A 112,461-nucleotide genomic window follows, 5' to 3' on the forward strand; every position below is an offset into this window, starting at 1 on the left:
GCCTCCCCCTTATCTTATCTCCCCCCCCCGCGGGTGGGGGCGCGGCCCCCCCCCCGCCGGGGGGGGGGGGCGGCCCCGGGGGGGGCCCCCCCCCCCGTCCCGTCCGCTACAAGGGGTGCCGCACCCCGAAGCCTGCCGGTCCGGCCCGATCGGGACGGCGGCCGCCTCAACCGCCGGTCCGCGACCGTGCCTTGAACGCCGCCTTGCGGGCTTCCTTCGCCGCCCTCTTGTCCGGGTGCAGCCGGCCCATCGCTTCCAGTACGTCCGCCGTCGCCGGGTGATCCACCCGCCACGCCGCCTCGAAGAAGCCACTGTGCTGGCCGACCAGTCCCTCCACCAGGTCCCGGAGTTCCTCCAGGTCCCCCTCCGTGCCCAGCTGCGCCGCGATTGTGTCGATGGCCAGCCAGAAAATCATCGACTCCGACGGCGCCGGCACGTCCTTTGCGCCCCGCTCCGCCAGCCAGACCCGCGCCAGGCCGCCCAGCTCCGCATCGTCGAGCACTGCGCGGACCGCCGGCTCGGCCTGCGGGCCCACCAGGGTCAGAGCCTGCTGGCAGTGGAGGCGGCGCAGTGGAGCGCCCTCGTCCGCGCCGCGCGCCGCCGCGAGGAGTTCGCGCGCGGAGTCGGCGGGGGTGCGCCGGGCCAGCCACTGCTCGGTCTCGGCCCGGGCCGACAGCTCCGGGTAGTGCGCCAGCCCGTCCAGGAGTGCGTCCGCGTCCTCGTCCGCCAAGTCCCCCACCGCCGGCGCGTCGATGCCCGCCTCCCGCATCCTGGCCCTGACGCCGTAGAGGCCGAGCGGGGTGAGCTTGACCATCCCGTACCGGGACACGTCCTCGTCGTCGCCCGGAGGCGCCGATTCCTCCTCGCCCTCCTCCGCCATCAACGCCTCGTCCACCGGCCGGTATTCGACCAGGCCGATCGGCTCGAGCAGCCTGAACTGGTCGTCCAGCCGCATCATCGCGTCCGACACCTGCTCCAGTACGTCGTCGGTGGGCTCGCCCATGTCGTCGGGCACGATCATCGACGCGGCCAGCGCGGGCAGCGGCACCGGCTCATCGCGCGCGCCGCCCTCGGCGACGGTCAGCAGATACAGGTTCCCGAGGACCCCGTCGAGGAACTCGGACTCCGCCTCCGGGTCCCAGTCGAGCGTCTTGAAGTCGATCTCACCGTCCTCGTCGATGGCGCCTGCCAGGTCCTCCAGAACAGGAGCGGTGGCGTCCGCGTGCACGGCCTCCAGGGCGTCCAGCCAGATCGCGAGGATGTCCTGCGGTCCGCCCGAGACGATCAGTTCGAGGTTCTCCCCCACGGTGACCGTGCCGTACTCCGCATCGTCGTCCTGCGGATCCTGGACTTCCACCAGCCCGGCGTCGACGGCGAGGCGCCACGCCTCGCTCGCGTACGCCGGACCGTCGGCCCCGCCGAGCCCCAGCTCTTGCGCGGCCATGGGCAGCTGCTCGTCGACGAGTTCGCCGCCGGCGCCGACCCGCGTCCCGGGACCCGCCCAGCGGGCAAGACGGACGGCCCTGGTCAGCAGCGGAGTGGCGAGCGCGTCCCGCGCCAGCTCCGCGTCCGAGTGCAGCCGCACCGGCGGCAGGGTGGGGCGGTCTTCCGACATCTGGTGGTTCTCCTCGGGGCGTACGGGTGCGGGCGGCCCGGTGGGCGGCCCCCAGCGTAGACGCAATTCACCGCGTTTCGCCGAGCCCGGGCAGTACGCGCAGTGCACGCCGGGCGTCGAACGGGCTCCCCCACGCCGGTTCACCCGCCCGTCGGTCGCAGTACACCCGTCAACCCTTGACAACTCCCCTGCGGAACCAAGAGATTGACGCGCGTAGAACCATTTGCGCCACCCCTCATCCCTCACTCCCGGAGTTCGTTGATGCCTTCCTCCGTCGTACCGAGAACCACCGCCGTCTCGGCCGTCGTCGCCGTCGCGCTGGCCGCGGGCCTGCTCGCCGGTTCCTCCGCCGCCTCCGCCGCGGAGGTCCGGATCCATGACATCCAGGGCTCCACCCGGATATCCCCGCTGGTGGGGCAGCAGGTCACCGAGGTACCCGGCATCGTCACCGGCGTACGGACCTACGGATCCAAGGGCTTCTGGTTCCAGGACCCGCAGGACGACGCGGACCCGGCCACCAGCGAGGGCGTCTTCGTCTACACCGGTTCCAACCCGACCGTCGCCGTCGGCGACCAGGTGCTGGTCTCCGGCACCGTCGGCGAGTACATCCCGGGCGGCACCTCCTCCGGCAACCAGTCGCTCACCCAGATCGCCAAGCCGACCGTCACCGTGGTCTCGTCCCAGAACCCGCTGCCCGCGCCGGTGACCGTCTCCGCCCGGTCGGTCCCCTCGGCGTACGCCCCGGCCGGTGACGCGGCGGCGGCCGGCAGCATCAACGCGCTGCCGCTGAAGCCCCACGCCTACGCTCTGGACTACTACGAGTCGCTCGAGGGCAGCAATGTACGCGTCGGCACCTCGCGCGTCGTCGGCGCGACCGACACCCATGCCGAGCTCTGGGTGACGGTGAAGCCGCACGAGAACCCGGTCCGGCGCGGCGGCACGCTCTACAGCTCGTACACCGCGCAGAACACCGGGCGGCTCCAGATCCAGTCGCTGACGCCACTGGCCGAGAAGCCCTTCCCCACGGCGAACGTCGGGGACGTACTGTCCGGAACGACCGAAGGGCCCCTGGACTTCAACCAGTTCGGCGGCTACACCCTGACGGCGCGGACCCTCGGCACGGTGCAGAACCTCGGTCTGAAGCGTGAGGCGACGCGCAAGCAGCGCAAGGGCGAGCTCGCGGTCGCCACCTACAACGTGGAGAACCTGGACCCGTCCGACCCGCAGGCGAAGTTCGACGCGCTGGCGGCCGCGGTCGTGACCAACCTCGCCTCGCCCGACATCGTCGCCCTGGAGGAGATCCAGGACGACAACGGCGCCAAGAACGACGGCACCGTCTCGGCCGAGGAGACGCTGAAGAAGTTCACGGCGGCGATCACTGCGGCCGGCGGTCCCGCGTACCAGTGGCGCACCATCAACCCCGAGAACAACAAGGACGGCGGCGAGCCGGGCGGCAACATCCGTCAGGTCTTCCTCTTCAACCCGGAGCGGGTGTCCTTCACCGACCGCCCGGGCGGCGACGCGAAGACGGCGACCGCGGTCGCCCAGGAGGGGGGCCACGCGGCCCTGACCCTCTCACCCGGCCGGATCGACCCGTCCAACGCCGCCTGGAACGACAGCCGCAAGCCGCTGGCCGGCGAGTTCACCTTCCGCGGCCGTACGGTCTTCGTGATCGCCAACCACTTCGGCTCGAAGGGCGGCGACGAGTCGCTGACCTCGCACCACCAGCCGCCGAACCGTTCCTCCGAGACCAAGCGCCTCCTGCAGGCGCAGGCCGTGAACGCCTTCGTCAAGGACATCCTGAAGGCCGACCGCCGCGCCGATGTCCTGGCCCTCGGAGACATCAACGACTTCGAGTTCTCGGCGACGACCAAGGCCCTGACGGACGGCGGCGCGCTCTACCCGGCTGTCAAGTCTCTCCCCTGCTCGGAGCGTTACTCCTACGTCTTCCAGGGCAACAGCCAGGTTCTCGACCAGATCCTGACGAGTCCGTCGATCCATGACTTCGCGTACGACAGCGTGCACATCAACGCGGAGTTCTCGGACCAGAACAGCGACCACGACCCGCAGGTCCTGCGCTTCCGCCCGTAGCCGCTCGCGGTTTACCGGCGACGTACCGTGATACCGCGATGCCGCCGGGGTACCGCAGCACCGCCGGGGCAGACCGCGGCACCGACGGCTACACGCCCGCGCTGAGGCTCAGCGCGGGCGTGTACCGGTTCACGCCGCCACCCGTCACGCCGGGGAAGCTCTGCACCTTCGCCCACTGCGGGGTCCTCGACCCGACTCCGTCGCCGGGCGCGGTAAGCGCCTCGCGGTGCGCCTCGGCGCTCTCCCACTCGGCGTAGTTGAGGACCCGGGTCCCGTCGACGCTGACGTGGAAGTGCCCGGCGATGCCGCCCGGGTGCGGGTGCGGTTCTGTTCTCAGGGCTTCGAAGACGCCGTCCACCCAGGCTCGTTGGCGCTCGGTGTCAGGCCCGTCGAACTCCACGTCCACGATCACCACGCAGCCCGGGATCCGCCGGTCGTCCGTCCCACGGCCGCCGCTGCGGTAGAGCTGGTAGGAGCGCGGCCCGCGCCGCTGGATGCCGGGCACGGCCGCGTCGATCTCCTCGTTCCTGTCGTCCCGGTGGGCGCGGAGGAAATCCTGGTACGCGTCCTCGTCCCGCCACTGCGAGTAGTGGAGGAGCGTCGTGCCGTCCTCGCCGACGAAGACGCTGTACGAGAGCAGTCCGGCACCGGGCCAGTCCCGGCTCTGCCAGACCTCGGCGACGGCCTCGACGGCGGCCCGCTGCCGCTCGGGGGTGCCGACGTCCCAGGTGGACACTTGGACGAGTCCGCTCTCGGCGCGGGTGAGATCCGGCCGGGAGTCGGGCTGCGCGGTCACGGTCATGGTGATCCCCTCCTCGCTCGGCACGCCCCTGTGGCGCGCCGACGATCACCATCCTCAAACGTGAACCATGGTTGAGGTCAACCGCCGACGCCCACGTCGTTGTTGGGTGCGCCGTCGCCCACCGGCGGCAGATCGCCGCGCTCGACCGGCGCGGTGGGCTCCTGCCGCTGCGGCAGGAGCTCGTCCAGCTCCCGGTCGTCCGCCGGGTGCGCGGCCTTCGCGGCACGCCTCAGGGTGTCGCGGTCCACGGCTCCGTCGGCGCCGATCCGTACGACATGACCGTCCTCGGCCCGCGCGTACTCGTGGGCGTCGCCGGACGTCCGGTACCAGTACGTCCCGTCCCGCTCGCACTTCACCGGCCGCCCCTCCGCCGGATACAGGGAAGGCTCCGCGCAGTTGGCCTCGGTCAGCGTTCCCCGGTCGACCTCCAGCCGTATCCGCTCGCCGCTCTTGGAGACATACACGCTGGAGAAGCCGTCGCCGCCCAGGACTCCGACGGACTGCTTCGCGAGGCTGTATCCGTCGACGGCGGTGACATAGATGTGCTCCATCGCGGACTGCATATAGCGGGCCCGCGCCTCCAGTCGGGACCGGTCGGGCGCCGGTCCCGAGGATCCCGACGGAATCGAGGACCCCGTCCGCCCCGAGGTCCCTGAGGCTCCTGACGCGGCCTTCTCGGTGCCGCAAGCGGTCAGGGCGAGGGGCAGCAGCAGTATCAGCGGGAGGTGGCGCACGGCTCGGATCATGGATACATCGTGCCGGGTGCCCTGCAAAGAACCGGCCCTGCCCGCGATCACCGTTCGGTGACGGGTAGCGGAGTGCGTGGTTCCCGCCGGCCGAACCCGCCGGGGCGTACGAGGATCGGACCCAAGACCGCCCGAGCACCCAACAGTTCAGCTCCGCTTACCTTTCACCCCAAGAGATTTTAAGTAGACCTTCACCCTCTGTCCGGCCGAAACTGCGGTATGACCACATCCCGCCCTTTCGGCCGAGCGCTCTGCGCGATGATCACGCCCTTCACCGACGCCGGTGAGCTGGACCTGGGCGGCGCCCAGAATCTCGCGGACCACCTGGTGACCGAGGGCTGCGACGGCCTCGTACTGAGCGGCACCACGGGTGAGTCGCCGACCACCTCGGACGCGGAGAAGACCGCTCTCGTACGGGCGGTGATGGAGGCGGTGGGCGACCGCGCGGCCGTCGTCGCCGGCGTGGGCAGCGCGGACACCCGGCACACCGTGGAGCTGGCGCGGGCCGCCGAGGCTGCGGGCGCGGACGGGCTGCTGGTGGTGACGCCGTACTACAGCCGTCCGCCGCAGGCAGCTCTCGAAGCGCACTTCAGGCACGTCGCGGACGCGGTCGGCATCGCCCTGATGCTGTACGACATCCCGGGCCGCACCGGCACCCGTATCGAGACGGAGACGCTGCTGCGCCTGGCCGGGCATCCGCGGATCGTGGCCGTCAAGGACTGCGCGTACGACCTGCTCGGCTCGACGAAAGTGATCGCCCGGACCTCGCTGGCGTACTACTCGGGCTCCGAGGAACTGAATCTTCCGCTGTACGCGGTGGGCGGTGCGGGCTTCGTCAGCACGGTCGCGAATGTCGCGCCGCGGCAGCTGCGGGCGGTGCTCGACGCGTACGACGCGGGGCAGGTCGCCGAAGCCGCCCGCCTGAATCAACTCACCGCCCCGCTGAGCGAGTTGATGATGGCGTCGGGGCTGCCCGGCACGGTGACCGTGAAGGCACTGATCGACGCGGGACCGGTCCGTGCACCGCTGCAGCCCGCCGGCCGCGAGGCGACCGACGGGCTGCGAAGGGCATACGAGGAACTGCTCGCATCAACATCCGGCCCGTCCGTCTGAGGCCCTTGGGCGGGGCCGCCCCTGAAAACACCTCAGTTGTGCAGCGTCAGAGATCCTGACGGACGGCGTGAAGGTGAGCAGGTGCGACCTAAGGCGTCCCTGCCGCGGCACACTCGTAACAGCTGTCCGCGATCAATAGAAAATCTCTCTTCCTCTTGGCCTCTGCAGCATTCGTCAATTCCATCCACCCCGACCGGCTGGCACGCCAATACTCCCTCCCGATCTCTCCACGAAAAAATGAATTGAGATTCATCTTCAGCAGCATATCGTTGGCATCTTTGGTCAGGTAGGACGAGTAGTACCAGGAAAAAATCAGATTTGAAAACATGAGTTGCCTCTGCTTCTCCTCCGATCCGGAAGGCATCTCGCCACCCCAGCAGGTCCGCAGCGAGGAATCATTCATTGACATGACAATGAGTTCTCGGTGGTGCGCCCTCATGCTCTCATCTTGAGAGATGTTCGTCTGTCTAGATTGATAGCTGAGTGAGATCGCAATAATCACGAGAGCGGCCGTAGAAATGACAAGCGAAATGACCGAGATAGTCTGATCCACGTTCAACCCCCGTTGGCAGCTTCCGCTACGACTGACTTCCCAGCCGCAGGGACACCTCAAACGATCCCGCTTGTACAACTACGAGGACCAGGGTCTCGCCGAGGAAGGCACCAGGAGTCTCCGTCGGAGCGGCACGCAGCGGAGCGCCCTCCCGGGGCCGTCTCGGGGCCGTGGAAGGGCGCTCGACAATGACCAACGCCAGCAACTGCCGACAGCTCAGCACCAGGTCAGCGGGTTGATCCAATACGAGGCCGCAGCTCGGCGGCCCCGCGAGTTCAGTTGTGGCTGTGCAGAACCTCGTTGAGGCCGCCCCAGACCGCGTTGTTCGGGCGGGCCTCCACGGCGCCGGTGACCGAGTTGCGACGGAAGAGGATGTTGCTCGCGCCGGACAGCTCGCGCGCCTTGACGATCTGCCCGTCGGGCATGGTGACCCGGGTGCCGGCGGTGACGTACAGACCGGCCTCGACGACACACTCGTCGCCGAGCGCGATGCCGACGCCCGCCTCGGCGCCGATCAGGCAGCGCTCGCCGATGACGATACGGACGTTGCCGCCGCCGGAGAGCGTCCCCATGGTCGAGGCGCCACCGCCGATGTCGGAGCCGTCCCCGACGACGACGCCCGCGGAGATCCGGCCCTCGATCATCGACGTGCCGAGCGTGCCGGCGTTGAAGTTGACGAAGCCCTCGTGCATGACCGTGGTGCCCTCGGCCAGGTGCGCGCCGAGGCGGACCCGGTCGGCGTCGGCGATGCGTACACCCTTGGGCGCGACGTAGTCCGTCATCCGCGGGAACTTGTCGATGCTCGTCACCTGCAGGTGCAGGCCCTCGGCGCGGGCGTTCAGCCGGACCTTCTCCACGTCGTCGACGGCGACCGGACCGAGCGAGGTCCAGGCGACATTGGCGAGCAGCCCGAAGACGCCGTCCAGACTCTGGCCGTGCGGCTTGACCAGGCGGTGCGAGAGCAGGTGCAGACGCAGGTACGCGTCGTGGGCATCCAGCGGCTTGTCGTCGAGCGAGGCGATGACCGTACGGACGGCGACAACCTCGACCCCGCGGCGGGAGTCGGACCCGATGGCCTTGGCGGCGCCCGCTCCGAGGAGCTCGGCGGCCTGCTCGCCGGTCAGCCGCTCGGTGCCGGCCGGGCCGGGCTCGGCGGCGAGCACGGGGGCGGGGAACCAGGTGTCGAGGACGGTGCCGTCGGTGGTGAGGGTGGCGAGTCCGGCGGCGACGGCGCCGGTGGTGCGAGGAGCAGTGGTGTCGGTCATGACAGAAAACTTAACCGGCCGGGGCGGGCCGGTGCGAACCGGTCTCAGGTGCCGGTCGTGCGTCCACCCCGGGCCGGACCAGGGGCGGAGGTGATGGATGCCGACGACGGCGGTCTCCACGAGGGCGGCGGTACCCACCACGGCGTCCCGCCGGAGGCCGGCGGCCGCACCGCTCAGCCGATGATCCGCGCCAGGATCTCACGCGCGTACTCCGCTTCGTAGGGCGCGCCCGTCAGCAGCACCTGCAGACAGATCCCGTCCATCAGCGCCACCAGCGCCCGCGCCGTGACCGGATCGGTCCGCCGGGCCAGCGTCTCGGCGAGGTCCTCGCACCACTGGGCCGCGACCGGCCGCAGCGCGGGCCGCCGCAGGGCTGCCAGATAGAGCTCGTACTCCAGCTCGACCCCGGTGCGGTCACCCGCGAGCCACTCCCCCATCAGCCGCGCGAGCTCCTCCGCGATATCGGCCTCCGGGTCGGCGAGCGCGCCGCTGTCCCGTACCGCCGCCGCGAAACCCTCGTTGGCCTGGCGCAACGCGGCGACCAACAGCTCGTCGAGGGAGGCGAAGTGGTACGTCGTCGAGCCGAGCGGCACATCCGCCTCGGCCGCCACGGTGCGGTGGCTGAGCCCGGCGATCCCGTTGCGCCCGACCACCCGGATCGCGGCGTCGATGATGCGCTCGCGCCGTTCGGGGTCGTACCTTCGCGCCATCAGTGGGCTCCGCCCATGCTGAGCACCACGACTCCGGCGATCACCAGGGCGATGCCCGCGATCTTGACCAGGCTGGTCGACTCGCCCAGGAACATCATGCCGATGACGGCGATCGCGGCCGTGCCGACGCCCGCCCAGATCGCGTACGCGGTGCCCACCGACATCGTCTTCAGCGTGCGCGCGAGCAGCGAGAAGGCGAGCAGATAGCCCACGACGGTGAGCAGCGAGGGCCACAGCCTGGTGAAGCCTTCGCTGTACTTCATGGCCGTCGTCCCGGCCACCTCCGCCGCGATCGCCGCGGCCAGCAGTCCGTATCCCATGCGTACGAGTGTACACATCGTTGCGTACGACCGTACACAACGGCGCATCGTGCAATATATGTACGGGCGCAAACAACAGACGGCCAGGTGTCCCGGGAAAGGTGGCGGACGATGTCCGACCAGAATGACGGACCGCTGCCCGGGCAGCTCGCGCGCGTCCACCGCGACTACCTCACCGCCGTCGTCCTGCACGGCCAGGCGGCGGCCGAGACCCTCGGGCAGAACCCCACCGATGTGTACGCGCTCAACGCCCTGGAACTCGCAGGACCCCTGACCACCGGTGGCCTCGCCGCACGGATCGGACTCTCGCAGAGCGCCACGACCCGGCTCGTCGACCGCCTCGAGCAGGCCGGCTGGATCCACCGCCGCACCGATCCGGCCGACCGCCGACGGGTCGTTGTCGAGGCGGTGCCGCTCACCCGCGAGCAGGACGAGGCGGCCTTCGGCGCGGGCCGCCGCCGGATGGCCGAGGTCTTCGACAGCTTCAGCGCCGACGAACTGCGCGTCCTCGTCCGCTACTTCGAGCAGGCCGGGCCCGCGCTCCGCGAGGCGACGGCCGAGACCAGGAGCGGGGCGCGGGCCGCCAGGAAGGGCAAGGCGAAGGGGCCGCCGTGACCCGCCGCCGCCCGTCCCGCTACGGTGTGCCGTCCGACCAGGCACAATACGCGCGGGAGACACACCGATGGCATACGGGAACACGCCGCACGCAGGCCCTCCGGGCTGGGGCGGCTGGATGCCTCCTCCGCCACCGAAACCCGGAGTGATCCCGCTGGCTCCGCTCGGCCTCGGCGATGTCCTGGGCGGGGCCTTCGCGACGATCGGCCGCTACTGGAAGCAACTGTTCGGCATAGCCGCGGTCGTCTACGGAGCGGCGGCGGCCGTGGTCGGGGCGGCGTTGGCCGGCGCCTATGCGGCCGTGGGGAGCCATCTCCACCGGGTCTTCGCCGACGAAGGTACCCCCGACTGGGAAGACGTCCGGGCGTTGCTCATCGCCTTCGGCTGCGTCTGGCTCGTCGGCCTGCTGGCGATGCTGCTCGCCACGACGATGATCTACGCCGGCTGTGCGGCGATCGTGCAGGAAGCGGTACTCGGCCGGCCCACCACCTTCGGCGCCGTCTGGCGCCGGGCCCGCGCCCGGGTCCCCGCGGTGATCGGCACGGTCTTCCTCACCAGCCTGATCCTGCTGGTCCCCCTCGCGCTGTTCCTGCTGGCCTTCGTCACCGTCATGATCGCGCTCCTCACCACGGGCAGCGGGCCGCTCGTCGTGCCGCCCTTGGCCTTCCTGGGCGCCTTGACGACCACACCGCTCGCCGCCTGGCTCTGGGTGAAGTTCAGCCTGGCCCCGGCCGCAGCCGTCTTCGAGGGCCAGGGGTCGCTGGCGGCGCTGCGCCGCTCCTCGCACCTCGTACGCGGCGGCTGGTGGCGGATCTTCGGCAGCACGCTGCTCGCTTTCGGCATCGCCGCGGTGGCGAGCTACATCATCCAGCTTCCGGTGAACCTGATCGGGATGTTCCCGGGTGCGATCGGCACCTCGGACCTGGGTGCGGACCCCACGGCCTCGCAAGTGCTGGTCTCCATGGGCGGTCTGCTGATCGTGGTGCTGCTGAGCCAGCTGATCGGCGATATCTTCGTGGCCACCTTCCCGCAGCTGGTGATCAGCCTGCTCTATGTCGACCAGCGCATCCGCAAGGAGAACCTGGCCCCGGTCCTCGCCGAGGCCGCCGCCGTACCGCCCGCGTATTAGTCGATCCGGTCGATCCGTTCGCCGATGACGATCTCGCCCTCGGCCTCGAGGACCACCTTCCGGTTCAGTACCTGGCTCCGGAAGCGGGCGAGCGCGGGCGATCGTGGGAGTCGATGACGACGGCTACAGAGAAACGGCCATGCCCGCCAGTCTGTCTGGCGGGCATGGCCGTTTGCCGGATCTCGGGGTGGCCGACTCAGATGTGGGCTCAGGCCCAGGCTCAGACGTCGGCTCAGACGTTGAAACCGAGCGCGCGCAGCTGCTCGCGGCCGTCGTCCGTGATCTTGTCCGGGCCCCACGGTGGCATCCAGACCCAGTTGATCTTCAGCTCATTGACGATACCGTCCGTGGCCGCCTTCGCCTGGTCCTCGATGACATCGGTCAGCGGACAGGCCGCGGACGTCAGCGTCATGTCGAGGGTGGCGATATTGGCGTCGTCGATGTGGATGCCGTAGATCAGGCCGAGATTGACGACGTCAATGCCCAGCTCCGGGTCGACGACGTCGTACAGCGCCTCGCGGACTTCTTCCTCGGAGGCCGGCTTCAGTGCGGCTCCTGCGTTCTCGGTCATGCCGTCTTCCTCTCCGCGCCGTCTCCCAGTGCCTGGGCGGTCGCGTCCTTCCAGGCCATCCAACTCAGCAGAGCGCACTTCACCCGGGCCGGGTACTTGGAGACGCCGGCGAACGCGACCGCGTCCTCCAGCACCTCCTCCATCGCGTCGTCCGGCTCGATCTGCCCCTTGGACTGCATCAGCTCCAGGAAGGTGGCCTGGATCTTCTGCGCCTCGGTGAGCTCCTTGCCGACGAGCAGCTCGTTCAGTACGGACGCGCTGGCCTGGCTGATGGAGCAGCCCTGACCCTCGTAGCTGATGTCCGCGATGAGCGAGCCCTCGTACCGTACGCGGAGTGTGATCTCGTCGCCGCACGTCGGATTGACGTGGTGCACCTCGGCATCGCCATCCCGCAGACCACGCCCATGAGGGTGCTTGTAGTGGTCCAGGATGACTTCCTGGTACATCGAATCAAGCTTCACTGCGATTGACCTCGCGTCCTCTCGCCGGTCCGTCCAGGTGCCTCTCCTGCCGGGGGGCCGGGGGTTCCCCGGGGAAGGCACAACACGTCCCAGCCCCTAGCCGAAGAAGTTCCGTACGTGCTCCAGCCCGTCGACCAAGGCATCGACCTCCGACGGCGTGGAGTACAGATAGAACGACGCTCGCGTGGTCGCAGGAATTCCGTACCGCAGGCAGACGGGCCGCGCGCAGTGGTGGCCGACCCGGACCGCGATGCCCTGCTCGTCGAGGACCTGGCCCACGTCGTGCGGGTGGATGTCGCCGAGCGTGAAGGAGATCGCCGCGCCGCGGTCCTCGGCCGTGGTGGGGCCGATGATGCGCAGGTCCGGGACCTCGAGCAGCCGCTTCACCGCGTACTCGGTGAGGACGTGCTCATGCTGGGCGATCTTGTCCATGCCGATCGAGGTGAGGTAGTCCACGGCCGCGCCGAGGCCTACGGCCTGGGCGATCGGGGGCGTACCGGCCTCGAACTTGTGCGGCGCCGGAGCGTACGTCGACGAGTGCATCGACACGGTCTCGATCATCTCGCCACCGCCGAGGAACGGCGGCAGGTCCTCGAGCAGCTCCTGGCGGCCCCACAGCACGCCGATACCGGTCGGGCCGCACATCTTGTGGCCGGTGAAGGCCACAAAGTCGGCCTGCAGCGCCTGCACGTCGAGCACCATGTGCGGGGCGGCCTGCGAGGCGTCTATCAGGACCAGCGCGCCGACCTCCTGCGCACGGCGGACGATCGCCTCGACGGGGTTGATGGTGCCCATGATGTTGGAGACCAGCACAAAGGAGACGATCTTCGTCTTCTCGGTGATGATCTCGTCGATGTTGGACAGATCGAGACGGCCGTCGTCGGTGAGGCCGAACCACCTCAGCTTCGCGCCGGTGCGCTGCGAGAGCAGCTGCCACGGAACGATGTTGGAGTGGTGCTCCATCTCCGTGATGACGATCTCGGTCTCGTGGTCCACGCGGTAGGGCTCATCGGCCCAGCCGAGCATGTTCGCCACGAGGTTGAGCGACTCCGAGGCGTTCTTGGTGAAGATGACCTCGTCGCGGCTGGGCGCGTTGATGAAGGCGGCGACCTTGTCGCGGGCGCCCTCGTACAGCGCCGTGGCCTCCTCGGCGAGCACATGAATACCGCGGTGGACGTTGGCATTGTGCTGTTCGTAGTACTCGCTCAGCACATCGAGCACCTGGCGCGGCGTCTGTGACGTCGCCGCGTTGTCCAGGTACACGAGCTTCTTCCCGTCGTGGACCAGGCGGTCCAGGATCGGGAAGTCCTTGCGGATCGCCTCGGTGTCGAGGAGGCCCGGCAACTGTGTCACGCGGATACGCCACCCTTCGTGTATGCCTCGTAGCCCTCGGCCTCGAGCTTGTCGGCGAGCTCGGCGCCGCCGGACTCGGCGATGCGGCCGTTCGCGAACACGTGCACGAAGTCGGGCTTGATGTAGCGCAGGATGCGCGTGTAGTGCGTGATCAGCAGGGTGCCGACCTCGCCGGTCCCGTGGACGCGGTTGACGCCTTCGGAGACCTGACGCAGCGCGTCGACGTCCAGGCCGGAGTCGGTCTCGTCCAGGATCGCGATCTTCGGCTTGAGGAGCTCCAGCTGAAGGATCTCGTGGCGCTTCTTCTCACCGCCGGAGAAGCCCTCGTTCACATTGCGCTCGGCGAAGGCCGGGTCCATCTGGAGCTGCTCCATGGCGGACTTGACCTCCTTCACCCAGGTACGCAGCTTGGGGGCCTCGCCGCGGATCGCCGTCGCCGACGTACGCAGGAAGTTGGAGACGGAGACGCCGGGAACCTCGACCGGGTACTGCATGGCCAGGAACATGCCGGCGCGGGCGCGCTCGTCGACGGTCATCTCCAGGACGTCCTCGCCGTCCAGAGTCACGGTGCCACTCGTGATCGTGTACTTGGGGTGGCCCGCGATGGAGTAGGCGAGGGTCGACTTGCCGGAGCCGTTGGGGCCCATGATGGCGTGGGTCTCGCCCTGCTTCACGGTCAGGTCGACGCCCTTGAGGATCTCCCGGGGGCCGTTCTCGGCCTCGACGGAGACGTGCAGGTCGCGGATTTCAAGCGTTGCCATGGGTGACTCAGGACTCCTGGGTGACGGAGACGAGCACATCGTCCCCTTCGATCTTTACGGGGTATACGGGGACGGGGCGCGTCGCGGGAAGGCCGGACGGCTTACCGGTGCGGAGGTCGAAGCTGGAGCCGTGCAGCCAGCACTCGATCTGACAGTCCTCCACCTCGCCCTCGGACAGGGAGACATTCGCGTGCGAGCAGATGTCGTTGATCGCGAACACCTCGCCCTCGGTGCGGACGACAGACACCGGCGTGCCGTCGAGTTCCACCCGCTTCGGGGTGCCCTCCTCCAGCTCGCTCAGCCCACAGGCTCGGACGAAGGCTGCCATCAGACGGATGCCTCCAGCTCCGCGTCGATCTTGGCCAGCAGGCGCGCCTCGACGTCGGGCAGGCCGATCTTCTGGACCAGCTCGGCGAAGAAGCCACGGACCACCAGGCGGCGCGCCTCGTCGGCCGGGATGCCACGGGACTGCAGGTAGAAGAGCTGCTCGTCGTCGAAGCGGCCGGTGGCGGAGGCGTGACCGGCGCCGACGATCTCGCCGGTCTCGATCTCCAGGTTCGGTACGGAGTCGACGCGCGCACCGTCCGTGAGGACGAGGTTGCGGTTCATCTCGTATGTGTCCGTGCCCTCGGCCACGGCCTCGATCAGCACATCGCCGATCCACACCGCGTGCGCGTCCTGACCCTGCAACGCGCCCTTGTAGGCGGCGTTGGAACGGCAGTGCGGGGCGTTGTGGTCGACCAGGAGGCGGTGCTCCTGGTGCTGACCCTCGTCGGTGAAGTACAGACCGAAGAGCTCGGCCTCGCCACCGGTGCCCGCGTAGGAAACGCGGGGGTGCAGGCGTACGACATCGCCGCCGAAGGTGACGACGATCGACTTGAAGGAGGCGTCCCTGCCGACCAGCGCATTGTGCTGGGAGACGTGGACGGACTTGTCGTCCCAGTCCTGGACGGAGACGACGGTGAGCTTCGCTCCGTCGCCGAGCAGGTAGTCGACATTGGAGGCGAGCACCGCGTCACCGGTGTGGTCGATGACCACGACAGCCTCGGCGAATGCGCCGAGTTCGATGATCTGGTGGGCGTAGGCGGTGCCGCCTTCCCCGTGCACGGCGATACGGACCGGCTCGGTGAGAACCGTCTCCTTGGGCACGGTGACGACCGAGGCCGTCTCGAAGGAGGAGTACGCCTGGGCGGCGACACGGTCCACCGGGGTGCCCGCCCTGCCGAGCCGTGCGTCATCACGGCCGACGGTCTCGATGATCACGCCTTCGGGGGCGTCGATCGCGACCTTGACGGCGCTGCCGGTAGCGACGGCGGTGCCGTCGTGCAGACCGGCCAGCCGCTCGAGCGGAGTGAAGCGCCACTCCTCCTCCCGGCCGTGCGGGACCGGGAAGTCCGCCACGTCGAAGGACGGCGGTGCACTCATGCGGGTGGCGACGGTCGACTCGGCGGCCACCGCGATCGAACCGGCAGTGGTGGAGCCCGCCGGAATGTTCTGAGCCTCAGCCATGGCTGTCGTCTTGCTCTCTTCCTACGTCGAAAAACAGTCGCTGCTCGGGGAGGGCGGGGCCTTAGCCGACCGACCCCTCCATCTGCAGCTCGATCAGCCGGTTGAGCTCCAGCGCGTACTCCATGGGCAGTTCCTTGGCGATCGGCTCGACGAAGCCGCGCACGATCATCGCCATCGCTTCGAACTCCGTCATACCGCGGCTCATCAGGTAGAAGAGCTGGTCGTCGGAAACCTTGGAGACGGTCGCCTCGTGGCCCATGGACACGTCGTCCTCGCGGACATCCACGTACGGGTAGGTGTCGGAGCGGGAGATCGTGTCGACCAGCAGCGCGTCACAGAGCACATTGGACTTCGAGCCCGCAGCGCCCTCGCCGATCTCGATCAGACCGCGGTAGGAGGTACGGCCGCCGCCTCGCGCCACCGACTTGGAGACGATGTTCGAGGAGGTGTTCGGGGCCATGTGGACCATCTTGGCGCCGGCGTCCTGGTGCTGGCCCTCGCCCGCGAAGGCGATGGACAGGGTCTCGCCCTTGGCGTGCTCGCCCATCAGGTAGACGGCCGGGTACTTCATGGTGACCTTGGAGCCGATGTTGCCGTCGACCCACTCCATGGTCGCGCCCTCGTACGCCACGGCGCGCTTGGTGACCAGGTTGTAGACGTTGTTCGACCAGTTCTGGATCGTCGTGTAGCGGCAGCGGCCGCCCTTCTTGACGATGATCTCGACGACGGCGCTGTGCAGCGAGTCCGAGGAGTAGATCGGGGCGGTACAGCCCTCGACGTAGTGGACGTAGGCGTCCTCGTCGACGATGATCAGCGTCCGCTCGAACTGGCCCATGTTCTCCGTGTTGATACGGAAGTAGGCCTGCAGCGGGATGTCGACCTTCACGCCCTTGGGGACGTAGATGAAGGAGCCACCGGACCACACGGCGGAGTTCAGCGAGGCGAACTTGTTGTCGCCGACCGGGATGACCGTGCCGAAGTACTCCTGGAAGAGCTCCGGGTGCTGCTTCAGCGCGGTGTCCGTGTCGAGGAAGATGACGCCCTGCTCCTCCAGGTCCTCACGGATCTGGTGGTAGACGACCTCGGACTCGTACTGGGCGGCGACACCGGCGACCAGGCGCTGCTTCTCCGCCTCCGGGATGCCCAGCTTGTCGTACGTGTTCTTGATGTCCTCGGGCAGGTCCTCCCAGGACTCCGCCTGCTTCTCCGTGGAGCGCACGAAGTACTTGATGTTGTCGAAGTCGATGCCCGACAGGTCCGAGCCCCAGCTCGGCATGGGCTTCTTGTCGAACAGCCGCAGACCCTTGAGCCGCAGCTTCAGCATCCACTCCGGCTCGTTCTTCTTCTCCGAGATGTCGCGGACGACCGCCTCGGAGAGGCCGCGCTTGGCCGTGGCACCGGCCGCGTCGGAGTCGGCCCAGCCGAATTCGTACGTACCCAGACCCTCGAGTTCGGGGTGGGCAGTCTCCGTGGGGAGAGTCATGCGGGGTTCCTCCCGGCCGTATTTGCAGATGCTGACTGTGTGGTGGTCTGGGGTGAGCTGTGCGGGATGAACGTCGTACAGACGCCGTCACCATGGGCGATGGTGGCCAGACGCTGTACATGCGTTCCCAGGAGACGGGAGAAGACCTCGGTCTCCGCCTCACACAGCTGGGGGTACTGCTCGGCGACATGAGCGACCGGGCAGTGGTGCTGACAGAGCTGCTGGCCGACCGGTGCGTTACGCGCCGTAGCAGCGTACCCGTCGACACTCAGGGCCTTGGCCAGCGCTTCGGTGCGCTCCTCGGGTGCCGCGGCGTCCACCGCCTTGCGGTAGGCCTCCGCCTGCGTGGCCATCCGGTCCCGGGCGAAGGCGGCGACGGCCGCCTCTCCCGCCGCTCCGCCGCCCGCGGTCCGCTCGATCCAGCGGAGCGCGTCGACGGCCAGCGTGTCGTACGACTGGTCGAAGGCGTCCCGGCCGCAGTCGGTGAGGGCGAACACCTTGGCGGGTCGCCCGCGGGTACGCGCGCCGTAGATCCGCTGTTCACGGGGCTCGACGACATTGTCGGAGACGAGGGAGTCGAGGTGACGGCGTACGGCTGCCTGGGTGAGGCCGAGGCGCGTAGCGAGGTCGGCCACGGTGGACGGGCCGTGGTCCAGGACGGACCGGGCGACCCGGTTGCGCGTGGAGCGCTCCCCGGTCGCAAGTTCCTCGTGAGGAGCCTCGCCAACGTTTTTCACAACGCCATTGTTGCGTAATTCCTCTGGCCGTGACAACCGACGTCCAAAACGTGGTCCGGTGCGCTTCATCACTAAGGGTCACCTAAGCGCCGGGGCCGTCCAGCGACTGCCGGACGGGTCCTGACCAGGTCATTGTTACGAAATCGACCGGCCAGATCCGGGCGGTCGGCGACCCTGCTCGAATACAGCGGAGGCTTGCCGGAAAACGCACCGGAGGCTTGCCGGAATGTGCCACCAACCGCAGGTTGACCTGCCCGCCTGCCCCCCTCCGTCCCTGACCCGAAACTCGAGGTCCGGTCATGGACCGAACGGACGGCCGCCGCCGGATCGAGGTTGGGCACGTACTGTGCCCCCTCGGCTCAGCTCCGCGAAGCCCCCGGTGCTCCGCCGCACGGATCGGATCGGCCACCGGCAGACACCCCGCGGTGCCGGGTCCGCCGCGTGGCGGAATCGGTGTGCGACGGTCCCGGGCCCCCGCGCCCCGGGGCCCTTCGCCCCCCGCCTAGACTTCCCGGCATGCGAAGCGAGCCCGTCGTCCAGATCCGTGGCCTGGTCAAGCGGTACGGATCCAAGACGGCCGTGGACGGCCTCGATCTCGAGGTCCTCCAGGGCTCCGTGACCGCCGTCCTCGGCCCCAACGGAGCCGGCAAGACCACCACGATCGAGACGTGTGAGGGCTACCGGCGCGCCAACGCGGGCACGGTGCGCGTCCTGGGCCTCGACCCCGTCGCCGACGCCGGCAGACTCCGCCCCCGGATCGGCGTGATGCTCCAGTCCGGCGGTGTGTACTCGGGCGCCCGCGCCGACGAGATGCTGCGCCATATGGCCAGACTGCACGCCCATCCGCTGGACGTCGACGTGCTGATCGAGCGGCTGGGGCTCGGCAGCTGCGGCCGTACGGCATACCGGCGCCTCTCCGGCGGCCAGCAGCAGCGGCTCGCGCTGGCGATGGCCGTCGTCGGCCGCCCCGAACTGGTCTTCCTGGACGAGCCGACCGCCGGCCTCGACCCGCAGGCCCGCCGATCCACCTGGGAGCTCGTACGCGAGCTCCGCGCCGACGGCGTCTCGACCGTCCTCACCACCCACTTCATGGACGAGGCCGAGGAGCTCGCCGACGATGTCGCGATCATCGACGCGGGCCGGGTCATCGCCGGCGGAAGTCCCGAGCAGCTGTGCCGGGGCGGCGCCGAGAACACGCTGCGCTTCACCGGGCGGCCCGGGCTGGACGTCGGCTCGCTGCTCAAGGCGCTGCCGGACGGTACCGCGGCGGCCGAGCTCACGCCCGGGGCGTACCGGATCACCGGCGAGGTCGATCCGCAGCTGCTGGCGACCGTCACGTCCTGGTGCGCGCAGCACGGCGTAATGCCGGACGGGATCGCCGTCGAGCGGCACACCCTCGAAGATGTCTTCCTCGAGCTCACCGGCAAGGAGCTGCGTTCATGAGCCTCGGTACGTACACGCCGAAGCCCGGCGCCGCGCCGCTGCCCCGCATGATCGCGGCGCAGACCGCTTTCGAGACGAGGATGCTGCTGCGCAACGGCGAGCAGCTGCTGCTCACCGTCGTCATCCCGTCGCTGCTGCTGGTCCTCTTCTCCACCGTCGACATCCTCACTCTGCCCACCGCGGCAACGGGCGGCAGCGGCAAGGCCGTCGACTTCCTGGCGCCCGGCGTGCTCGCCCTCGCCGTGATGTCCACCGCCTTCACCGGCCAGGCCATCGCGACCGGCTTCGAGCGGCGGTACGGAGTCCTCAAGCGGCTCGGCGCATCGCCGCTCCCCCGCTGGGCCCTGATGAGCGCCAAGACGCTCTCCGTCCTGGCCACCGAAGTCCTCCAGATCGTGCTGCTGACCGTCATCGCCTTCGCGCTCGGCTGGTCCCCGCACGGCAACCCCGCGTCCGTACTCCTGCTGCTCGTCCTCGGCACCGCAGCCTTCTCCGGCCTCGGCCTGCTGATGGCCGGGACGCTCAAGGCCGAGGCGACCCTGGCCGCCGCCAATCTGGTCTTTCTGCTCCTCCTGGTGGGCGGCTCAGTGATCGTGCCGCTGGACAGGTTCCCGGACGGCGTCCAGTCGGTGCTCGCGCTGCTGCCGATCTCGGCGCTCTCGGACGGTCTGCGCGATGTGCTCCAGCACGGCGCCGGAGTGCCGTGGGGCGATCTCGGGATCCTCGCTGTCTGGGCGGTACTCGGACTCGGCGCGGCCGCACGGCTCTTCCGCTGGGACTGAATCACGGGCCAGTATGAGCCTGCCAAGATCCGCACGGTGGGAGGCGTCGATGGAGCGGACTGCCGCACTGCGACTGGACGCGGAGTGGGCGAAGGTCAGGTCCGGCAGGGCCGGTGCCTCCCCCCGGGAGCGCGAGCGCATGCTGACGGACCTGATCGCGGCGCTCGCCGCGCATGCCGAGGACGATCTCTCACTCACCGCCCGGCTGAGCCTGCGGTACGGCGATCTTGCGCGCCACCACTTCGACACCGGCCGCCGCGAGGACGCGCTGGCCGCCGTCGACCTTGCGATCCGGCGCTGCCAGGAGCCGGCCAGACATGACGAGAAGCACGCACGCTGGTACGCCCGCGCGCTGATCAGTCAGGCCGTCTACCTGGCCGAGCCGCTCAGCGACGAGCTGGGTCTGCCCCGCTACGCCCTCCATCCGATGGGCGAGCAGCCCTCGTGCGGCGAACGCGAGGACGGACTCGCCGCCCTGGCGGCCACCCGCCGGGCCATCGAGGTCTGGGAGAGCCTCGACCGCTCGGACCCGCGCAACCAGGAGGGCCTCGCTCAGGCGCATGCCTGTCTCGGCGACCGGCTGGAGGAGTTGGGCCTGCCGGTGGAGGCGGCGTCCTGGGCCGTGCGGGCCGAGCGTGAGTTCCACGCCCTGTGGTCCGCGTGCGACCCGCCCGGGGCGGCCCACGCAGTGGCCCTCGAGCACCTCGACGACCAGTTGGAACGCAGGCTGCGACGCTGCCCCTTCGACGGTGGACTGACATATTTGCGGGCGGAGGACCTGCTTCCGGAGCGGCTGCTGCCGCTCGCGGTCCTCGCGGCGCGGATCGAGGGCGTGGATCCGGATGCCATCGCCGAAGGGCTGGGCCTGGACGGCGCGGAGGTCAGGCGGATCCTGCGGGCGCGGTCGTGGCGGGCGGTGTGGCGGTTCGACGTACGGGACGGCGCCGACGGGCCCTGGACCCCGCTGACGCACCCGTGGCGTGGCACGGACGCCGTCACGGACCGCAGCGCGGAGGCGGTGGCGGCGGAGCTGGCCGACGCGTTCCTGCACTCGCCCGACCGCCCGCCGCCCTCGGCGCACTGGCGGATCGCCGTGTGGTGGGAGGAGGAGGACCATCTCGACGACTCGCGCTTCCGGCTGGCGTACGCGCCGTCCTGACCGGACCGGCGGATCCGCGGACCCGACCCCTCGTGAAAACGTGCACAATCGCCCGCCTACGATAGGGCCCGTGCAGACCCCACTCGCCCAAATCGCCCAGCGCTGGACGCCCACACCCCGGACCCTCCGGCGCGCTGCGCTCTCCGCCGTCGTGATGAGCGTGGTCATCATCGTCACCGGCGGCGCGGTCCGGCTGACCAGCTCCGGCCTCGGCTGCGACGCCTGGCCCAAGTGCACGGACGACAGCCTCTTCGCCACCCCCGAGCAGGGCATCCACGGCGCGATCGAGTTCGGCAACCGGATGCTGACATACGTCCTGTCGGCGGCGGTCGGCTGGACGATCGTCGCGGCACGCGCCACCAAGCCGCTGCGGCGCGGACTGACCCGGCTCGCCTGGTCGCAGTTCTGGATCGTGATGGGCAACGCCGTGCTCGGCGGCATCACGGTATGGGCGGGCCTCAACCCCTGGACCGTGGCCGGGCACTTCCTGCTCGCCACCGGGCTGCTCACGGTCGCCACCATCACGTGGCAGCGCACCCGCGAGGGCGACGGCACGCCGCGCCCGCGCGTCCCGCGCCCGGTCCGCAAGCTGTCCTGGGCGATCGTCGCCCTCTCGGTGCTGCTCATCGCGCTGGGCACGACGGTGACCGGTTCCGGCAAGCATGCCGGCGACAGCAGTGACGTACCGCGTATGCCGTGGGACTGGGCGGACGCCGCGCATATCCACGCCTTCGCCGCCTGGGCGGTCTGCGCGCTGGCCGTGGCGATGTGGCTGGTGCTACGGGTGGTCGACGCCCCGGACGACACCCGGGCGCGCGCCCGCGATCTGCTGATCGTGCTGCTCGCCCAGGGCGTCATCGGCTATGTCCAGTACTTCACGCACGTCCCGGAGACGCTGGTCGCCGCCCATATGCTCGGCTCCGCGCTGATGTGGATCGCGGTGGTGCGCCTCGCGCTGAGCCTGCGCGAGCGTCCGGAGAACGACGCGGAGATCCCGGCGCAGGCCGACTCGGCGCTCTCCCGCGTCTGACGGGCGGGCGTCCGGCAGCCGGACGCCCGACCGTCAGGCGTCCGGCAGTGCGTAGACCCGTCGGGCATTGCCCGCCGCGATCATCCCCGCGACCCGTTCCGCGTCCGTACGGGCCCAGGCGCCGTCGCCGACCCAGCCGCCGAGCACCCGGCTGAGCGCCTCCCGGAAGATCCGGGCGCCCACCACATGCAGCTCCGGCAGGCCGCGCGCACCGCTGGAGAACAGCAGCTTCCCGAATGGCGCGAGCTCCAGGATCTCCGCGAGGACGGCGGCGGCCCGAGCCCCTGTGTGTACGAGAGCGGGCCCGAGATCGGCGTACACATGCGGGTAGACGCTCGCCAGATGCGCGGCGTGCCGGTGGTACGGATAGCCGTGCAGCAACACCAGATCGGTGCCGAGACCGGCGGTCGCGGCCGCGAAGCCGGTGAGCAGCATCGGATCCTCGACCCCGACATGCAGCTGGAGCGGCAGCCCTGAGGCGACCGCGATCCACAGCAGATGCCGCACCAGCACGGGATCGGTGAGCCTGCCGCCGACCTGCCGCCCGGCCAGCCAGCGCCCGGCGGCCCCGCGCACCTCGCCGGGGCCCGGGGGCTCGGGGGCGAGGGCGAGTCCGTGGCCCACGGCCGCGACCGAGGTGAAGGCGACGGCGGAGGCGGCGGCCCCGTGCACGGCCTCGGCGAGATTCGCGAGGAAGCTCTCCACGGTGCCCGAGGTGTCGGCGACCTGCTCGGCGAGGAGTTCGAGACGGACGATCTCGCGCGCGTCGGCCGAACCGGCCGCGGCGATCTCGCGCGGGCCCGTGAGGTCACCGGGCAGACCGGTGTCCACGAGATAGGTGGAGATTCCGCTGCCCCGCAGCAGCCGTCTGCCCGCCTCGAGCACGCCGAGCTCGCGGCGGCGGGCGAGATAGCGGGCGGGCGGGCAGTGCGGCTCAAGACCCAGCAGCGGCGGGCACCAGCGCCGTACGGCGAAGCCTGTCTGGGTGTCGAAGAAGGTGGTGCCGGGCGCGGGTGGCCCCGCAGTTCTGCCCAGATGGGCCTCGAAGGTGCCGAGGCCCAGCTCCGTACGGAGCACTCCGTGGCAGTACTGGTCCACAAGGGTCGGGGTGTCGATCATCCGGTCTCCCATTCGTGGACCGTGCTTCCACAGTCCTAACGGGTGACACCCCGACGAGGTGTTGCTCAGTCGTTGGACGGACCGCCGACCTGGATGCCCGCCATCCGGGTCCACTCGTACGGCCCAGTGCGGACCTTCGCCGCGAACTCGCCGTCGAACGACTCGTGCAGCGTGATCCCGGCCTTCTCGGCCGCGGCCTGTGCGATGGAGTGGCTCGGCGCGACCAGGTCGCCCCAGCCGCCGTCCTCGCCGACGAGCACGAGGCGGGTGCCCGCCTGACCGATGTATTCGAGCTGCCCCTCGGCGCCGCCGTGCGCCTTGGCGAAGGCGCCGATCTGCTTGGCGAGCTTGGCCGCCTTGCGCTCTGCCTGCTTGGTGTCTGCCATGCAGCGATGCTACTTGCGGGTACGGCGCCCTGGCGACGCCGGGGTCACGTGGTGTGGGCCACTGGTGCCTGCCCGGACCCCGGTCCTCGAGTGTCCGGAGGGCCAAAGTGCGCTAGCGCAGGAAGGGGTCCACCGCGACCGCCACGAAGAGCAGCGACACATAGGTGATGGACCAGTGGAAGAGCCGCATCTCCTTGAGCTTGCCGCCCGTCGCCCCGGACTTGGCGCGGCGCTGCAGCGAGTGCGCCTCCCAGAGCCACCAGCCGCCGGTGACCAGCGCCACCGCGGTGTAGAACCAGCCGGTGTAGCCGAGCGGCGTCAGCAGCAGCGAGACGGCGACCATCACCCAGCTGTAGAGGACGATCTGCCGGGCCACCACGGTGTTGGAGGCGACGACCGGAAGCATCGGCACACCCACACGCGCGTAGTCCTCCTTCACCTTCATCGACAGCGGCCAGTAGTGCGGCGGCGTCCAGAAGAACATGACGAGGAAGAGGATGACCGCGGCCCAGGACATCGAGTTGGTGACGGCGGACCAGCCGATCATGACCGGCATGCAGCCGGCGATGCCGCCCCAGACGATGTTCTGCGAGGTACGGCGCTTCAGGATCATCGTGTAGACGATGACGTAGAAGAGCAGCGCGCCCAGCGCCAGCGCGGCGGACAGCCAGTTGACGAGGAGCCCGAACCAGAGCGTCGAGACGACGGCGAGGGCGAGACCGAAGACCAGGCACTCGCGCGGGGACACCATTCCGGTGACCAGCGGACGCTGCGACGTACGGTCCATCAGGGCGTCGATGTCGCGGTCGATGTACATGTTCAGCGCGTTGGCGCCGCCTGCGGAGAGGTAACCGCCGATGCACGTCGTGAGCACGAGCCAGAGGTCGGGAACATCCTGCGCGGCGAGGAACATCACCGGGACGGTGGTGATCAGCAGCAGCTCGATGATCCGTGGTTTGGTCAGCGCCACGAATGCCTTGACGCGAGCCCCGAACGGCCGATGGCCCCCCGGGCTGGGAGTCAAGACGACCCCTGCGGGTCGGGACTCGACGGCCGTCACGCACACCCCTGACAGAGAAATCCCAGCAAGCTTCCGGCGTGAGGACCCGGTAAAGACTTGCGCGTACCACGCCACTCTAGACGTTGCCCAGACACCGATCTTCGCGGGGGTGGGCTCGTGTTGAGCGGTGGCCGCACGGCACGCGTATACACCGCCGACAGGCGGAGACGACGCTCTGACCGCACCCTGGCTGTGTCCGGTTTTTTGAAAGGCGTGCACTCGAAAAGAGGCGCGTTGCTCCGGGGGTAGGCTCGACAACGCCCGGTGCTTCCGTCGTCACCGGGATACGAACATGTGGAGAGGAGCCCTGACCCAGGGTGAGCACCAAGCCGACCACCACAGACCTCGAGTGGACCGATCTGGACCAGCGGGCCGTCGATACCGCCCGCGTCCTGGCCATGGATTCCGTACAGAAGGTCGGCAACGGCCACCCCGGTACGGCCATGAGCCTCGCGCCCGCCGCCTATGTCCTGTTCCAGAAGCTCATGCGGCACGACCCCGCCGATCCGGACTGGACCGGCCGCGACCGGTTCGTACTCTCCGCGGGGCACACGTCCCTGACCCTCTACATCCAGCTCTTCCTGGCCGGGTACGGCCTGGAGCTCGATGACCTGAAGGCCTTCAGGACCTGGGGTTCGAGGACCCCGGGCCACCCGGAGTACGGGCACACGCCGGGCGTCGAGACGACGACGGGCCCGCTCGGCCAGGGCGTCGCCAATGCCGTGGGCATGGCCATGGCCTCGCGCTACGAGCGCGGCCTGTTCGACCCGGACGCCGCCCCGGGCACCTCGCCGTTCGACCACACCATCTGGGCCGTCGCCGGTGACGGCTGCCTCCAGGAGGGCATCTCCGCCGAGGCGTCCTCGCTGGCCGGGCACCAGAAGCTCGGCAACCTGGTGCTGCTGTGGGACGACAACCACATCTCCATCGAGGGCGACACGGAGACGGCCGTCTCCGAGGACACCCTCCAGCGGTACGAGGCGTACGGCTGGCACGTCCAGCGTGTCGAGCAGAAGCCCGACGGCGACCTCGACCCGGCCGGTCTCCACAAGGCCCTCAGGGCGGCGCAGGCCGAGACGGAGCGCCCCTCCTTCATCGCGGTCCGCTCGATCATCGCCTGGCCCGCCCCGCACGCGCAGAACACCGAGGCCGCGCACGGCTCGGCGCTCGGCGACGAGGAGGTCGCGGCCACCAAGCGCGTCCTCGGCTTCGACCCGGAGAAGAGCTTCGAGGTCTCCGACGAGGTCCTCGCGCACACCCGTGAGGCGCTCGACCGCGGCCGCGAGGCCAAGGGCGAGTGGGAGAAGACGTTTGCCGCGTGGCGCACCGCCAACCCGGAGCGCGCCGCCGAGTTCGACCGGATCCGCTCCGGCGAGCTCCCGGTGGGCTGGGAGGAGAAGCTCCCGGAGTTCGAGACCGGCAAGGGTGTCGCCACCCGCGCCGCCTCCGGCAAGATCCTGCAGGCGCTGGGCGCGGTCATTCCCGAACTGTGGGGCGGCTCCGCCGACCTGGCCGGTTCGAACAACACGACGATCGACAAGACGTCGTCGTTCCTGCCCGACGGCAACCCGCTGCCGGGTGCGGACAAGTACGGCCGCACGATCCACTTCGGCATCCGCGAGCACGCCATGGCCGCGACCATGAACGGCATCGCGCTGCACGGCAACACCCGTATCTACGGTGGCACCTTCCTGGTGTTCTCCGACTACATGCGCAACGCCGTACGGCTCTCGGCGCTGATGCACCTGCCGGTGACGTACGTGTGGACGCACGACTCGGTCGGCCTCGGCGAGGACGGGCCGACCCACCAGCCGGTGGAGCACCTGGCCTCGCTGCGCGCGATCCCGGGCCTGAACATCGTCCGGCCGGCCGACGCGAACGAGACCGCCATCGCCTGGCGCGAAATCCTCAGGCGCTACACCAAGAAGTTCGGCAAGGGCGCCCCGCACGGCCTCGCGCTGACCCGCCAGGGTGTACCGACGTACGAGGCCAACGAGGATGCCGCCAAGGGCGGTTACGTCCTGTTCGACGCCGAAGGGCCCGAAGGGCAGGGCACGGCGCCGCAGGTCATCCTCATCGGCACCGGCTCGGAGGTCCAGCTGGCTGTCGAGGCGCGCGAACAGCTGCAGGCCGCGGGCGTTGCGACCCGGGTGGTCTCGATGCCGTCCGTCGAGTGGTTCGAGGAGCAGGACCAGTCGTACAAGGACAGCGTCCTGCCGCCGGCCGTGAAGGCCCGGGTCGCGGTCGAGGCCGGTATCGGTCTGACCTGGCACCGCTTCGTCGGCGACGCGGGACGCATCGTTTCGCTGGAGCACTTCGGCGCTTCGGCCGACGGCAAGGTCCTCTTCCGCGAATTCGGCTTCACTGCCGACAACGTGGCCGCCGCAGCCCGGGAATCTCTGGAAGCCGCCGCGCGCTGACGCCGGTATACGACAAGTAGGAGATGCAATTCTCATGACAGACGCACTCAAGCGCCTCTCCGACGAAGGCGTCGCGATCTGGCTCGACGACCTGTCGCGCAAGCGGATCACCTCCGGCAATCTCGCCGAACTGATCGACCAGCAGCACGTCGTGGGCGTCACCACCAATCCCTCGATCTTCCAGAAGGCCATCAGCAGCGGCGACGGCTACGAGCAGCAGCTCGCCGACCTCGCCGTGCGCAAGGTGACCGTCGAGGAAGCCGTACGGATGATCACGACGGCGGACGTCCGGGACGCCGCCGACATCCTGCGTCCGGTCTTCGACGCCACCGGCGGCCAGGACGGCCGGGTCTCCATCGAGGTCGATCCGCGGCTCGCGCACAAGACCGCGGCGACCATCGCCGAGGCCAAGCAGCTGGCCTGGCTGGTGGACCGTCCGAACACGCTCATCAAGATCCCGGCGACGAAGGCCGGCCTGCCGGCGATCACCGAGGTCATCGGCAGGGGCATCAGCGTCAATGTCACGCTGATCTTCTCGCTGGAGCGCTACCGCGAGGTCATGGACGCCTACCTGGCCGGTCTGGAGAAGGCGAAGGCCTCGGGCCTGGACCTCTCCAGGATCCAGTCCGTGGCGTCCTTCTTCGTGTCCCGCGTGGACACCGAGATCGACAAGCGGCTGGACGCCCTGGGCACCCCGGAGGCCAAGGAGGCCCGCGGCAAGGCGGCTCTCGCCAATGCCCGTCTGGCGTACGAGGCATACGAAGAGGTCTTCAGCAGCGACCGCTGGGCCGCGCTCGACAAGGCCCAGGCCAATAAGCAGCGTCCGCTGTGGGCCTCGACCGGCGTCAAGGACCCGGCGTACAAGGACACCATGTACGTCGAGGAGCTGGTCGCCCCGGGCACGGTGAACACCATGCCGGAGGCCACCCTGGACGCCACCGCCGACCACGGTCGGATCACCGGTGACACGGTCCGCGACACGTACGAGCAGGCCCGTGCCGACCTCGACGCCGTCGAGAAGCTCGGGATCTCCTACGACGAGGTCGTGCAGCTGCTCGAGGACGAGGGCGTGGAGAAGTTCGCCACGTCCTGGAACGACCTGCTCAACTCGACCGAGGCCGAGCTCAAGCGCCTCGCTCCTTCGGAGGGCTGACCAACTTGTCCGGTCTCAGCGGAGCCAACCCGCTCCGTGACCCCGCAGACCGACGGCTCCCGCGTATCGCGGGGCCGTCGGGCCTGGTCATCTTTGGCGTCACGGGCGATTTGTCACGTAAAAAGTTGATGCCAGCCGTCTATGACCTGGCCAACCGCGGGCTGCTGCCGCCGGGCTTCTCGCTCGTCGGTTTCGCCCGCCGTGAGTGGAAGGACGAGGACTTCGCGCAGGAGGTCCACGACGCCGTCAAGGCTCACGCCCGTACGCCGTTCCGCGAGGAGGTCTGGCAGCAGCTCATCCAGGGGATGCGCTTCGTCCCGGGCAACTTCGACGACGACGACGCCTTCGAACGGCTGAAGTCGACCATAGAGGACCTCGACAAGAAGCAGGGCACCGGCGGCAACTTCGCGTTCTATCTCTCCGTACCGCCGAAGTTCTTCCCGAAGGTCGTCCAGCAGCTCAAGAAGCACGGGCTCGCCGACCAGAAGGACGGTTCTTGGCGCCGCGCGGTCATCGAGAAGCCGTTCGGCCACGACCTGGTCTCCGCCCAGGAGCTCAACCAGGTGGTGCACGAGGTCTTCCCGTCCAACGAGGTCTTCCGGATCGACCACTATCTCGGCAAGGAGACCGTCCAGAACATTCTGGCGCTGCGCTTCGCCAACACCCTCTTCGAACCGATCTGGAACCGGTCGTACGTCGACCATGTCCAGATCACCATGGCCGAGGACATCGGCATCGGCGGCCGTGCCGGCTACTACGACGGTATCGGCGCCGCCCGTGACGTCATCCAGAACCACCTGCTCCAGCTGCTCGCGCTGACCACGATGGAGGAACCCGCCTCCTTCGACGCCGACGCGCTCGCGGCCGAGAAGACCAAGGTGCTGGGCGCGGTGAAGCTGCCCAAGGACCTGTCCAGGAACACGGTGCGCGCGCAGTACACGGCCGGCTGGCAGGGCGGCGAGAAGGCCGTCGGCTATCTCGAGGAAGAGGGCATCGACCCCAAGTCGAAGACCGACACCTACGCGGCCATAAAGCTGGGGATCGACAACCGCCGCTGGGCCGGAGTCCCGTTCTACCTCCGTACCGGCAAGCGGCTCGGCCGCCGTGTCACGGAGATCGCGGTGATCTTCCAGCGCGCCCCGCATTCCCCCTTCGACCACACGGCGACGGAGGAGCTGGGCCAGAACGCCCTGGTCATCCGCGTCCAGCCGGACGAGGGCGTGACCCTGCGGTTCGGCTCGAAGGTGCCGGGCACCTCGATGGAGGTGCGGGACGTCTCGATGGACTTCGCGTACGGCGAGTCCTTCACGGAGTCCAGCCCGGAGGCGTACGAGCGCCTCATCCTCGATGTCCTGCTCGGCGACTCCAACCTCTTCCCGCGCGTGGAGGAGGTCGAGCTGTCCTGGAAGATCCTCGACCCGATCGAGGAGTTCTGGGACGAGCACGGCAAGCCCGCGCAGTACCCGGCCGGGACCTGGGGTCCGGTCGAGGCGGACGAAATGCTCGCACGCGACGGACGGAGCTGGCGTCGGCCATGAAGATCGACCTTACGGACACCACAGCCAGCAAGATCAACAAGGCGCTGGTGCAGGGACGGCGGGCCGTCGGCACGCAGGCCGTCGGCATGGTGCTCACCCTTGTCATGGTCACCGACGAGGAGAACGCCTACGACGCGCTGAAGGCTGCCAACGAGGCGTCCCGCGAGCACCCCTCGCGAAAGCTCGTCGTCATCAAGCGGGTCTCGCGATCGCCGCGCGACCGGGCGAAGGCACGCCTGGACGCCGAGGTACGGGTGGGCGCTGACGCGGGCACCGGTGAGACGGTCGTCGTGCGGCTGTACGGCGAGGTCATCAACCACGCCCAGTCGGTGGTGCTGCCGCTGCTCCTGCCGGACGCACCGGTGGTGGTCTGGTGGCCGGTGAACGCGCCGACCGACCCGGCCAAGGACCCGCTGGGCGCACTGGCACAACGCCGGGTGACGGACACCTACGCCTCCGAGAAGCCGGTGCGGGAGCTGGCGGCGCGTGCCGAGGTGTACACCCCCGGCGACACCGATCTTGCCTGGACCCGGATCACGCCGTGGCGCTCGATGCTCGCGGCCGCTCTGGACCAGGTCAACTGTGACGTCACCGCGGCGGAGGTGGAGGGCGAGGAGTTCAACCCGAGCTGCGAGCTGCTCGCCATGTGGCTCGCGGACCGGCTGAAGGTGCCGGTGAAGCGCTCGTTCTCCGCCGGTCCCGGCCTCACCGCCGTACGGATGGAGAGCAGCTGCGGTCCGATTGTGCTGGACCGGGCGGACGGCTCGCTGGCGACGCTGTCGATCCAGGGCCAGCCGGACCGCGCGGTGGCACTCCACCGGCGTGATACGGCCGAGCTGATCGCGGAGGAACTGCGGCGGCTGGACCCGGACGACATCTACGCCTCTGCGCTGCGGTTCGGCGTGGACCGGCTGGCCGGTCCGGAGGAAACCGGGGCTGACGATACGTCGAAGTCCGATGCCAAACCCGCCTCCGCCGCCAAGAAGCCCGCTCCGGCCAAGAAGGCGGCTGCGAAGTGAGCGCTCCACAACTCGTTGTCCACCGGGACAAGGAGTTGATGGCACAGGCCGCCGCGGCCCGGCTGATCACGAAGATCGTGGACGCCCAGTCCGCGCGCGGCTCGGCGTCGGTGGTCCTGACGGGGGGCCGTAACGGCAACGCCCTGCTGGCCGCTCTCGGCACCTCAACGGCCCGGGACGCGATCGACTGGCCGCGGCTCGACCTGTGGTGGGGCGACGAGCGGTTTCTCCCGGAGGGCGACCCGGAGCGCAATGTCACGCAGGCCCGCGAGGCTCTGCTGGACAAGGTGCCGCTGGATCCGGCCCGGGTGCACGCGATGCCCGCGTCGGACGGCGAGTACGGCAACGACGCGGACGCGGCTGCCGCCGCGTACGCGGCCGAACTCGCCGCTGCGGCGGGCCCTGAGGACCATGGTCCGGTGCCGACGTTCGACGTGCTGATGCTGGGTGTCGGCCCGGACACCCATGTGGCGTCCCTCTTCCCGGAGCTGCCCGCGGTCCGCGAGAGGGAGCGCACGGTGGTCGGCGTCCACGGCGCGCCCAAGCCGCCGCCGACCCGTATCTCGCTCACGCTCCCGGCGATTCGCGCGGCACGCGAGGTGTGGTTGCTGGCGGCGGGCGAGGACAAGGCGAAGGCGGTGAAGATCACGCTGTCGGGCGCGGGCGAGGTGCAGGCTCCGGCGGCGGGCGCGTACGGACGCGGCCGGACGCTGTGGCTACTGGACGCCGCGGCGGCCGCACAGCTGCCGCGCGGCCTGTATCCGCCGGCGTCGCCCTGACCGTGGGGCTCCGCCCCGGACCCCACGCGGCCGCAGGCGTACGGGGTCCGGGGGCTTGCCCCCACGCGGCGGAGCCGGATATCGAAACAGCGGAAAGGGGCGGGTCCCGGAACAGGCCCCGCGGGAAGGGGCGGGTCCCGGAACAGGCCCCGCCGCGGGCGCTCAGCCCGCCCGGTTCTCCAGCCGCCGGACGAACTTCAGCCCGGACCAGTCCTCACCCAGCGCCGCGACCTTCACATCGACGATGCCGAGCGGGAGGAAGTGGTCCCGCAGCGCGTTCTCGGTGATGTCGCTCTCATGGCCGGCAGCCTTGCGCGGCCAGGCGATCCAGAGCATGGCCGGGTCCGCCAAGTCCTCGACGAGCGCCGCCGCGTCGGCTGCCAGATCGGAGTGCGCACGGTAGAAGGCCAGCGTCACATCGGCGTCGCGCGAGCCGCGCTCCCCGACTCTGACCCCTTCGGGCAGTTCGGGAATCGTCCAGTCCTGGGGCCGGTGTCTGAGCGCGACGCGCTGACCCGGCTTGATACCGAGCTTCTTGGCCGTCGGAGTGCCCGGGTAGCCGGATGTGGTCATACGGGGATTGTCGCGCCGTCCTCGGCCGCATCGCATCCCGCCGTCCGCTCCTCCCGTATCAGGAACGGCACCCGCAGCCCCGTGACCTCCCGGCGGTGCGCCCGGAACCACCACGCGGGGAGAAGGCGGTGCAGGCCGGACCCGGCACCGCCGGCACCCGGGCGACTGTCAGCGGCCACGGCCGTGCGGGCGCGGTCAACGCGCCCAGCACGGCCAGGACCACCACCGGTACGGCGGTGGTCAGGAGCCACCGCACTCGCCACCGGCCGACGACCCGCTCATCGAGCGTGTTGTCCGGCGGCCGTGCGGCCGCACCGGGCCCACCCCGTCATCGGCTCAACGACCGCGTAGCGTGCGGTACTTGGTGACCAGCGTCGAGGTCGAGCTGTCCAGGTTCTCGCCGCCCTTTCCTGCCGTCAGCACCGGCTCGATCTTCCTCGCCAGGACCTTGCCGAGCTCGACGCCCCACTGGTCGAAGGAATCGATGTTCCAGATGGCGCCCTGGACGAACACCTTGTGCTCGTACAGCGCGATCAACTGCCCCAGCACGGACGGCGTCAGCCCCTCGGCGAGGATCGTCGTCGTCGGGTGGTTGCCCGGGAACGTCTTGTGCGGCACCAGCTCCTCGGGCACGCCTTCCGCCCGTACCTCCTCCGGAGTCTTGCCGAAGGCGAGCGCCTGTGTCTGCGCGAAGAAGTTGGCCATCAGCAGATCGTGCTGGGCGACCAGACCGGGCGGCAGGTCCGCGACCGGATGGGCGAAGCCGATGAAGTCCGCCGGGATCATCTTCGTGCCCTGGTGGATCAGCTGGTAGTACGCGTGCTGGCCGTTGGTGCCCGGCGTGCCCCAGACCACCGGACCGGTCTGCCAGTCCACCGGATTGCCCTCGCGGTCCACGGACTTGCCGTTGGACTCCATGTCGAGCTGCTGGAGGTAGGCGGTGAACTTGCCCAGATAGTGGGAGTACGGCAGCACGGCATGCGTCTGCGCGTCGAAGAACTCGCCGTACCAGACCCCCAACAGGCCCAGCAGCAGCGGTGCGTTGGCCTCTGGCGGGGCCGTGCGGAAGTGCTCGTCGACCAGGTGGAAGCCGTCGAGCATCTCCCGGAAGCGGTCGGGGCCGATCGCGATCATCAGCGAGAGGCCGATGGCGGAGTCGAAGGAGTACCGCCCGCCGACCCAGTCCCAGAACTCGAACATGTTCGCCGTGTCGATGCCGAAGTCGGCGACCTTCTCGGCGTTCGTCGACAGCGCCACGAAGTGCTTGGCCACGGCTTCCTGGCCGGCCTGGAGACCGGTGAGCAGCCAGTCGCGGGCGGAGGTGGCGTTGGTGATGGTCTCGATGGTGGTGAAGGTCTTGGAGGCGATGATGAAGAGCGTCTCGGCCGGGTCCAAGTCCCTTACGGCCTCGTGCAGATCGGCCCCGTCGACATTGGACACGAAGTGGAAGGTCAGCTCGCGAGCGGTGTAGGAGCGCAGTGTCTCGTACGCCATCGCCGGGCCCAGATCGGAACCGCCGATGCCGATGTTCACGACGTTCTTGATGCGCTTGCCGGTGTGTCCGGTCCACTCGCCCGACCTGATCCGGTCGGAGAAGGCGCTCATCCTGTCGAGAACCGCGTGCACCGCGGGTACCACGTTCTCGCCGTCCACCTCGATCACTGCGTCACGCGGGGCGCGCAGCGCCGTGTGCAGGACGGCGCGGTCCTCCGTGATGTTGATCTTCTCGCCGCGGAACATCGCGTCCCGCAGTCCGAATACATCGGTGACCACGGCCAGCTCGCGCAGCAGCGCCAGCGTCTCGTCGGTCACCCGGTGCTTGGAGTAGTCGAGGTACAGATCTCCGACCTCGAGGGTGTACTCGGTGCCGCGCGCCGTATCGGCTGCGAACAGCTCCCGCAGATGCGTCTCCCCCAGCTGCTCGCGGTGCTTGCCGAGAGCAGTCCATTCGGGCGTCTGGTTGAGCCTGGTACGGCCTTCTGCGTTCACAGAGATTCACCTCGCGTGGACGGTCGGTTCAGCCCCGCTGACCTGCTTTTCGGCCGGGGGTCCTGGGGGTTCCCCCCGGGAGGACACAGCATCTTGGACATCAGCCCACTTCTTCTCGTACCTGCCTGCATGCCCCACTGCGTCTCCAACCTAATTGATCAGCGGGGTCAGCGACGCGACAGCGGGCACGAAGAGTACGGCCGTCAGCAGAGCGGGTGCGTTCGGTCCCCAGGCGGCGGCCGCCGCACCGCCCAGCAGGGCGCCGAGCGGGGCGCCGGCGACCGCGAGCGTACGGAAGGCGGAGTTGATACGGCCCAGCATCGCCGCCGGACTGCGCTCCTGCGTCAGCGTCATCCGGTTGACGTTCCACACCATGCCCATGACCCCGAAGACCGCCATCGAGGTGATCGTCACCCACAGCTCGCGCACGGATCCCATCGCGACCAGGCATCCGGTCTGCACGATGCCGGCTGCGAACACGCTCCGTATTCGGCCGAAACGCTCGGAGAACCGGCGGGCCAGCAGACCGCCGACCGCACCGCCCGCCCCGGCAGCCGTGATCACCGCCGCATACCCGCCGTTCCCGGCGTCCAGCCAGCCGGTGACATGGACGACGAGGGTGGCGATGAGGGCACCCATGCCGATATTGCAGAGGGTGGTGGCGATACAGAGTCCGCGTTGCACGCGGTCCCGCCACAGGGTCCGCAGCCCTTCCCCGATCTCGCCGCGCAGGGTGCTGCCGGCCGCTCCAGGAGCCCTCGGAGGCGCCCCGACCCGCAGTGAGGCGACCAGCACCGCCGCCACGACATACGTCGCCGCATCCGCCGCGTACGGCACTGCGGCGCCCACGACGAGCAGCGCCGGCACCACCGGGGCGGCCAGGAAGCTGCCGACGATCTGCTGTGCGGTCATCAGCCTGGCGTTGGCACTGCCCAGCGCCTCGGCCGGCACCAGCGAGGGCAGCAGGGCTGTGGCAGCGTTGTCGAAGAGCGTCTGGAGCGTGGTGAGCGCGAAGGCGAGCCCGAAGAGCAGGGCCATCGAGCTCAGGTCCAGCCACACCGCGACGGCGAAGGCGGCCATCAGCGCGCCCCGCAGGAGATCGACGGCCCACATCGCCCGCCGCTGGTCCACCCGGTCGGCGACCGCGCCGCCGAGCAGTCCGAACAGCAGCCAGGGCAGATAGCCGCACGCCGTCACCGAGGCGATCAGCAGCGGGTCGTCGGTCAGTGAGGCGGCGAGCAGCGGCATCGCTGCCATCTGGAGCGAGTCGCCGAACTTCGAGACGACGGCGGCCGTCCACAGCCGTCCGAACCCCCCGCGCCATGCGGGTGTTCGCGCCTGTGCCACTTCGGTCGCCGTCACAACATCCCCTTCCGGTCCGTGATTCAGAACCGTAAGGGGTGCCACTGACAACGAAGCAAAAAGTTCGGCCGGACACCTTGGTGTCCGGCCGGACCGCAACTTCTAGATTTCGCCCCGCAGTTTGGCGAGCGCCTCGGCGAGAATCGCCTCGCCGTCCGCGTCGCTGCGCCGCTCGCGTACATAGGCGAGGTGCGTCTTGTACGGCTCGGTGCGCGGCGGGTCCGGCGGGTTGTCCCGGTCCTGGCCGGCCGGGAACCCACAGCGCGGGCAGTCCCAGGTATCCGGGACCTGTGCGTCACTGGCGAAGCTCGGCTGCGTCTCGTGCCCGTTGGAGCACCAGAAGGAGATGCGGAGGCGCGGCGCGGACTCGCCTCGCTCAGCCTCGCCCATCGGCCCCGCTCCGACCCGGCTTCCCCGGATCGCGTTGCCACTTGCCACGGTCGTAACTCCCTGCGTGATGGTGCTGCACAGCGTCTCACAGCGGCTGCGCCGCGAGTGCCCCAGTCTACGTAAGGCCCAACGCTCGTCCAGTGATTGGAGTTACACCCGACCCCGGGACGCGGAAGGCGTCGGTCAGCTGTCCAGCTTCATCAGCAGACCAAGTACGACAATGCACGCAAACCACAGCAGACCGATAACCACGGTGATGCGGTCGAGGTTGCGCTCGGCGACCGAGGAACCACCGACGGAGGACTGCATACCGCCACCGAACATGTCGGAGAGACCGCCGCCCTTCCCCTTGTGCATCAGCACCAGCAGCATCATCAGCAGGCTGAAGACGATCAGGGCAATCGAGAACCCGACAATCACGGCTGGACCAACTTCCTCGGACTGAATGGACGACGGGGGCCGAGCGGCATTTCCATGATGCCTACTCGGCCCCCGCAAGGGTACGACGGATCCGCGCTACCGCATACTTACTGGTCGCGGAACCGGACGATCTTGACGAACTCTTCGGCGTCCAGCGACGCGCCGCCCACCAGTGCACCGTCCACATCGGGCTGCGCCATGATCGCGGCGACGTTCCCGGACTTCACCGAGCCGCCGTACTGGATCCGGACCTTGTCGGCCAGTTCCTGGGAGTACAGCTCGGCGAGACGCCCGCGGATCGCCCCGCAGACCTCCTGCGCGTCCTCGGGGGTCGCGACCTCACCGGTACCGATGGCCCACACCGGCTCGTACGCGATCACGATGGACTCGGCCTGCTCGGCCGGGATGTCCTTCAGTCCGCCGTCGAGCTGCGCCAGCGTGTACTGGACCTGGTTGCCCGCCTTGCGGATGTCCAGGCCCTCGCCGATGCAGAGGATCGGGGTCAGGCCGTGCCGGTAGGCCGCCTTCACCTTGGCGTTGCAGAGCTCGTCCGTCTCGGCGTGGTACTGCCGGCGCTCGGAGTGGCCCACCACGGCATAGGTGCACTTCAGCTTGGACAGCATGGAGCCCGAGATCTCACCGGTGTACGCACCGGCGTCCTGCGCCGAGAGGTCCTGGGCGCCGTACTTGATCTTGAGCTTGTCGCCGTCGACCAGGGTCTGTACGGACCGGAGGTCGGTGAAGGGCGGCAGAACGGCGACCTCGACGGCGTCGTAGTCCTTGTCCGACAGGGCGAAGGCAAGCTTCTGGACATGCGCGATGGCCTCGAGGTGGTTGAGGTTCATCTTCCAGTTGCCCGCCATGATCGGGAAACGGTCCTGAGCAATGTCAGTCATAAGGGGGTCAGTCCTCCAGTGCGGCGAGGCCGGGGAGCGTCTTGCCCTCGAGGTACTCGAGGCTGGCGCCACCGCCGGTGGAAATGTGGCCGAATGCGTTCTCGTCGAAGCCGAGCGTGCGCACGGCCGCGGCCGAGTCACCTCCGCCGACGACAGTGAAGCCCTTGCTGCCGAGCAGCGCCTCGGCAACGGCCTTGGTGCCCTGAGCGTAGTCAGGGTGCTCGAAGACGCCGACCGGGCCGTTCCAGAAGACGGTCTGGGCGTCGGCGATCTTCGACGCGAAGAGCTCGCGCGACTTCGGGCCGATGTCCAGGCCCTCCTTGTCGGCGGGGATCTTGTCCGCGTCGACAACGATGTAGTCGGCCGGGGCCTTGGTCTTCAGGTCCGGGAACTCGCCCGAGGCCAGGACGTCGACCGGCAGCACCAGCTCGACGCCGTTCTTCTCGGCGCGTTCCATGTACTCGGTGACGGTCGGGATCTGGTCCTCCTGGAGGAGGGAGATGCCGACCTCGTAGCCCTTGGCCTTGAGGAAGGTGTAGGCCATGCCGCCGCCGATGAGGATGCGGTCGGCCTTGCCGAGCAGCGCGTCGATGACACCGAGCTTGTCGGAGACCTTGGCGCCGCCGAGGATCACGACATAGGGGCGCTCGACCTCATCGGTGAGCTTCTTGAGGACCCGGACCTCGGTGGCGATGAGGTAGCCGGCGGCGTGCGGCAGGCGGGCCGGGAGGTCGTACACCGAGGCGTGCTTGCGGTGGACGGCTCCGAAGCCGTCGCCGACGTACACATCCGCGAGCTCGGCGAGCCGGTCGGCGAAGGCGCCGCGCTCGGCGTCGTCCTTGCTGGTCTCACCGGCGTTGAAGCGGAGGTTCTCGATGACGGCGACCTGGCCGTCGGCGAGGCCGGCGACGACGGCCTTGGCCGAAGCGCCGACGGTGTCGGTCGCGAACGCGGCCTCGGTGCCGAGCAGCTCACCGAGACGCTTCGCGGCCGGGGCGAGCGAGAAGGCCGGGTCCGGGGCACCCTTGGGGCGGCCAAGGTGGGAGGCGACGATGACACGCGCGCCCGCCTCGGCGAGCTTGGCGACAGTCGGCACAACGGCTCGGATGCGGCCGTCGTCGGTGATGGTGGTGCCGTCGAGCGGCACATTGAGGTCGGCGCGGACGAATACACGCTTGCCGGCGACCCCGTCGGCGAGAAGTTCGTCGATCGTCTTCATGAATAGGGCTCCTCAGGCTGGACGTGCGACAGGGCTCGGACTGCGCTGCGCTGCGCTGCCCGAGCCCTGTCGCTCACATCTTGCTGCTCGCGTTGCTTATTAGAGCTGACCGCCGACGAAGACCGTGAGGTCGACCAGACGGTTGGAGTAGCCCCACTCATTGTCGTACCAGCCGATGACCTTGACGCTCTTGCCCTGGACCATGGTCAGGGAGGAGTCGAAGGTGCAGGAGGCCGGCCAGTTGACGATGTCCGAGGAGACGATCGCGTCCTCGGTGTAGTCCAGGATGCCCTTGAGCTGGCCCTCGGCGGCCTTCTGGAACGCGCTGTTGACCTCGTCCTTGGTGACCTCACGCTCGAGCTCGATGACCAGGTCGGTCACGGAGCCGGTGGGGACCGGGACGCGCATCGCGATGCCGTCGAGCTTGCCCGCCAGCTCCGGGATCACCAGCGCGGTGGCCTTGGCGGCACCGGTGGTGGTCGGAATGATGTTCTCGGCGGCTGCGCGGGCGCGGCGCAGGTCCGAGTGCGGGAAGTCCAGGATGCGCTGGTCGTTCGTGTACGCGTGGACCGTGGTCATCATGCCCTTGACGATGCCGAAGTTCTCGAGGAGAACCTTGGCCATCGGCGCCACACAGTTGGTGGTGCAGGAGGCATTGGAGATGACGTGGTGGTTGGCAGCGTCGTACTTGTCCTGATTGACGCCCATCACGATGGTGATGTCCTCGTCCTTGGCCGGAGCCGAGATGAGGACCTTCTTGGCGCCGCCGGCGATGTGCTTCGCGGCGTCGGCCTTCTTGGTGAAGATACCGGTGGACTCGATCACGATGTCGACGCCCAGCTCGCCCCACGGAATGTCGGCGGGGTTGCGCTCGGACAGCACCTTGATGGTGCGGCCGTCGACGGTGATGGTGTCCTCGGTGTGCGACACGTCGGCCTTGAGACGGCCCAGGATGGTGTCGTACTTCAGCAGGTGGGCGGTGGTCGCGGTGTCACCAAGGTCGTTGACAGCCACGATCTCGATGTCAGCACCCTGCTCCAGCAGCGCGCGGAAGTAGTTACGACCGATGCGGCCAAAGCCGTTGATGCCTACGCGGATCGTCACGAACCGATCTCCTCGTTGGTACGCCGGTTTTCGACGCCGGCGAGTTGTATGGGATGTCCCCGACCGCCTCCGACCCTACCTCTCTGACGACCCCGGAGTGACATCGAGAGGTCCGCGCGCGGCCCGGCGAACTCCTACCCACCAGTAGGGGCAGGAGCCGCCGGGACCTCCGCCGGGACCGGGGCGATCAGTTGTGTCCGGCCCCGGCTCCCGGCCGCGCAGGCGTCAGCGTCGGAGGGCTCTCAGCGCCTTTCCGATGAGCTGCTTGCGGTCGGCCGCGCCGGGCACATGCTCCAGGCCGAAGCCCAGCAGCACGGTGTCCCGTGTGGTGACGGCCGCCTGCGACTGGAAGAGCGCCTGGGAACGTGCCCAGTCGCCCGCGTTCCCGGGGCTGCCGGCCGGCGGTCCGGGCACGCTCCACGGGCCGAGGGCGGTCTCGAAGCCCTCGGAACCCTGCGGGGCACCTGAGACAACGAGCCTGGTGTCATCGACGAAGACGCCGATTCCGCCGGTGCCCGGGTCCGATACGTACGAGATGGAGAGCTCGACCTGCTTGCCCGCGTAGGCGCTGAGGTCGACGGAGACCGGCTGCCAGCCGTTGGAGGAGCCGGTGAAGCGGTTCCAGGCGCCGCTGGTGCCCGTCGCCGTGCAGCCGCTGTTGGCGACGGTCAGATAGCGGGCGAGGAAGGGGTGCCCCGCCACGTAGTAGCCCTCCTCGCACTGGACGGGCACCTGGTTGGTGGTGCCGCCGTTGGCGTCCGGCAGGGTTGTCCAGTCGTCCTGGCCGACTGTGTGCGCCTCCACGATGACGTTGTCGAAGCCGCGCTCGGTGTCGTAGCTGAGCTGGAACTGCAGATTCGGCTTGGCTCCCGCCGCCGTGCCGGACAGGTCCACGGTCCGTGCCAGCCTCATGTAGGCGTTGTCCTGATGCTTCGCCGCCGCGAACCAGGAGCCTTCGGCCGGCTCGAACGGGGTGCGGATGCCCGGGTAGCCGCCCGCGGACGCGCTCCTGAACTTCGGGAACAGCTCGGGCTTCAGGGTGTCCGAGGTGACGGTGTACGCCCCGGCCAGGTCGAGCGCGTTGCCCGGCGCGTCGGCGAGAGAGGCCTTCGCACCCGCGAGCTTCCCGGCGCCCGCGAAGGACGGCGGGGACTTGAGCCCGATCCGGTTGTAGGCGCCGAGGTAGTACTGGGAGAAGTCGTTGGACTCGGCGCCGCCGAGGTCGATACTCCCGCCGGCCTGCTCACCGGCGTTGATCAGCTTGCCGCCCTCGTTGAGGAAGTCCCGTACGGCCCCGGTGGTCGCCGCGGAGGGCTGATTGCTGCCGGTGTACCAGACGACCGTCTTGAAGTGGCCGAGCACACCGAGGGCGTTCGGGGCGCCCTGTGTGGCGACGTCCCAGACCGCGGCCCCGTGGCGGTTGTCGGCGAGGGCCTTGGTGTACGCGGCGGTGTGCTGCGCCGCGGCGGTACCGCCCTCCTCCGCGATCACCAGCGTGTCGCCGCGCGGCCGTTCGGCGATCGTGTACGTGAAGTGCTCGCTGGCGGTGGGTTTTCCGGCCCTGGTCTCGCCGGTGAACCAGACCTCGACCTTGTCCCCGACGTCGCCGTCCCGAACCTTGGCCCGGTACTCGTCGAAGCGGATGTTGTCGTCGCCGCCGTAGGTCTCGCCGCCCTTCCAGGTCCTGAGTGCCTGGTCGTGCGTACGGCCGCCGTTGACGCGGTACCTGAGCTCCTTGTCGCGTACCGACTTGCGGGCGACGACGGACACTTCCTGGTCACCGCCGCGCGCATAGGAGGTGGTGAAGGTGTCGGGCGTGAAGTCCGCTGCCGTCAGCCCGACCGAGGAGGACGGCTGGTCGGGGTGGGCGGCTGTCTCGGCGACGGAGAGCGCGAACGGGATGTTCTTGGCGAACTCCTGCTGGATCAGCTTCTCGTCGTCCGGGAAGGTGAAGACCGAGGCGCAGTCGGCCGGGTTCCAGGGGTCGTTGGGGTCGATGCGCGAGGCGGTTCCGCAGGTCGACATCTCCGGGGTGTACATCATCATCCCGTTGACGTTGGCAGCGTGTCCGTCGGCCTCGCCGTTGGTGGTGTAGAGCTCGGACGAGACCTGCGGGTGGTAGCCGGGAACCGCGGACTTCTCAGGCGTACCGGCGAGGGACGTGTAGAGGACGTCGTCCGGCGTCGGGGTCGCGACCTGCCAGCCGACTCCGTACAGCAGCAGCTGGGCCGCGGAGTGGTAGTTGATGCCGTACTCGAAACCGATGCGCCTCTCGAAGGCGTCGAGGGCCTTGGTCTCGGGCTCGGATGCCGGACCGGTGCCGCGGAAGGTCTCGTCGGCCGGGTCGGGGGACGAACCCTCGTTGTCGTAGCCCCACTTGTAGGCGAAGTTGCGGTTGAGGTCCACCCCGTCGCCGGGGGCGATCTTGCCGTCGCCGTTGTTGTCGCGGAGGTTCTTGCGCCACTGACGCTCGTCGGTGCCGGTGAAGGTGTAGTCGTAGCCGTCGGGGTTGGCGGAGAGGACGAACCACAGCTCGGTGGAGTCCACGATCTTGGTGATCCGCGGGTCCTTGCCGTAGTTGGCGAGGTAGTAGTGCATCAGCCGCCGGGTCATCTCGGGGGTGATCCACTCGCGGGCGTGCTGATTGGAGAGGTACAGCGTGGAGGGCTTGGAGCCGTCCCGGTACTTCTTGGCACCCTTGCTGATCTTGAGAGCGAGGATGTCCTGGCCCTTGAGGGTCTTGCCGATGCTGACGACCTTGGTCAGGTCCGGGTTGGCCTGCCCGGTGGCGAGGATCTCGCGCTGCAGGCCGTTGTCGCCGCTGTACGGGCGGAAGACGCCGTCGCCCGCGGCCGCCACACGCTTCTCGGACTTGGCCGGGATCGTGTGCTCGGTGATGTCGACGCCCTGCCCGCGCAGTTCGCCGGCCTGCTTCCTGGTGAGGAACAGTTCGACGGTGGCGGTGCCCTTGTCGGGCACCTGCTCGGTCAGTTCATGACCGTCGGTGCCTGCCGCGAGGATCAGCGGCACCTGGGCCCGACTGACTTTCGCATGCCATACGGAGAGTCCGTCGCCGCCCTCGCCCCCCTGTTGGGCGTGGGCGATCGGTGCCGCCGCCAATCCGGCTGCCAGCAGTGAAGCCGCTGCGAGGATCGATCTCGCTCTGCGTCTCATTAGCCCCCCTTGCTGTTGTGTGCCACGAAAGTGGCCGGACGCCAGGCTCATATCACCTCATGATCATGTCAAGAGTGCCGTGTGCGGACATAACACCGCTGCCGACGCCGCGAGGGCGCCGACAGCTTGGGTGAAATATGGGGGGCGGACACGTTCAGCCGACGAGGCCGTCCGCCATCTCCTCGGTGAGATTGGATTCGGTACCCGGAATGCCGAGGTCCTGGGCCCGCTTGTCGGCCATCGCCAGCAGCCGGCGGATCCGGCCCGCGACCGCGTCCTTGGTCAGCGGCGGGTCGGCGAGCGCCCCCAACTCCTCGAGCGAGGCCTGCTTGTGCTCCATCCGCAGCCGGCCGGCAGCGGCGAGATGCTCGGGCACCTCCTCGCCGAGGATCTCCAGCGCGCGCTGCACCCGGGCACCGGCGGCGACCGCGGCGCGCGCCGAGCGGCGCAGGTTGGCGTCGTCGAAGTTGGCGAGGCGGTTGGCGGTGGCGCGCACCTCGCGCCGCATCCGCCGCTCCTCCCAGGCGAGTACGGACTCGTGCGCCCCGAGACGGGTCAGCAGTGCGCCGATCGCGTCCCCGTCACGTACGACGACGCGGTCCACGCCGCGTACCTCACGCGCCTTGGCGGCGATGGAGAGCCGGCGGGCCGCGCCGACCAGGGCGAGGGCAGCCTCCGGGCCGGGGCAGGTGACCTCGAGCGACGAGGAGCGGCCCGGCTCGGTGAGCGAACCGTGCGCCAGGAACGCGCCGCGCCAGGCGGCCTCCGCGTCACAGGTGGCGCCGGAGACGACCTGCGGCGGCAGCCCTCGGATCGGGCGGCCGCGGCCGTCCACCAGACCGGTCTGACGCGCCAGCTGGTCACCGCCTGCCACCACCCGTACGACGTAACGGGAGCCGCGGCGCAGTCCACCCGGCGCCATCACCATCAGCTCGGAGCTGTGGCCGAAGATCTCCAGGATGTCCCGCTTCAGCCGTCGTGCCGCGATCCCTGTGTCCAGCTCCGCCTCGATCACGATGCGCCCGCTGACCAGGTGCAGCCCGCCCGCGAACCGGAGAATCGCCGAGACCTCTGCCTTTCTGCAGCAGGTCCGGGTGACGGGAAGCCGGGAGATTTCGTCCTTCACCGCTGCCGTCATCGCCATGGGCCGATCCTTCCATGCATCCGAAAAATACGGTCGTACGCGGCGGCCAACAGCTCCGGGTCGTGCTTCGGAACGCCGTCGGGCGAGGCGACCGGCGCCAGCTCGACCGCGGCGCCGAACCGCTTGGCGGCTTCGGCGAGGGACTCGCGGTCGGGCACGGCGGCCTCGTCGGCCAGCACCACGTCCAGGGCGAGTTTAGGCGCGTGTCGTCCCAAAACCTCCAAATGACGCTGCGGTGAGAAGCCATCTGTTTCACCGGGCTGGGGCGCGAGGTTGAGCGCGAGGACTCGGCGGGCTTTCGTCTCGATCAGCGCGTCCAGCAGCTCGGGCACCAGAAGATGCGGTATCACGGAGGAGAACCAGGAGCCGGGGCCGAGAACCACCCAGTCGGCGTCCAGGACGGCGGCAACGGCCTCGGGGACAGCGGGCGGGTCGTGCGGGACGAGGTGCACCGACTGCACCTCACCGGGTGTGAGGGCGACGGTCGCCTGGCCGCGCACCGTGTCCACATCGTCGGGGCGCGCCGGGTCGTGGCCCCGTACCAGCGCCTGCAGCTCCAGTGGCACAGCCGACATCGGCAGCACCCGGCCGTGCGCACCCAGCAGCTTGCCGACCAGGTCAAGGGCGAGGACATGGTCGCCGAGCTGCTCCCACAGGGCCACTATCAGCAGATTGCCGACCGCGTGTTCGTGCAGTTCGCCCTGGGACTGGAAGCGGTGCTGGATCACCCGGGCCCAGGTCTGGCCCCAGTCGTCGTCGCCGCACAGCGCCGCCAGGGCTTTGCGCAGGTCACCGGGCGGCAGCACGCCGAGCTCGTCACGGAGCCGGCCGCTCGAGCCGCCGTCGTCGGCGACGGTGACGACCGCGGTGAGGTCGCCGGTGATACGGCGCAGCGCGGTGAGCGACGCGGACAGGCCCATGCCGCCGCCGAGCGCGACGACCTTGGGCTGCGCGCCGCGTTTCCGGCCCGACGGTGCGTGTGTGGACCTGCGCAGCCGCCGCAGACGGAGATTGCGTCCGGTCACTCGCGCCCCATGTCCCGGTGGACGACGACGGTCTCGATCCCGGCTGAGGAGAGCCGGGCGGCCAGCTTCTCGGACGTCGCGACGGAGCGGTGCTTGCCGCCGGTGCAGCCGACGGCGATGGTGACGTACCGCTTGCCCTCGCGCCGGTAGCCCGCGGCGATCAGCTGGAGCAGCTCGGTGTAGTGGTCCAGGAACTCCTTGGCGCCGGGCTGGTTGAAGACGTAGTTCGAGACCTCTTCGTTGAGGCCGGTGAAGGGACGCAGCTCCGGGACCCAGTGCGGGTTCGGCAGGAAGCGCATGTCGACGACGAGATCCGCGTCGACCGGCAGTCCGTACTTGAATCCGAACGACATCACCGTGGCACGCAGCTCCGGCTCCTCGTCGCCCGCGAACTGGGCGTCCATCTTGGCGCGCAGCTCATGGACGTTCAGGCTGGAGGTGTCGATCACCAGATCGGCATCGCCGCGCAGCTCACGCAGGAGATCACGTTCGGCGGCGATGCCGTCGACGATCCTGCCGTCGCCCTGGAGGGGATGCGGCCTGCGGACCGACTCGAAACGGCGGACCAGGGCGTCTTCGGACGACTCGAGGAAGACAATGCGCCGGGTGACCTGCTTGGAGTCGAGGTCGGCGAGGGATTGCCGGAGATTGTCGAAGAACCGCCGGCCGCGTACGTCGACGACGACGGCGATGCGGGCGACATTGCCCTGCGAGCGGGCACCGAGCTCCACCATGGTGGGGATCAACGCGGGCGGCAGATTGTCGACGACGAACCAGCCGAGATCCTCGAGACACTTCGCCGCCGTGCTGCGCCCGGCGCCCGACATTCCGGAGATGATCACCAGCTCGGGGATGGCCGCGTCAGCGGCTCCGCCGGGCTCGGTCGTGGTGCCCGTACTCACGTCTGCTGCTCCGTCTCCATCGTGCTCAGTCATGTCGTGCTGCCCCCGTCACTCTCTTCAATGATCTCTCCTGTTGCCGTATTCACGGCAGGCGCGGCAGGAGCCGCCTCGGCGAGGGCCACAGCGACGGCTTCCGCCGTCTTCCGGCCCATGCCGGGTACCCCGCAGATCTGCTCGATTGTCGCCTGCTTCAGCCGCTTCACCGAGCCGAAATGCTTGATCAGAGCCTGCTTGCGGGTGTCGCCGAGACCGGGTACCGCGTCCAGCGGGCTTGTCCTGATGCGCTTGGTCCGCTTGCTCCGCTGGTAGCGGATGGCGAAATCGTGAGCCGTGTCACGGACGCGCTGAAGGAGATAGAGACCCTCGCTCGAACGTGGCAGGACCACGGGGTCGTCGTCGTGCGGCAGCCAGACCTCTTCGAGGCGCTTGGCGAGGCCGCAGACGGCGACATCGTCGATGCCGAGCTCGTCGAGAGCGCGCTTGGCGGCGGCCACCTGCGGCTGCCCGCCGTCGACGACGACGAGCTGGGGCGGGTAAGCGAAGCGCTTGGGTTTTCCGTCGTCATCGGGGGTGTCGTCACCGATCCACTCCCCCGTCCTGTCCTTCTCGGCCAGATAGCGCTTGAAGCGGCGGGTGACCACCTCGTGCATGGACCGGACGTCGTCCTGCCCCTCGAAGCCCTTGATCTGGAAGCGGCGGTACTCGCTCTTGCGAGCCAGGCCGTCCTCGAAGACCACCATGGACGCCACGACGTCCTCGCCCTGCAGATGCGAGATGTCGAAGCACTCGATCCGCAGCGGCGCCGAGTCGAGGCCGAGTGCCCCGGCGATCTCCTCAAGCGCGCGCGAGCGGGTGGTGAGATCGCTGGCGCGCTTGGTCTTGTGCAGGCCGAGCGCCTGTACGGCGTTGCGCTGGACCGTCGTCATGAGGTCCTTCTTGTCGCCGCGCTGCGGAATGCGGAGCGAGACGTGCGAGCCGCGGCGGTCGCTCAGCCACTGGGTGACGGCGTCGGTGTCCTCGGGGAGGGCGGGCACGAGGACCTCCTTGGGGACGGCCTCGCCGCGCTCCTCGCCGTACAACTGCTGCAGGGCGTGTTCGACCAGGCCGGCGGTGTCGACGGCCTCGACCTTGTCGGTGACCCAGCCACGCTGGCCGCGGACGCGTCCGCCGCGGACGTGGAAGATCTGTACGGCGGCTTCGAGCTCGTCCTCGGCGACGGCGATCAGATCGGCGTCGGTGGCGTCGGCCAGCACGACGGCGTTCTTCTCCAGGGCCCGCTTGAGGGCCCCTATGTCGTCGCGCAGGCGGGCGGCCTTCTCGTACTCCATCTCGTCGGCGGCCGCCATCATCTGCTTCTCCAGGCGGCGGATGTACGTGCCGGTGCGGCCGGCCATGAAGTCACAGAACTCCTCGGCCAGTTCGCGGTGTTCCTCGGGGGTGACCCGGCCCACGCAGGGCGCCGAGCACTTGCCGATATAGCCGAGCAGGCAGGGCCGGCCCTTCTGGGCGTGGTTCTTGAAGACCCCGGATGAGCAGGTGCGTACGGGAAAGACGCGGAGCATCAGGTCGACGGTCTCGCGGATCGCCCAGGCATGTCCGTACGGACCGAAGTAGCGCACACCCTTCTTCTTGGCGCCGCGCATGACCTGGACCCGTGGGAAGTCCTCGTTGAGGGTGACCGCGAGATACGGATAGCTCTTGTCGTCCCGGTACTTGACGTTGAACCGGGGGTCGAACTCCTTGATCCAGGAGTACTCCAGCTGCAGCGCCTCGACCTCGGTGGAGACGACGGTCCACTCGACGGAGGCGGCCGTGGTGACCATGGTGCGGGTGCGCGGGTGCAGATTCGCCAGGTCCTGGAAGTAATTGGCCAGGCGCTGGCGCAGGCTTTTGGCCTTCCCGACGTAGATCACCCGACGGTGCTCGTCGCGGAATTTGTAGACCCCCGGGGAGTCGGGGATCTGTCCCGGCTTGGGGCGGTAGCTGGAGGGGTCTGCCATGTTGACCACCCTACTGGCGGGGTGTGACGGCGCGGTCATGTCCGGGCGCCCGGCACCGTGGGGGTAGCGCCGGGCGCCCGGGGCTCTCAGGACCGGCGGCGCGGCCGGAGGGCCGTGGCACCGCGCAGGAGGGCAACGAGGGCGCCCGTTCCGGCGGCGGCGGAGGCAAAGAGCGCGTCCGGACGCTGCGGATGAGCATCAGTCCTTGTCGAGGCCAGGTCAACACGCTTCAATGCGGAGTGACACGGCGCTGTGAATGCTGTGGCCGGGATGTGAAAACCTCCGTCCCGCTCCACCTGGACGCCTGTCACCGCCCACCCTCAGCGGTCAGCCACTCCCGTGAACATTCACGCGATCCCTGAATCCCCTGTGATCCCTGAGATCCCTGAAATCCCCTGGAGAAACCATGGGGCACACCGAGGCCGATCTGGCACAGGTGCTGCACACCGGCCCGTTCCATCTGGCTCTGCGCGCCGCCCTCGCGGTCCGTGGACTGCCGCTCCAGCGGGTCCAGCACCATCTCGCCCACCGCGGGATCAAGGTCGGCGTGACCAGCCTCAGTTACTGGCAGCAGGGGGCGCGCCGCCCCCAGCGCCCCGAGTCGCTGCGGGCCGTACGCGCCTTGGAGGAGGTGCTCGAGCTGCCCGGGAATTCACTGGTCAGGCTGCTCGGTGCCGGCGAGGGCGGCGCGCGCGGCGATGTCGAGCGCCCGGCCGCGCGCTCGTACCGCTCACTGGTGGAGGCCTCCGGCGCGGTCGAGCAGCTGCTGGCGGACCTGGAGCAGCCGACGGACGGCGGGCTGCACACGGTGGGGCACCACGAGCGGGTACGGATCGGCGCGGGGCGCGAACTGGTCGGACGCGACTCGCAGCACGTCGTACGCGCCCACCGCGACGGCATCGACCGCTATCTGGCCATCCATCACGGCGACCCGGGCTGCGACCCGGCCCGGGTGGAGGTGAGCGCGCTGGAGAACTGCCGCACCGGGCGGGTGCGGTGGCACCGGGAGACCGGGGTGCTCGTCGCGGAGCTGCTGTTCGACGCCCGGCTGCGCGCCGGTGAGACGTACTTCTTCGGTTACGGCTTCGAGGACGGGACCGGCGGGCCGAGCCGTGAGTATGTGCGGGGCTTCAGCTTCGCGGGCGGGCAGTACGTATTGCAGGTGCGCTTCGACGAGGGGGCGCTGCCGGTGCGGTGCCGCAGATTCGCGCAGGCCACGACGGGTGCGCCGCGAGGCGCCCGGACGGATCTGACGCTGAGCGGACGGCACCGTACGGTCCACACCGTCGAGCAGGGCGTACGGCCCGGGATCCTCGGGATCGACTGGGACTGGGACTGAGACGGCGGCCTGTCGACGGCTTACGCGTCGGGCGCCGCGACGAGTCTGCCGTCCGTCACCCTGACCGGGACCTCGGGGAGCGGCACGGTCGCCGGGCCGTGGACCGCCTTGCCGGTCGTGACGTCGAAGCGGCTGCCGTGGCAGGGGCAGTTGCCCTCGGTGCCCTCGAGCTTGTCGAGGACACAGCCCGCGTGCGTGCACTGTGCGCTGAAGGCCTTGTACTGGCCCTTGGCCGGGCAGCTGACGACCAGGCGCTGCTCACGGTAGAGCTTGGCGCCGCCGACCGGGACGGCGTCGGCCGCGCCGAGGTCGACGGGCGCGGTCGGCGTGGGGTTCTCGGCGTGACCGAGCTTCGACTCGGTGGAGCAGGCGGCGACCCCCAGCCCGGCGGCCCCGGCGAGGGCGGCGCCTTTCAGCACGGTGCGGCGGGCGGTGGGCTGGCCGGACATGAAGTCTCCACTGATCAGGGCATCGGTCGGACGGCGGCGTCGCGGACGGGGTGTCGGTTGACAGACCCGACGATACCGGCGGAGATCGGTGGCCCTTCGTGTGGGCCACCTGTCACGTCCTGGGGCCATGGGTTACGTTCTGGGCCGTGATTGTCGTCGCCGGAGAGTCCTTGATCGACCTGGTCCCGCAGGGGGGCGGCGAGGCGTTGCCGGTGCTGCTGCCGCGGCTCGGCGGCGGTCCGTACAACATGGCCGTCGCCCTGGGACGGCTCGGCGCACCGGTCACCTTCTGCTCGCGTGTCTCGACGGACGGGTTCGGCGAGGCGCTGCTGGCCGGGCTGCATGCGGCGGGGGTCGGGACGTCGCTGGTACAGCGTGGCCCCGAGCCGACGACCCTCGCGGTCGCGGCCATCGGCACGGACGGCTCCGCCGGGTACGGCTTCTATGTGCAGGGCACTGCGGACCGGCTCTTCGAGCTGCCGGGGCCGTTGCCGGATTCGGTACGGGCCCTGGCGCTCGGGACCTGCTCGCTGGTGCTGGAGCCGGGCGCGACCGCGTACGAGGCGCTGCTGCGGCGGGAGGCGGGGCGCGGCGTCTTCACCCTGCTCGACCCGAACATCAGGGCCGGCCTGATCCCGGACGCGGACGCCTATCGGGCACGGTTCGCCGGCTGGCTGCCGTATGTGTCGCTGCTGAAGCTCTCCGAGGATGATGCGGAGTGGCTCGGCGGTGTACCCGAGGGGCCTGCGGTGGTGGTACTGACGCGGGGCGCGGCAGGGCTGACGGTACGGACGCGGGGCGGGCTGGAGGTCTCGGTTCCGGCCACGCCGGTGCCGGTCGCCGACACGATCGGCGCGGGCGACACGGTGAACGCGGCACTGCTGCACAGCCTCGCGGGCCGCAACGCCCTGTCTGCGGATGCCTCGGCAGCGCTGGACGCGGACGGCTGGCGTGAGGTGCTGTGGTTCGCGTCCCGGGCGGCGGCGATCACGTGCTCCCGCACGGGTGCGGAGCCGCCGTACGCCTCGGAGCTGGAAGGCTGACGGCTGCGGGAGGAGCCGGGGCCGTCCGGCAGCCGGTTCGTCATCGAGCGCCGGACGGGCCGGGAAATCCTGCCCGTCCGGCGCTCGGGGACGCGACGGTGACCGCGTCAGGCCTTGCGGGCCCGGCTGGTGCGCGCCGTGGCCGTCTTCTTCGCCGGGGCCGCCTTCGCGGCGACCGTCTTCTTCACCGCTGTGGCCTTCTTCACCGGCGTCTTCTTCACCGGCGCCTTCTTCGTGGCGCTGCGCGGCGCGGGCACCACCGCGTCGCTGATCCGCTCGGCGTCCAGGATGTCCCGCAGGAACTTGCCGGTGTGGCTGGTCGGGACTCCCGCGACCTGTTCCGGACTGCCTTCGGCGATGACCAGGCCGCCGCCATTGCCACCTTCCGGGCCCATGTCGATAACCCAGTCGGCGGTCTTGATGACATCCATGTTGTGCTCGATGACGATGACCGTGTTGCCCTTGTCGACCAGCCCGGACAGCACGTGGAGCAGCTTGCTGATGTCCTCGAAGTGCAGACCGGTCGTCGGCTCGTCCAGGACGTAGACCGTACTGCCGGTGGAACGCTTCTGGAGCTCCGAGGCCAGCTTCACCCGCTGTGCCTCACCGCCGGAGAGCGTCGGCGCGGACTGGCCGAGACGGACATAGCCGAGGCCCACCTCGTTGAGCGTCCGCAGATGGCGGGAGATCGTCGGGACGGCCTCGAAGAAGTGCAGCGCCTCCTCGATCGGCATGTCCAGCACCTCGGCGATGGACTTGCCCTTGTAATGGACCTCCAGGGTTTCCCGGTTGTAGCGCGCTCCGTGGCAGACCTCGCACGGGACATACACATCCGGCAGGAAGTTCATCTCGATCTTGATGGTGCCGTCGCCGGAGCAGTTCTCACAACGGCCGCCCTTGACGTTGAAGGAGAACCGGCCGGGGAGGTAGCCCCGGACCTTGGCCTCCATCGTCTCCGCGAAGAGCCTGCGGACATGGTCGAAGACGCCGGTGTACGTCGCCGGGTTGGACCTCGGCGTACGGCCGATGGGCGACTGGTCGACGTGCACCACCTTGTCGACGAGGTCGTCGCCGTCGACGCGGGTGTGGCGTCCCGGTACCGACTTGGCGCCGTTCAGCTCGCGGGCCAGGTGGGTGTAGAGGATGTCGTTGACCAGCGTCGACTTGCCGGATCCTGAGACGCCGGTGACGGCCGTCAGGACCCCGAGGGGGAAGGAGACGTCGATGTCGCGCAGATTGTTCTCACGGGCACCGTGGACGGTGAGCCGGCGTCCCGGGTCCGTGGGCCGGCGGATGTCCGGCGTCGGGATGGCCCGCTTCCCGGACAGATACTGACCGGTGATCGACGCCTTGTTGCCCAGCAGGTCCTTCAGGGAGCCGGAGTGCACAACCTTGCCGCCGTGCTCACCGGCGCCCGGGCCGATGTCGACGACCCAGTCGGCCACCTTGATGGTGTCCTCGTCGTGCTCGACGACGATGAGCGTATTGCCCATGTCCCGCAGCCGGACGAGGGTCTCGATGAGCCGGTGGTTGTCGCGCTGGTGCAGCCCGATGGACGGCTCGTCCAGGACATAGAGCACGCCGACCAGGCCGGAGCCGATCTGGGTGGCGAGCCGGATGCGCTGTGCCTCGCCGCCGGAGAGGGTGCCGGCCGCGCGGTTGAGCGAGAGATAGTCGAGGCCGACGTCGACCAGGAACTTCAGCCGTTCGTTGACCTCCTTCAGCACCCGCTCGGCGATCTTCTTGTCGCGGGCGTTCAGCTTCAGCGCGCCGAGGAATTCCGCGCACTCGCTGATCGACATCGCGGCGATGTCGGCGATGGACTTCTCCATCACGGTGACCGCGAGGACGATCGGCTTCAGCCGGGTGCCATGACAGGTCGGGCAGGGCACCTCGCGCATATAGCCCTCGAAGCGCTCCCTGCTGGAGTCGCTCTCGGCCTCGCTGTGCCGCCGCTTGACGAACTGCACCGCCCCTTCGAAGGCAGGGGTGGTCCAGGCGCGCTCCCGTCCGTATCTGTTCCGGTAGCGGACCTCGAGCTGGGTCTTGTGTCCGTACAGCAGGGCCTTCCTGGCGCGCTGCGGCAGTCCGGACCAGGGCATGTCGGTGGAGAAGCCAAGGGCCTGGGCGAGGCCGCCGATCAGTCGCCCGAAGTACTCCTTGGTGTGGCCGTGCGACCAGGGGTGGATCGCGCCTTCGTCGAGGGACTTCTCCTCGTCCGGGACGATCAGCTCGGGGTCGACCTCCATACGGGTGCCGATGCCACTGCAGTCGGGGCAGGCGCCGAAGGGCGAGTTGAAGGAGAAGGAGCGGGGCTCCAGCTCCTCGAAGGAGAGGTCGTCGTGCGGGCAGTAGAGGTGCTCGGAGTACATCCGCTCACGCTCGGGGTCGTCCTCGGCGAGGTCGACGAAGTCGAGCACGACCATGCCGCCGGAGAGGCCGAGCGCGGTCTCGACCGAGTCGGTCAGCCGCCGCTTGGCGCTGTCCTTGACAGTGAGGCGGTCGATGACCACCTCGATGGTGTGCTTCTCCTGCTTCTTCAATGTGGGCGGCTCGGATAGCTGAATGGTCTGCCCGTCGACCCGCGCCCGGCTGTACCCCTTGGTCTGCAGATCGGCGAAGAGGTCGACGAACTCTCCCTTGCGCTCCCGCACCAGCGGCGCGAGCACCTGGAAGCGGCTGCCCTCGGGCAGCTCGAGGACCTTGTCGACGATGGCCTGCGGCGACTGGCGCGCGATGGGCCGGCCGCACTCCGGGCAGTGCGGCTTGCCGATACGGGCGAAGAGCAGCCTGAGGTAGTCGTAGACCTCGGTGATGGTGCCGACCGTCGAGCGCGGGTTGCGCGAGGTCGACTTCTGGTCGATGGAGACGGCCGGGGAGAGGCCCTCGATGAAGTCGACGTCCGGCTTGTCCATCTGTCCGAGGAACTGCCGGGCGTACGAGGAGAGCGACTCGACGTACCGGCGCTGCCCCTCGGCGAAGATCGTGTCGAACGCGAGGGAAGACTTGCCCGACCCCGAGAGCCCGGTGAAAACGATGAGGGAGTCACGAGGGAGGTCGAGCGAGACGTTTTTGAGATTGTGCTCGCGAGCGCCACGAACGATGAGACGGTCGGCCACGCCGGGTCCGCACCTTTCTTGAAGAGGTCGTAGAAGAATCGGGGGCACAGCCCCCGCCCCGGACTGTCCAGGCTAGAGGGACCACGAGATCAATGACTGCCGGACAAACGAACGCCCGACTGTCAAGGATGCCTCCACCGAGCCTATAGCACGTGCATTCGATTTTCGGCGGTGCCAAGACACCTTCACTCGATCGTGTGGCGGGGCTATCGTCTTCCCCATGATCGATCCCGTGCGCGACCTGGTCTCTGTACACGAAGCGACCGAACGACTCCTCGGCGCAGCCGCCGAACTGGACGACGCGGCGTGCGCCGAGCCGTCCCGGCTTCCGGGCTGGAGTCGCGGTCACGTCCTGGCCCACCTCTCGCGTAACGCCGACGCACTCGTGAATATTCTCGAGGGCCGCCCCATGTATGTGAGCGCCGAAGCGCGCGAGGCCGACATCGAGCGGGACGCGCTCCGCCCCCTCGGCGTCCAGCTGGCCGATGTGCGGAACACCACCGCCCGCTTCCAGGCCGCGGGCGCCGTCCCCGCCGACTGGAGCCGCACCGTCGAGCTCCGCAACGGCGTGACGGACACCGCGGCCCGCATCCCCTTCCGCCGTCTCATCGAGGTCGAGCTGCACCACGTGGATCTGGGCATCGGCTACGAGCTGGAGGACCTGCCCGAGGAGTTCACCGGGCGGGAGATCGCCTTCCTCGCCCAGCGTTTCTCCGGCCGCGCGGACGTCCCGCCGACCCGGATCGTCGCGGACAGCGGCGAGTGGCGGACCGGCGGTGAGGACGGCGCCCCGGTCACGGTCTCCGGCGCCGCCCCCGCGCTGCTCGGCTGGCTCGCGGGCCGCCGCGACGGAGCGGACCTGGACACCGCGGGAGCCCTGCTTCCCCCGCTGCCCCCGCTATAGGCTTGGTCCATGACGTACAGCGGAGTGGTGAAGGTCGGCGGCCGGGCCGATGTGCACGAGTTGACCGACCTGATGATCTCCAAGGTCGCGGTCGGCCCGATGGACAACAACTCCTATCTGCTGCGCTGCCGGACCACCGGCGAACAGCTGTTGATCGACGCGGCCAACGAGCCGGAGACCCTGCTCCATCTGATCGGTGACGACTCCATCGCGTCCGTCGTCACCACCCACCGCCACGGCGATCACTGGCAGGCACTGGCCGAGGTCGTCGCGGCAACCGGCGCCCGCACCTTCGCCGGCCGTTACGACGCCGAGGGCATTCCCGTCCCGACCGACGTACCGGTCGAGGACGGGGACACAATCCGCGTCGGCCGCGTGGAGCTGACCGCCCGCCATCTGGTGGGCCACACCCCCGGCTCCATCGCCCTGGTCTACGACGACCCGCACGGCCCGCCGCACGTCTTCACCGGCGACTGCCTCTTCCCCGGCGGAGTCGGCAACACCTGGAAGGATCCCGAGGCCTTCGCGAGCCTGATCAACGACGTCGAGACGAAGCTCTTCGACCAGCTTCCGGACGAGACCTGGGTCTACCCGGGCCACGGCAAGGACACGACACTCGGCGACGAGCGGCCCCACCTGCCGGAGTGGCGCGAGCGCGGCTGGTAGTCGGCGGATCACGGCAGCGGCGGGCTGTCTTCGGCCATCTCCACCCAGCGGAAGGGCGCCCCGGTGACCGCGCGGCGGTCCGTCACTCGCAACCCCGCCATGTCGGCGGCGCACGCGAGGGCGTGGGCGCCCCACAGCCTCGCGTGGGCTTGCCCCAACTCCCAGAGCCGGTACAGCCAGTGGGGGGCCGCCGGCAGGGCGCCCGGGCCCGGAATTCGCGCGACTCCACGGGGCACCCCCAGTAGTCTCCGCCCCCATGGAATCACCTGCGTACCCGCCCAAACCCCTCCCCGGTGACCGGATTGGCGTGATCTCGCCGTCCAGCGGCCTGCCCGGGCTGCTGCCGATGCCGTACGAACTCGGGCTCCGGCGGCTGGAGAAGGACTTCGGGCTCGTACCGGTTGAGTATCCGGCGACCCGGAAGATGGGGTCCACACCACAGGAACGGGCCGACGACATTCATGCCGCCTTCGCGGACACCTCGATCAGGGCGGTGATGGCGTCCATCGGCGGGGATGACCAGATCACCGTGCTGCCGCTGCTGGACCGGGAGTTGATCCGGGCCAATCCGAAGCCCTTCTTCGGCTACAGCGACAACATCAATCTGCTGGCCCGGCTGTGGAACACCGGGATCGTCGGCTACCACGGTGCGAGCGTGATGTGCGAGCTGGGACGGCCGGGAGCGATGGCCCCGCAGACGGAGGAGTCGCTGCGCGCCGCGCTGTTCACCACGGGTCCCTACGAGCTGCGGCCTGCCGAGCGGTTCCGTGACGTGGACCGCGACTGGGCCGACCCGGCAACGTTCGCGGCGGAGCCGGAAACGCGGCCGGGCGGCGGCTGGAGCTGGTACGGGCCCCAGCGGGTGGTGGAGGGCCGGAGCTGGGGCGGGAATCTGGAAATTCTCTCCTGGCTGCTGATGGCGAATCGTGAGATCCGCTCCGACCTCTCCGCGTACGACGGCTGTGTGTTGTTCCTGGAGACGTCCGAAGAGCTGCCGCCTGCCACGGAGGTGTTCCGGATACTGCGGAACATGGGCGAGCGCGGACTGCTGCGGCGTTTCCCCGCGCTCCTGATGGGACGCCCCAAGACCTGGTCGCTCGAGCAGCCCAACGACCCGTCCTCGGCAGCGCGTTACGCCGACGAGCAGCGCGAGGCGGTCCAGCGCGCGCTCGCGGCGTACGCCCCGAGGACCATGACGGTCTTCGACGTCGACCTTGGGCACACCGACCCTCAGCTGGTCATCCCCTACGGCGGATCGGTCCGCGTCGACGGTCCGGCCCGCCGGATCACCGTGACGTACTGAGCGCTTTCACGTACAGCGCCGTACCGCGCAGTGGCGGCTGCCCCGGTCAGCCGCCACTTCACCACCGTGCGCCCGTCAGACTTCGACGTCGGCCTTCTGGGCCTCCTCGGCCGCTTCCCGCTCGGCCTTCTTCCTGGAGGCGATCAGGCTGGTGATGGTGGTGATGACCAGCACACCGCAGATGACCGCGAGCGAGAACGGAATCGAGATCTCCGGGACATGCACGCCGCTCTCATGCAGCGCGTGCAGGACCAGCTTGACTCCGATGAAACCGAGGATGACCGACAGGCCGTAGCTGAGATGGACCAGCTTCTTGAGCAGTCCGCCGATGAGGAAGTACAGCTGCCGCAGCCCCATGAGGGCGAAGGCGTTGGCGGTGAAGACGATGTACGGGTCCTGGGTCAGGCCGAAGATCGCGGGGATGGAGTCCAGTGCGAAGAGCACGTCGGTGGTGCCGATGGCGAGCATGACGATCATCAGCGGGGTCAGGACGCGCTTGCCGTTCACCCGGATGAAGAGCTTGGTGCCGTGGTACCTGTCGGCGACGCCGAAGCGCTTCTCGACGGACTTGAGGAGCCGGTTCTCCTCGAACTCGTCCTCCTCGTCGTCGGAGCGCGCCTCCTGGATGAGCTTCCAGGCGGTGTAGATCAGGAACGCGCCGAAGATGAAGAAGACCCAGGAGAAGCTGGCGATGATCGCGGCGCCCGCGGCGATGAATACCGCGCGCAGGACGAGAGCGATCAGCACGCCTACCAGCAGCACCCGCTGCTGGAGGTGGGACGGCACCGAGAACTTCGCCATGATCAGGACGAAGACGAAGAGATTGTCGACGCTGAGCGACTTCTCGGTGATGAAGCCCGCGAAGAACTCGCCCGACGCCTGGCTGTTGCCGAATATCAGCAGACCGAGCCCGAAGAGTGCGGCGAGGACGATCCAGACGACGGTCCAGATTCCGGCTTCCTTGACGGACACGTCATGAGGCTTGCGCCCGATGAAGAAGTCGATGGCGATCAGAGCACTCAGACCAAGAATGGTGAGCGCCCAAAGGGTCCATGAAACGTCCACTGCGCCTCCGGCGTCGTACGGCTACTGATCAGCGTCGTCGCTGCCGGAGGTCTCCTCCACCCGGGCGGCCGCTGCCGCAGAACGGGCCGACGCCCCGGGACCGATACCGGTCCGTACTGACGGGAACGCCGCGAGTCGGGAGTACTCCCCTCCGCGCAAAGAAGAGTACAGGAAAGACCAAAGGGAGGTAAAGGTTTCGGTAAAGCGGATGCCAAGTGTGCAGGTCAGCGGCGCCAGGAGCGACGGGCTTCGGTCACCTGATCCAGTACCTGCCGCAGCACCCCGCTGCCCGGTGGCACCGGCAACGGCTCGTACGTCCAGGCATGCCCGACCCAGGGGTCGGACAGATGGTCGTCGGGGACCGGAGTGATGCGCAGCAGCGAGCGCCAGAGGGGGTCGAGCACCGGGCCGTACGCGCTCGCGTCCTCGCGGTCCGCGACCATCAGCAGATGGACGCCGACCGCCGGACCCTCGTCGGCGAGATAGCGCAGCTGGGTGACCGCGCGGTCGTCGAAGCCGTGCGGGAAGTCATTGACGATCAGCAGCTGTTCCGCGGTGTCCAGATCGGGCGGGAGCGAGTCTGCCGCGCCGCCGCGCACCGCCATCGTCACCAGGTCCACGCGCTGGGTGAGCTTGGCGAGTACGGCACTCACGCCCTGGGCGCCGGCCGCCGGCGGCCCGGCGAGGGCCCCGGAGTCGACCAGCGGAGCGAGTGAGGCAGCCGCCGTGCCCGCCGGGTCGATGACATGGACCGTGAACTCGCCCGGCGGATAGACCGCGAGCAGTCGGGCGGCGTGCGCCACCGCGGAGTCCAGGGCGAGCTTGCGCAGCTGCGCCTCGTCCAGCTCCATCGCGGCCTCCGAGCCCGAGCGGCCGCTGTCCACCCACAACCCGCGCTCCAGTGGCAGCCGCACCAGGAGCGGGATGCGCAGATCCGGGCTCTCGGGCAGATGGAGATCGCCGAGGCGCAGCGCCATCGGGATCTCCATGGGGACGCGGTACGCGTGCCAGGCGGGGTTGTCCCAGCGGGCGAAGGCGGGCGGCAGGGCCGGCTCGACGACGTCGGACTCGGCGGCGAGCTGGGCCAGGTCCCGGTCGAGGACCTGGCGGGCCTGGTCGGTCAGCTGCTCGTACTTGGCGCGCGCCGCCTCGCGGGCGGCGTCCCCGGCGCCGCCGATACGGCTGCGCGGGTCGGACAGGGCCGTGTCGAGCTCCTTGTCCATCCGGGACTCGGCGAAGTCGACGGCGCTGCGGTACGCGGCCGCACTGCGGGCCAGATCCTCGAACATGCCCCAGATCTGGTTGTAGAGCCGTTCCTCCATGGACCAGCCGGTGGCGTCGCCCGCGACGGGCTGAGCCGGCCGGCCCGGCTGGGCGGGCGGTGCGGCCGGGGGCGGCGGCGGGGGTGCGGCGGACTGGCGGCGCGGGTGCGCGTAGTCGATGGGCCCGCCGGGACCCGGCGCGGGGTCGGGCGTGGGCGTCTGCTGCGGACCCACGGGTCCGCCCGGTGCGCCGAGCTGGCGACCGGGACCGGAGGGACCGTCGGGAAGTGTGGCGTCCGGCCCGGCCGTGGGGCTCGGGTCCGGTCGCGGCATGGTCGGCGTGGACGGCGTGGTGAACACACCGTCCGCGCCACGCGTACGCAGCTGCGCCGGTTCGGCCCGGGGTGCGCGCGGCGCCGCCGTCTGCTGGATAGCTGCGGCCGTCTCGCGGGCCTTCGGCAGCCCCTGGTCGGCCAGCAGCTCCGCGAGCCCGCCCGCGTATCCCTGGCCGACGGCGCGCACCTTCCAGGCGCCCTGGCGGCGGTACAGCTCGACCGCGACGAGCGCGGTCTCGGCGTCGAGGCCGGTGATGGTGAAGCTGGCCAGCTCGGTGCCGTCCCGGCCGACGACTGCCACGAAGGGTGCCGCGGTGGCGCCGAAGTGAGCCGGGCCGCCACCGGTTTCGGGGAGCGCGAGCAGCACGTTCACCTGGTGCACCGCCACGGGCACTGCCTCCAGGTCGATGGTGAACCGGGGTGCTTCGGTGGCCTGCGGGGACACCTCGACCCCGGGCAGCGCGGGTGCTCCGGGGTGCGCGATCCACTCGTCCCGTACCGTCCCCCGCTCGTCGGCGCAGGTGGTGCAGGCCACGACCGGATGGCCGGCGGACACCCGTATCTCCAGGCAGGTGTCGGGCAAGGGGTGGTTCTGCCCCCGGACCAGCTCGGCCGTCATCGCCTCTGTCCCCTCGGTGCTGTGCGGTGTTCGGTGGTGGTAATGGGTGCAGCTCCCGGCGGCCTGGTGCCTCCGGGAGCTGCGTCTTGCGTACGAGCCGTCCCTACAGGTGCGGCAGGATCGCAGGCATCAGGTCCTGGAAGGTACGGCCGTTGGCAGGGGTGCCGAGAGCCGTCATCTGCCAGCCACCGCCCACCCGGTGCACCTTCGCCATGATCTGCGCGGTGTACTGGCCGCCGCCGGCCAGCGTGTAGCGGGCGAGCTCCTGGCCGTTGGTCTCGTCGACGATGCGACAGAAGGCGTTCTGCACCTCCTGGAACGTCTGGCCGGTGAAGGAGTTCACCGTGAAGACGATCTGGTCGATGTGGACCGGCACCCGCTGCAGGTCGACGAGGATCGCCTCGTCGTCGCCGCCGGAGCCCGCTCCACCGACCAGGTTGTCGCCGGTGTGCTTGACCGAGCCGTCGTCGCTGACGAGGTGGCGGAAGAAGACCACGTCCACCGGCTGCTTGTCGGCGAACAGCACCGCCGAGGCGTCCAGGTCGATCTCCCGGGTGCGCGAGCCGAACAGACCGCGGCGCGGAGCTGCCTGCCAGCCGAGCCCCATCCGCACCGCAGTGAGGGTGCCCCCGTCGCTCTTCTGCAGGCTGATGGCCTGACCCTTGGTCATGTTGACCGTCACGCGCTGTCCCCTTCTCCCGAATTGCAGCCGCCCCCATGTGCGGTTGCCCTGCACCCTACGCAGTGGCGCCGGACGCACAGCACAGTTGGCTCGATTTTGTGTCGGTCTTGAAACACACACGTGTGCGGGACTCAGGCGAGTCCCGCCTCCTTCATCTGCCGCAGTTCCTTCTTCAACTCGCCCACCTCGTCGCGCAACCGCGCAGCGACCTCGAACTGCAGGTCCGCCGCCGCGGCCCGCATGCGGTCGGTCATCTCCTCGATGATCCCGGCGAGTTCGGCCGCGGGACGGTCGGTGAGCACCTCGCCCTTCTTGCCGGCCCTGCCCGCCTTGCCTGCCTTGCCGCCGAGCGCCGGGACCGGGGCCTTTGCTCCCTTGCCCTTGTCGGCCTTCCCCTGCCGGTAGCCGGAGCCGAGCAGTTCCTCGGTGTCGACCTCCTCGCGCGCGATGGTCGCGACGATGTCGTTGATCTTCTTCCGGAGCGGCTGCGGGTCGATACCGCGCTCGGTGTTGTACGCGATCTGCTTCTCCCGGCGGCGGTTGGTCTCCTCGATGGCCTTCTCCATCGCCGCGGTGATCTTGTCCGCGTACATATGGACCTGTCCGGAGACATTGCGCGCCGCGCGGCCGATGGTCTGGATCAGCGAGGTGCCGGAGCGCAGGAAGCCCTCCTTGTCGGCGTCGAGGATCGCCACCAGCGACACCTCGGGCAGGTCGAGACCCTCACGGAGGAGGTTGATGCCGACCAGAACGTCGTACTCACCGGCTCGCAGTTCGCGCAGCAGCTCGACCCGGCGCAGGGTGTCGACATCGCTGTGCAGATAGCGGACCTGGATGCCCAGTTCGAGGAAGTAGTCGGTGAGGTCCTCCGCCATCTTCTTGGTGAGCGTGGTGACCAGGACACGCTCGTCCTTCTCGGTGCGCTCGCGGATCTCGTGCACCAGGTCGTCGATCTGGCCCTCGGTGGGCTTGACGACGACCTGCGGGTCGACGAGCCCGGTGGGACGGATGATCTGCTCCACGAAGCCGTCGCCGCGCGAGAGCTCGTACTTGCCGGGAGTGGCGGAGAGGTAGACGGTCTGACCGACCCGCTGCTGGAACTCCTCCCACTTCAGTGGCCGGTTGTCGAGCGCGGACGGCAGCCGGAAGCCGTGGTCGACGAGGGTCCGCTTGCGGGAGGCGTCACCCTCGTACATCGCGCCGATCTGCGGCACGGTCACATGCGACTCGTCGATGACGAGCAGGAAGTCCTCGGGGAAGTAGTCGAGGAGGGTGTTGGGCGCGGTGCCGGGCTCGCGGTCGTCGAAGTGCATGGAGTAGTTCTCGACGCCGGAGCAGGAGCCGATCTGACGCAGCATCTCGATGTCGTACGTGGTGCGCATGCGCAGCCGCTGGGACTCCAGCAGCTTGCCCTGCTTGTCCAGCTCGGCCAGCCGCTCCTCGAGCTCCTTCTCGATGCCGTTGACCGCCTTCTCCATGCGCTCGGGTCCCGCCACATAGTGGCTGGCCGGGAAGACGTACAGCGACTGGTCCTCGCTGATGATCTCGCCGGTGAGCGGGTGGAGGGTGGAGAGGGCCTCGATCTCGTCACCGAACATCTCGATGCGGACGGCGAGCTCCTCGTAGACCGGGAAGATCTCGATGGTGTCGCCGCGGACCCGGAAGGTGCCGCGTGCGAACGCCACGTCGTTGCGTGTGTACTGAATACCGACGAACCGGCGCAGCAGCTCGTCGCGGTCGATCTCCTCGCCGACCTTGAGCGGCACCATCCGGTCGACATACTCCTGGGGGGTGCCGAGGCCGTAGATACAGGAGACGGAGGCGACCACGACCACATCGCGCCGGGTGAGCAGGGAGTTCGTCGCGGAGTGGCGCAGCCGCTCGACCTCCTCGTTGATCGAGGAGTCCTTCTCGATGTAGGTGTCCGACTGCGGGACGTACGCCTCGGGCTGGTAGTAGTCGTAGTACGAGACGAAGTACTCGACGGCGTTGTTCGGCAGGAGCTCGCGGAACTCGTTCGCCAGCTGGGCGGCCAGGGTCTTGTTCGGCGCCATCACCAGCGTCGGGCGCTGAAGCTTCTCGATCATCCAGGCGGTCGTCGCCGACTTTCCGGTGCCGGTCGCACCGAGCAGGACGACATCCTTCTCACCTGCGCGGATACGCCGCTCCAGGTCGGTGATGGCCGTCGGCTGGTCGCCGCTGGGCTGGTAGGAGCTGATGACCTCGAAAGGCGCCACCGTACGTTCGATCTTGGAAACGGGCCGCATGGATCCACCGTACGACTCACCACTGACAACCGGCGGAGGATCCGCGGTGGCTCACGTCACCCGTTCACCAGTCGGTGGCGCGGGGTGCTTCTTGGCTCTGGGCCGCGCGGCGCGGGGACCGGTCGGCAGCCCAGGCAGGCTGCCCGTGCGACGGCTTCCGCTGGGCGGGCACGCCGGGGCGCGCGGCCTGCCCCGCCTCGGGGAGCCGCCAGTTCGGCTCGCCCATCACCAGCAGCGGGTCGAACATCACCACCACTCCGGCGAGCAGCAGGAAGACCACCGGGCCGGTCAGCATGGGCGCCAGCAGGGCGGCGGGCGAGCTGCCCTGGCCGGCGGAGCCGGCCGCCCCGTGCAGATGGACGCTGACCGCCGCCATCCCCGTGTAGTGCATACCGCTCACCGCGATGCCCATCACCAGGCTGGCGCCCAGGCTCGCCATGAAGCCGTGGATCGACACGGCTGCCCAGAGGGCGGAGGTGGCGGCCACGACCGCGATCACCACGGAGAGGGCGACGGTCGGGGTGTCGTACTCGAGGCGTCCCTGGAGCCGCATTCCGGCCATACCGAGATAGTGCATGCTGGCCACTCCGAGGCCGGTGATCGTGCCACCGGTGACCAGAGCCATCGGGCTCGCGCCGCGGTAGCCGACGATGAAGATCCCGATACCGACCATGACGATCGCGACGGCGAGACTGGCGAAGGTGGTCGGCCTGTCGTAGCCGATCGGCGCCCCCGCGACGGTGAAGCCCATCATCGCGACGAAGTGCATGGTCCAGATGCCCGAGCCGATGGCGGTCGCGCCGAGTGCGAGCCAACCCGGCTTGAAGGAGCGTCGGTTCTGGACGGACCTGATGGTGCAGCGAAGGCCCAGGGCCCCGCCGAGGCACGCCATGAAGTACGCCGCCACGGGTGTGACGAGGCCGTAACTGAATCCATCCACAGTGCCCTGCATGCCCGTATGCCCTCCGCTCCTTGTGTGATCCCGGTGATCCCTGACGCGACGTCCGGTCCGGGGGCGAGAGTTTGGCTGGCGCCAGCGTAAGCAAACATCTGAGCGGAGACTTATCGGCACGGGAAATTGTCACGTGAAGCGTTCTGGGCGGTCACGTTCACGTTGTGTCCACACTTCGCCTGTTCGTCGTTGGCCGACTGCTGCCACCCCCCGACCGTCCCATGATCCGACGCGAGCGTGGCGGTGGGCCGGGCCAGGCCGATCCCGCGTTGTCAGTGCCCGGTCGTACGGTGGTCGGCATGAAGAGCTTCGAGTGGACCGTCGTGCGCACGGACATCGGGCCGCTGCTGCTCGCCGCGACCGACGAGGGTCTGGTGAGCGTGGTTTTCCATGCCGACGCGGCCGTGCGGGACAAGGCGCTCGGGCGGCTGGCCGGGCGGCTGGGCGCCGAGCCGGCCGAGGACGCGACAGGACTGCTGGCCGAGCCGATACGTCAGCTGTCGGCGTATTTCGCGGGCGGGCTGCGCGAGTTCCGCCTGGCGCTGGACTGGACGCTGTCCGGCGGGTTCAACCGTCAGGTACTGCTGGAGCTGGCGGACGGCGTGCCGTACGGGACGGTCGTCGGGTACGGCGATCTGGCCGCGCGCGTGGGGCAGCCGGGTGCGGCGCAGGCTGTGGGTGCGGCGATGGGGTCCAATCCACTGCCGGTGGTGGTCCCCTGCCACCGGGTGGTGGAGACGGACGGCGGGCTCGGCGGCTTCGGTGGCGGCCTGGAGACCAAGCGGAAGCTGCTGGCGCTGGAGGGGGTGCTGCCCGAGCCGCTGTTCTGAACGCCGTGCCCGATTGCGGCTCCACCTTCCCGCCCCGAGACCGCACGCCGACGCCCGGCCCGGCGGACCTCCGGCCGCTGCCCCCAAAGTCCCTTGCGCCGGTCAGGGGCCGCTCGGACAGCTCCGGCGGCTCCTCGGACCGCAAACCCCGGACACGGTTTCGCACGCGCGTACCGGCTGGCACACTGCGTCAGTGACTACCAGCCCAGACGCACCTGGCATATCCGTCGTCCCTGACGCGGCCGACACTTCCGAGCCCGGAGGGTACGTCGCCCGGCTGCCGATCGGCGAGCCGCTGCCGCTCGGGGACCTCTCCCTCACCACCTGGGAGACGTTCCCGTTCACGGGGGAGCTGCGGGTCAAGGCGCTCACGGCTCCGGTGCTGCCCGAGCCTCCGCGCAGCGGCGAGGGCGGGCCCGGGGAGTGCCGTGCCTGCGCCTCCGGGGTGGAGGAGTCTCTCTGGGCGGACGATCACTGGCGGCTGGACCCGGTCGGGGACCAGGACCGGCTGCCGGCGGTCGTCATGCTGCGGCCGCGCGGCCACCACGACTTCACCGACCTGCCGGTGGAGCGTGCGGCGGAGCTCGGTCCGCTCCTCCAGCGTGCCGAGCGCGCGGTGCTGTCCCTCGGCGGCATCGCACGGGTGCACATCAACCGCTGGGGCGACGGATCCGCCCATCTGCACTTCTGGCTGATTGCCCGGCCCGCCGGGATGACACAGCTGCGCGGGTCGCTCCTCCCACTGTGGGAGGAAGTGCTGCCTCCGGTGCCCGACGCGGAACGGCGCGCCGCCCACATCAGGATCGCGGCCGCCCTCGCGGCCGGCGGTGGAACGGCGTACGCGCGGTGACCTCGATCGACAAGGCCGCGGCTCTCGCCCCCGTTTCGGCTGACGACCTGCCCGCGCTGCGCAGGCGTATCACCGCCGTACTCATCGCCAGCCAGATCCTCGGCGGGCTCGGCGTCGCGACCGGTATCGCGCTGGCCGCCGTACTGGCGCAGCAGGTGAGCGGGACCGAGGCGCTGTCCGGGCTCGCCCCGACCGCCACCGTGGCCGGGACCGCGCTGCTGTCCATGCCGCTGGCCGCGCTGATGACGGCCCGTGGACGGCGGCCCGGGCTTGTCCTCGCCTATGTGATCGGGGCGTTGGGGGCGGGTGTGGTCGTACTGGGCGCGGTCATCGAGAACTTTCCGCTGCTGCTTCTGGGCATGGCCGCGTTCGGCGCCGGTTCGTCGGCGAATCTGCAGGCGCGTTTCGCGGCCGCAGATCTGGCCGAGCCCGAGCGGCGCGGCCGTGCCATCTCCAATGTCGTCTGGGCGACCACGATCGGTGCGGTGCTCGGCCCCAATATCGCGGCCCCCGCGGGGCGCAGCGTCTCCGGGATCGGCATTCCGGCCGCCGCGGGCCCGTTCGTCTGGGCTGCCGGGGTGTTCCTCGTCTCCGCCGTAATGGTCTTCGTCCTGCTGCGCCCCGATCCGCTGCTGACCGCCCGCGCCCTGTCCCCGGCCGACCGCTCGCGCGAAGGACGCTCGCTGCGGGCCGGGATGCGGGCCGTGCGCGAGTCTCCTATGGCCCGGCTCGCGCTGGTCACCGTCGCCGTATCGCACACCGCGATGGTGTCGATCATGTCGATGACTCCGGTCGCCCTCAGCCACCACGGCGCGGGGATCCAGCTGATCGGCCTGGTGATCAGCGGCCATATCGCGGGCATGTACGCCTTTTCGCCGCTGACGGGCTGGCTGGCCGACCGTATCGGCAGGCTTGCGGTGATCGGGTTGGCCGTTGGACTCCTCTGCGCGGCCGCGCTGCTGGCCGGTACGGCGGGAGCGAGCCACGGGCAGACCGCAGCCGGTCTCTTTCTGCTCGGTCTGGGATGGTCGGCGGGCGTGGTGTCCGGGTCGACGCTGCTCACGGACTCCGTGCCGCAGCCCGCCCGCGCCGCCGTGCAGGGCCTGTCCGATCTGGCCATGAGCACAACGGCGGGCATCGGCGGCGCGGCCGCCGGCCTGATCGTCGCGCGGGCGAGTTACGGCTGGCTGAACCTGGTCGGCGCCTGCCTGCTGCTGCCCCTGGCGGCGCTCGCGGTGCGCAGAGCGCTCAGCCGGCCGGTTCCGGCGGCCGACGGGGGCCGCTGAGGAGGCTTTGGGCAGCCGCAGCCGAGACCGGGCCGCTCGCCGGGCACGAGGCCGAGGCGTCCGGCGCGGCCACCCGTGTGGGCGGTGTCGCTCGCGACGATGCGCGCGCCGCGGCGCCGCTGCCCGCGCCGCCCGCGAAGCTGCGCGACTTCCGCTCGGCGGCCTCGGACGGCTCGGACATCTCGGCGGCCTCGGGCAGCTGGGGCCTGTCGCGAGAGTGACCGGGTCGGCCGCGGCCAACGGAATCGACCGGGTGCGCACCGGCGGCGAGTTGGTCACCTGGCGTACGCCGGAGACCGCGCACGCCCTCGGCCCCCGCTCGGCGGCGTACCCCCTGCATTACCCCGCAGTACGGCGACGCCCAGGCCAGAGGCAGTGCGCCGGCGTCGCCCGCAGCGAGGCCGATGCGAAGGCGGCGGGTTCGCGCTCGGTGATCCGGGTGGTACGGACGGACCGGCTGCCGAAACCGCCGATGTGCGGCTGACGTTTGCGCAACCCGCCGCTGTGTCAGAGATGGTGACATGCCATCACATGAACTCGTGCTGTCCGAGGAAGTGCGGGAAGCGCTCGCCACGCGCCGCCCCGTCGTCGCACTGGAGTCGACGATCATCGCGCACGGACTGCCCCGTCCGCGCAATCTGGCCGTCGCCGAGGAGCTGGAGGAGCTCGTACGGCTCGGGGGCGCCGTTCCGGCCACCGTCGCCGTACTGGACGGCCGGGCCCATATCGGACTGAACAAGGTTCAGTTGGAGCGGATCGCACAGGACGACGACGTACGAAAGTTCGGGCATCGGGATCTCGCGCCCGCGCTGGCGGCCGGGGCCAGCGGGGCGACAACCGTGTCGGCGACGGCGTTCCTGGCGGCGCGGGCCGGTATCCGGGTCTTCGCGACCGGCGGGCTCGGCGGTGTACATCGCGAGTGGACCGAGACACAGGACGAATCGGCGGACCTGCGGCTGCTGGCGCAGACGCGGATCGCGGTGGTGTGCGCGGGCGTGAAGTCGATCCTGGATGTGCCGGCGACGCTGCAGCGGCTGGAGACGCTGGGCGTCGGCATCCTCGGATACGGCACCGACCGCTTCCCCGGCTTCTATCTGACCTCGTCCGGCGAGCCCGTCGACTGGACGGTCCGTACACCGGAAGAGGTGTCGGAAGTGATCCGGGCGAAAGAGGCTCTCGGCGGCCCCGAGTCGGCGCTGATCGTCGCCAATCCGGTGGCGGAGGGGGAGCAGCTGGATCCGGCGCTGCACGACCGGGTGCTCGGCGAGGCGCTGGACGAATGCCGGGAGCGGGGCATCAGCGGCCAGGCCGTGACCCCGTTCCTCCTCGACCATCTGATGCGGCAGACCGAGGGGGCTTCGGTGGAGGCCAACCTGGCTGCGGTGCGCGGCAATGTGCGGCTGGCGGCGCGGATCGCGGCGGCCCTGTGACCGAGGAGGCAGGGCCCGAGGAGGCCCTGACCGCGAAGACGACGGCCGGGGACACGACGGCCGGGGGCGCGACGGCCGGGGGCGCGCTGTGACGAAAGGGGCGCTGCTCGTCCTCGGGGATGTCGTCACGGATGTGGTGGCCCGCCACCGCTCCCCGCTGGCCCGGGGGACGGACACGGCGGCCCGGATCCGTATCCTGCCAGGCGGTGCAGGCGCCAACGCGGCGTGCTGGGCAGCGCGTTGGGGCTGCACGGACGTCCGGCTGCTGGGGCGGGTCGGCGACGGCGAAGCGGGCTGGCACGAGAAGCGGCTGCGGGACGCGGGCGTCCGTCCTCTCCTCATCCCGGACCAGGAGGCCCCGACCGCCACCGTCATCGCCCTCGTCGACGGCACCGCCGAGCGGACGTTCCTCACCGACAGCGGCGCGGTGCTGCGGATATCCCCCACCGACTGGTCGCCGTCGCTGCTGGACGGCGTCGGCCATCTGCATCTCTCGGGCTATCTGCTCTTCGCCGACACCAGTCGCCAACTCGCTCTGCTTGCCCTTGAGTCGGCGCGGGCCCGGGGCGTCCCCGTGAGCGTGGACCCCGCCTCGGCGGGCTTCATCGCCGAACTCGGCGTGGACCGCATGCTTGCAGCGGTCGACGGCGCGGACGTCCTCATCCCGAACGCCGACGAGGCCCGCCTGCTCACCGGCCTCGCCGACCCGGCCGTCGCCGCCGCCGTACTGAGCCGCCGAGTCCCACTCACCGTCGTCACCCTCGGTGCCGAGGGAGCGGTGGTCGCGGAGTCCGGCAGGGTCACGGCCCGCGTCCCGCCGGTCCCCGCCGAGGCGGTGGACTCCACGGGCGCCGGCGACGCCTTCACCGGCGCCTTCCTCGCCGCCCGGCTGGCGGGGGCCGAGGCCCGCGAGGCCGCCGCGCAGGGCTGCCGTGCCGGCGCGGAGGCGGTGACGGTGATCGGCGGCCGGCCGTAGTGCGTCAGCCGAGTCCGCCCCACGCCGGACGGTTCGCATCGTCGGCCCGTACGAGCACATCGGCGGCCTCTCCCGGGCCCACCTCGTCCTCGTACCGCTCGAACGCGGGCAGTGTCCAGCGCCCGCTCTCCTCCGTACGCCGTCGCAGCGCAGCGGACGACAGCCGCAGATGCACGGAGAGATCGAAGGGGAACCAGTGCCCGAGAAGGAACGGCCCGTGCAGCAACAGCACGCCGCCGGGCGGAAGTTCGACATGCGGGCTGCGGGTCGCCCGATCGGTCGCCGGATCCCACAGATCGGGCAGCACCCGCCCGCTGCCACCCGCCTCCAGCGGCCCGAAGACCTCCCGCCACAGGGCCCCGGTGTCGAACCAGCCGCTGTAGTACGTGTCCGGATCCTCGCGCCCGTACTCGTACCGCAGCGAGGCGGGCCGCAGAAACCCGCCCGTCCCGACCACGAGCACGCCCCGCCCGCGCAGCCGCAGAGCCTCGGCGACCCGCTCCGCGAGCGCACCGGCCGGGGAGGCGGCAGCCCCGTCGATGCCGACGCGCAGCCAAGGACTGCCGTCCTCGGCCTCGGTCTCCATGACCCGGTCGACGAGGGCCTCGGCCAGCCGCTCCCAGGTGATCGCTTCGAGTCGCACGCGTTCATCATCGCCCTGCCGGGTGTCGGCGCGGCACGCCGGAGCCACCCGCCGGCCCGGCCACCCCGCTAGTTACCGGATTTACCGGCGCAGGGCGGAGCGTCCGCGTCGTCCGACAGCGGGCTGCCCGCGGGCAGCAGATACGTCACGTACAGCACGACCGGCTCGCTGCCGAGGTTGCGCCCGATGTGCCGGTGGTTCTTGCCGGACGGCTCGATGAAAGCCGTCCCGGCCGGGCTCACCTCGACGGAGCAGTCGTCGAGAGTCCGCGTGAGCGTCCCGGACTTGACGACGGCGAGGAGCTGTCCCGCGTGGGTGTGCCAGCCGGTGTACCCGCCCGGCGCCACGGTGATCGTCCGTACGACCACATCGGTGCGGCCCTTGGCCTTCAGCTTCAAGGTCCCCTGGGACACGCCCTGCGCGAGCACGGTGGCCGAGACGCCGCTGCCGGGGGTGGCGTTCGCGGCGGACGGCACGGTGGCGAGCGCCGCCAGACAGCCGACCAGGACCATCGCGGTGCGGGCACGACCCTGCCGTCTGTTCCGCGGCAGCAATCCTCTGAACCCCATGGAACCCTCCAACTCCTCCGCGCGGCTCCGGCGTTCCCTCGCGAACACCCGCCCGCACTGTCGCCAAAACTGCCCCAAGGTATCCGATGGGCGCCGGATCGGGCGCGTACGCTGACGCTCCCGACACCGCGATCAGCCGCTTCCTGAGTGGATACCTCCCGTGACCTGCTGCTCCACCTGCTCCGTCCCCGTCCACACCCAGTTCGCCTCCCCGGAGCTGATCGAGCAGATCGTGTACGGCGGCCTGGACCCGGCCACCGACCCGGCCTGGGAGTCCTCGGGCGCGATGACCCGGGAGGAGTACGGGCGCTGGTGCGGCCATCTGTGCGGTATGACCTGTCTACGGATGGCGCTCGGTCCGGGATCCCCCTCGCTCTTCGAACTGCGCGACGGAGCGCTGAAGTACGGCGCCTACACCGAGGACTCCGACGGTGTCATCCGCGGCCTGATCTACGCGCCGCTCGCCTCGTACGCGCGGGAAGCACACGGGCTCACCGCCACCGTCCACCGCCGGCTGGCGCCGCAGGAGATCCTCGCGCTCCTCGACGAGGGCCGGACGGTGATGGCGTCGGTGCACTACGAGATCCGCAACCCGGACCGCCCGGCGCCCGGCAGAGGCGGCCATCTGGTGCTGCTCACCGCTCGCACGGAGGACCGCGTGCATTTCCACAATCCGTCCGGGACGACGCCTCGGACGCGAGCGGCCGACCTCCCGCTGGCCGACTTCGCCCGCTTCTTCGCGGGTCGGGGAGTCTCCTTCGGTCCCCCAGCGGCGTCGCGACCGGGACCGGACAGGCGCCCGGAACGGGAGCCGGAAACAGGGACAGGAAATGGGGTCCCGGAAAAGGGACCGGGAAAGGGAGCGGGCCCGGGGGCGTAGCCGGCCCCCGAGCCCTGTGATGCCACCCATGTCGCACGCCGGCACACTTGAGAACCCGGGTCAGTCGTTATGTCGCCGCGTCCTGCCTTTGGACCACCGCGTATCGAGCTACGCGGGCCGGACTTGAACCGGCATCTCGACGCACCAGGGCCCGGGCCCGGTCGATCCGGCGATCGGCGGCGAATGCTGAGTCTGGAGCAATAGTCTGAGATTGATCGCGGTCTGCCTCTGCCGAATTGGGCTACCGCGGCCCGTACGTACGGAAAATGCCGCGGGGAGGAATCGAACCTCCACTGGAACCGCTCAGTCACGACAAGCTTCAGTTTCAGCTTGCGCTCCTCGCGCACCCCGTCCGCACACAGGCGGACGGGGAGTCATTGAGGCTACCCGAACAGATAGCCGAAAACGGCGTCACCCACCCGCTGGTCGGTGACATCCGCGCCGTTCGCTTCCTCGCGGGCGAACTTCACGGCCTGCTGGAGCTTCTCCACCCGCTCCAGCAGTTCATTCACCCGCCGGGCCGGCAGCGCACCGGAGAACTTCACGGTCGTCCAGTAACCCACCGGAATGTCCTCGTAGTACACCTCGACCTGCGCGGGGTGCTTTTCGGTCGCCTCGGCCTTCACATGGTTGCGCGGGACCTTCTTCGTACGCAGAGTCCGTACCGACTCGGTCTTCCAGGCGTCGGTCGACGGGTCCTGCGTCCACGATTCCGAAGCGTCCAGCACAGGCAGCTTGCGCACAAAGGTGTTGATGTCCGTCAACTGCTTCTCGAGGAAGAGGAGATACGCCACCGGCACCTCGCTGACCAGGACGCGTCCGTCCACCGTCACATCGGCGCGCGCGGCGCAGTTGGCCCAGTCCTTGGTGGCGGTGACGTCGAACAGCCGGGTCAGCGTCTTCGCGGTCTCGCGCAGCACGTCCTCGGCCTTGACCTGGACCCGCGTGGACTCGGGCGGCAGCTGCTCACCCTCCTCGTCCTTGGGCTGGTACGTACGCGAGATGCCGGCCAGCAGCGCAGGCTTCTGCAGCCCGTGATGGGCCGCCGTCAGGTCCTGGTGCGCCTTGGACTTGACGCCTTTCTCCACTGCGATGATCTGATTGAGTTTCGCCACGTCGATCAAGTTAGCAACGCCTGTCACCCACGCTCGAACGATTTTTCAGATCCCTCGGGGAGTAGGACCATGGAGACAGCCGTCATTGCGGTCATAGGCACTCTGCTGGGCTCAGTGGCCACTCACTACTTCCAGCGCCAGACCGCCGAGCGCGCCGCTGCTCTCACCCGTGCCGAACAGCTCCGCCAGGAGCGGATCGCCGCGTACAGCGCCTTCGCGGGGGCGCTCGTCGACTACCGGCGCGGTCAGAACGACCGCTGGCACCGGGCGAAGGAGAGGCCGGGCAGCGCGGTGGCCGAGGAGGCGCGTATCGACTCGTACCGGCTGCGTTCCTCCGCCCATCAGGCGCTGATCCGTGTCCAGTTGGTCTGCGACGACGCGGCGGCGCTGGAGCTGGCCGCGTACGCCTTCGAGGTCACGAACTGCATGCATGAGGCACCGGACGAGGCGGACCGTTCGCAGCGTTCGGAGCAGGCCCGCGAGACGCTGTCCGAGTTCATCGGGGCGGCGGCGCCGGGCGTGCGCTGAGAGTGCGCAGTGGACGGCCCTCGAGATAGCCGGCGATGTCCTCGACAGCTTCCTGGAAATAGCCCTCGTAATTGCGCCGGGTGACGTAGCCGAGGTGCGGCAGGCCGAGGAAGTTCGGCGCGGACCGCAGCGGGTCGCCGGCCGGCAGCGGCTCGGTCTCGAAGACGTCGGAGCCCGCGCCGGCGATCCGGCCGTCGTGCAGCGCCCGCACCAGCGCCGCCTGATCGACGATCGCCGCCCGCGAGGTGTTGACCAGGTAGGCCGTACGCCGCATGCGCTTGAGCTCGCTCGCGCCGATCAGTCCGCGGGTGCGGTCGCTGAGCTGCAGATGTACGGAGACGAAGTCACCGGCCTCGAGCAACTCCCCCAGCGTGCGGGCTCGCGCGACGCCGATCTCGGCGGCCCGCTCGTCGGTGAGGTTCTGACTCCACGCCATGACGTCCATGCCGAAGGCCTGGCCGACGCGGGCCACTTTCGCGCCGATCTTGCCGAGGCCCAGCAGCGCGAGCCGGCGTCCGTGCAGATCGGCGCCGATCGTGCTCTGCCAGGGTCCGTTCTGCCGCAGGGCCGAGCCCTCCTGGACCACATGCCGCGCGAGTCCCAGGATGAGCGCCCAGGTCAGCTCGGCGGGCGGTTCGGAGCTGCTGGCGGTGCCGCAGACGGTGACACCGTGGCGGGCTGCGGCTTCGAGGTCGATGGAGGCGTTGCGCATACCGGAGGTGATGAGCAGTTCGAGGCGCGGCAGGCGGGCGATGAGAGATGCGGAGAAGGGGGTGCGTTCGCGCATCGCGACGAGGATCTCGCAGTCGCCGACGGCTTCCGCCACCTCTTGCTCGGACGTGAAGTGGCTTTGCAGCGAACGCACTTCGACGTCCCGAGCGAGGGCCGACCAGTCCGCCATGGACAGCGCGACATCCTGATAGTCGTCGAGTACGGCACAGCGCAGCGTCATGGCAGCGGAGCGTACCTGGTGAGTACGCTGCGGACATGGACCTGGTGGTGATCGAACCACTGAAGCGCCGGCACTGCGCGGAGTGCCGTCAGGGCCCTCTTCCGCTGCATCTTCTCGAGTTCAACGCGCCGGTCTGTCTGGACTGTGCGGACCTCGCCCATCTGGTGTATCTGCCGCGGGGCTCCACGGCTCTCACCCGGCGGGCCCGCGAGGCGAGTTCGCTGTGCGCGGTGGTGATCCGCTTCAATCGCCGCCGCAGGCGGTACGAACGCCAGGGGCTGCTGGTCGAGGAGGCGGCGCTGGCCAGGGCGGAGTTGTCGTGTCTTGCGGACGCCGACGCGCGGGCCCGTCGCCGCGAGCGCGACGCGGTCCGCCGCGGGGCCGAGGATGTACGTTTCACCGCGTCGTTCGCCGCGGAGATCCTGCGGCTGTTCCCGGGCTGTCCGCCCGCGCGTGCCCGTGAGGTGGCCGCGCACGCCTCGGTGCGCGGCAGCGGCCGGGTCGGCCGCACCGCGGCGGGCCGTTCCCTGGAGGAGGGAGCGGTCACGGCCGCGGTGCGGGCTTCCGTACGGCATCTCGACACGGAGTACGACACCCTGCTGATGGCCGGAGTCGCCCGCCATGAAGCGCGGGCCGGGGTGGCGTCGGTGATCGATGCGGTACTGGCGTCCTGGCGCGCCTAGGCGGAGCGCTGCTGGGTGAAGTGCTCCTGGGCCGAGTGCTTCCAGGCCGCGCCGCCGCGCTCCCGGGCGGGCCGGGTACGGCGGTGGAGGACGATGCCGCCGAGCAGCAGCGCGGCGCTCGCGGGCACGGCGAAGGCGACCTGTCCGGAACCGGTGTGCGCCAGTGCGGCGGAGGGCCCGGGCGTCGCTGCGCGGGGCGCCGGCCTGTGCGGCGCCGCGGCCTTCGGCGGCGTGGCGGGCCTCGGCCGCACGGGCGGCTTGCCGGAGGTGTTGGACGAGGAATTGCCGACGGCGGAATTGCCGATGCCGACGACGTTCACGGAGTTCCCGGTGACATTGACCGGCAGGTCGACCGGGACCTGAACGCCGTTGCCGGAGAGAATTCCGGGTGAATCCTTTTTGCTGCCTCCGGCGCCGGCACCGCCGCCTGCCGTGTGTGCGCCCGGCCTCAGCTGCGCTCCGTGCGAGGTGTTGGCGCAGTCGTTGCCTGCCGACGGGTTGAGCAGTCCCACGACGTTGACGGTGTTGCCGCACACGTTGACCGGGACGTTCACCGGAAGCTGCACCGTGTTGCCGGCCAGCAGTCCGGGCGAGTGGGCCGCACCGCCGTCCGCGTTCGAGTCTGCGTGCGCGTGCCCCGCCATAGCGAGCGCGCCACCCGTGAGCATCACGGTGACCAGACCCTTTCGGTGAACCTGCCTCATGGGTTCCCTGCCTTCAGGAGAAATTCGCGGGCACTCGCCCGCTCCCGAACCAACACCGATGAGGCCATTCGAGTTATGGAAAAATACGCCTTTCACTCCATCGAGTGTGCGTCTTATCGAACTTCTTTCCCGGCCGGGATACGACGCCCTGCGGCTCATGTGGGTGGTTGCCGACCGAATCCGGGTTACCGACGCACGGTTTCGTGGCCTGCTTGCCACGTCGCAACGCACGCCGCGGCCGCCCCGCGGTCCCCGAAGGAAAGGCCCGATCCCCGTGCCCACTGTGAAGCAGCGCACTCTCCTCGCCGTCGCCGGTACCACCGTCGCCGTACTGGCGGTGGGTGCGCCCGCCGCCACCGGCGCGCTCGACGGCGAACAGGCGAAGGCGCCCACGGCCGCGTCGGGCTCCTACGCCGCGGCGCGCGGTGCCGCGTACATCGAGACGCGGCTGTTCTTCGGTACCGAGCGGCCGGACGGCGGGCCGGATGTGACCGACGCGCAGTTCATGGCCTTCGTCGACCGGATTGTGACGCCGAACTTCCCGTCCGGGCTGACGGTCCAGGACGGCCGCGGGCAGTGGCGGGACTCCAACGGCACCATCGAGAAGGAGCGTTCGTACGAGCTGATCCTGCTGTACCCGGCAGGCGAGGCCCACACCCGCGGTCCGCTGATCGAGCGGATCAGACAGGCGTACATCGAGGCGTACGCGCAGGATTCCGTGGCCAGGCTGGACGAGCCGACGCTCGCCGACTTCTGACAGCGCCCCGGGCTCGGTCGCGCGCGCCGTCGACGGCACGGAAGCGGCCATGGCCCGCCCTGGAGAATCGGCTTGTGCGGCCGGCGCAACGGGCAGTCCTTTCCCATGACGGACCGCCCGCTGCTCCTCCTCGACGTCGACGGCCCCCTCAACCCTTACGCGGCGCGTCTGCCGCGCCTGCGCGGCTACGCGACGCACCGCCTGCACCCCTCGTACTGGCTGTCCCACCAGCCCCCGGGCTCCCGCCGCCACCGCCGGGGCCTACGCATCCATCTCAACCCGGCCCACGGGCCGCGGCTGACGGGGCTCCCCTTCGAACTGGCCTGGGCGACCACCTGGATGCACGAGGCCAACACCATGATTGCCCCGGGCATCGGCCTGCCCGCCGACCTCCCGGTGATCGAGTGGCCGGAACTCTTCACGAAGGACCCGGACGGGCTGTACTGGAAGACCCGGCCGCTGCTGGAGTGGGCGGCGGGCCGCCCGTTCGCCTGGGTCGACGACATGATCACGGACCTGGACACGGCACACGTCGCGGCCCACCACGACGCACCCGCGCTGCTGTTGCGGATCCATCCGCGGCGGGGGCTGCGGGAGGAGGACTTCGCCACGCTGGTCAGGTGGGCGGAGGGCCTGTGACCCGCGGTGCCCCGGCGACGCCGGGGCACCGCGGTCGCGGGCGCTGACCTCCATGCGAAGCGTGCCAGGAGGCGTGACGGTGCGCCCCAGCCGGAAATCCCGGCCGGGGACACGAGCGTGCGTGATGGCATGAGCGGCGGCCCGGTGATGCCATGCTCCGGCTTCCAGCGGTCGGCCGGGAGCAGACCGTGAAGTGTCAGCGCCCTTCGCTCAGTTCGAGCATATGGCCGTCGGGATCGCGGAAGAAGCAGCGGACCTCCGCATCGTGCTCCACGGGCGGGGTCAAGAATTGCGCGCCCCGGGCGCGCAGCGTGGCGTAGGCCGCGCGGCAGTCAACCACGCGGAAAGTCATCTCATGGCTCACCCGGTCGGCGTCCGGGGGCGGGGTGAATGTCACGGTGGGCTTGTCTTCTGTGGGTCCGCCGCCAGTGACCAGCAGCAACCAGGTCCCGCAGAGGCGCAGGACGGCGCTGGTTCCACCGTACTCGCGGACGAGATCGGCGCCCACGACGTCGCGGTAGAAGTCGCGGGACCGGGCGAGGTCGCTGACCACCAGCAGATGGGTCAACTCCGCTCCGCCGGGGAAGTCGGTCGTCATCTACGGACCCTTCGGTCGGACATCGGCAACTACTCGGCGCGTTGTGTCACGGGAGCACTCGTACAGTCGCCCAGGAACTCGTACCAGCGCCGCTGCAGGCAGGGGTAGAGAGTGTCCGCTTCGACGAGGTCGAGGAAGGAGCCGACTGTCGCCGTCAGCCGCTCCTGCAGTACGCCGTCGACCAGTTCGCCGTCTTCGGCGAAGGCCTGGTGGGCCTGCGCGAGACTGAACATGTCGGGGTAGACGCGGGCGCCGAGGTGTTCCAGCGGAACGCGCAGCGACCACAGACCTCGGTTGCCGCCCAGCATGGACGGGGAAGCTGACACGAGCAGCGCCTGTTTGTCCTTGAACGGCTGGGGCCGGAACCGTGACACCCAGTCTATGGCGTTCTTCACCACGCCCGGTACCGAGGCGTTGTACTCGGGGGAGGCGATGATGACCGCATGGACCTCCTGGATGCGGTCGCGCAGTGCGGAGGCGCCCTCGGGCAGCCCCTGGGCCGCCTCGACATCTCCGTCGTACGAGGGCGTGTCGAAGTCACGGAGGTGGGCGAGTTCGGCCGTGGCGCCGTTGCGGTGCACGAGCGTGGCGACCAGCGCCGCCAGCCGGGAGTTCATTGAGCCGGTCCGAAACGAGCCGCACAGCACGAGTACGCGCAGCGCCTCGCGGTGAGCATGGACGGACATGGCGCGGTCACCTTCCGGCGCGTGGGGCAAATCCGCCATGATCGTGACTTTCTGGTTGCGACCTCGCGGTCTCCTTCAGAACTCGGGGCGCACCCGTCGGGGCCCCCAGCCAGAGCGAACTCGCACCAAAACGCGCTTTCCCTCCGCGAGAAGATCCTGACCCCACTGGTCGGAGAGCGCATCCACGAGCAGGACCCCGTGGCCGTGCTCGCCGTCTCCCCCGAGTCCTCCCTGGCGGGTGGGCTCGGGGGAGTGTCGGCGACTTCCATCCGGAGGACGGCGCGGGGGCTGCCGTCCGTTGCCGCCGTGAAGAAGAGCGCGAGGCCGACCCGGCCGTCGCCGTGGGCCACGGCGTTGGTGACCAGTTCACTCGCGAGTAGCCGTGGGTCACCAGTCCCACGGGGTGCACCAATCGGCCAGGACGTCCTCGACGGGCCGACGGCGGAGCGCGGCGCCGTGGGCGCCGGTGGGAGCTGGAAGAGAGCCCTGCACTGATCCGCCGTCCGGGTGCACACACGCGTCGCGCACATGGTCATGTCGATCAGAGGTCGCAGGACATAACGGTTGATATACGCACTAATTTCGGATCGAGATGAGCGCCGCATCACTGGGCCAGGCCCGTCAGCGTCTGGAAGCGGCCGACTTGCCGGCGAGCCGACGGCATATCCGTGGTCCTGAGGCAGGCAGCCCGGTCGCTCGGACCGTCATCTGCCGAGCAGGGCGGCGAGCGCGCCGACCGGATCGGTGTCCGGAGTACCGCGGGGCCACCAGTCCTCGCGGTCCGCGTCCGATTCATAGCCGTACCAGAGGCCGTTGCGGCCGAAGCGGAGCTGCAGCGTGCTGGTGGAGAGGTGGTTGCGCCAGGGCCGGAAGTGCGGGAAGTCGGCGGCGATCAGGGCCGGGCGGGCGCGGTCGAACGGCCCGGCGGGCGGGTCCCAGGGTTCTTCGAGTACGGCGAGGGCTTCGCGCCCTCCCTGGCGCCAGGCCGCCACCGCGCGGGCCAGGTCGGTGGGGGTGTGATCGGTGGCGGCTGCGAGATCGCGGTAGAGGGCGCGGGTGGAGGCGGTCAGGCCCGAGCCCGGGTGGGCGGCGGCAAGGCGGACCGCGTCCTGCCATTCCGTCAGCTCCGCGGTGGGGTCCGTGCCGGTGGTGAGAAGGGTGTGGGCGCGGGCGGCGGCCTCGGTGGCGAGGAGATCCAGGGCAAGAGGGTCGGGCCCGCCGGGCGAGTGGGGGTAGGACGGCGGGCGGCCCGGGTGAGCCGGAGCCGGGAACGGCGGCGGAAGGAGGGGGAGCGAGCGAGGGGCGAGAGCCTCGTGGGCCGGGACCGTCGGTACGGCGGTGGCGGCGGCCGCGGTGGTGCGCTCGGCGGCCGAGCGGGCCGCGTTGCGATGGGCGAGGGAGGCGAGGATTTCGCGTTCGCCCATGCCGCGCATCAGGAACAGCACGAACGGGTCCTCGTCCAGCAGCCGGGCCGTCTGGTAGGAGAGCGCCGCCGCGTGCTTGCAGGGATATCCGTCGTCCGGGCAGGAGCAGTCGGGGATCAGGTCGCCCGGTGTGGGCAGGAGGCCCGCCACGGTCGCCAGCGCGTGCGGCACATCCTTGTCGAGCAGGGCCGCGATGTGGTCGGGGCGGGCGGCCGCCGCTGCCAGGAAGTCGTCCCAGTCGTCGTCGGAGAGGGTGCGCAGGCGGATCTCCGTACGGTACGGGCGAGGTCTGGTGCCGTGGACGTACGCCACGACCCGGCCCGGCGTGACCGTGATCGCGTCGACATGGCCGCGACCCGCGTAGGCACGGCCCCGGAGGAGGCGGGCCCGGTCCAGGGCCGATTCCTCCAGCGCCTCCACCCAGGTGTTGCCCCACCAACTGGACGCGAACTCCTCGCCGGTGAGCGGCTCCAGGGCGGGGAACGTACGGCGGCGGTCGTCGTGGCGGGGACCGGCGGGTTGCGAGCGCGGCGTCATGAGGGCCTCCGCAGGGAGACGAGATCGGCCAGCTCACGGTCGGTCAGTTCGGTCAGGGCCGCCTCTCCGGAGCCGAGGACCGCGTCCGCCAACGCGCGCTTGGACGCCAGCATTTCGGCGATGCGGTCCTCCACCGTGCCCTCCGCGATCAGTCGGTGGACCTGTACCGGCTGTGTCTGGCCGATGCGGTACGCCCGGTCCGTGGCCTGCTCCTCCACGGCAGGGTTCCACCAGCGGTCGAAGTGGATGACATGGCCGGCCCGGGTCAGATTCAGACCGGTGCCGGCGGCTTTGAGGGAGAGGATGAAGACCGGGGTCTCGCCGGACTGGAAGCGGTCCACCATGCGCTCCCGCTCGGCCACGGGGGTGCCGCCGTGCAGGAGCTGGGAAGGGATCGCCAGGGCCGTGAGGTGCGCCGAGAGGATGCGCGCCATGGAGACGTACTGGGTGAAGATCAGGACCGAGCCGTCCTCGGAGAGGATCGTCTCCACCAGTTCGTCGAGGAGGGCCAGCTTGCCGGAGCGGCCCGCCAGCCGGACGGTGCCGGCGCCCGGCGCGGCGCCGTGCTCCGTCAGGCTGTGCTCCTTCAGATACTGCGCGGGATGGTTGCAGATCTGCTTCAGCCCGGTGAGCAGCTTCATCACCAGACCGCGGCGCGCGATGCCCTCCGCGTCTTCGATCGCCGCCATCGTCTCCCGTACGACCGCTTCGTAGAGGGACGCCTGCTCGCGGGTGAGCGCGACGGGATGGTCGGACTCCGTCTTCGGCGGAAGCTCGGGCACGATGCCCGGATCGGACTTCTTGCGCCGCAGGAGAAAGGGGCGGACGAGCCGGGACAGCCGCTCGACCGCGTCGTCGTCCTCACCGTTCTCGACGAGGCGCGCGTGCCGGGAGCGGAAGGCCTTCAGCGGGCCGAGCAGTCCGGGAGTCGTCCAGTCCAGCAGCGCCCACAGCTCGGAGAGGTTGTTCTCGACGGGGGTGCCGGTGAGGGCGACGCGGGCCGGGGTCGGGATGGTGCGCAGGGCTTTGGCGGTCGCCGAGAACGGGTTCTTGACGTGCTGCGCCTCGTCGGCGACGACCATCCCCCAGGTGTGCGCGGCCAGCCGGTCCGCACTCGTCCGCATCGTGCCGTACGTGGTGAGGACGAAGCCGCCGTCGGGCTCGGGAAGTGTCCGGTCGGCGCCGTGGAAGCGGCGCACCGGTACGCCGGGCGCGAAGCGGGTGATCTCCCGCTGCCAGTTGCCGAGCAGCGAGGCGGGGCAGACGACCAGCGTCGGGGCCGTGCGGGCACGGTGGAGGTGGAGGGCGATCACCGTGACCGTCTTGCCGAGGCCCATGTCGTCCGCGAGGCAGCCCCCGAGTCCGAGTGAGGTCATCAGGTCCAGCCAGGCCAGGCCCCGTAGCTGGTAGTCGCGGAGTGTGGCGGCGAGGCCCGCCGGGGGCGCGACAGGTGCGGAGGCAGCGGTGAGCCGGTCGCGCAGTGCCGCCAGCGCGCCGGTCGGGACCGCCTCCACCGTCTCGCCGTCCACCTCGGCCGTGCCGGTCAGCGCCACGGCCAGCGCGTCGACCGGCTCGAGCAGCCCCAACTCCCGTTTGCGCGCCTTCCGTACGAGATCCGGGTCGACGACCACCCACTGGTCGCGCAGCCGCACGATCGGGCGGTGCGACTCGGCCAGCGCGTCCATCTCCCGCTCGGTCAGCGGATCGCCGTCCAGCGCCAACTGCCAGTTGAATTTGAGCAGTTCCTCGCTGTCGAAGAACGGTGTGCCGTCCGTCGCCGAGCCGGGCGCGGAGCGTACGACCGCGGCGGCCGAGAGCGTACGCGCCAGCTCCTTCGGCCAGTGCACGGCGACCCCGGCCGCGGCCAGGCGCGCCGCGCCCGGCCCCAGCAGCTCGTACAGCTCGTTCTCGGTCAGCGGGAGCACATCGGGCACGTCCCGTTCCAGCAGCCGGGCGAGGGGCGGCCAGACCCGGGCCGCGCGGCGCAGCGCCAGCACCGCGTCGATCCTGGCGCGCGGTCCGAAGTCCTCGTCGCCGTCCCCCGCCCACAGCCGGGCCGCGTCGATGACGAGCGTCGGGTCGGCGAGGCTGTGCACCTGGACGAGGGCGGCGCCGGCATTGCGCTCCGCGCCGTCCTCCTCGGCGATGTCGAAGAGCTCCAGGGCGGACAGGTCGAGGCGCAGCGAGACGCGCACACCCGCGTCCATGCCCGCCGCGGCCTCCGCCGCCCACTCCCGCGCGGCGGGCAGATGCTGTGCGGGAAGGGCCGCGAACGGCGCTCCCGCGGCATACGGGGCCGCGGGCGTACGTGGCAGGGTGTCGGCCACCGCGTCGAAGAACGACCGGACCAGCGCCTCGGGATCCGGCAGCCGCATCGGCCGCACATCACCTACGGGGACGGCATGCGCCTCGTACGGCATGGCGGCGGCGATCGCCCGCAGCTGGGCGATGTCGTCTGCGTCCAGCGGGCCCGCCCGCCATGCGTCATGGTCGGTCGTGGTCAGGCCGGGCAGCAGCCTGCCGCGCGCCACCAGATGGACGGCGTGCAGCGCGGCCGCGCCCCAGCAGGCGGCGGCGGGGTGGGCGGCCGGATTCCGGCGGGCCCGGGTCAGCAGCGGTACGGCCTCCGCGACCGGCAGCAGCGTGGCGGGGACGGTGCGGCTGCGGACGCCGGTGCCGTGCCGGCGCACGACCGTGAGCTCGCCGCTCGCGTCCCGGAGCCGGTCGCCGCCCGGGTCCCAGAAGGCGACCCGCCCCTCGCGCGGCAGTGCGGCCGGCACGAAGACCGCCGCGCAGGTGTGCAGCAGCTCCCGCATGTCGGACGTCATCGGGTCACCTCCCTCTGCCGATCACGTACCGAAGTACTGGATCTACGACCTTACGGGTGGGGTCTGACAACGGGCTCCGGCAGTCGAGCGGGACGCCTCGCCGACGCCCCGCGGACAACCCTCAGCGCACCCCGTCCCAGAGTGCCCGCTCCTGCCCCCGCGGGTCCGTCACCGGCCCCGATACCTCGTCGAAGACCATCGTCGTGCGCGATCCGCCGGCGTCGTACGGAGCCCAGCCCGGGTCCCCCGTCGTCGCGAACGCCACCCACGCTCCGTGCATGGCGTCCGCGACCTCCTGCTGCGGCCCGTCACCGATCATGGGCGCGTACGCCGGATCGTGGAGGTTGTCGAAGACGAACGCCAGCTCGGAGCCGTGGCACGCCCCCAGCCTGCCGTCGAAGCGCGGCGAGCGGCGGGCGAACTCGTACATGTACGAGCCGGGCACCGCCTCGGCCAGCCGGATCGCCGGGATCCGGTAGAACCAGTCCGTCGCCACGGCGTCGAAGATCTCTCCGGGCACCGCTTCCGGCCTTCCCTCGCGGTAGACCGGAAGGGCCTTGTCCGGATCGAGGCCGTAGGCCGCCGCCGTCGCCCGCAGCTTCCGCTCGGACAGCACGTCGAGTCGCTCGGTCGGTACCAGGAACAGCCGGTACTCCTCCCGGTTGCTGCCCACGAGCAGCTCGACACCGCACTCCGGCGCCGGCAGTCGCAGGCCGTCGGTCACCGGCTCGAAGGGCATCATGTTCAGCGCCGCCTCACCCCACAGCGCCGGGTCGGGACGCGCGCCGATCTCGGCCCTCAGCTCCGCCTGCGCACGGAGGAGTTCGGGCAGGGGTACGGCGGCGAAAGCCTCGCGAGTGGCGTGGGTGACGGCGAGCTTCTCCGCCAGCCTGGCCGTGATCAGCCGGGCGGACTCCGGTCGCAGGAAATGGTGAGCGGCGCCGCTCTGCAGGATCGCCCGGCGGAACAGGCCCTGCGACCGGTCCATCGTCAGCAGTACGCCGATGCTCATCGCCCCCGCCGACTCACCGAACACGGTCACCCGGTCCGGATCGCCGCCGAAGGCGCCGATGTTGTCCCGTACCCACTCCAGTGCGGCGATCTGATCGAGCAGCCCGCGGTTGTCCGGTACGCCGTCCAGATGCAGGAAACCCTCCGCGCCCAGGCGGTAGTTGAGCGTCACGCACACCACACCGTCGCGCGCGAACGCACTGCCGTTGTAGGCCGACGCCGACCCTGAGCCGTTCGCGAACGCACCGCCGTGCAGCCACACCAGCACCGGCAGCCGACTGCCCGGCCCCGGCGAAGGCGTCCAGACGTTCAGATTGAGGAAGTCCCTGCCGTGCCCACGGTCCTCGCCGTCCTCACCGTGCCGACCGTCACCTCCGGGGATCGAGTCCTCGGGGATGAGTGCGTCGAAGGGCGGTACGTACGGGGCTTTGGGCACGGTCGGACCGCACGCCGACGCCTCTCGTACGCCCTGCCACGACTCGAGCCCGACCGGCGGGGCGAACCGGGGCGCCGCGGCATACGGAATGCCCAGGAAGGCCGACACCCCCGAGCCGGTGAGACGGCCGCGGACCACACCCTGCCGAGTCGTGCACACCGGTTCACCATGCGTCACAGGTCAGACTCCTTCGGCCGGGACAGCCGCCCCTCGTCAGGGCGCCGGGACGTCTCCTACCCGGCCGGGTCCGTGCTCTCACCCGGGCAGCGCGGACGATACGGCTGGCCTTTGCCTGAGACTTGCGCGGCGGCGTTCAGGCGGCGGGAGGCACCGCGGGCGGCAGCGGCGGCACCGGCTGGACCGGCGACGACTCCACCGGCGGGTTCTCCACCGGCGGTGACTCGGACCGCGACTCCGGCTGTGCGGGATGCGACTGCAGGGCCTGCTGCTCCTCGGACGGGGACTGCGCGGGCTGCTGGGCCCGTTCCAGGAAGCGCAGCAGCTCCACCGGGAACGGCAGCACCAGGGTGGAGTTCTTCTCGGCCGCGACGGCGACGACGGTCTGCAGCAGCCTCAGCTGAAGGGCGGCCGGCTGCTGGGACATCTCCTTGGCGGCCTCCGCCAGCTTTTTGGATGCCTGGAGCTCGGCGTCGGCGTTGATGACCCGGGCCCGGCGCTCCCGGTCCGCCTCGGCCTGGCGCGCCATCGAGCGCTTCATGGCCTCGGGCAGGGACACGTCCTTGATCTCGACCCGGTCGATCTGCACACCCCAGCCGATCGCCGGACTGTCGATCATCAACTCCAGCCCCTGATTGAGCTTTTCGCGGTTCGAGAGCAGATCGTCCAGATCGCTCTTGCCGATGATCGACCGCAGTGATGTCTGCGCCATCTGCGAGACCGCGAAACGGTAGTCCTCCACCTGAACGACGGCATCGGGGGCGTCCACGACCTTGAAATAGATCACGGCGTCGACCCTGACCGTCACGTTGTCCCGCGTGATGCCGTCCTGCGCGGGCACCGGCATCGTCACGATCTGCATATTGACCTTACGCAGCCGGTCGATGAAGGGGACGATCATGGTGAAGCCCGGGGCCCGGACCTCGTTGCGCAGCCGGCCCAGGCGGAAGACGACGCCCCGCTCGTACTGCTTGACCACCCTCGCGCCCGCTATCACGTACAGCACACAGGCGGACGCGGCCGCCGCGCCCGCAGCCACCAGCTCCTCGACCATCAGGGCACCCCCTACCGTCCGAGCCGGATGTCAATTACTACGGTATGCCCGGTATACCCCCTTGGTCGAGCCCGTACCGCCCCCCTCAGCCCCGCCTCAGCAGGAAGGCCGCACCCCGCTGCGGGTGCGGCCCTTCCTTGCCGGGAGCGGGCCGGCCGGACGGCCGGACGCCAACCGCCAGGAGCGACTTCTAGAGGCGCTTGCGCACGAGGGCGACCAGCTCGGCCGTGTGATTGCGCCGCACCCAGGCGATCCCGCCGAAGATGACGAAGAGGATGACGGGCGTGATCGCGTACTGGCCGTTGAACACGGTCATCTGCGTGATGAAGGCGCCGATCATCAGGCCCATGAAGGCGAGCGCCGAAAGTCCGGAGAGGACCGGGATCACGAGCGCGATCGCGCCGGCCAGCTCCAGACCGCCCGTCAGATACATGAACCAGTCGCCGAAGCCGATCTTGTCGAAAGCCTCCGTCGCGGAGGAGTGGGCGACAAGCTTGGGCCCGGCGCTCGGGATCGCCATGAACACCGCGAGCACGATCTGGAGCGTGCGTACCGCGAGGTGCGAACGGCGGCTCAGCGTCGTTCCGGGGGCGGTGGCGGCCGTGACGTTCGTGGTGGTGACGGCGCTCGTTGCGGACATTGTGGTCTCCTCCGGTATGCGTTCCTCAGCGCTTTCACAGAGGTAGACCGGGAGGGTGCGCAGTTCTCATCGCTCTCCGGGGCACCACTTCAGGATCTTCAACTTCGCTTGTCCGGCTGCGCTTTGGGCCGGCTCATATCGCGAACCAGCCGTGCCCGCCGTACCAGTGCCGGCCCGCTCGCAGATGGTCGCCGACGGCGCGCTCCACGCCGGTTCGGCGCGGCAGCGAGTCCAGCGGCCGCTCCGGGTCGCCGAACACGAACGCGAGCGGCGCGCCGTCGTCAGCCTCCTTCTCCTTGTACGCGGTCCGGAAACGGCCCTGGAAGCGGACGATGTTGGAGTCGTTCGGCAGATACTCGGCAAGCTGCGGGTCGAGCAGCCAGGAGTGGCATGTGGCGAGGCCGTACGGCTCTTCGGGGAAGTGGCGGGCGAAGAACTCCCGGGCTCTCGCAAGGGATCGGTCGCATGCCTCGGGCGTGAGCGGCCCGAGGAAATCCGGGATGTGCACATTCAGTGCGAGGTCGCCGGGCCCGAACGGCAGCCCCGCCGCCCGCACGGCCTCACCGGTCCGGCCACCGAGCCGGGAACGCTGGAACTGCAGTCGCCCCAACTGGTAGATCTCGCCCCGGAAGTGCAGCCCGATCCAGCCCGGTATCAACAGCCCGCCCGTGCCGCGCCGAAGTCGGTGAACGACGACATTGCGCCCGAGGTCGGCGAGCGTACGGCGGGAAACGTCGTCCGGGACGGACTGCTCCCGGTGGTACGCCCGTACGTACGGGAGCGCGGCGAGGAAGACGTACACCGGGAGCCAGCGGCCGACCGCCCCCGACTCCTCGGGCAGCCGCGGCAGTTCCCCGCCACCGCCGATCTTCCCCATGTCCTGGACCAGCTCCCGCACGCCCGACTCCAGGAGCCGGCGCAGACCGGGGTCCGCCGTCATCGGGTCCCGCAGGGCGAGGAGTTCATTGATGTCCTCGTGCGGCACCGCCAGATCCAGCAGTGCCTCGGCCAGGCCGTCCGCGGCCGGCAGCTCCACCCACACGTTTGTCATCACTGACTCCTCCCCCGGGCATCCGCGGATCCTGGCCCGCGGACTGCCGCGGACTGCCGTGCTCTGCCATGGGCTGCCTGTCCACTTCCCGGCTCATCGACGTCGGACTCGGAAAATGGGACCGGAACGGACCGAACACGGACCGGATACTGGTGCATCCTGGAGTAGGAGATGCGAATGTCATGCGCACTGGGAGTGAACCGATAACTGCACGCAGTCCCCTGCGGTTGAGGTTCTGGCTGACTGTATGGGGCCTGATCTGGGCCGCCGCGGGCACAGCGGCCTTCACCCTGGCCGGACGCCCCGGCTGGGCGGCAGCCTGCGGAGCGCTGATGCTGATCGTCACGGTCGATCTGGCCATGGTTCTGCGTCATATCCACCAGGGCCCGCACTACCAGCCGGGTCCCGACATACCGCCGTACGAACCGGACCACGGCGCCCGTCGGCCCAGGCCCGGTCAGTAGATGTGGACGCCGGCCCGGAACAGTCCGAGGCCGGCGGATGCGGTCCGCCGCCAGACTCGGGCCTCCGCCAGACTCGGGCCTCCGTCAGGCCTGGTCGCGCTTCCTCGGGCCCGGTCGCGCTTCCCTCAGGCCTCCGCGTCGAAGCGCGCGGCCTTCAGATACTCGGGCTTCGGGTCCAGTGCCGCCGCCAGGCGGAAGTGACGCTTCGCCTGTTCCGGGCGACCGGCCCGCTCGAAGGTGCGGGCAAGGGCGAAGTGCGCGAAGGCATTGTCCGGCTCGCGCTCCAGGACCAGCTCGAACTCGAGCTCGGCCGGGCGCAGTTGTGCCGCCGCGAAGAAGGCACGGGCCCTCAGCAGCCGCGCCGCGGTGTTCTCCGGGTGCGCCGCGATGACCGAGTCCAGCAGTTTCACGGCCCCACGCGGATCCCTCGCGGCCAGCAGATGCTCGGCCGCTCGGTAGTCGATGACGTGCGTATCCGGGTTGCTCTTGGGCACGGTCACATCCTTCCCCTAGCTGGACGGTTCCAACACCGGGTCCGGCAGCCGTATTCCGAACAGAGGACAAACCGACAGCTCGGCAGGGCGACCGCACCGCCGACTCGGTGTGCGCGCTGCTCCCCGAAGCCGGCAGGACACCCAGCGGCACGACCCCACCAGGGGCGGATGCCTAACGGGAGCCGGACTCCGCGGCGGCCCGCCGGGTCAGCTCCGCCCAGACCTTCCGTACCTGCGGCTCCAGCTGTTCCAGCGGCCCGTCATTGTCGATGACCAGATCCGCGACGGCCCGCCGCTGCTCCCGCGTGGCCTGCGCGGCCATCCGCGCACGCGCCTCGGACTCCACCATTCCGCGCAGCCGTACGAGCCGGTCCAGCTGCGTCTCGGGCGATGCGTCCACCACGACCACCAGGTCGTACAGCGCCGCCAGACTGTTCTCGGTGAGCAGCGGCACGTCATGGATCACGACCGCGTCCGGCCCCGCCGTGCCCTCCAGCTCCATCGAGCGCGCTCCGACCAGCGGATGGACGATCGCATTGAGCGCCGCCAGGCGGTCGGCATCGGCGAAGACGATCGAGCCGAGCCTCGGCCGGTCCAAGGTGCCGTCGGCGGCCAGAATCTCGGAGCCGAAGGCATCGACGACAGCGGCCAGCCCGGGGGTTCCGGGCTCGACGACCTCGCGAGCGATCTTGTCGGCGTCAATCAGTACCGCTCCGTACGAGACGAGCAGACGGGAGACTTCGCTCTTGCCGGCTCCGATTCCGCCGGTCAGGCCCACCTTCAGCATGATCCGCAGCCTACGCGAGCGCTCTACGCGTCACCCTCCCGCTCCGCGAGAAAGCGTTCGAATTCGAGGCCGATCTCGTCGGCGGACGGCAGGTCCACCGGTTCGGCGACCAGACTGCCCCTGGTCGCGGCGCCCGCCACGGCGTCGTACTGGTGCTCAAGTCCCTGCACCAGCGCCACCAACTCTTCGTCGCCCTCGCCGATCTGCCGCTCTATCTCGGTCTGCGTGCGATGCGCCTCGGTACGCAGCGAGTGCGCAACGCCCGGCAGGACCAGGCCCGTCGCGGCCGTGATCGCCTCCAGGGCGGTCAGCGCCGCGTCCGGGTACGAGGAACGGGCGACATAGTGCGGCACATGCGCGGCAACGCCCAGGACATCGTGGCCGGACTCCATCAGGCGGTACTCGATCAGCGATTCCGCGCTGCCCGGCACCTGCGCCTCGTCGAAGGGGCTGCGGTGGCCCGGCATGAGGTCCGTGCGGTTGCCGTGCGGGGTGAGGCCGACGGGGCGGGTGTGCGGGACCCCCATCGGGATGCCGTGCACGTTGACCGAGAGGCGCACTCCGAGCCGCTCGACGATCTGTGCGACGGCGGCGGCGAAGCGCTCCCACTCCACATCGGGCTCGGGTCCCGACAGCAGCAGGAACGGTGCGCCCGTGGCGTCCTGGACGAGCCGGACGTCGAGCGTCGGGGTCTCGTAGCCGCTCCAGCGATCGCGCCGGAAGGTCAGCAGTGGGCGTCGGGCCCGGTAGTCCACGAGTCTGTCGTGGTCGAAGCGGGCCACGACCTGGTGGGGAAGCGTCTCGATCAGGTTGTCGACGATCTGCTCGCCGGTCTCACCCGCGTCGATGTATCCGTCGAAGTGGTACAGCATGACCAGGCCCGCCGACTCCTGCGCGAGCGCCATGTCGACGACCGCGAGGCCCTTCGGCTCCCATTCGTACAAATCCTGCGGATCCAGCACGATTACCGCTCCTCCTCGTGTTCGTAGAGAAGAACGCGTGGTGACGTACGGGCATTCCCGCCTGCCGCGATGAACGCCTCGGAGGGGAAGCCGAGTTAGCGAGAGCGGGGTTCGCACCGAACCGGTCCGGACCTGCCGGCCATCCCGGCAGGAGCCGCCACGGAATGAACGCAGCAGTGCGGAATGAAGTAAGGCCCGCTCCCAGGGGGAGCGGGCCTTACTTTCAGCTAGTCACCAGCTGGGGCAGAGCGTCAGCTCTGGCCGCCGGCCAGCTTCTCGCGCAGGGCAGCCAGGGCCTCGTCCGACGCCAGGGCGCCGGAGTTGTCGTCCGACTCCGAGGAGTACGAACCGCCCGAGACACCGGCGGGGGCACCAGCACCGGCCGGGGCAGCAGCGCCCTCGGCGGCAGCGGCCTCGTCGGCCTCGCGGGACTTGATGACCTGGGCCTGGTGCTGCTCGAAGCGCTGCTGCGCCTCGGCGTACTGGGTCTCCCACGCCTCGCGCTGGGTCTCGAAGCCCGCCAGCCAGTCGTTGGTCTCCGGGTCGAAGCCCTCGGGGTAGATGTAGTTCCCCTGGTCGTCGTACGACGCGGCCATGCCGTACAGCGTCGGGTCGAACTCGACCGAGGCCGGGTCGGCACCGAAGGACTCGTTGGCCTGCTTCAGCGAGAGGCTGATGCGACGACGCTCGAGGTCGATGTCGATGACCTTGACGAAGATCTCGTCGTTGACCTGGACGACCTGCTCCGGGATCTCCACGTGGCGCTCGGCCAGCTCGGAGATGTGGACCAGACCCTCGATGCCCTCGTCGACGCGGACGAACGCACCGAACGGAACGAGCTTGGTGACCTTACCCGGGACGACCTGACCGATCTGGTGGGTCCGGGCGAACTGCTGCCACGGGTCTTCCTGCGTCGCCTTGAGCGACAGGGAGACGCGCTCGCGGTCCATGTCGACGTCGAGGACCTCGACGGTGACTTCCTGGCCGACCTCGACAACCTCGGAGGGGTGGTCGATGTGCTTCCAGGAGAGCTCGGAGACGTGGACGAGACCGTCGACGCCACCCAGGTCCACGAACGCACCGAAGTTGACGATCGAGGAGACGACGCCGGAGCGGACCTGACCCTTCTGCAGGGTGGTGAGGAACGTCTGGCGAACCTCGGACTGGGTCTGCTCGAGCCAGGCGCGGCGGGACAGGACCACGTTGTTGCGGTTCTTGTCCAGCTCGATGATCTTCGCCTCGAGCTCCTTGCCCACGTAGGGCTGGAGGTCGCGGACGCGGCGCATCTCGACGAGGGAAGCCGGCAGGAAGCCACGGAGGCCGATGTCGAGGATGAGTCCACCCTTGACGACCTCGATGACGGTACCGGTGACGATGCCGTCCTCTTCCTTGATCTTCTCGATGGTGCCCCAGGCACGCTCGTACTGAGCGCGCTTCTTCGAGAGGATCAGGCGGCCTTCCTTGTCCTCCTTCTGGAGAACAAGGGCTTCGATCTCGTCGCCGACCTTGACGACCTCGTTCGGGTCGACGTCGTGCTTGATCGAGAGCTCGCGGCTCGGGATGACACCTTCGGTCTTGTAACCGATGTCGAGCAGGACCTCGTCCCGGTCGACCTTCACGATGACGCCGTCGACGATGTCGCCGTCGTTGAAGTACTTGATCGTCTCGTCGATCGCGGCGAGGAAGGCTTCCTCGTTACCGATGTCGTTGACCGCTACCTGCGGAGTGGTGGCGGTGGTCTCGGTGCTGCTCGTCATGTGGGTAAGGGCTCCGGTACGGACGGTGAGTCGTAGGTACTGCTACGCCGAGAGCCCGTATCGCAGCTGCAGAAGCCGGACAGCCTGGGAAGCGCCGACCCAAGAAACCTGGGCGGCGCCTCGTGAACCGAGGGGACATGCATACAGATGCGAGCGCGGCCTGCTCTGTCTGAGGCGCGCAGGCCCGCAGCGCAACTTGTAGCATACGGGGGCAGCCGGGCACGGTCAATGCGCGAAGGCGCACACCCGGGGCGGAACGTCCCATACCCGGCACAACTAATGTTCGCCGAGGCCACCATGGCCGCCAGTGGTCGCGCTGAACGCAAACTACAACGACGGTGACGATGTTCCAAGATTTTGAGCCGGAAGCCACCCGCCGTAACGCCGGGGACTCGGAGAGCAGCCGCGCCAGCCGCGGCTGGTGGGACCGGAACGCCGACGAGTACCAGACCGAGCACGGTGCGTTCCTCGGGGACGACCGTTTCGTGTGGGGGCCGGAAGGTCTCGACGAGGCGGAGGCCGGTCTGCTGGGGCCCGCCGGGTCGCTGAAGGGACTCGCTGTCCTCGAGATCGGCGCGGGCGCGGCACAGTGCTCGCGCTGGCTGGCCGCGCAGGGCGCGCGCCCGGTGGCCCTGGACCTCTCCCACCGTCAGCTCCAGCACGCGCTCCGGATCGGCGACACTGCCGGCCGCGTACCGCTGGTGGAGGCGGACGCGGGGGCGCTGCCGTTCCGGGAGGGCTCCTTCGACCTGGCGTGCTCGGCCTACGGCGCGGTTCCGTTCGTGACCGAACCGGTGAAGGTCTTCCAGGAGGTACGGCGTGTACTGCGGCCGGGCGGGCGGTGGGTCTTCTCGGTCACGCACCCGATCCGCTGGGCCTTCCCCGACGAGCCGGGGCCCGAGGGTCTCTCGGTGGCCTCCTCGTACTTCGACCGCACTCCGTACGTCGAACAGGACGAGCAGGGGCGCGCGGTCTACGTCGAGCACCACAGGACGCTCGGCGACCGGGTCCGGGACGTGGTGGCGGGAGGTTTCCGGCTGGTGGACCTGGTCGAGCCGGAGTGGCCCGCGTGGAACAGCCAGGAATGGGGTGGCTGGTCCCCGCTGCGCGGACATCTGATCCCGGGGACTGCGATCTTCGTCTGCGAGCGCGACTGAGGCGGGCCGGTGGTGCCTCGTCCTCGTCGCCGTCGCCGTCGCCGTCGGGGCATGGCGCGACCTACTGAACGCGACCTTCCGAATCAGCCGTCCCGGCATCTTGCGAGACTGGGGCGGTGATCCGCGAAGACGTCCTCGCCGGCCTGCCCGTACAGAGCGCCGTACCCGCGCTCGGGCGTGCGCTCGACACGCACGGCTGCGCGGTGCTGTGCGCGCCGCCCGGGACCGGCAAGACCACGCTCGTGCCGCTGGTGCTGTCCGGGCTGGTGGGTGGCGGTCCTGTGCGGCGTGTGGTGGTCGCCGAGCCGCGGCGGATCGCGGCGCGTGCCGCGGCCCGGCGGATGGCGTGGCTGCTCGGCGAGCAGGTCGGCGGGAACGTCGGTTTCACCGTGCGCGGGGAGCGGGTCGTGGGGCGCGGGACGGTGGTGGAGGTCGTGACCACCGGTGTGCTGCTGCAGAGGCTGCAGCGCGACCAGGAGCTGGCCGGGGTCGACGTGGTGATCCTCGACGAGTGCCACGAGCGGCATCTGGACGCGGACACGGTGGCCGCGTTTCTGCTGGATGTACGGGCCGCGCTGCGGCCGGAGCTGCGGCTGGTCGCGGCCTCGGCGACCACGGACGCGCAGGGCTGGGCGCGGCTGCTCGGCGATGCGCCGGTGGTGGAGGCGGCCGGGGTCGCGCATCCGGTGGAAGTGGTCTGGGCTCCGCCGCCGCGGCCCGTGCGGCCGCCGCACGGCATGCGGGTCGATCCGGCGCTGCTGACGCATGTGGCCTCGGTGGTGCGGCGGGCGCTGGCCGAGCGCGCGGGCGATGTGTTGTGTTTCCTTCCCGGAGTGGGTGAGATCGGCCGGGTCGCGGGGCAGTTGGCGGAGGTGGGGGCGGAGGTGCTCCAGGTCCACGGGCGGGCCCCGGCGGCGGTGCAGGACGCGGTGCTCGCGGGCTCTTCGGAAGGACGGAGGGTGGTGCTGGCCACCTCGGTCGCGGAATCGAGCCTGACGGTGCCGGGAGTGCGGATCGTCGTGGACGCGGGTCTGGCGCGCGAGCCGCGTACCGATCACGCACGGGGCCTGAGCGCGCTGACCACGCTGCGGGCCTCGCAGGCGACGGCGCGGCAGCGCGCGGGGCGGGCCGGCCGCGAGGCTCCGGGCACGGTGTACCGCTGCTGGACCGAGGCGGAGGACGCCAGGCTGACTCGCTTCCCGTCTCCCGAGATCAAGGTCGCCGACCTGACGGCGTTCGCGCTGCAGGCGGCGTGCTGGGGCGATCCGACGGCCTCCGGCCTGGCGCTGCTCGACCCGCCTCCGGCCGGCGCACTGGCCGCGGCGCATGCGGTTCTCACCGCGATCGGCGCGCTGGACGCGGCGGGCCGGGCGACCGAGCGGGGCGTGCGGATGGCCCGGCTGGGCCTGCATCCGCGGCTGGCGCGGGCGCTGCTGGACGGCGCGCATGAGGTGGGCGCGCGCCGGGCGGCCGAGGTGGTCGCGCTGCTCAGTGAGGAGCCGCCGCGGGAGTACGGCGACGACCTGGCCGCGGCCTGGCGCACGGCGCGCCGTGGTGGCGACGGGTATGCGGGGCGCTGGCGACAGGAGGCCCGGCGGCTGGCGTCGTCGCTGCCGGATCCCCACCCCGCCCCTTCCTCTTCCGGCGCTTCCTCCTCAGACACTTCCTCCTCAGACACTTCGCGGCTCGGCAGCAGGCGGGGCTCTGCCCCGGACTCCGCGCCTCAACCGCCGGCGGGGCTTGGTTCCGACGACGCCGTCGCCGGCCTCGTCGCGGCGCTCACGTTTCCCGAGCGGGTGGCCCGTGCCCGGGGCGAGGGCGCGTTTCTGATGGCCTCCGGGACCGGGGGCGAGCTCGCCGACGGGTCGCGGCTGCGCAGCGCGTCCTGGCTCGCCGTCGCCGTCGCGGACCGGCCCGCGCACGCCGCCTCGGCGCGTGTGCGCCTCGCCGCCGTCATCGACGAGGACACGGCGCGTACTGCCGCATCGCATCTGCTCGTCGCGGGCGAGGAGGTCCACTGGGAGAACGGCGATGTCGTCGCCCGCGAGGTGGAGCGGCTCGGGGCCGTCGAGCTCTCCGTGCGCGCGCTGAAGAATCCGGATGCCGCTCCGGTACGCGAAGCCCTGCTCGAGGGGCTGGGGCGCGAAGGGCTCGGGTTGCTGCGCTGGACGCGGGAGTCTCAGAGCCTGCGCGAGCGCCTCGCCTTTCTGCACCGGGAGCTGGGCGCGCCCTGGCCGGATATGTCGGACGCCGCGTTGCTGGACCGCACCGATGAGTGGCTGGAACCGGAGTTGTCCAGGGCCCGGCGGCGGGCCGATCTCGGGCGTATCCAGGCCGGTCAGGCGCTGCAGCGTCTGCTGCCATGGGCGAGCGGCGACGCGGCCCGGCTCGATGAGCTGGCGCCGGAGCGGATCGAGGTGCCGAGCGGCTCGCGGATCCGGGTGGAGTACGGCGGGGCTCAGCCGGTCCTGGCCGTGAAGCTCCAGGAACTGTTCGGTCTTCGGGAGACTCCTACGGTCTCGGGCGTGCCGGTGGTGGTGCATCTGCTCTCCCCCGCCGGACGGCCCGCGGCGGTCACCGCGGATCTGGCGTCCTTCTGGAAGGGCGGATACCGGTCCGTACGGGCCGAGTTGCGCGGTCGCTACCCCAAGCATCCCTGGCCCGAGGACCCGTCAACGGCGGAGCCGACCCGGCACACCAAGGCGCGGCTCGGCAGGGATGCCCGAAGCTGATCCGGGGCCGATCCGGAGCGGATCCCGGGCTGTTCAGCTGATCCGGGGCTGGTCCCGGGGCGCAGGGGGCGGTCAGGCGGGGACCGGCTCCGGCTCGCGCTCCTCGGCCGGGGCGCGCGGCCGCCGGCCGCGCGCCTCGAGGACCAGCGCGAGGGCCAGCAGTCCACCGCCCAGGATCAGGAAGCCCCAGGGCAGGTACGAGGTCGTCAGCAGCACCAACTGCCGCTGCGATTTGACCAGTTCGACGGTGGAGTTCACATAGTCCGGGCGCATCCTCACATGCCCGGCGAACGCGGTCACTTTGTCCCGGCCGCCCAGCAGCGTGCCGCCGCGCAGTTCCTCCCGGTGGATCTCCTCGCCGTTCACGGGACCGCCGGTGACCGGGTCGACCCAGAACATCCGCTTGGTGGTGTACCAGCGGGTGGTGCCGGTCTGCTTTTCCAGCGTGGTCGCGTCGACGCCGGGAATCGGCATCTTCTTCGGGTACGGCACTTTGGTCCACGGGACGGTCTGCTCGAAGTAGTAGACGTCGAGCCCGCGGAATTTCTTCGTCCCCTTGTAGTGGATGGGCGCGGACGTACGGGCCTGGGCGTCGAAGTACCGGTAGTCCCGCTTCTCGGTGAGGAACGGCCACTTGAACTCGATTCCCTCGCGCCGCACCGCGTCGCCGTCGACCATTTCGCCGGTGGCGTGCACGGGCGCCTGGCTGTGTGCGTCGAAGATGTAGCGCTCGGGGATCTGGGAGACCATCTTGCCGTCGGGCCCCTGGACGTAGGAGAGCGAGTCCCAGACGACGACGTCACGGCCGGCGCTGCGCTCGATCTTCTCGGACTCCTCCACATTGCCCTTGAGGGTCTGCACGATGGTGACCTTCTCGACCTGCTTCGCCTGCAGGGTGCCGTAGTCGAGCAGGGTCGCGGGCTTCGCCTCCAGCACCATCTCCTGGTACTGGCTGGGCGGGATCTTCACCAGCCGAGGGAAGGCGTACCAGCGCAGCAGTGGTGAGAGCGCGGCGAAGAAGACGGCGAAGGCGAGGAGTACGAGGCTGGCTCTGCGGCGCATGGTCCGGCCCTCCTACTTCTTGGGGCCCGGGACGGTGGTCAGCAGCGGCTCGGGCGAGGTCTCGCCGGGAGGTGCGCCGATCGCGGTGATGGTGAGGACGAGGGCGAGGGCGGCGGCCAGCCCGAGGGCGGCGGCGACGAGGGCACGCATGCTCGGCCTCCCGGGAAGTTCGGATCGGACCCGTATCCGAACCGGATCGGATCGGATCGGATCGGATCGGATCGGATCGAGCCGTATCCGATACGGACCTGATACGGCGTCAGGACGGGGGCACCGTAGCAATCCGGCCGCGAGATGAGAACACGTTGCACCGCCGGCACATCACACCGCCCCTCTGCCCTGTCACGGCAGAGGGGCGGTGCGGGAACGCTGTACGGCGGGTCCGGCGGCCGGGTCAGGCAGCCGGTACGGCGACCTTGAGCTCAATGGTCACGGTCGCGCCGCCGGCAGTGGTGAGACGGAGCAGGAAGGTACCCGTCGCATCGTCCGCATAGATCTTCGGCAGCTTCAGGACTCCGTTGGCATCGGTCTTCAGCTCGGTGAGCGTGCGGACCGTCTTGCCGTCGGCGTCCTTGAAGTACGGACCCTTGTCGTTGACTGCCGGGTTGTCCGCGGCGGTGATCATGGTGGCGGTCACCGCCACACCCGAGGCGATGGCGCCCTTATAGGTGGCCTTGACCTCGGCGGCGTCTGCGAACTCGGTGCCGGGGGCGGCAGTCAGAACCTTTTCCCCGGTCCTGGCGATCGCGTCCGCGGCCCGGACTGTGACGGTCGCGGTGAAGTCGACGACGGGCACCCGTGGGCCCACCACCTTGGCCCGGACCGTGAACGTGCCGGTCTTCTCACCGGCCTGGAGGACCGGCGCCATGACTGTTCCGTCCGCGCCGGTGTGGAGGACGACGCTCTTCTTCCCGCCGGCGAAAAGGGCATCCGTGTCGCCGACGATCTCGAAGCCCACGGCCTGCAGCGGGACGGCCCGGCCTGCGGCGTTCTTCACCCGCACCGTGGGCCGCGCGGTGAACTCGTGGCCGGCCATGGCGTCCAGCTCCGCGGTGCCCGCGTCCTCGAGACGGGTGACGGGCGAAGGGCTCGGCGGCGGCGTGGGGGTCGGGGTCGGACTGGGCTTTCCGCCCGGGCCACCCGGCTTCGACGGCGAGGGAGTCGGGGTCGGGGTCGGGCCGGTGCTGCCGGGAGTGGACGGGGTCGGCGTGGGAATGTGGGTCGGCGCGGGCACCGAACTGTCGGGTGTCCTGCCGACCGGCAGCACACCGGTGCCGTCCGGCACCCCATGGGTGCCGCGCTTGTAGTACTCGAACCAGGACAGGACCGTACGCAGATACTCCTGCGAGTGGTTGTAGCCGAGGATCGCGCGGTCGAGGTGGGCCTTGACCGCCAGGTCGCGGCCGTCGGCGCAGAGGTAGCGTCCCGCGGCGAGCGCGGCGTCATAGACGTTGTTGGGGTCCCTGCGTCCGTCGCTATTGGCGTCCTCGCCCCACTTTTCCCAGGTGGAGGGGATGAACTGCATCGGGCCGACCGCGCGGTCGTGCGTCGCGTCGCCGTCGTAGGCGCCGTTGTCGGTGTCCGATATGTTCGCGAAGCCGACGCCGTTGAGGACCGGGCCGAGGATCGGGGAGAGCGTGGTGCCGTTGGCGTCGACGTTGCCGCCGCGAGCCTGTCCGGACTCCACCTTGCCGATCGCGGCGAGCAGTTGCCACGGGACGTGGCAGCCGGGGTCCGAGCCCGCGATGGTCCGCTCGGCCTGCTTGTAGGCCGCGAGGACGGTGGCCGGTATGCCCGCTTCGGCCGTACCTGTCGCGGGCAGATCTATCGAAGTATCCGGTTTGTCAGGCGTGTTCAGCGGCGGAAGGTCGGTGTAGTACGGGGAGTTGCCGGTGACCGGGGTGCCGGGGGGCGGGGTCGCATCGGACGCTTCCCGACTGCCGCCCGAGGCGGCGTGCGTGACGCCGGGCGCCTGCGAGGCGGAGAGTGCGGCCACGGCAACCGCGGCAACCGCGGTCGTCGTCGCTCCCTTGCGCAGTCGGCGGCCGAATTGCGCTGCCATACGTCTGTTCCCTCCCCGTCGGCGGTTGTTCGCGCTCCCCAGCGCGGACTCACGTGACCCTACGACAACTACGGGCCCCGGAACACCGGACCTTGACCGTATTTCACCCTGTCGACACCTCCCGGTCGCCCGGATTCCGGATCAGCAACATCACGCATACTGGGCGGAATTGATCGACGACGGTCCAGGGGGACACCATGCCGTTCACACTGAGCCATGCCGCGGCGGTGCTGCCGGGCATCAGGAGAGACGGGACCGCGCGCGGACCGCTCGTCGCGTCGGCCCTCGTCGCCGGCTCGTTCGCCCCCGACATGACCTACTTCGCGGACACCGCGATCCCGGGCGCCATGGAGTTCGGCGATGTGACGCACTCGGTGATCGGCATCTTCACGGTGGACGTGCTGATCGCCGCGGCGCTGACGGGGCTGTGGCTTCTGCTGCGCGAGCCGCTGCTGGCCCTGGCGCCGCACGCGTGGCGCGGCAGGGCCTACGCCTTCGTCCGGGGACAGGACTGGCATGGGCGTGGACTCCCCGCGCTCGCAGCCCTGTTCTATGTCTCGGCCGTCCTCGGATCGACCACCCATGTGGTGTGGGACAGCTTCACGCATCTGGACCGCTGGGGCATGAGGGTCTTCCCGCTGCTCGGCGAGGTGGTGGCGGGCTTCCCGATGTATCTCTACTTCCAGTACGGCGGCTCCGCGCTCGCCCTGCTGGTGCTCGCCTGGTTCACCGGGTCCGCCCTGTGGCGGCAGCCCCGCTCCCAGGCGCCCGACTCCCTCCCCGTACTGCACGGGCGGGAGCGGTGGTGGGCCTGGGCGCTGCTGGCGGGGTGCGTGGCGGCCGGGGTCGTGCACCGGTGTCTGCGCTGGTACGCGTACTGGGGGGAGATCCACACGCCGCTCGACATCATCCCGACGGCGTGCTTCGGGGCCGGCGCGGGTCTCGCCCTGGGGCTAGTGCTGTATGCCGTGGGGGTGCGGCTGCGGCACCGCTCGCGCGCGGACGCTCCCGGCTCCTCGCTGCCGCCGGTGCCTTCCGGCAGGGGATCGGGCTGATCCCGAGCCGGAAGGCACACGGTCCGGTCAGTGCGCGGCGGACTCCCAGTCGGCGCCGGCGCCGACCGAGACGTCCAGCGGTGCGCGCAGGGACACGGCCGAGGACATCTCTCTGCGGACCAGTTCCTCCACCCGGTCGCGCTCGCCGGGCGAGACCTCCAGGACGATTTCGTCGTGGACCTGGAGCAGCAGCCGGGTGGAGAGCTTCGCCTCGCGCAGGGCCCGGTCCACGTTCAGCATCGCGATCTTCACGATGTCCGCGGCCGTGCCCTGGATCGGGGCGTTGAGCGCCATCCGCTCGGCGGCCTCGCGGCGCTGGCGGTTGTCGCTGTTGAGGTCGGGGAGATAGCGGCGTCGGCCGAGCATCGTCTCCGTGTATCCCGTGGCGCGGGCCTCGTCGACGGCGCGGCGCAGATAGTCGCGGACTCCGCCGAACCGCTCGAAGTAGGTGTCCATCAGGCCGCGCGCCTCGGCCGCCTCGATGTTCAGCTGCTGGGAGAGGCCGAACGCCGAGAGGCCGTACGCCAGTCCGTACGACATGGCCTTGATCTTGCGGCGCATCTCCGCGTCGACCGCGGACCGCTCCACGGCGAACACCTGGGAGGCGACGGTGGTGTGCAGGTCCTCACCGGAGGCGAACGCCTCCAGCAGACCTTCGTCCTCCGACAGATGCGCCATCACGCGCAGCTCGATCTGGCTGTAGTCGGCGGTCATCAGCGACTCGAAGCCCTCGCCGACGACGAAGCCATGACGGATGGCCCGGCCCTCGTCCGTGCGCACCGGCACATTCTGCAGGTTCGGGTCGGTGGAGGAGAGCCGGCCGGTCGCCGCCACGATCTGGCTGAAGCTGGTGTGGATACGGCCGTCGGCCGCGATCGTCTTGATCAGGCCCTCGACAGTGGAGCGCAGCCGGGCCTGTTCACGGTGGCGCAGCATGATGACCGGCAGCTCGTGCTCGGTCTGGGCCGCCAGCCAGGCCAGCGCGTCCGCGTCGGTGGTGTAACCGGTCTTGGTCTTCTTGGTCTTGGGGAGATTCAGCTCCCCGAAGAAGACTTCCTGCAGCTGCTTGGGCGAGCCGAGGTTGAACTCGTGCCCGACGGCGGCGTGCGCCTCCTTCACCGCCTGCTGCACCGCGCCCGCGAACTGCTGCTCCATCGCTTCCAGATGGGAGCGGTCGGCCGCGATGCCGTGCCGCTCCATCCGGGCCAGCAGCTCCGAGGTGGGCAGCTCGATATCGTGCAGCAGGTCGGCCGCACCGACCTCGATCAGCCGCGCGGTGAACGCTTCGCCGAGGTCGAGGACCGCGCGGGCCTGCGCCATCAGGGCGTCGGCCTCGGCCTGTTCGTCCGAGCCGAAGGCGAGCTGGCCGTCGGCGGCGGCCGGGGCGAGCTCACGGCCCAGATACTCGACGGCGAGCGCGTCCAGCGCGAAGGAGCGGCGGCCGGGCTTGACCAGATAGGCGGCGAGCGCGGTGTCCATGGTGACGCCGTCGACGCTCCAGCCGTGCTCGGGGAAGACCCGCATGGCGCCCTTGGCGTTGTGCATGACCTTCGGTCGGCCGGCGTCCGCGAGCCAGTCGGCGAAGGCCCGCTCGTCGGCCTCGTTCAGCTGGGTGGGGTCGAACCAGGCGGCAGGTCCCGCGGCCGTGGCGAGCGCGATCTCGGCGACGCTGCCGGTGCCCAGTGCCCAGGTGTCGACGGTGGCCACGGCGAGCGGCTGCCCGCCGTGCCGGACGAGCCAGGGTGCGAGCTCGCCGGTGGAGAGCGCCGTGCCGTCCAGCTCGACGCCGGCGGCGGGGGCCGGGGCCTCCTCCTCCTCGGCGCCCGGGTCGACCGCGAGGAGCCGCTCGCGCAGGCTCGGGTTGCGGATCTCCAGGACCTCCAGGAAGCCCTTCAGCGCGCTCCTGTCGTACGGCGCGCGCTCGAGGTCGGCGACGGCCTTCGGCAGCTCCACGTCCCGCACCAGCTCGGTGAGGTGGCGGTTGAGCTTGACGGAGTCCAGGTGGTCGCGGAGGGCCTGTCCGACCTTGCCCTTGACCTCGTCGGCGCGCTCCATCAGCTCCGCGAACGAACCGAACTGGCTGATCCACTTCGTGGCGGTCTTCTCACCGACACCCGGGATGCCCGGCAGGTTGTCCGAGGGGTCGCCCCGCAGGGCGGCGAAGTCCGGGTACTGCTGAGGCGTGAGGCCGTACTTCTCCTCGACCTTCTCCGGGGTGAAGCGGGTCAGCTCGGAGACGCCCTTGGTGGGGTAGAGCACGGTGGTGTGCTCGCTGACCAGCTGGAAGGAGTCGCGGTCGCCGGTGACGATCAGCACGTCGAAGCCGGCGGCCTCGGCCTGGGTGGCGAGGGTGGCGATGATGTCGTCCGCCTCGAAGCCGTCCACCGCGAACCGCACGGCGTTCATGGTGTCCAGGAGCTCACCGATCAGCTCGACCTGGCCCTTGAACTCGTCCGGGGTCTTGGAGCGGTTCGCCTTGTACTCGGGGAAGTCCTGCGAGCGCCACGTCTTGCGCGAGACGTCGAAAGCCACCGCGAAATGCGTGGGCGACTCGTCGCGCAGCGTGTTCGCCAGCATCGACGCGAAGCCGTAGATGGCGTTGGTCGGCTGACCGGTCGCGGTCGTGAAATTCTCCGCGGGCAGCGCGAAGAACGCCCGGTACGCCAAGGAGTGCCCGTCCATGAGGAGCAGGCGCGGTCGGTTGTCTGGGGTCTTCTTCGATGCCGTCTCAGCCACGGTCACGATCCTGCCACGTACCACTGACATTCCCGACCGTGGCAGGATCGGGGCCCACAGCACGACGCAGGCTCGAAGGAGAGCGCGATGGCCAGCAAGCCTCCCATTGGTGACCCGGTCCAGGACGCGCCGCAGGTCGCGGCCCCGCATCAGGCGGCGGCCGGTCTTCCCGCCATCGGGCACACCCTGCGCATCGCCCAGCAGCAGATGGGAGTGCGCCGCACGGCGCAGACCCTGCTCAAGGTCAATCAGAAGGACGGCTTCGACTGTCCGGGCTGCGCCTGGCCCGAGGGCGACAAGCGGCACATGGCGGAGTTCTGTGAGAACGGCGCGAAGGCGGTCGCCGAGGAGGCGACGCTGCGCCGGGTCACGCCGGACTTCTTCGCCGCGCATCCCGTCGCGGACCTCGCCTCGCGCAGCGGGTACTGGCTGGGGCAGCAGGGCCGTATCACGCAGCCGATGTACCTGCCGGAAGGCGCCGACCGCTACGAGGCGGTGACCTGGGAGCGAGCCTTCGCGATCATCGCGGAGGAGCTCACGGCGCTGGCATCGCCCGACGAGGCGCTCTTCTACACCTCGGGCCGCACCAGCAACGAAGCGGCGTTCCTGTTCCAGCTCTTCGCCCGCGAATTCGGCACCAACAATCTTCCCGACTGCTCGAACATGTGCCACGAGTCCTCCGGCTCGGCGCTCACCGAGACGATCGGCATCGGCAAGGGCAGCGTCTCGCTGGAGGACATCCACGAGGCGGACCTGATCATCGTCGCCGGGCAGAACCCCGGCACCAACCATCCCCGGATGCTCTCGGCCCTGGAGAAGGCCAAAGCGGCGGGCGCGAAGATCATTTCGGTGAATCCGCTGCCCGAGGCCGGCCTTGGGCGGTTCAAGAATCCGCAGACCCCGCGCGGCATGTTCAAGGGCGTCGCGCTCAACGACCTCTTCCTGCAGATCCGCATCGGCGGCGACCAGGCACTCTTCCGGCTGCTGAACAAGCTGATACTCGAGACGGACGGGGCCGTCGACGAGGCGTTCGTACGCGAACACACCCATGGCTACGAGGAGTTCGTGGCCGCGGCCGGTGCCGCCGACTGGGACGAGACCCTCGTCGCGACCGGCCTCGAACGCGCCGTGATCGAGCAGACGCTCGCGATGGTCCTGGCGTCGAAGCGCACCATCGTCTGCTGGGCGATGGGTCTGACCCAGCACAAACATGCCGTGCCGACCATCCGTGAGGTGGTCAACTTCCTTCTGCTGCGCGGCAACATCGGCCGCCCGGGCGCCGGCGTCTGCCCCGTGCGCGGGCACTCCAATGTCCAGGGCGACCGCACCATGGGCATCTTCGAGCGGCCTGCCCCGGCCTTCCTGGACGCCTTGGAGAAGGAGTTCGGCTTCGTTCCGCCGCGCCATCACGGCTTCGACGTCGTACGGTCCATTCAGGCGCTGCGCGACGGCGAGGCGAAGGTCTTCTTCGCCATGGGCGGCAATTTCGTCGGCGCGACGCCGGACACCGGAGTGACCGAGGCCGCGATGCGCAAGGCCCGCCTCACGGTGCATGTGTCGACGAAGCTGAACCGCTCGCACGCCGTCACCGGCACCAGGGCGCTGATCCTGCCCACCCTCGGGCGTACCGACAAGGACGTACAGGCAGGGGGCAAACAGTTCGTGACCGTCGAGGACTCGATGGGCATGGTGCACGCCTCACGCGGCAATCTCCCCCCGGCGAGCCCCCATCTGCTGTCCGAGCCGGCCATCGTGGCCCGGATGGCGCGTGCCGTGCTCGGCCCCGGCTCGGTCACGCCCTGGGAGGACTTCGAGAAGGACTACGGCTCCATCCGCGACCGCATCGCGCGCGTGGTGCCCGGCTTCGAGGACTTCAACACCAGGATCGCCAATCCCGGCGGCTTCACACTCCCCCACGCTCCGCGCGACGAACGCCGCTTCCCCACGGCCACCGGCAAGGCCAATTTCACCGCCGCGCCCGTCGAGTTTCCCGAGCTGCCCGTCGGCCGGCTGCTGCTGCAGACGCTGCGCTCGCACGACCAGTACAACACCACGATCTACGGCCTCGACGACCGCTACCGCGGTATCAAGGGCGGTCGCCGGGTGGTCATGGTGAACCCCGAGGACGCTCGCGGGCTGGGCCTGGCGGACGGCTCGTACACCGATCTGGTCAGCGAGTGGAAGGACGGCGTGGAGCGGCGTGCCCCCGGTTTCCGGGTGGTGTACTACCCCACTGCCCGTGGCTGCGCGGCCGCGTACTACCCGGAAACCAACGTGCTGGTGCCGCTGGACTCCACGGCGGACACCAGCAACACCCCGGCGAGCAAGTCCGTGGTGATCCGTTTCGAGCACGGGGAATGAGGCCTCCCGTCTAAGCGTTCGCTCAGGCATCTGATAAGACGGTGCACACAGCACGCAACGTACAGACGATCGGAGCCGGACCCCATGGGCGAGCAGACCAATGTGAAATTCCCGCAAGAGGTCATCGACGAATACGCCGCGCTCGGGGTCGATCTGCCCGCGCTCTTCTCCGCCGGACATCTGGGCCGGCGCATGGGCGTGCAGATCCTCGAGGCCTCGGCCGAGCGGGTCGTCGGCACGATGCCGGTCGAAGGCAACACCCAGCCCTACGGTCTCCTGCACGGCGGCGCGTCCGCCGTGCTGGCCGAGACCCTCGGCTCGATCGGCTCGATGCTGCACGGCGGGACCTCCAAGATCGCCGTCGGCGTGGACCTGAACTGCACCCACCACCGCGGCGTCCGCTCCGGCCTGGTCACCGGAATCGCCACACCGGTGCACCGCGGCCGCTCCACCGCCACGTACGAGATCGTCATCACCGACGAGCAGGAGAAGCGGGTCTGTACGGCCCGGCTCACCTGTCTGCTGCGTGACTCCGACGGGCCGGCCGCGATCAGCGGCTGATCATCCGCAGGCTTGTTGTGCCACGGATCGTGACGGCCTAGCTTGCCCCCATGGGGACCAAGCCGCACATCCCGGTCGGGTACGCCACCTACGCGCTTCTGGTCACGCTTGCCGTGGCGGGCTGCACGGAATCCTCCTCGTCCGGGCAGCCCACCACGCCAACACCCGTACCGCAGAAGTCCTCGCCTGCCGATATATGCACAAGTCTCGTCTCCTACTGGGCGAAAGAGACACTCAAGGGCAGCAAGTGGTCGGGAATCGACTGGGAGCAGAAGGGGCTGTCCAACGAGCAGTACGCCATCCACGAGGAGATCGTCGCCGCGGCCCGCGCCGAGGAAAAGCGCCAAGGCCGGGACGCGGCCCTCACCTTGATCGACGTCCGGGCCCGGCAGAAGTGCGCCGCCCGGAACGGCGCGACCGGCAGCTCGGAGAACTGGCGCCCGCCGAAATCAGCGGCACCATCGGACCGGTAGAAGCGTCCACGGTCCGCACACCGAGCCGCCCGGGATCGTCTGCAACGCCAACACCGATTAACGGACGGCTCGTTGGCTTCACCACGCGCTCGCTGCCGCCGCGGCCACCGCTCCGGCCCCCGCCGCGGCCCAGCTCGTCCCGCACCGGCCTGAACCCGAACCCCGATCCGGGCTCGTCACGCGTCTGCGCGCATCACGCACGAGGGGCCGATCGGCCAACCGGACGTCCGCGCCCGCGTCTTCACACCGCCACCTTCGACGCGCCGTCACCCGCGAATCACCGATCACCGATCATCGATCACCGGTCACCGGTCACGACGCCCGCCGACCGGCACCAAGACGCGGACCAGCGTCCGGCCGGCCCCCCGCCATGCGCATACGCCCTGGTACGACCCACAGCGTCACCCTTCAAGCCACTGGCGCGAAGCTGCGCGGGAGTCCCCCGCGAGGTGGGGCCGGCCCTCCTTGACGTAACGCTACGTAACAACGGCGTAAACGAGAATCCGGGCTTCGCCGCCAACCGGGCCCGCGCCGCCGATCTTGCCGGGGCTCTCCGCGCCCCCCGTCCGCCACCGGCCTCAAGATCAACTCAATCCCCATAGCGGAACTGCACGTTCTCACCATGTGGTCGAAACTCCGGGGCTCCGAAAGCCTGATCTGCCCACAGTCCCCCCACGGATCCTTGGCCTTGGCATAACAAGAACGTCACATCCTGACGCCCTGCCTCCCTGACCCCGTCGGCTGCCCTTAGAGTCACGGCCAGTCACCGAGCCGCCGGGCGCATCACAGCACGGCCGTGTACCCCCCAGTACGGCCCGGCGACCAAACGGCACCTCAGGAGAGGTGGCGCGCCAGGGAAAGGATTTATCGTGCGAAAGCGTTCCTTGCTCATCCTCACCACCGTGGTCACCACGGGAGCACTCACACTCTCCGCCTGCGGCTCGCGCGACGACAGCAAGGGGACCGACAGCGGCAACAAGACCACTGTGGTCATCGGCGTCGACGCGCCGCTGACCGGCTCGCTGTCCGCACTGGGCCAGGGGATCAAGAACTCCGTGGACCTCGCCGCCAAGACCGCGAACAAGAACAACGAGGTCCCCGGCATTGAATTCAAGGTCGAATCCTACGACGACCAGGCAATTCCTGCCTCCGGTCAGGCCAACGCCACCAAGCTCGTAGGCAACAAGGACGTTCTGGGCGTAGTCGGCCCGCTGAACTCCGGCGTCTCGCAGTCCATGCAGGGCGTCTTCAACACGGCGAACCTCACCCAGGTCTCTCCGGCCAACACCAACCCGTCGCTGACCCAGGGCGACAAGTGGGGCTCGGGCGAGAAGAAGCGCACGTTCAAGACGTACTTCCGCACCGCCACCACGGACGTCGTCCAGGGCAAGTTCGCCGCCCAGTACCTGTACAACGACGCCAAGAAGAAGAAGGTCTACGTCGTCGACGACAAGCAGACCTACGGCGCCGGCCTCGCCGCGATCTTCTCCGACGAGTTCAAGCGTCTCGGCGGCACCATCGCCGGCACCGACCACGTCACGGTGAAGGAGACCGACTTCTCCAGCACCGCCGACAAGGTCAAGTCCTCCGGCGCGGACTCGGTCTACTTCGGTGGCCAGTACCCCGAGGGCGGTCTCCTCTCCGACCAGGTCAAGAAGGCCGGAGCGAAGATCCCCACCATGGGTGGCGACGGTATCTACGACCCCGCCTTCATCAAGGCCTCCGGTGTGGCGAACGACGGCGACCTCGCGACGTCCGTCGGCTACCCGGTCGAGAAGCTCCCGACCGCCAAGAAGTTCATCGATGACTACAAGGCGGGCGGCTACAAGGACCCGTACGCGGCGTACGGCGGCTACTCGTACGACGCCGCCTGGGCCGTCATCCAGGCCGTCAAGGCTGTCGTCGCCGCCAACGACGGCAAGGTGCCGGCCGACGCCCGCGCCAAGGTCACCGAGGCCATGTCCAAGGTCTCCTTCGACGGTGTGACCGGCAAGGTCGCCTTCGACGAGTTCGGTGACACCACGAACAAGCAGCTCACCGTGTACTCCGTCAAGGGCAACAACTGGGCGGACGTCAAGAGCGCCACGTTCAAGGACTGATCCACCGCATTGCCCCGCACCAAATGAACCAGACCGCGCGAGGGCGCAACAAGCGCCCTCGCGCGGTGTCATATCCGACACGCTCATCGGAGGCCCTGCGGTGAACGAACTGCCGCAACAGCTGGCCAACGGCCTTGCCCTCGGTGCCCTTTATGGCCTCATCGCCATCGGGTACACCATGGTCTACGGCATCGTCCAGCTCATTAACTTCGCCCACGGCGAGATCTTCATGATCGGGGGCTTCGGCGCCCTCACCACCTACATCTGGCTCCCCAGCGGAACCTCACTTCTGGTGGCGATACCGCTCATGATCATCGGCGGCGCAATCGCCTCCGTCGCCGTCGCCACCGCCGCGGAACGCTTCGCCTACCGGCCGCTGCGCAGTGCGCCACGGCTGGCCCCGCTGATCACCGCGATCGGCCTTTCCATCGCCCTGCAGCAACTCGTCTGGGGTTTCTACCCGGACGCCAAGAAGGCCAGGAGCTTCCCGGAGTTCACGGGTGAGTCCTTCAAGATCCTGGACAACCTGTCGATCCAGCGCGCCGACGCCTTCGTCCTCGTCCTCGCCCCGCTGTGCATGCTCGGCCTCGGCATCTTCGTCTCGAAGAGCCGCAGCGGCCGTGCCATGCAGGCCACCGCGCAGGACCCGGACACCGCGAAGCTGATGGGCATCAACACCGACCGCATCATCGTGATGGCCTTCGCCATCGGCGCCGCGTTCGCCGCGGTCGCCGCGGTCGCCTACGGCCTGGACAAGGGCCAGATCAACTTCGAGATGGGCTTCATCCTCGGACTGAAGGCGTTCACCGCCGCAGTCCTCGGAGGCATCGGCAACATCTACGGCGCCATGGTCGGCGGCATCGTCCTGGGCCTCGCGGAATCGCTGTCGATCGCCTACATCGAGCACATCCCCGGCATGCAGCAGCTCGGCGGCGGCGCCTGGTCCAACGTCTGGGCTTTCGTACTTCTCATCGTCGTGCTTCTCGTCAGGCCACAGGGTCTGCTCGGTGAGCGCGTCGCGGATCGGGCGTGAGAACCATGACCACCGACACCACCAAAACGGCCGACGCCGTCCCGGCGGACAGCGCCGCACGTGCCACCGCACTCCGCTGGCTCACCGCGATCGGCGGCCTCGCCACGATCGCCAGCACCTTCCTGTCCTGGACGTACACCAGCGAGTTCCCCGGAGACCTCACCGTCTACGGGTACCCCGGCGGTCTGCAGGTCCTGACCCTGGTCATGGGCCTGGTCATCGTCCTGTACGCGCTGGCCTCGCTGGGCATCAAGGGGCTGGGCTGGCTCGCGCCGGCCGGCACCACCAAGGCACTGAAGCTGCTGGCCCTCGGCGCCTTCGGCACCACCTGGTTCGCCGTGATCGCCATCGCCGTCGAGCTCGGCGGCGTGATCAACCTCGAGCCCGGCGGCTACGTCGCCGCCGTGGCCTCCGCGATCCCTGTCGCCACGGCGTTCATGCTGCCGGACGACAGTCGTGAGGTCTCCCGGCCGAAGGCCCTCCCCTCCTGGGCCGAGATCCTGATCATCGTCGGCTCCTTCGGCGTCGGCATGTACGTGGTCACCTACGGCATCGACACCGAGTACGCCGAGCTGTTCACCGGCTACCTCATCGCCATGGGCTTCGCCGTCGCCGCGCTCTTCAAGGCAGGCCTCGTCGGACGGCTCTCAGGGCTCACCGCCAAGTACCGCCAGGTGACGCTCATCGCCGCATTCGTCTCGGCCGCGGCGTTCCCGTTCACGCAGAACACCGACACGTACACGCTCATCGCGGTCAACATTCTCATCTTCGCGACCGTCGCCCTGGGCCTGAACATCGTCGTCGGTCTCGCCGGTCTCCTCGACCTCGGATACGTCGCCTTCCTCGGCGTCGGCGCCTACACCGCCGCACTCGTCTCCGGGACCACGGCGTCCGCGTTCGACGTGCAGTTCCCGTTCTGGGCCGCCGTCCTCACCGGCGCCGCCGTCTCGCTGATCTTCGGAGTCGTCATCGGCGCTCCGACCCTGCGACTGCGCGGCGACTACCTCGCCATCGTCACCCTCGGCTTCGGTGAGATCTTCCGTATCACCGTGGGCAACCTCGACGGCGTATCGGGACCGCAGATCACCAACGGTCCCAACGGCATCCCGAACATCCCGGACCTGGTGTTCTTCGGGTTCAACTTCGGCGAGCCCCACACGGTCCTGGGCGTCGAACTCGGCAGCTACGCCAACTACTACCTGCTGATGCTGCTCGCGATGATCCTGGTCATCCTGGTCTTCAGCCGGGCGGGCAGCTCCCGTATCGGCCGGGCCTGGGTCGCCATCCGCGAGGACGAGACCGCGGCAACCGCCATGGGCATCAACGGCTTCCGGGTCAAGCTCATCGCGTTCGCCCTCGGCGCCACCCTGGCCGGCCTCGCCGGCACCGTGCAGGCTCACGTCCAGCACACCGTGGTCCCCGAGATGTACCAGTTCGCCGGACCGGTCCCGCCCAACTCCGCCTTCCTGCTGGCAGCCGTCATCCTCGGCGGCATGGGCACCATCAGCGGACCGCTCATCGGCGCCACGCTGCTCTACATGATCCCGGCGAAGCTGCAGTTCCTCCAGGACTACCAGCTCCTCGGCTTCGGTATCGCGCTGATCCTGCTGATGCGCTTCCGTCCGGAAGGCCTCATCGCCAACCGCCGCGCCCAGCTCGAATTCCACGAGACCGACCAACTCGACGTACCCGACAAGGGCCTTCCGGACTCCGGCGTCGGCATCGCCAAGGCGGGGGCGTGAAAGACATGACGACCACCACCACGAACACCACGACCGAAACCGTGCTGGACGCCAGCGGAGTCACCATGCGCTTCGGCGGCCTCACCGCCGTGCGCTCGGTCGACCTCACGGTCCGGGCCGGCGAGATCGTCGGCCTCATCGGTCCCAACGGCGCGGGCAAGACCACCTTCTTCAACTGCCTCACCGGTCTGTACATCCCCACCGAGGGCAAGGTCACCTACAAGGGCACCGTCCTGCCGCCCAAGCCCCACCTCGTCACCAAGGCAGGCGTCGCCCGGACCTTCCAGAACATCCGGCTCTTCGCCAATATGACGGTCCTGGAGAACGTCCTCGTCGGACGCCACACCCGGACCAAGGAAGGTCTCTGGTCCGCCCTGCTGCGCGGCCCCGGCTTCAAGAGGGCCGAAGCCGCCTCGCACGAGCGGGCAATGGAGCTGCTGGAGTTCATCGGCCTGGCACACAAGGCCGATCACCTCGCCCGCAACCTCCCTTACGGCGAGCAGCGCAAGCTCGAAATCGCACGCGCCCTGGCCAGCGAGCCCGGACTGCTGCTCCTCGACGAGCCCACCGCCGGAATGAACCCGCAGGAGACCCGGGTCACCGAAGAACTCATCTTCGCCATCCGGGACCAGGGCATCGCCGTACTCGTCATCGAGCACGACATGCGCTTCATCTTCAATCTGTGCGACCGCGTCGCCTGCCTGGTCCAGGGCGAGAAGCTGGTCGAGGGCACGCCCTCGGTCGTCCAGGGCGACGAGCGGGTCATCGCCGCCTACCTCGGCACGCCCTTCGAGGGCGATCCGGGCGCGGCGGAGGCGGCCGAGGTAGAGGCCGCCGAGGCACAGAGCACCACCAGCACGGAAGGGGAAACCCAGTGACCGCTCTGCTCGAGGTCGAAGACCTCAGGGTCGCCTACGGCAAGATCGAAGCCGTCAAGGGCATCTCCTTCAGCGTCGAGGCCGGCCAGGTCGTCACCCTCATCGGCACCAACGGTGCGGGCAAGACCACCACCCTGCGGACGCTGTCCGGGCTGCTCAAGCCCTCCGGCGGCCGGATCATCTTCGACGGCAAGCCGCTGAGCGGCGTTCCGGCCCACAAGATCGTCGCGCTGGGCCTGGCCCACTCGCCCGAGGGACGGCACATCTTCCCGCGGCTGACGATCGCCGAGAACCTCCAGCTCGGTGCGTTCCTGCGCACCGACAAGGCGGGGATCGAAAGGGACATCCAGCGCGCCTACGACCTCTTCCCCATCCTGGGAGAGCGCAGGAAGCAGGCGTCCGGCACGCTCTCGGGCGGCGAGCAGCAGATGCTGGCGATGGGCCGCGCGCTCATGTCGCAGCCGAAGCTGCTGATGCTGGACGAGCCGTCGATGGGTCTCTCCCCGATCATGATGCAGAAGATCATGGAGACCATCGTCGAGCTGAAGTCCCAGGGCACCACCATCCTGCTCGTCGAGCAGAACGCCCAGGCCGCCCTCTCGCTGGCCGACCACGGCCATGTGATGGAGGTCGGCGAGATCAAGCTGACGGGCACCGGCCAGGACCTGCTGCACGACGAGAACGTCCGCAAGACGTATCTCGGCGAGGACTGAGCCGTACGCATACGGAGAGGCCCGCCCCCCCCCCCCGGGGGGGGGGGCGCCCCGGAGGGCCGACAACCCCCACGGCGGCCGCGTAAGCCAGGCGGGCGCCAAGTACCCCCCCGCCGCCAGCGGC

Annotated in this window: 102 protein-coding genes; 42 read left to right on the plus strand and 60 right to left on the minus strand. The window is 69.7% G+C overall.

Annotated features, from left to right (window positions below):
• Nucleotides 1–166 precede the first annotated feature (166 nt).
• Nucleotides 167–1,615, minus strand: a complete 1,449-nt coding sequence (locus ACWDZ6_RS19225; RefSeq protein WP_451503817.1) for a hypothetical protein — start codon at nt 1,613–1,615, stop codon at nt 167–169.
• 261 nt (nt 1,616–1,876) lie between these two features.
• Here ACWDZ6_RS19225 and ACWDZ6_RS19230 point away from each other — a divergent pair, with 261 nt between their 5' ends.
• Nucleotides 1,877–3,706, plus strand: a complete 1,830-nt coding sequence (locus ACWDZ6_RS19230; protein WP_451503818.1) for an endonuclease/exonuclease/phosphatase family protein — start codon at nt 1,877–1,879, stop codon at nt 3,704–3,706.
• A gap of 88 nt (nt 3,707–3,794) precedes the next feature.
• On the opposite strand, the gene ACWDZ6_RS19235 is transcribed toward ACWDZ6_RS19230, so the two are convergent.
• Both ACWDZ6_RS19235 and ACWDZ6_RS19240 read right to left on the minus strand, forming a co-directional pair.
• The gene (locus ACWDZ6_RS19235) at nt 3,795–4,502 is read right to left on the minus strand and encodes an antibiotic biosynthesis monooxygenase (RefSeq protein ID WP_451503907.1); all 708 of its coding nucleotides are present in this window, start codon (nt 4,500–4,502) and stop codon (nt 3,795–3,797) included.
• A gap of 83 nt (nt 4,503–4,585) precedes the next feature.
• Nucleotides 4,586–5,254, minus strand: coding sequence for a hypothetical protein (locus tag ACWDZ6_RS19240; protein WP_451503819.1), 669 nt, complete (start codon nt 5,252–5,254; stop codon nt 4,586–4,588).
• A 219-nt stretch (nt 5,255–5,473) separates the two neighbouring features.
• Here ACWDZ6_RS19240 and dapA point away from each other — a divergent pair, with 219 nt between their 5' ends.
• Nucleotides 5,474–6,367 (plus strand): 4-hydroxy-tetrahydrodipicolinate synthase, encoded by an 894-nt coding sequence (dapA, locus tag ACWDZ6_RS19245; protein WP_451503820.1) that lies wholly within the window; start codon nt 5,474–5,476, stop codon nt 6,365–6,367.
• An 88-nt stretch (nt 6,368–6,455) separates the two neighbouring features.
• Here the strand turns inward: dapA and ACWDZ6_RS19250 are convergent, their stop codons facing one another.
• The 4 genes from ACWDZ6_RS19250 to ACWDZ6_RS19265 all read right to left on the minus strand — a co-directional run bounded on the left by ACWDZ6_RS19250 (nt 6,456) and on the right by ACWDZ6_RS19265 (nt 9,215).
• Nucleotides 6,456–6,920, minus strand: a complete 465-nt coding sequence (locus ACWDZ6_RS19250) for a DUF6082 family protein (RefSeq protein WP_451503821.1) — start codon at nt 6,918–6,920, stop codon at nt 6,456–6,458.
• Nucleotides 6,921–7,195: 275 nt separating this feature from the next.
• On the minus strand, nt 7,196–8,185 hold the full coding sequence (gene dapD, locus ACWDZ6_RS19255; protein WP_366736336.1) for a 2,3,4,5-tetrahydropyridine-2,6-dicarboxylate N-succinyltransferase: 990 nt from the start codon (nt 8,183–8,185) through the stop codon (nt 7,196–7,198).
• 173 nt (nt 8,186–8,358) lie between these two features.
• A complete protein-coding gene (locus ACWDZ6_RS19260) occupies nt 8,359–8,895 on the minus strand; it encodes a TetR/AcrR family transcriptional regulator (RefSeq protein WP_451503822.1) in 537 nt (178 codons plus the stop codon).
• Nucleotides 8,895–9,215 (minus strand): DMT family transporter, encoded by a 321-nt coding sequence (locus ACWDZ6_RS19265; RefSeq protein WP_326649151.1) that lies wholly within the window; start codon nt 9,213–9,215, stop codon nt 8,895–8,897. Before ACWDZ6_RS19265 ends, ACWDZ6_RS19260 begins: the two co-directional genes overlap by 1 nt.
• Before the next feature lie 111 nt (nt 9,216–9,326).
• Here ACWDZ6_RS19265 and ACWDZ6_RS19270 point away from each other — a divergent pair, with 111 nt between their 5' ends.
• A complete protein-coding gene (locus ACWDZ6_RS19270) occupies nt 9,327–9,830 on the plus strand; it encodes a MarR family winged helix-turn-helix transcriptional regulator (RefSeq protein ID WP_451503823.1) in 504 nt (167 codons plus the stop codon).
• A gap of 67 nt (nt 9,831–9,897) precedes the next feature.
• Nucleotides 9,898–10,959 carry a DUF7847 domain-containing protein gene (locus ACWDZ6_RS19275; protein ID WP_451503824.1) on the plus strand — a complete coding sequence of 354 codons (1,062 nt, stop codon included), beginning with the start codon at nt 9,898–9,900 and terminating at the stop codon, nt 10,957–10,959.
• A gap of 232 nt (nt 10,960–11,191) precedes the next feature.
• Here ACWDZ6_RS19275 and ACWDZ6_RS19280 read toward each other — a convergent pair whose 3' ends face one another.
• The 8 genes from ACWDZ6_RS19280 to ACWDZ6_RS19315 form a co-directional block, all read right to left on the minus strand.
• A complete protein-coding gene (locus ACWDZ6_RS19280; RefSeq protein ID WP_326649154.1) occupies nt 11,192–11,530 on the minus strand; it encodes a metal-sulfur cluster assembly factor in 339 nt (112 codons plus the stop codon).
• Nucleotides 11,527–11,991, minus strand: coding sequence for a Fe-S cluster assembly sulfur transfer protein SufU (gene sufU, locus ACWDZ6_RS19285; RefSeq protein WP_366733912.1), 465 nt, complete (start codon nt 11,989–11,991; stop codon nt 11,527–11,529). The genes ACWDZ6_RS19280 and sufU overlap by 4 nt, the downstream gene beginning before the upstream one ends.
• Before the next feature lie 96 nt (nt 11,992–12,087).
• Nucleotides 12,088–13,344, minus strand: coding sequence for a cysteine desulfurase (locus ACWDZ6_RS19290; RefSeq protein WP_326649156.1), 1,257 nt, complete (start codon nt 13,342–13,344; stop codon nt 12,088–12,090).
• Nucleotides 13,341–14,105: a Fe-S cluster assembly ATPase SufC gene (gene sufC, locus ACWDZ6_RS19295; protein ID WP_351452654.1), complete on the minus strand. Its 765-nt coding sequence runs from the start codon at nt 14,103–14,105 to the stop codon at nt 13,341–13,343. Before sufC ends, ACWDZ6_RS19290 begins: the two co-directional genes overlap by 4 nt.
• Before the next feature lie 7 nt (nt 14,106–14,112).
• Nucleotides 14,113–14,433 carry a bifunctional 3-phenylpropionate/cinnamic acid dioxygenase ferredoxin subunit gene (locus tag ACWDZ6_RS19300; RefSeq protein ID WP_366733911.1) on the minus strand — a complete coding sequence of 107 codons (321 nt, stop codon included), beginning with the start codon at nt 14,431–14,433 and terminating at the stop codon, nt 14,113–14,115.
• Nucleotides 14,433–15,614, minus strand: a complete 1,182-nt coding sequence (gene sufD, locus ACWDZ6_RS19305; RefSeq protein ID WP_389184638.1) for a Fe-S cluster assembly protein SufD — start codon at nt 15,612–15,614, stop codon at nt 14,433–14,435. The genes ACWDZ6_RS19300 and sufD overlap by 1 nt, the downstream gene beginning before the upstream one ends.
• A gap of 61 nt (nt 15,615–15,675) precedes the next feature.
• Nucleotides 15,676–17,097 (minus strand): Fe-S cluster assembly protein SufB, encoded by a 1,422-nt coding sequence (sufB, locus tag ACWDZ6_RS19310; RefSeq protein WP_451503825.1) that lies wholly within the window; start codon nt 17,095–17,097, stop codon nt 15,676–15,678.
• Nucleotides 17,094–17,834, minus strand: coding sequence for a helix-turn-helix transcriptional regulator (locus tag ACWDZ6_RS19315; protein WP_326649161.1), 741 nt, complete (start codon nt 17,832–17,834; stop codon nt 17,094–17,096). Before ACWDZ6_RS19315 ends, sufB begins: the two co-directional genes overlap by 4 nt.
• A 516-nt stretch (nt 17,835–18,350) precedes the next feature.
• Between ACWDZ6_RS19315 and ACWDZ6_RS19320 the strand changes: the two genes are divergently transcribed.
• The 4 genes from ACWDZ6_RS19320 (at nt 18,351) to ACWDZ6_RS19335 (ending at nt 22,248) form a co-directional block, all read left to right on the plus strand.
• Nucleotides 18,351–19,277, plus strand: coding sequence for an ABC transporter ATP-binding protein (locus ACWDZ6_RS19320; protein ID WP_451503826.1), 927 nt, complete (start codon nt 18,351–18,353; stop codon nt 19,275–19,277).
• The gene (locus tag ACWDZ6_RS19325) at nt 19,274–20,059 is read left to right on the plus strand and encodes an ABC transporter permease (RefSeq protein ID WP_451503827.1); all 786 of its coding nucleotides are present in this window, start codon (nt 19,274–19,276) and stop codon (nt 20,057–20,059) included. The genes ACWDZ6_RS19320 and ACWDZ6_RS19325 overlap by 4 nt, the downstream gene beginning before the upstream one ends.
• A 49-nt stretch (nt 20,060–20,108) precedes the next feature.
• Nucleotides 20,109–21,218 (plus strand): hypothetical protein, encoded by a 1,110-nt coding sequence (locus ACWDZ6_RS19330; RefSeq protein WP_451503828.1) that lies wholly within the window; start codon nt 20,109–20,111, stop codon nt 21,216–21,218.
• 70 nt (nt 21,219–21,288) lie between these two features.
• Nucleotides 21,289–22,248 (plus strand): COX15/CtaA family protein, encoded by a 960-nt coding sequence (locus tag ACWDZ6_RS19335; RefSeq protein WP_451503829.1) that lies wholly within the window; start codon nt 21,289–21,291, stop codon nt 22,246–22,248.
• A 33-nt stretch (nt 22,249–22,281) separates the two neighbouring features.
• Here ACWDZ6_RS19335 and ACWDZ6_RS19340 read toward each other — a convergent pair whose 3' ends face one another.
• From ACWDZ6_RS19340 to ACWDZ6_RS19350, 3 genes are all read right to left on the minus strand, one after another.
• Entirely contained in the window at nt 22,282–23,367 is a 1,086-nt protein-coding gene (locus ACWDZ6_RS19340) for an amidohydrolase family protein (RefSeq protein WP_366733903.1), read from the minus strand.
• Between the two features lie 65 nt (nt 23,368–23,432).
• Nucleotides 23,433–23,753 carry a hypothetical protein gene (locus ACWDZ6_RS19345; protein WP_326649167.1) on the minus strand — a complete coding sequence of 107 codons (321 nt, stop codon included), beginning with the start codon at nt 23,751–23,753 and terminating at the stop codon, nt 23,433–23,435.
• A 112-nt stretch (nt 23,754–23,865) separates the two neighbouring features.
• The gene (locus ACWDZ6_RS19350; protein ID WP_326649168.1) at nt 23,866–24,813 is read right to left on the minus strand and encodes a heme o synthase; all 948 of its coding nucleotides are present in this window, start codon (nt 24,811–24,813) and stop codon (nt 23,866–23,868) included.
• A gap of 317 nt (nt 24,814–25,130) precedes the next feature.
• Between ACWDZ6_RS19350 and tkt the strand changes: the two genes are divergently transcribed.
• The 5 genes from tkt to pgl are packed head-to-tail and all read left to right on the plus strand — an operon-like array spanning nt 25,131 to nt 31,722.
• Nucleotides 25,131–27,233, plus strand: coding sequence for a transketolase (gene tkt / locus ACWDZ6_RS19355; RefSeq protein ID WP_451503830.1), 2,103 nt, complete (start codon nt 25,131–25,133; stop codon nt 27,231–27,233).
• A 34-nt stretch (nt 27,234–27,267) separates the two neighbouring features.
• A complete protein-coding gene (tal, locus tag ACWDZ6_RS19360) occupies nt 27,268–28,386 on the plus strand; it encodes a transaldolase (protein ID WP_451503831.1) in 1,119 nt (372 codons plus the stop codon).
• Nucleotides 28,387–28,391: 5 nt separating this feature from the next.
• Nucleotides 28,392–29,924, plus strand: coding sequence for a glucose-6-phosphate dehydrogenase (gene zwf, locus ACWDZ6_RS19365; protein WP_451503832.1), 1,533 nt, complete (start codon nt 28,392–28,394; stop codon nt 29,922–29,924).
• Complete coding sequence (opcA, locus tag ACWDZ6_RS19370; RefSeq protein ID WP_451503833.1) at nt 29,921–30,943, plus strand: glucose-6-phosphate dehydrogenase assembly protein OpcA; 1,023 nt, start codon at nt 29,921–29,923, stop codon at nt 30,941–30,943. Before zwf ends, opcA begins: the two co-directional genes overlap by 4 nt.
• Nucleotides 30,940–31,722 carry a 6-phosphogluconolactonase gene (gene pgl / locus ACWDZ6_RS19375; RefSeq protein ID WP_389184607.1) on the plus strand — a complete coding sequence of 261 codons (783 nt, stop codon included), beginning with the start codon at nt 30,940–30,942 and terminating at the stop codon, nt 31,720–31,722. The genes opcA and pgl overlap by 4 nt, the downstream gene beginning before the upstream one ends.
• 162 nt (nt 31,723–31,884) lie before the next feature.
• Here pgl and ACWDZ6_RS19380 read toward each other — a convergent pair whose 3' ends face one another.
• From ACWDZ6_RS19380 to uvrC, 13 genes are all read right to left on the minus strand, one after another.
• Nucleotides 31,885–32,295: a DUF3052 domain-containing protein gene (locus tag ACWDZ6_RS19380; RefSeq protein ID WP_451503834.1), complete on the minus strand. Its 411-nt coding sequence runs from the start codon at nt 32,293–32,295 to the stop codon at nt 31,885–31,887.
• A gap of 336 nt (nt 32,296–32,631) precedes the next feature.
• Nucleotides 32,632–34,284, minus strand: a complete 1,653-nt coding sequence (gene pgi / locus ACWDZ6_RS19385) for a glucose-6-phosphate isomerase (protein ID WP_451503835.1) — start codon at nt 34,282–34,284, stop codon at nt 32,632–32,634.
• Nucleotides 34,285–34,434: 150 nt separating this feature from the next.
• Nucleotides 34,435–35,646 carry an MFS transporter gene (locus ACWDZ6_RS19390; RefSeq protein WP_451503836.1) on the minus strand — a complete coding sequence of 404 codons (1,212 nt, stop codon included), beginning with the start codon at nt 35,644–35,646 and terminating at the stop codon, nt 34,435–34,437.
• Nucleotides 35,647–35,748: 102 nt separating this feature from the next.
• Complete coding sequence (locus ACWDZ6_RS19395) at nt 35,749–36,084, minus strand: RNA polymerase-binding protein RbpA (protein WP_003957010.1); 336 nt, start codon at nt 36,082–36,084, stop codon at nt 35,749–35,751.
• A gap of 135 nt (nt 36,085–36,219) precedes the next feature.
• Nucleotides 36,220–36,456, minus strand: coding sequence for a preprotein translocase subunit SecG (secG, locus tag ACWDZ6_RS19400; protein ID WP_326649177.1), 237 nt, complete (start codon nt 36,454–36,456; stop codon nt 36,220–36,222).
• 107 nt (nt 36,457–36,563) lie between these two features.
• On the minus strand, nt 36,564–37,352 hold the full coding sequence (gene tpiA / locus ACWDZ6_RS19405; protein WP_389184594.1) for a triose-phosphate isomerase: 789 nt from the start codon (nt 37,350–37,352) through the stop codon (nt 36,564–36,566).
• A gap of 7 nt (nt 37,353–37,359) precedes the next feature.
• The gene (locus ACWDZ6_RS19410) at nt 37,360–38,571 is read right to left on the minus strand and encodes a phosphoglycerate kinase (RefSeq protein ID WP_451503837.1); all 1,212 of its coding nucleotides are present in this window, start codon (nt 38,569–38,571) and stop codon (nt 37,360–37,362) included.
• A gap of 99 nt (nt 38,572–38,670) precedes the next feature.
• Nucleotides 38,671–39,675, minus strand: a complete 1,005-nt coding sequence (gap, locus tag ACWDZ6_RS19415; RefSeq protein ID WP_326649181.1) for a type I glyceraldehyde-3-phosphate dehydrogenase — start codon at nt 39,673–39,675, stop codon at nt 38,671–38,673.
• Nucleotides 39,676–39,900: 225 nt separating this feature from the next.
• Entirely contained in the window at nt 39,901–42,849 is a 2,949-nt protein-coding gene (locus tag ACWDZ6_RS19420) for a M14 family zinc carboxypeptidase (RefSeq protein WP_451503838.1), read from the minus strand.
• Between the two features lie 154 nt (nt 42,850–43,003).
• A complete protein-coding gene (gene whiA, locus ACWDZ6_RS19425) occupies nt 43,004–43,993 on the minus strand; it encodes a DNA-binding protein WhiA (protein WP_215093490.1) in 990 nt (329 codons plus the stop codon).
• Nucleotides 43,984–45,018, minus strand: a complete 1,035-nt coding sequence (locus ACWDZ6_RS19430; protein WP_366733890.1) for a gluconeogenesis factor YvcK family protein — start codon at nt 45,016–45,018, stop codon at nt 43,984–43,986. The genes whiA and ACWDZ6_RS19430 overlap by 10 nt, the downstream gene beginning before the upstream one ends.
• Nucleotides 45,015–45,953: an RNase adapter RapZ gene (gene rapZ, locus ACWDZ6_RS19435; protein WP_326649187.1), complete on the minus strand. Its 939-nt coding sequence runs from the start codon at nt 45,951–45,953 to the stop codon at nt 45,015–45,017. The genes ACWDZ6_RS19430 and rapZ overlap by 4 nt, the downstream gene beginning before the upstream one ends.
• Complete coding sequence (gene uvrC / locus ACWDZ6_RS19440; protein WP_451503839.1) at nt 45,950–47,920, minus strand: excinuclease ABC subunit UvrC; 1,971 nt, start codon at nt 47,918–47,920, stop codon at nt 45,950–45,952. The genes rapZ and uvrC overlap by 4 nt, the downstream gene beginning before the upstream one ends.
• A 406-nt stretch (nt 47,921–48,326) precedes the next feature.
• Between uvrC and ACWDZ6_RS19445 the strand changes: the two genes are divergently transcribed.
• Complete coding sequence (locus tag ACWDZ6_RS19445) at nt 48,327–49,259, plus strand: hypothetical protein (RefSeq protein WP_451503840.1); 933 nt, start codon at nt 48,327–48,329, stop codon at nt 49,257–49,259.
• Nucleotides 49,260–49,279: 20 nt separating this feature from the next.
• On the opposite strand, the gene ACWDZ6_RS19450 is transcribed toward ACWDZ6_RS19445, so the two are convergent.
• Entirely contained in the window at nt 49,280–49,708 is a 429-nt protein-coding gene (locus ACWDZ6_RS19450; protein WP_366733887.1) for a Rieske (2Fe-2S) protein, read from the minus strand.
• Nucleotides 49,709–49,854: 146 nt separating this feature from the next.
• Here ACWDZ6_RS19450 and ACWDZ6_RS19455 point away from each other — a divergent pair, with 146 nt between their 5' ends.
• On the plus strand, nt 49,855–50,751 hold the full coding sequence (locus ACWDZ6_RS19455) for a carbohydrate kinase family protein (protein ID WP_389184574.1): 897 nt from the start codon (nt 49,855–49,857) through the stop codon (nt 50,749–50,751).
• 107 nt (nt 50,752–50,858) lie between these two features.
• On the opposite strand, the gene uvrA is transcribed toward ACWDZ6_RS19455, so the two are convergent.
• On the minus strand, nt 50,859–53,870 hold the full coding sequence (gene uvrA / locus ACWDZ6_RS19460; RefSeq protein ID WP_451503841.1) for an excinuclease ABC subunit UvrA: 3,012 nt from the start codon (nt 53,868–53,870) through the stop codon (nt 50,859–50,861).
• Between the two features lie 220 nt (nt 53,871–54,090).
• Here uvrA and ACWDZ6_RS19465 point away from each other — a divergent pair, with 220 nt between their 5' ends.
• Entirely contained in the window at nt 54,091–54,774 is a 684-nt protein-coding gene (locus ACWDZ6_RS19465; protein WP_451503842.1) for a maleylpyruvate isomerase family mycothiol-dependent enzyme, read from the plus strand.
• Between the two features lie 9 nt (nt 54,775–54,783).
• On the plus strand, nt 54,784–55,440 hold the full coding sequence (locus ACWDZ6_RS19470) for an MBL fold metallo-hydrolase (protein WP_451503843.1): 657 nt from the start codon (nt 54,784–54,786) through the stop codon (nt 55,438–55,440).
• Nucleotides 55,441–55,448: 8 nt separating this feature from the next.
• On the opposite strand, the gene ACWDZ6_RS19475 is transcribed toward ACWDZ6_RS19470, so the two are convergent.
• The gene (locus tag ACWDZ6_RS19475) at nt 55,449–55,676 is read right to left on the minus strand and encodes a hypothetical protein (RefSeq protein WP_451503844.1); all 228 of its coding nucleotides are present in this window, start codon (nt 55,674–55,676) and stop codon (nt 55,449–55,451) included.
• Between the two features lie 20 nt (nt 55,677–55,696).
• Here ACWDZ6_RS19475 and ACWDZ6_RS19480 point away from each other — a divergent pair, with 20 nt between their 5' ends.
• Complete coding sequence (locus ACWDZ6_RS19480) at nt 55,697–56,743, plus strand: S66 family peptidase (protein ID WP_451503845.1); 1,047 nt, start codon at nt 55,697–55,699, stop codon at nt 56,741–56,743.
• Nucleotides 56,744–56,818: 75 nt separating this feature from the next.
• Here the strand turns inward: ACWDZ6_RS19480 and ACWDZ6_RS19485 are convergent, their stop codons facing one another.
• The 5 genes from ACWDZ6_RS19485 to ACWDZ6_RS19505 all read right to left on the minus strand — a co-directional run bounded on the left by ACWDZ6_RS19485 (nt 56,819) and on the right by ACWDZ6_RS19505 (nt 63,925).
• Complete coding sequence (locus tag ACWDZ6_RS19485; RefSeq protein WP_451503846.1) at nt 56,819–57,808, minus strand: TerC/Alx family metal homeostasis membrane protein; 990 nt, start codon at nt 57,806–57,808, stop codon at nt 56,819–56,821.
• 224 nt (nt 57,809–58,032) lie between these two features.
• Complete coding sequence (locus tag ACWDZ6_RS19490; protein WP_451503847.1) at nt 58,033–60,024, minus strand: TerD family protein; 1,992 nt, start codon at nt 60,022–60,024, stop codon at nt 58,033–58,035.
• A 103-nt stretch (nt 60,025–60,127) separates the two neighbouring features.
• Nucleotides 60,128–60,706, minus strand: coding sequence for a TerD family protein (locus tag ACWDZ6_RS19495; RefSeq protein ID WP_326649200.1), 579 nt, complete (start codon nt 60,704–60,706; stop codon nt 60,128–60,130).
• A gap of 131 nt (nt 60,707–60,837) precedes the next feature.
• Nucleotides 60,838–62,973, minus strand: a complete 2,136-nt coding sequence (uvrB, locus tag ACWDZ6_RS19500) for an excinuclease ABC subunit UvrB (protein WP_451503848.1) — start codon at nt 62,971–62,973, stop codon at nt 60,838–60,840.
• Nucleotides 62,974–63,037: 64 nt separating this feature from the next.
• Complete coding sequence (locus ACWDZ6_RS19505; RefSeq protein ID WP_451503849.1) at nt 63,038–63,925, minus strand: MHYT domain-containing protein; 888 nt, start codon at nt 63,923–63,925, stop codon at nt 63,038–63,040.
• Nucleotides 63,926–64,224: 299 nt separating this feature from the next.
• On the opposite strand from ACWDZ6_RS19505, the gene ACWDZ6_RS19510 reads away from it, so the two are divergent.
• The 7 genes from ACWDZ6_RS19510 (at nt 64,225) to ACWDZ6_RS19540 (ending at nt 69,297) form a co-directional block, all read left to right on the plus strand.
• A complete protein-coding gene (locus ACWDZ6_RS19510; protein WP_451503850.1) occupies nt 64,225–64,755 on the plus strand; it encodes a methylated-DNA--[protein]-cysteine S-methyltransferase in 531 nt (176 codons plus the stop codon).
• Between the two features lie 193 nt (nt 64,756–64,948).
• A complete protein-coding gene (locus ACWDZ6_RS19515) occupies nt 64,949–65,605 on the plus strand; it encodes a hypothetical protein (RefSeq protein WP_451503851.1) in 657 nt (218 codons plus the stop codon).
• Nucleotides 65,602–66,891, plus strand: a complete 1,290-nt coding sequence (locus ACWDZ6_RS19520) for an MFS transporter (protein ID WP_451503852.1) — start codon at nt 65,602–65,604, stop codon at nt 66,889–66,891. Before ACWDZ6_RS19515 ends, ACWDZ6_RS19520 begins: the two co-directional genes overlap by 4 nt.
• 77 nt (nt 66,892–66,968) lie before the next feature.
• Nucleotides 66,969–67,112 carry a hypothetical protein gene (locus ACWDZ6_RS19525; RefSeq protein ID WP_451503853.1) on the plus strand — a complete coding sequence of 48 codons (144 nt, stop codon included), beginning with the start codon at nt 66,969–66,971 and terminating at the stop codon, nt 67,110–67,112.
• Nucleotides 67,109–67,375, plus strand: a complete 267-nt coding sequence (locus ACWDZ6_RS19530; RefSeq protein ID WP_451503854.1) for a hypothetical protein — start codon at nt 67,109–67,111, stop codon at nt 67,373–67,375. Before ACWDZ6_RS19525 ends, ACWDZ6_RS19530 begins: the two co-directional genes overlap by 4 nt.
• Before the next feature lie 37 nt (nt 67,376–67,412).
• On the plus strand, nt 67,413–68,321 hold the full coding sequence (locus tag ACWDZ6_RS19535; RefSeq protein WP_451503855.1) for a pseudouridine-5'-phosphate glycosidase: 909 nt from the start codon (nt 67,413–67,415) through the stop codon (nt 68,319–68,321).
• Nucleotides 68,322–68,409: 88 nt separating this feature from the next.
• Nucleotides 68,410–69,297: a carbohydrate kinase family protein gene (locus ACWDZ6_RS19540; RefSeq protein ID WP_451503856.1), complete on the plus strand. Its 888-nt coding sequence runs from the start codon at nt 68,410–68,412 to the stop codon at nt 69,295–69,297.
• 4 nt (nt 69,298–69,301) lie between these two features.
• Here the strand turns inward: ACWDZ6_RS19540 and ACWDZ6_RS19545 are convergent, their stop codons facing one another.
• Nucleotides 69,302–69,940 (minus strand): uridine kinase, encoded by a 639-nt coding sequence (locus tag ACWDZ6_RS19545; protein WP_451503857.1) that lies wholly within the window; start codon nt 69,938–69,940, stop codon nt 69,302–69,304.
• 68 nt (nt 69,941–70,008) lie between these two features.
• On the minus strand, nt 70,009–70,509 hold the full coding sequence (locus ACWDZ6_RS19550; RefSeq protein ID WP_451503858.1) for a cupin domain-containing protein: 501 nt from the start codon (nt 70,507–70,509) through the stop codon (nt 70,009–70,011).
• A 160-nt stretch (nt 70,510–70,669) separates the two neighbouring features.
• Between ACWDZ6_RS19550 and ACWDZ6_RS19555 the strand changes: the two genes are divergently transcribed.
• Nucleotides 70,670–71,389, plus strand: coding sequence for a peptidase (locus tag ACWDZ6_RS19555; RefSeq protein WP_451503859.1), 720 nt, complete (start codon nt 70,670–70,672; stop codon nt 71,387–71,389).
• Nucleotides 71,390–71,772: 383 nt separating this feature from the next.
• On the opposite strand, the gene ACWDZ6_RS19560 is transcribed toward ACWDZ6_RS19555, so the two are convergent.
• A complete protein-coding gene (locus tag ACWDZ6_RS19560; RefSeq protein ID WP_326649212.1) occupies nt 71,773–72,504 on the minus strand; it encodes a DUF7873 family protein in 732 nt (243 codons plus the stop codon).
• A gap of 69 nt (nt 72,505–72,573) precedes the next feature.
• Here ACWDZ6_RS19560 and ACWDZ6_RS19565 point away from each other — a divergent pair, with 69 nt between their 5' ends.
• Nucleotides 72,574–73,032 carry a hypothetical protein gene (locus ACWDZ6_RS19565; RefSeq protein WP_351459373.1) on the plus strand — a complete coding sequence of 153 codons (459 nt, stop codon included), beginning with the start codon at nt 72,574–72,576 and terminating at the stop codon, nt 73,030–73,032.
• On the opposite strand, the gene ACWDZ6_RS19570 is transcribed toward ACWDZ6_RS19565, so the two are convergent.
• Entirely contained in the window at nt 73,001–73,984 is a 984-nt protein-coding gene (locus ACWDZ6_RS19570; protein WP_451503860.1) for a D-2-hydroxyacid dehydrogenase family protein, read from the minus strand. The two genes, ACWDZ6_RS19565 and ACWDZ6_RS19570, sit on opposite strands and share 32 nt — an antisense overlap.
• 35 nt (nt 73,985–74,019) lie before the next feature.
• On the opposite strand from ACWDZ6_RS19570, the gene ACWDZ6_RS19575 reads away from it, so the two are divergent.
• Complete coding sequence (locus ACWDZ6_RS19575) at nt 74,020–74,667, plus strand: DUF2293 domain-containing protein (protein WP_451503861.1); 648 nt, start codon at nt 74,020–74,022, stop codon at nt 74,665–74,667.
• Here ACWDZ6_RS19575 and ACWDZ6_RS19580 read toward each other — a convergent pair.
• Nucleotides 74,664–75,371, minus strand: coding sequence for a chaplin (locus ACWDZ6_RS19580; protein ID WP_451503862.1), 708 nt, complete (start codon nt 75,369–75,371; stop codon nt 74,664–74,666). The genes ACWDZ6_RS19575 and ACWDZ6_RS19580 overlap by 4 nt on opposite strands.
• Nucleotides 75,372–75,639: 268 nt before the next feature.
• Between ACWDZ6_RS19580 and ACWDZ6_RS19585 the strand changes: the two genes are divergently transcribed.
• Together ACWDZ6_RS19585 and ACWDZ6_RS19590 are read left to right on the plus strand one after the other, a co-directional pair.
• Nucleotides 75,640–76,128, plus strand: coding sequence for a DUF3574 domain-containing protein (locus tag ACWDZ6_RS19585; RefSeq protein WP_451503908.1), 489 nt, complete (start codon nt 75,640–75,642; stop codon nt 76,126–76,128).
• Between the two features lie 105 nt (nt 76,129–76,233).
• On the plus strand, nt 76,234–76,767 hold the full coding sequence (locus ACWDZ6_RS19590; protein ID WP_451503863.1) for a hypothetical protein: 534 nt from the start codon (nt 76,234–76,236) through the stop codon (nt 76,765–76,767).
• A 196-nt stretch (nt 76,768–76,963) separates the two neighbouring features.
• Here ACWDZ6_RS19590 and ACWDZ6_RS19595 read toward each other — a convergent pair whose 3' ends face one another.
• The 8 genes from ACWDZ6_RS19595 to ACWDZ6_RS19630 all read right to left on the minus strand — a co-directional run bounded on the left by ACWDZ6_RS19595 (nt 76,964) and on the right by ACWDZ6_RS19630 (nt 87,209).
• Nucleotides 76,964–77,365: a VOC family protein gene (locus ACWDZ6_RS19595; RefSeq protein ID WP_451503864.1), complete on the minus strand. Its 402-nt coding sequence runs from the start codon at nt 77,363–77,365 to the stop codon at nt 76,964–76,966.
• 29 nt (nt 77,366–77,394) lie between these two features.
• Nucleotides 77,395–78,051 (minus strand): NADPH-dependent FMN reductase, encoded by a 657-nt coding sequence (locus tag ACWDZ6_RS19600; RefSeq protein ID WP_389184123.1) that lies wholly within the window; start codon nt 78,049–78,051, stop codon nt 77,395–77,397.
• A 704-nt stretch (nt 78,052–78,755) separates the two neighbouring features.
• A complete protein-coding gene (locus ACWDZ6_RS19605) occupies nt 78,756–80,012 on the minus strand; it encodes an SWIM zinc finger family protein (RefSeq protein WP_451503865.1) in 1,257 nt (418 codons plus the stop codon).
• A complete protein-coding gene (locus ACWDZ6_RS19610) occupies nt 80,009–82,840 on the minus strand; it encodes a DEAD/DEAH box helicase (protein ID WP_451503866.1) in 2,832 nt (943 codons plus the stop codon). Before ACWDZ6_RS19610 ends, ACWDZ6_RS19605 begins: the two co-directional genes overlap by 4 nt.
• Before the next feature lie 121 nt (nt 82,841–82,961).
• Nucleotides 82,962–84,464, minus strand: a complete 1,503-nt coding sequence (locus ACWDZ6_RS19615) for a carboxylesterase/lipase family protein (RefSeq protein WP_451503867.1) — start codon at nt 84,462–84,464, stop codon at nt 82,962–82,964.
• A gap of 136 nt (nt 84,465–84,600) precedes the next feature.
• A complete protein-coding gene (locus ACWDZ6_RS19620; RefSeq protein ID WP_451503868.1) occupies nt 84,601–85,518 on the minus strand; it encodes a slipin family protein in 918 nt (305 codons plus the stop codon).
• 190 nt (nt 85,519–85,708) lie between these two features.
• Complete coding sequence (locus ACWDZ6_RS19625; protein ID WP_451503869.1) at nt 85,709–86,158, minus strand: DoxX family protein; 450 nt, start codon at nt 86,156–86,158, stop codon at nt 85,709–85,711.
• 133 nt (nt 86,159–86,291) lie between these two features.
• Nucleotides 86,292–87,209, minus strand: coding sequence for an acyltransferase domain-containing protein (locus ACWDZ6_RS19630; protein ID WP_451503870.1), 918 nt, complete (start codon nt 87,207–87,209; stop codon nt 86,292–86,294).
• Between the two features lie 182 nt (nt 87,210–87,391).
• Between ACWDZ6_RS19630 and ACWDZ6_RS19635 the strand changes: the two genes are divergently transcribed.
• Nucleotides 87,392–87,673 carry a DUF6343 family protein gene (locus tag ACWDZ6_RS19635; RefSeq protein ID WP_451503871.1) on the plus strand — a complete coding sequence of 94 codons (282 nt, stop codon included), beginning with the start codon at nt 87,392–87,394 and terminating at the stop codon, nt 87,671–87,673.
• A gap of 125 nt (nt 87,674–87,798) precedes the next feature.
• Here ACWDZ6_RS19635 and ACWDZ6_RS19640 read toward each other — a convergent pair whose 3' ends face one another.
• The 4 genes from ACWDZ6_RS19640 to rpsA all read right to left on the minus strand — a co-directional run bounded on the left by ACWDZ6_RS19640 (nt 87,799) and on the right by rpsA (nt 91,673).
• Entirely contained in the window at nt 87,799–88,167 is a 369-nt protein-coding gene (locus ACWDZ6_RS19640) for a tetratricopeptide repeat protein (protein ID WP_326649229.1), read from the minus strand.
• Nucleotides 88,168–88,339: 172 nt separating this feature from the next.
• Nucleotides 88,340–88,954, minus strand: coding sequence for a dephospho-CoA kinase (gene coaE, locus ACWDZ6_RS19645; RefSeq protein WP_451503872.1), 615 nt, complete (start codon nt 88,952–88,954; stop codon nt 88,340–88,342).
• Nucleotides 88,955–88,977: 23 nt separating this feature from the next.
• Nucleotides 88,978–89,916, minus strand: a complete 939-nt coding sequence (locus tag ACWDZ6_RS19650) for a PAC2 family protein (RefSeq protein ID WP_366734528.1) — start codon at nt 89,914–89,916, stop codon at nt 88,978–88,980.
• A 251-nt stretch (nt 89,917–90,167) separates the two neighbouring features.
• Nucleotides 90,168–91,673 (minus strand): 30S ribosomal protein S1, encoded by a 1,506-nt coding sequence (gene rpsA / locus ACWDZ6_RS19655; RefSeq protein WP_451503873.1) that lies wholly within the window; start codon nt 91,671–91,673, stop codon nt 90,168–90,170.
• A gap of 344 nt (nt 91,674–92,017) precedes the next feature.
• Here rpsA and ACWDZ6_RS19660 point away from each other — a divergent pair, with 344 nt between their 5' ends.
• Together ACWDZ6_RS19660 and hrpB are read left to right on the plus strand one after the other, a co-directional pair.
• The gene (locus tag ACWDZ6_RS19660; RefSeq protein ID WP_451503874.1) at nt 92,018–92,830 is read left to right on the plus strand and encodes a class I SAM-dependent methyltransferase; all 813 of its coding nucleotides are present in this window, start codon (nt 92,018–92,020) and stop codon (nt 92,828–92,830) included.
• A 116-nt stretch (nt 92,831–92,946) separates the two neighbouring features.
• A complete protein-coding gene (gene hrpB, locus ACWDZ6_RS19665; protein WP_451503875.1) occupies nt 92,947–95,562 on the plus strand; it encodes an ATP-dependent helicase HrpB in 2,616 nt (871 codons plus the stop codon).
• Nucleotides 95,563–95,634: 72 nt separating this feature from the next.
• Here hrpB and ACWDZ6_RS19670 read toward each other — a convergent pair whose 3' ends face one another.
• From ACWDZ6_RS19670 to ACWDZ6_RS19680, 3 genes are all read right to left on the minus strand, one after another.
• Nucleotides 95,635–96,624 (minus strand): DUF3068 domain-containing protein, encoded by a 990-nt coding sequence (locus ACWDZ6_RS19670; protein ID WP_451503876.1) that lies wholly within the window; start codon nt 96,622–96,624, stop codon nt 95,635–95,637.
• Nucleotides 96,625–96,636: 12 nt separating this feature from the next.
• On the minus strand, nt 96,637–96,774 hold the full coding sequence (locus ACWDZ6_RS19675) for an SPW_0924 family protein (RefSeq protein WP_451503877.1): 138 nt from the start codon (nt 96,772–96,774) through the stop codon (nt 96,637–96,639).
• Nucleotides 96,775–97,018: 244 nt separating this feature from the next.
• Entirely contained in the window at nt 97,019–98,686 is a 1,668-nt protein-coding gene (locus tag ACWDZ6_RS19680) for a lytic murein transglycosylase (protein ID WP_451503878.1), read from the minus strand.
• Between the two features lie 197 nt (nt 98,687–98,883).
• Here ACWDZ6_RS19680 and ACWDZ6_RS19685 point away from each other — a divergent pair, with 197 nt between their 5' ends.
• On the plus strand, nt 98,884–99,741 hold the full coding sequence (locus tag ACWDZ6_RS19685; RefSeq protein WP_451503879.1) for a DUF4184 family protein: 858 nt from the start codon (nt 98,884–98,886) through the stop codon (nt 99,739–99,741).
• 27 nt (nt 99,742–99,768) lie between these two features.
• On the opposite strand, the gene polA is transcribed toward ACWDZ6_RS19685, so the two are convergent.
• Nucleotides 99,769–102,477, minus strand: coding sequence for a DNA polymerase I (gene polA / locus ACWDZ6_RS19690; protein WP_451503880.1), 2,709 nt, complete (start codon nt 102,475–102,477; stop codon nt 99,769–99,771).
• A gap of 87 nt (nt 102,478–102,564) precedes the next feature.
• Here polA and ACWDZ6_RS19695 point away from each other — a divergent pair, with 87 nt between their 5' ends.
• The 8 genes from ACWDZ6_RS19695 to ACWDZ6_RS19730 all read left to right on the plus strand — a co-directional run bounded on the left by ACWDZ6_RS19695 (nt 102,565) and on the right by ACWDZ6_RS19730 (nt 112,337).
• Nucleotides 102,565–104,838: an FdhF/YdeP family oxidoreductase gene (locus tag ACWDZ6_RS19695; RefSeq protein WP_451503881.1), complete on the plus strand. Its 2,274-nt coding sequence runs from the start codon at nt 102,565–102,567 to the stop codon at nt 104,836–104,838.
• Between the two features lie 84 nt (nt 104,839–104,922).
• The gene (locus tag ACWDZ6_RS19700; RefSeq protein WP_366734537.1) at nt 104,923–105,399 is read left to right on the plus strand and encodes a PaaI family thioesterase; all 477 of its coding nucleotides are present in this window, start codon (nt 104,923–104,925) and stop codon (nt 105,397–105,399) included.
• A gap of 50 nt (nt 105,400–105,449) precedes the next feature.
• Nucleotides 105,450–105,872 carry a hypothetical protein gene (locus ACWDZ6_RS19705; protein WP_451503882.1) on the plus strand — a complete coding sequence of 141 codons (423 nt, stop codon included), beginning with the start codon at nt 105,450–105,452 and terminating at the stop codon, nt 105,870–105,872.
• Nucleotides 105,873–106,741: 869 nt separating this feature from the next.
• On the plus strand, nt 106,742–107,971 hold the full coding sequence (locus ACWDZ6_RS19710) for a branched-chain amino acid ABC transporter substrate-binding protein (protein ID WP_326649245.1): 1,230 nt from the start codon (nt 106,742–106,744) through the stop codon (nt 107,969–107,971).
• Nucleotides 107,972–108,071: 100 nt separating this feature from the next.
• Nucleotides 108,072–109,004 (plus strand): branched-chain amino acid ABC transporter permease, encoded by a 933-nt coding sequence (locus ACWDZ6_RS19715; protein WP_326649246.1) that lies wholly within the window; start codon nt 108,072–108,074, stop codon nt 109,002–109,004.
• Nucleotides 109,005–109,009: 5 nt separating this feature from the next.
• Nucleotides 109,010–110,746: a branched-chain amino acid ABC transporter permease gene (locus ACWDZ6_RS19720; protein ID WP_451503883.1), complete on the plus strand. Its 1,737-nt coding sequence runs from the start codon at nt 109,010–109,012 to the stop codon at nt 110,744–110,746.
• A 5-nt stretch (nt 110,747–110,751) separates the two neighbouring features.
• The gene (locus ACWDZ6_RS19725; protein ID WP_389184063.1) at nt 110,752–111,624 is read left to right on the plus strand and encodes an ABC transporter ATP-binding protein; all 873 of its coding nucleotides are present in this window, start codon (nt 110,752–110,754) and stop codon (nt 111,622–111,624) included.
• On the plus strand, nt 111,621–112,337 hold the full coding sequence (locus tag ACWDZ6_RS19730; RefSeq protein WP_366734540.1) for an ABC transporter ATP-binding protein: 717 nt from the start codon (nt 111,621–111,623) through the stop codon (nt 112,335–112,337). Before ACWDZ6_RS19725 ends, ACWDZ6_RS19730 begins: the two co-directional genes overlap by 4 nt.
• The last annotated feature ends 124 nt before the right edge of the window (nt 112,338–112,461 follow it).

Source organism: Streptomyces sp. NPDC002926 (assembly GCF_053591755.1).

Bases quoted from the DNA above. Each gene is read 5' to 3' on its own strand.
- ACWDZ6_RS19595 (WP_451503864.1), bottom strand. From the start codon at position 77,365: ATGACGACCGACTTCCCCGGCGGAGCGGAGTTGACCCATCTGCTGGTG.
- ACWDZ6_RS19605 (WP_451503865.1), bottom strand. From the start codon at position 80,012: ATGACGCCGCGCTCGCAACCCGCCGGTCCCCGCCACGACGACCGCCGC.
- uvrC (WP_451503839.1), bottom strand. From the start codon at position 47,920: ATGGCAGACCCCTCCAGCTACCGCCCCAAGCCGGGACAGATCCCCGAC.
- ACWDZ6_RS19660 (WP_451503874.1), top strand. From the start codon at position 92,018: ATGTTCCAAGATTTTGAGCCGGAAGCCACCCGCCGTAACGCCGGGGAC.
- ACWDZ6_RS19275 (WP_451503824.1), top strand. From the start codon at position 9,898: ATGGCATACGGGAACACGCCGCACGCAGGCCCTCCGGGCTGGGGCGGC.
- opcA (WP_451503833.1), top strand. From the start codon at position 29,921: ATGAAGATCGACCTTACGGACACCACAGCCAGCAAGATCAACAAGGCG.
- ACWDZ6_RS19280 (WP_326649154.1), bottom strand. From the start codon at position 11,530: ATGACCGAGAACGCAGGAGCCGCACTGAAGCCGGCCTCCGAGGAAGAA.
- ACWDZ6_RS19610 (WP_451503866.1), bottom strand. From the start codon at position 82,840: ATGACGTCCGACATGCGGGAGCTGCTGCACACCTGCGCGGCGGTCTTC.
- ACWDZ6_RS19600 (WP_389184123.1), bottom strand. From the start codon at position 78,051: ATGTCCGTCCATGCTCACCGCGAGGCGCTGCGCGTACTCGTGCTGTGC.
- ACWDZ6_RS19695 (WP_451503881.1), top strand. From the start codon at position 102,565: ATGGCCAGCAAGCCTCCCATTGGTGACCCGGTCCAGGACGCGCCGCAG.
- dapD (WP_366736336.1), bottom strand. From the start codon at position 8,185: ATGACCGACACCACTGCTCCTCGCACCACCGGCGCCGTCGCCGCCGGA.
- ACWDZ6_RS19625 (WP_451503869.1), bottom strand. From the start codon at position 86,158: ATGTCCGCAACGAGCGCCGTCACCACCACGAACGTCACGGCCGCCACC.
- ACWDZ6_RS19260 (WP_451503822.1), bottom strand. From the start codon at position 8,895: ATGGCGCGAAGGTACGACCCCGAACGGCGCGAGCGCATCATCGACGCC.
- ACWDZ6_RS19445 (WP_451503840.1), top strand. From the start codon at position 48,327: ATGGGGCACACCGAGGCCGATCTGGCACAGGTGCTGCACACCGGCCCG.
- ACWDZ6_RS19720 (WP_451503883.1), top strand. From the start codon at position 109,010: ATGACCACCGACACCACCAAAACGGCCGACGCCGTCCCGGCGGACAGC.
- ACWDZ6_RS19725 (WP_389184063.1), top strand. From the start codon at position 110,752: ATGACGACCACCACCACGAACACCACGACCGAAACCGTGCTGGACGCC.
- ACWDZ6_RS19670 (WP_451503876.1), bottom strand. From the start codon at position 96,624: ATGCGCCGCAGAGCCAGCCTCGTACTCCTCGCCTTCGCCGTCTTCTTC.
- ACWDZ6_RS19590 (WP_451503863.1), top strand. From the start codon at position 76,234: ATGACGGACCGCCCGCTGCTCCTCCTCGACGTCGACGGCCCCCTCAAC.
- ACWDZ6_RS19680 (WP_451503878.1), bottom strand. From the start codon at position 98,686: ATGGCAGCGCAATTCGGCCGCCGACTGCGCAAGGGAGCGACGACGACC.
- ACWDZ6_RS19685 (WP_451503879.1), top strand. From the start codon at position 98,884: ATGCCGTTCACACTGAGCCATGCCGCGGCGGTGCTGCCGGGCATCAGG.
- ACWDZ6_RS19230 (WP_451503818.1), top strand. From the start codon at position 1,877: ATGCCTTCCTCCGTCGTACCGAGAACCACCGCCGTCTCGGCCGTCGTC.
- rapZ (WP_326649187.1), bottom strand. From the start codon at position 45,953: ATGACTGAGCACGATGGAGACGGAGCAGCAGACGTGAGTACGGGCACC.
- dapA (WP_451503820.1), top strand. From the start codon at position 5,474: ATGACCACATCCCGCCCTTTCGGCCGAGCGCTCTGCGCGATGATCACG.
- ACWDZ6_RS19510 (WP_451503850.1), top strand. From the start codon at position 64,225: ATGAAGAGCTTCGAGTGGACCGTCGTGCGCACGGACATCGGGCCGCTG.
- whiA (WP_215093490.1), bottom strand. From the start codon at position 43,993: ATGGCGATGACGGCAGCGGTGAAGGACGAAATCTCCCGGCTTCCCGTC.
- ACWDZ6_RS19550 (WP_451503858.1), bottom strand. From the start codon at position 70,509: ATGGGGTTCAGAGGATTGCTGCCGCGGAACAGACGGCAGGGTCGTGCC.
- uvrB (WP_451503848.1), bottom strand. From the start codon at position 62,973: ATGCGGCCCGTTTCCAAGATCGAACGTACGGTGGCGCCTTTCGAGGTC.
- tal (WP_451503831.1), top strand. From the start codon at position 27,268: ATGACAGACGCACTCAAGCGCCTCTCCGACGAAGGCGTCGCGATCTGG.
- ACWDZ6_RS19265 (WP_326649151.1), bottom strand. From the start codon at position 9,215: ATGGGATACGGACTGCTGGCCGCGGCGATCGCGGCGGAGGTGGCCGGG.
- ACWDZ6_RS19570 (WP_451503860.1), bottom strand. From the start codon at position 73,984: ATGACGCTGCGCTGTGCCGTACTCGACGACTATCAGGATGTCGCGCTG.
- ACWDZ6_RS19320 (WP_451503826.1), top strand. From the start codon at position 18,351: ATGCGAAGCGAGCCCGTCGTCCAGATCCGTGGCCTGGTCAAGCGGTAC.
- sufB (WP_451503825.1), bottom strand. From the start codon at position 17,097: ATGACTCTCCCCACGGAGACTGCCCACCCCGAACTCGAGGGTCTGGGT.
- tpiA (WP_389184594.1), bottom strand. From the start codon at position 37,352: ATGACTGACATTGCTCAGGACCGTTTCCCGATCATGGCGGGCAACTGG.
- ACWDZ6_RS19410 (WP_451503837.1), bottom strand. From the start codon at position 38,571: ATGAAGACGATCGACGAACTTCTCGCCGACGGGGTCGCCGGCAAGCGT.
- ACWDZ6_RS19225 (WP_451503817.1), bottom strand. From the start codon at position 1,615: ATGTCGGAAGACCGCCCCACCCTGCCGCCGGTGCGGCTGCACTCGGAC.
- ACWDZ6_RS19480 (WP_451503845.1), top strand. From the start codon at position 55,697: ATGGAATCACCTGCGTACCCGCCCAAACCCCTCCCCGGTGACCGGATT.
- ACWDZ6_RS19420 (WP_451503838.1), bottom strand. From the start codon at position 42,849: ATGAGACGCAGAGCGAGATCGATCCTCGCAGCGGCTTCACTGCTGGCA.
- ACWDZ6_RS19270 (WP_451503823.1), top strand. From the start codon at position 9,327: ATGTCCGACCAGAATGACGGACCGCTGCCCGGGCAGCTCGCGCGCGTC.
- ACWDZ6_RS19465 (WP_451503842.1), top strand. From the start codon at position 54,091: ATGATCGATCCCGTGCGCGACCTGGTCTCTGTACACGAAGCGACCGAA.
- ACWDZ6_RS19700 (WP_366734537.1), top strand. From the start codon at position 104,923: ATGGGCGAGCAGACCAATGTGAAATTCCCGCAAGAGGTCATCGACGAA.
- ACWDZ6_RS19675 (WP_451503877.1), bottom strand. From the start codon at position 96,774: ATGCGTGCCCTCGTCGCCGCCGCCCTCGGGCTGGCCGCCGCCCTCGCC.
- ACWDZ6_RS19240 (WP_451503819.1), bottom strand. From the start codon at position 5,254: ATGATCCGAGCCGTGCGCCACCTCCCGCTGATACTGCTGCTGCCCCTC.
- ACWDZ6_RS19505 (WP_451503849.1), bottom strand. From the start codon at position 63,925: ATGCAGGGCACTGTGGATGGATTCAGTTACGGCCTCGTCACACCCGTG.
- ACWDZ6_RS19450 (WP_366733887.1), bottom strand. From the start codon at position 49,708: ATGTCCGGCCAGCCCACCGCCCGCCGCACCGTGCTGAAAGGCGCCGCC.
- sufD (WP_389184638.1), bottom strand. From the start codon at position 15,614: ATGGCTGAGGCTCAGAACATTCCGGCGGGCTCCACCACTGCCGGTTCG.
- sufC (WP_351452654.1), bottom strand. From the start codon at position 14,105: ATGGCAACGCTTGAAATCCGCGACCTGCACGTCTCCGTCGAGGCCGAG.
- ACWDZ6_RS19380 (WP_451503834.1), bottom strand. From the start codon at position 32,295: ATGACCACATCCGGCTACCCGGGCACTCCGACGGCCAAGAAGCTCGGT.
- ACWDZ6_RS19470 (WP_451503843.1), top strand. From the start codon at position 54,784: ATGACGTACAGCGGAGTGGTGAAGGTCGGCGGCCGGGCCGATGTGCAC.
- ACWDZ6_RS19490 (WP_451503847.1), bottom strand. From the start codon at position 60,024: ATGACGGCCGAGCTGGTCCGGGGGCAGAACCACCCCTTGCCCGACACC.
- ACWDZ6_RS19620 (WP_451503868.1), bottom strand. From the start codon at position 85,518: ATGGTCGAGGAGCTGGTGGCTGCGGGCGCGGCGGCCGCGTCCGCCTGT.
- rpsA (WP_451503873.1), bottom strand. From the start codon at position 91,673: ATGACGAGCAGCACCGAGACCACCGCCACCACTCCGCAGGTAGCGGTC.
- ACWDZ6_RS19345 (WP_326649167.1), bottom strand. From the start codon at position 23,753: ATGGCAGACACCAAGCAGGCAGAGCGCAAGGCGGCCAAGCTCGCCAAG.
- ACWDZ6_RS19630 (WP_451503870.1), bottom strand. From the start codon at position 87,209: ATGACAAACGTGTGGGTGGAGCTGCCGGCCGCGGACGGCCTGGCCGAG.
- coaE (WP_451503872.1), bottom strand. From the start codon at position 88,954: ATGCTGAAGGTGGGCCTGACCGGCGGAATCGGAGCCGGCAAGAGCGAA.
- ACWDZ6_RS19580 (WP_451503862.1), bottom strand. From the start codon at position 75,371: ATGAGGCAGGTTCACCGAAAGGGTCTGGTCACCGTGATGCTCACGGGT.
- ACWDZ6_RS19300 (WP_366733911.1), bottom strand. From the start codon at position 14,433: ATGGCAGCCTTCGTCCGAGCCTGTGGGCTGAGCGAGCTGGAGGAGGGC.
- ACWDZ6_RS19565 (WP_351459373.1), top strand. From the start codon at position 72,574: ATGGAGACAGCCGTCATTGCGGTCATAGGCACTCTGCTGGGCTCAGTG.
- ACWDZ6_RS19340 (WP_366733903.1), bottom strand. From the start codon at position 23,367: ATGATCGACACCCCGACCCTTGTGGACCAGTACTGCCACGGAGTGCTC.
- ACWDZ6_RS19705 (WP_451503882.1), top strand. From the start codon at position 105,450: ATGGGGACCAAGCCGCACATCCCGGTCGGGTACGCCACCTACGCGCTT.
- ACWDZ6_RS19575 (WP_451503861.1), top strand. From the start codon at position 74,020: ATGGACCTGGTGGTGATCGAACCACTGAAGCGCCGGCACTGCGCGGAG.
- ACWDZ6_RS19330 (WP_451503828.1), top strand. From the start codon at position 20,109: ATGGAGCGGACTGCCGCACTGCGACTGGACGCGGAGTGGGCGAAGGTC.
- ACWDZ6_RS19635 (WP_451503871.1), top strand. From the start codon at position 87,392: ATGCGCACTGGGAGTGAACCGATAACTGCACGCAGTCCCCTGCGGTTG.
- ACWDZ6_RS19325 (WP_451503827.1), top strand. From the start codon at position 19,274: ATGAGCCTCGGTACGTACACGCCGAAGCCCGGCGCCGCGCCGCTGCCC.
- ACWDZ6_RS19535 (WP_451503855.1), top strand. From the start codon at position 67,413: ATGCCATCACATGAACTCGTGCTGTCCGAGGAAGTGCGGGAAGCGCTC.